Source organism: Faecalimonas umbilicata (assembly GCF_004346095.1).
In the GTDB taxonomy this organism is placed as follows: Bacteria; Bacillota; Clostridia; order Lachnospirales; family Lachnospiraceae; genus Faecalimonas; species Faecalimonas umbilicata.
Genome location: NZ_SLZV01000001.1, coordinates 57,672 through 173,014, shown reverse-complemented (window position 1 = coordinate 173,014; position 115,343 = coordinate 57,672). Strand labels below are relative to the sequence as shown.

Sequence of the window (115,343 nt, the reverse complement as noted above, 5' to 3'; positions counted from 1 at the left end):
TTTATAGAAAGAAATTTGTCAAGACGAAGGGAGATAGTAAAATGAAAAAGTTTGAGTACACAATCAAAGATGAGATGGGAATCCATGCAAGACCAGCGGGAATGCTTGCAAAAGAAGGAAAGAAGTATGAGAGTAAGATTACAATTACAAAAGAAGGAAGAACGGTGGAAGCGTCTAAGCTGATGGCGTTGATGTCTCTTGCAGTAAAATGTGGACAGACTGTAGAAGTACAGATTGAAGGAAGCGATGAAGAAGCTGCATATGAAGGCATGAAGTCATTTTTTGAAGCGAATTTGTAGAAAATGTAAGGAGAAGTAGTATGGAATGTTTGAAAGGAAAATCAGTCTATAAAGGAGTTGCATTTGGAAAAATATCCGTGCTGAAAAAAGATGACTATGTGGTAAAGCGTGTAAAGATTGAAGATACACAGGCAGAGCTTCAGAGAGTGGAAGAAGCAGTAGAGGCTTCTAAACAACAGCTTCAAAAATTATATGAAAAGGCATTAAAGGAAGTTGGAGAAGCCAGCGCTGCAATTTTTGAAGTCCATCAGATGATGCTGGAGGATGAAGATTACAAAGAATCCATTGAAAATATTATCAGTACACAGCAGGTCAATGCAGAATATGCGGTAGCTTCTACAGGAGATAATTTTTCCCAGATGTTTGCAAGCATGGATGATGATTATATGAGAGCAAGAGCTGCAGATATTAAGGACATTTCGAATCGTTTGGTAAAAAATCTGTCTGGACAGTCGGCAGATGTAATGGATCTGGATGAGCCGGTCATTGTTGTGGCAGATGATCTTTCTCCGAGTGAGACGGTTCAGATGGATAAGGAGAAAATACTGGCATTCGTGACTGTACATGGTTCCGCGAATTCCCATACGGCAATTTTAGCCCGTATGATGAATATTCCGGCTCTGATCGGAGTAGATATGGATTTAGAAGCGCTGCATACCGGAACAGAGGCGGCGGTGGATGGATTTCATGGAGAGTTCTTTGTGAATCCGTCAGAGGAAGTCAAAGAGAGGATTCAGAGAAAAATTGAGGAGGAGAAGGAAAAACAGGAGCTTCTTCAGCAGTTAAAGGGAAAAGAAAATGTCACAAAAGGCGGAAGACATATCAATCTGTATGCAAACATTGGCAGTGTAGCAGATATGGGATATGTATTGGAAAACGATGCAGGAGGTATCGGGCTGTTTCGAAGTGAATTCTTGTATATCGGAAGGAATGAGCTTCCAGATGAAGAAGAACAATTTCAGGCATATAAACAAGCAGTGCAAAATATGGCAGGCAAAAAGGTGATCATCCGAACACTGGATATCGGTGCCGATAAGCAGGCGGATTATCTGAACATTGAAAAAGAAGAAAATCCGGCGCTTGGATACCGGGCAATTCGGATCTGCCTTGCACAACCGGAAATCTTCAAGACACAGTTGCGGGCACTGTTCCGTGCGTCTGCTTATGGAAATCTGTCAATCATGTATCCGATGATCACCTCCACAGAGGAAGTAGTACAGATACAGGCAATCGTGCAGGAAGTCAAAGAAGAGTTGAAAGCAGATGGAATCCCATATAACGATGTTGAGGAAGGAGTCATGATTGAGACTCCGGCAGCAGTTATGATCAGTGATGAGCTGGCGAAGATGGTAGATTTCTTCAGCATTGGGACAAATGACCTGACACAATACACATTGGCAATTGACAGGCAGAATGAGAAACTTGACCGTTTCTACAATCCACACCATAAAGCAATCTTGAAAATGATTCAAATGGTTGTGGACAGCGCACATCAGGAAGGAAAATGGGCTGGTATCTGTGGAGAGTTAGGAGCAGATCCGGAATTGACAGAGACTTTTGTACGCATGGGTGTAGATGAGCTTTCTGTAGCTCCGTCTATGATCTTGAAATTAAGAAAGATCATTCGTGAGATGGAATAGGAGAAAGGCACAGATGGAGTATATTCGCAGGCATAAAAGGATTGTTCTGATCGGTCTTATCGTACTGGCAGTATTTACAGTTATTTTTGGTTTCCAGAGAAAAAGCGTGATGGAACAATCTGTAGAGGATGAACTGAAAGATGAGCCGAGAGAAGAAACTGTAAAAAGTGCAGAATTTTATTTGGATCAGTTGACAAAAAAAGAGATGGAAGTATATCTGTTCCTGAAAGATCAGATTGAGCAATTTCAGGGAGGGATACTGACTCTTCCGAAAGCTGTGAACGGAAAAGAATATGAGCGGATCACGGTGGCATTGGAATATGAAGGATATAATTATTTCTATGGATTCGTAGATATTCCGATGAATGAAGACAATGTGTATCTTCTCAATGATGAGAAAGATTTTTCCAAGATCACAGAGGATGAGATCACAAAGGTCGTGCTGTTTTTATCCTGTGCCAGTGGGATTGAGACACCAGGGGAGATTGCAGATGACGGAACGCTGAAAAATGCAGAGGAGATCCAGAAAGGCCTGTCGGTCAACGACGAAGAAAAGATAGTAAAGATTAAAGAAAAACAGGAAGAGACAGAGCGTGTACTGTCTGAGATCATAGATGGAATTCCTGAAAACAGCGGTCAGAAGAGTACCGTTGACTATTTCCTGAAATGGCTTGATCAAGAAATGAAAGTTCCGGATGACACTGTCACGACGGCAAGTGAGCTTTCACATATGGGAGAGATGCTGGAGCAAGTGTATCTGCAAAATCATCTTGTGGCAGTTACCGAGAAAAAAGCAAGTGTACTTGGGTATGCAAAGATTTTTTCGGAACTTTGCAGAAGAGCCGGCATGGATTCGCATGTTGTCATGGGACACTGGAATGGGAAATGGAGTCAGGATGAACAGTATGTTCTGTGCGCAGTGAAAATTGGGGATCAGACGGTTTACGTAGATGCCAGTGGAGCAAAAGGCAGTTCGCTGGCAGGACATCGATATTTGTCAGAGAAGGAAGCAAAGAATCGTCTTACCTTTGCAGACTGTTTTCAATATGACTAGGAGGAACAAGATGTTTAATTTTTTTAAGAAGAAACAAAACAATACATATATGCTCGGTGCGGTGGCAAAAGGAAAAGCAGTAGAGTTAAAGGAAGTAAACGACCCGACATTCAATTCAGGAATGCTAGGCCAGGGAGTTGCAATCGTTCCGTCTGAGGGCAAAATCTATGCACCGGCAGATGGAGAGATCGCGATGGTATTTGAGACACTTCATGCAGTCAGCATGACAGCAGATAACGGGGTGGAGATTTTAGTGCATGTCGGTCTGGATACGGTGGAGCTGAAGGGTGAAGGATTTGAGGCTCATGTTCAGGCAGGGGACAAAGTAAAAAAAGGTGATCTGATGTTAAGTGTCGATCTGGATGCGGTTCGGGCAGCCGGATATGATATTGTGACACCGATCCTCGTATGTAATACAGATGAGTACGCAGCGGTGGAAGGTCTTGCAGGGAAAGATGTTGTTCCAGGCGAAGATGTTGTGAAGATTCAGATGAAAAATTAGCAAGTTACTAAGGATTTTATTGCCGGGACTCCGGTGTAAAATAAATAATGAAAGAAAAAGAGGACTTTCATTGTGAATCAAAAGGGATTAAGAGTAAGGAGGAAAAAATTATGATGAGATATCTTCAAAGATTAGGGAAATCTCTGATGCTTCCGGTTGCATGTCTTCCGGTTGCGGCTATCCTGCAGGGAATCGGTTACTGGATCGACCCGACTGGATGGGGGGCAAACAATGTAATTGCAGCATTTTTATTAAAGGGCGGCGGATGTCTGATCGACCAGATGCCAATCTTGTTTGCAATTGGTGTAGCTGTTGGTATGTCTGACGATAACGATGGTACCGCAGGTCTTGCCGGACTCGTTTCATGGATCATGACAACGACATTACTTTCCACAGATGTTGTGGCAATGCTCACAAACACAGCAGTGGAAAAAGTAGACCCGGCATTTGGAAAAGTTCAGACACAGTTCATCGGTATTCTCTGTGGTCTGATCGCAGCTGCCTGCTACAACAAATTTAAAAATACAAAATTACCAGATGCATTTTCATTCTTCAGTGGAAAGAGATGTGTTGCGATCGTTACCGCAGGTGCATCTTTAATTTCCAGCTTAGTGCTGTTCTTTGTATGGCCGATCATTTACAATGTACTGGTAGCTGTTGGTAAATTTATCATGGATTTAGGTCCGATCGGAGCAGGTCTTTACGGTTTCTTCAACCGACTGCTGATTCCATTCGGTCTGCACCACGCACTGAACTCTGTATTCTGGTTTGACGTTGCGGGAATTAACGATATCGCAAAATTCTGGGGAAATGCAGAAGGCGGTGTAATGGGAACAACTGGTATGTACATGGCAGGATTCTTCCCTGTAATGATGTTCGGTCTTCCGGCAGCAGCTTTAGCAATGTATCACACAGCAAAAGATACAAAGAAGAAAGCGGCAGCAGGTCTTCTGATGTCAGTAGCAGTTGCTTCCTTCTTCAATGGTGTTACAGAACCTCTGGAATTCTCCTTCATGTTCCTTGCACCGGCGCTCTATGGTGTACACGCAGTATTGACAGGTATCTCTATGGCAGTTGTTGCAGCACTTCCGGTAAGAGCTGGTTTCAACTTCAGTGCAGGCTTGGTTGACTGGATCCTGAGCTTTAAAGCTCCGTTTGCACAGAATCCACTGCTTCTGATTCCAATCGGTCTTGTAGTTGGTGCGGTTTACTATGTAGTATTCCGTTTCGTGATTGTGAAATTTAACATGAAGACACCGGGACGTGAAGATGACAATATTGATGAGACAAAAGTAGAACTGGCAAACAATGACTTCACAGGAATTGCAAAAATTGTTCTCGAAGGTGTCGGCGGACCGGCAAACGTAACTTCTATTGACAACTGTATTACAAGACTTCGTCTGGAGATCAAAGATTATACATTAATCGATGAGCATAAGATCAAATCTGCCGGTGTAGCAGGAGTGATCCGTCCAAGCAAAACAGCTGTACAGGTTATTATTGGAACAAAAGTTCAGTTTGTAGCTGATGAATTTAAAAAGCTTTGTAAATAAGCATGAGATAGTTTAATCCCTTTTAAAACAGAACCGCTGTCGGGTAGCTGGAAGCAGTTACAAGGCGGCGGTTTTATGATATAGTGGAAACAGTATCATACAGATGAAATCAGGTTCAGGAGAGGAGAAAAAAATGGCAGGTATTTTAGAAGTGTGTGCAGACAGCATGGAGTCTGCTTTGGCAGCAGAAAGAGGAGGGGCAGATCGGATTGAATTGTGCGGAAATCTTGTGATTGGAGGAACAACACCGTCTCAGGCATTGTTTGAGAAGATCCGCAAAGAGACAAGCCTTAAAATCAGAGTGCTTTTAAGACCGAGATTCGGAGACTTCTGTTACAGTCAGAATGAGTATGAGATTTTGAAAGAAGAGGTAAAGTTGTTTCGGCGGCTGGGGGCAGACGGGATTGTGATCGGCTGCCTGAATCCGGATGGTTCCCTGAACATGGAGCAGATGCAGGGGTTGATCGCGGAGGCAGGAGATATGGATGTGGCTCTACATCGCGCTTTTGACGTAAGCAGGGATGCCCTGGAAGCGCTGGAGCAGGCAATCTCATTAGGATGCCGGACAATTCTGACAAGCGGACAGAAAAACTCTGCATGGGAAGGAAGAGAATTTCTAGCAAAGCTGCAGCAAGAGAGCAGAGGAAGGATAGAGATTTTGGCAGGAAGCGGGATTAAGCCGGAAATCATCGATCAGCTGCATGAGGAGACTGGAATTGCATCCTACCATATGTCTGGGAAAGTTGTTGTGGAAAGTAAAATGACTTTCCGGAGAGAAGGCGTCAATATGGGACTTCCAGGATTCAGCGAATATGAAATCTGGCAGAGCAGTGTCGAGAAAATCAAAGAGGCAAGAAAGATTGTAGATCAGTTTTAAAAGGATGTGAGGTATGCCCTTCCGTGTAGACAGAAAAAATATCTGTCTGTATGGGAGGGCTTTTGAGTTTTTTGCTAAGGGGGGAGAAAATACTTTTGCCTTTAAATTGACAAAAAGAAGTAGAAAGAGGTATACTAAAAGTAGATTTGAAACGGGTTTCATAATGAAAATTTTGTCACATTTTTAGGAGAAAATGGAGCAGTGAACAGAAAGGAGGGAAAGTGGATGGCAAGTATCAGAGAAGTAGCAAAGCGCGCGGGGGTGTCTCCCGCCACGGTTTCCCGCGTGATCAACGGAACTGCGAGAGTAGATGAGGAGAAGCGGGAACGGGTGGAAAAAGCGATTGAAGAAACCGGTTTCAGACCAAACGAACTTGCAAGGGCGCTATACCGGAAATCATCAAAGATAATCGGAGTCATCGTGCCGGATATTGAGAATCCATTTTTCAGTGAACTTGCAAAGGCGATTGAGAAGGAAGCGTATGAACAGGAATATCGTATCCTTCTCTGTAACTCGGATGATCAGAAAGAGAAGGAACTTGCAAACCTGCAAATGCTTGCACAGCTTCAGGCGGATGGTGTGATCTTAATGACAAATACCGGAGAAAAAAGCCAGAGTTATGAGGCAGTTTCCATGCCAATCGTTTTTGTGGACAGACGTTTGGATGAGATGGGACAGACCAGTGTGATCGAGGCAGATCATTATGCAGGGGGAAAACTGGCGGCGGAGTATCTGATTGCATGTGGATGCAGGCAGATCACATGTATTCGAGGCCCCCAAGAATTGTCCAGCGGCAAGAAGCGATACGAGGGATACCGGGAAGTATGTCGTCAGCATAGCATGAAGGAGCGTTTTGTGGACAGTACATACAAGTATGAGGATGGAGCCAAAGCCGCAGAAGAAGTACTCAGACGCTATCCGGACACAGACGGAATCATTGCCTGCAATGATATGACTGCAGTTTCGGTATATAAAGTACTGCAAAAAAGGGGATACCGGGTACCGGAAGACATCCAGATTATTGGATTTGATGGTGTGAAATTTGGACGTTTTTTGACACCGGAGCTGACGACAGTCGCACAGCCGATCAAAGAGATGGGCAAATGTGCGGTGCAGATGATTTTAGGTACTGTGAAGGAACTTCCAAGGGATAGAGAGATGAAGTTTCCGGTGATGCTGATCAAAGGAGAGACAACAAAGAATAAAATGTAGAACATGGAGGACAATGGGTATGAAGTTGGCAGTAGTGGGAAGTATAAACATGGATATGACAGTGACCGCTGAGCGGATTCCGTTGAAAGGGGAGACATTGCTCGGGGACAGCATTCACTATATTCCGGGCGGGAAAGGTGCGAACCAGGCGGTCGCGATGGCGAGACTTGGAGCAGAAGTAGAGATGTTCGGATGTGTGGGGGATGATAGCAATGGAGAAAAATTACTTGAAAATCTTAGAAAAGAAGGGGTAGGGACCAGACATATCAAAGTTCTAAAAGAAGTTCCGACCGGGATTGCCCTGATTACGGTTGGGGAAAATGACAATACGATCATCGTTGTGCCGGGGGCCAACGGACAGGTAGACCAGATCTATGCAGACAGTATCAAGGAAGAATTAAAGGCGTTTGATATGGTTGTGCTGCAGCAGGAAATTCCTCTGGAAACAGTCCACGATTTAATTTGCTTCTGCGCGGAAAATGGAATCAAGGTGATTTTAAATCCGGCGCCGGCAGCGAAGGTGCCTCTTGATATCATTGAGAAAGTGACGTATCTGACACCGAATGAACATGAGGCGGTACTTATTTTCGGTGAGGGAGAGACGACCGAAGAACTTCTGAAAAAATATCCAGAGAAGCTTGTGATCACGCAGGGATCTAGGGGAGTATCTGTGTGCAGAAAAAATGGAGAAGTACTGACCGTTCCGGCAAGACCGGCAATTGTGGCTGATACGACCGGGGCAGGCGATACATTAAATGGTGCTTTCTCAGTGCAGATCGCTAAAGGAGAGCCGATTGCAGAGGCGCTTCGTTATGCAAATACGGCGGCAAGTCTTTCGACTGAAAAATTTGGGGCACAGGGTGGAATGCCAACTGCAGAAGAAGTTGAGAGAGAATTAAAGCGGAACGAGGAAAAGATTGGATAAGTAAATAGCAATAGGATAAGGAAATGTAGTCTGCGGGCAAGAACTCACAGAAGATCTAAAAATTGATAAAAAAGATGGTGGGCACAGCCTTGACAAAATGGGACAAATGGAGTACGATAGGCAACATATAAGACATCAGCGATGAAAAGAATAAGTAATAACGGACATCACGTTCAGACAGAAAGCAGCCGGGTGATGAGAGGCGCATGGACCGTTTGTTATGAATACCTCTTGGAGCTTCACACCGAACAGATCAAGTAGGCTGTGACGGAGTAGATACACGTTATCGTATCTGAGTATTATGTTTTGTTCATCAGGAGAGGATGAGACACTGATACTTACTGAGACAGATGATGCGAGTCGTCTGTGAAAAAAGGTGGTACCGCAGGATTTACTCCTGCCCTTTCTGATGAAACAGAGAGGGCAGGAGTTTTTTATTGCATAGGGATTTCTTCGGAATTCTCTGTAATAAAAACGCTTTGCATGAGAATGCGTAATTCGCGGAAAGGAAATTAGCCGCTGGCGACATCGCTTGCGGAGAATGATACAGGAAAATAAGGATACTACCTGAAAGGGGGATACAAAATGGAACTTTGGGATCTATTTGATGAAAATCGCAGATTTTTATATAAACAGCATAACCGGCAGGAGCCACTTGCACCGGGGCATTATCATGTTGTTGTCGTTGTATGTGTGGTGAACAGCAAGGAAGAGATTCTGGTCACACTTCGGCATCCGGCGAAGGAAACTTACGCAAATTGCTGGGAAAATACAGGAGGAAGCGTACTTGCAGGGGAGACAAGCAGTCAGGGAGCAGTCAGGGAGCTTAAGGAAGAAACCGGAATCGGTGTATCGGAAGAAGAACTGATGCTGCTTGGAAGTGTCAGGGGAATCAGTGCATTTTATGATTTCTATGTGGTGAGAAAAGATGTAGAACTCTCGGATATTGTCCTGCAGGAAAATGAGACAGCAGATGCCCGATGGGTAACTTTGGAGCAATTTATCCAAATGGGAGAGGATGGAACACTGGCAGAACCGGTCTATAGGCGCTTCCGGCAGTTTGAAGAAGCATTTTGGAAATTGATTAAAAATGAAGGAGAGGAAAAGAAACATGAAAATTTATGATGAATTGAAAGCAAGAGGACTGATCGCACAGGTGACAGATGAGGAATTGATCAGCAATTTGATCAATGAAGGAAAGGCGACATTTTATATTGGATTTGACCCGACAGCAGACAGCCTTCATGTGGGACATTTCATGGCACTCTGTCTGATGAAACGTCTTCAGATGGCAGGGAACAAGCCAATCGCTCTGATTGGAGGAGGAACCGGATACATCGGAGACCCATCAGGAAGAACAGATATGCGTTCTATGATGACACCGGAGCAGATCCAGCATAACTGTGACTGTTTCAAAGAACAGATGAGCAAATTTATCGATTTCTCAGAAGGAAAAGCTATGATGGTCAACAACGCAGACTGGCTGTTAGATCTGAATTATATTGAATTGCTCCGTGAAGTGGGAGCTCACTTCAGCGTCAACCGTATGCTGACTGCAGAATGCTACAAACAGCGTATGGAAAAAGGACTTAGCTTCCTGGAATTCAACTACATGATCATGCAGGCATACGATTTCTACGCACTGTACCAGAAATACGGATGTAATTTACAGTTCGGAGGAGATGATCAGTGGAGCAACATGCTTGCAGGAACAGAATTGATCCGTCGAAAACTTGGAAAAGATGCAAGTGCGATGACAATCACACTGCTTTTAAACTCCGAGGGAAAGAAGATGGGAAAAACACAGTCCGGTGCAGTATGGCTTGATCCGAACAAGACTTCCCCATTTGAATTCTACCAGTACTGGAGAAATATCGCAGATGCCGATGTATTAAAATGCATCCGCATGCTTACATTCCTTCCGCTGGAAGAGATTGATGCAATGGACAAATGGGAAGGAAGCCAGTTAAATCAGGCAAAAGAGATCCTTGCATACGAGCTAACAAAACTTGTGCACGGTGAAGAAGAAGCAGTCAAAGCACAGGAAAGTTCCAGAGCACTCTTCAGTTCCGGAAATGCAGCAAATATGCCGACTGCTGAATTAGAGGAAAGTGATTTCACAGAAGGAATGATCGATATCCTGACACTTCTTGTAAAGAGCGGACTTGTTCCATCCAAATCCGAGGCAAGACGTGCAGTACAGCAGGGCGGTGTGTCTGTAAACGGAGAGAAAGTAGAAGATATTAAGACAGCATATGCTCCTGAGACATTTGATGGAGAAGACTTCGTGCTGAAGAGAGGAAAGAAAAACTTCCGTAAGATCGTGATGAAATAGAGAGAAGGTGGAAAAATGCTGCCGGATAGGAAGGAAGCAGAGAGTTTTTTGAGGGAATCTGAAGAAATTCATCCCGGGCCGTGGGCAGATCACTGCCGAACGGCCGCAGAGTGTGCGGAGAAAATCGCACGAAACTGCAGCGGACTTGATCCGGAAAAAGCATACATCATCGGATTACTCCATGATATCGGAAGAAGGATTGAAACCGGAACCCATTTTAAACATATCGTAGATGGATATGAGTGCATGATGGAGTACGGGTATGATGAGGTTGCCAGAGTCTGTATGACACATTCTTTTCAGATTAAAAATATTGAGAGTTATATCGGGAAGATTGATGTTCCGGAAGAAAAGTCAGAGATGGTAAGAACATTTCTCAACCATATAGAGCTTGACGATTATGATCTGCTGATACAACTTTGTGATGCAATCGCACTCCCGGAAGGACCGGTTTCCATGGAAAAAAGACTTCGTGATATCGAAGAAAGATATGGCAGTTATCCCGAAGACAAACGACAGAGATGCTATGAACTAAAAGCATATTTTGAAGAAAAGATGGGAAGATCGCTTTATGATGTCATTGGGGTAGATGAAATAACGCTTCCATAAGTATAAGAAAATGAAATCAGAAATGCGGGAGATCTACATGGGAAAGGAGAAGAAACATGTCATTTAGAGAAGGCAAAATCGAAGAATTACAGTTCAATCCATTTACAAAGATTGGAAAAGAATGGCTTTTGATTACGGCTGGAGATGAGGAAAAGCACAATACGATGACTGCAAGCTGGGGTGGTGTTGGTGTTCTCTGGGGAAAAAATGTTGTCACAACTTACATTCGCCCGCAGCGCTACACAAAAGAGTTCGTGGATGCACAAGATGTGTTTACAATTACATTTTTTGGGGAAAACTGCCGAGAAGCGCTTGCACTTTGTGGAAAAGTGTCTGGACGTGACGGGGATAAAATCAAAGAAGCTGGACTGACACCATACTTTGTAGATGGAACAACTGCATTTGAAGAGGCAGAAATGATTTTGGTATGTCGGAAACTTTATGCAGATGAGATTAAACCAGAGAAATTTATTGCAACAGAAAACGATGCGAGATGGTATCCGGAGAAAGATTACCATACAATGTACATTGCAGAGATCACAAAAGTGCTTGTAAAAGAAGCATAGGAAGAGAAAAAGAGCTTGAATTCCTTCAAAAATAGAAGGAGATCAGGCTCTTTTTTATGCTTCGAATTATGGAAACTCTTCGATATAAGATGCGCATTTTAAAATAATATTACAGAAACATTGGTTGAAAATATACTCGTAAAAAGTACTACATTTGAAAATACTGTACACTGTAAGGGGGAAGAGAAACCTGTCCGTTCATATTCACAGTTTCTCCGCTTAGTAGCTCTTCGGCTGTGCCGTTTAATTCGCCGGAATATGCAGTGTATTCGTTGTCCCCTGCGTTGACTGCTACAAGAATCCGTTCGCTTTCAGAACAGCGCTCAAAGATCAGCTGATGATTTTGGATCACTACATTTCGGTAAGAACCATTGCAGAGTGCATCGTGGCTTTTCCGGACGGAGATTAGTTTTGATACAAAATCAGTAAGAGTATTTGGCAGTGGTTTCTCAAAACATGGGCGCAAAGCATAATCATTGTCAGGAGATTTCACGCCTTCTGCTCCCCATTCACTTCCGTAATAAAGGCAGGGAATTCCCGGCATGGAAAACAGCAGTCCATATACGAGCGGAAGATGTGATGGATTGTTCAAGATACTTGCGATCCTTGTCACATCGTGATTATCTGCAAAAGTCATCAGGTGTTTTCCACGGTAAATACACCATTGTTCAGGACCAAACTGACGATTCAGAGAGTGTGCAATCTCAAAAAGGTTCCTATCGTTGAAGCTGGAGTAGAGACCCTTATAACATTCATAGTTTGTGCAACTGTGAAGCAGTTCATCGTTGACGATCAAGTTGTAATCGCCGAAGAGTACTTCTCCGATCAAAGCAAAATCAGGTTTTAGCTCCGCACAGAAATTGCGAAGACGGTGCATGAAATTGCGGTCAAGGCTGTATGCGACATCCAGGCGCAGACCATCGATATCAAATTCTGTGATCCATTTTTGGATACACGAAAGAAGGTAATCGACAACCGCAGGATTCTGGAGATTCAGTTTGACCAGTTCAAAATGTCCTTCCCAGCCCTCGTACCAGAATCCATCATTGTAGCAGCTGTTTCCGTCAAAACTGATATGGAACCAGTCTTTGTAAGCGGAATCCCATTTGTATTTTCTGACATCTTCAAAAGCCCAGAAATTTCTTCCAACATGATTGAAGACACCGTCCAGCACAATCTTAATGCCATGTGCATGGAGTGACTGGCAGACTTCGGAAAAATCCGAATTTGCTCCGAGCCTACAGTCCAGTTTTGTGAAATCTTTTGTGTCGTAACCGTGCGTATCTGATTCGAAGACCGGATTAAAGAGGATCGCATCGATACCGAGTGACTGAAGATAATCTGTCCAGTCAAGGACTTTTCGGATTCGTGGTGTTACGATTCCATCATTGGAAAGTGGTGCACCGCAGAAACCGATTGGATAAATCTGATAAAATGTACTATGATATGCCCACATAAAAAATTCCTTCCGTTGCTGTTGATTTTGGAATCTGCCATTTAGGAGCAGATTCCAGTGTAAACACAGTATACCACAAAATGTGGGATTTTAAAATCGGGTGAAAGAAATTGCTTGTGACATTTCAGAGGAAATGTAGGTGATTTCAGGAAGAATATAAAAAAATTTGTGGATCAGGGCTAGGAGAAATATATCTGGGAGAGAGAAGAAAAATGTTGGAAAACAGTAGAAAAATACGATAAAACAGTTGACAGAAAGACGTATTCATAATATAATCATAAAGTATGACATGAGAAGAAACAGTTTACACCAAAGCCCCGGAGTGAGCTGATTTCATAATAAACAATATTGATTTAATGAGAGAATATATTAGGAGGTCGACCAATGAAAACTTACATGGCTAATCCAGATAAGATTGAAAGAAAATGGTATGTAGTTGATGCAACAGACAAGACATTAGGACGTTTAACATCAGAAATCGCAAAAGTATTAAGAGGAAAAAATAAACCAGTTTATACACCGCACATCGACACAGGAGATTACGTAATCGTTGTAAATGCAGAGAAGATCGCAGTTACAGGTAAAAAATTAGATCAGAAAATCTACTACAATCACTCTGATTATGTAGGTGGAATGAAAGAAACTACATTAAGAGAAATGATGGATAAGAAACCAGAGAAAGTAATCGAACTTGCTGTAAAAGGAATGCTTCCAAAAGGACCTTTAGGAAGATCAATGATCAAAAAGCTTCATGTATACGCTGGACCAGAGCATGATCATCAGGCTCAGAAACCAGAAGTATTAACATTTTAAGGAAAGGTTGAAAGGAGGAAATTACAGTGGCTAAAGCAAAATTCTACGGAACAGGAAGAAGAAAAAAATCAATCGCAAGAGTATATTTAGTACCGGGAACAGGTAACATTACAATCAATAAAAGAGACATCGACGAATATTTAGGATTAGAGACATTAAAAGTTGTTGTTCGTCAGCCATTAGTAGCAACAGAGACACTTGACAAATTCGACGTATTAGTAAACGTACGCGGTGGTGGATACACAGGACAGGCTGGAGCTATCCGTCACGGTATCGCAAGAGCTTTACTTCAGGCAGATCCAGATTACAGACCAGTTCTGAAAAAAGCAGGATACTTAACACGTGACCCACGTATGAAAGAACGTAAGAAATACGGTCTCAAAGCAGCTCGTAGAGCACCACAGTTCAGCAAACGTTAATTATACGTTTCAGAACGTACAATTTCAAAAAGATTTTACAACTCCTCAGGACTTTGGTTCTGGGGAGTTTTTTTAGCAAAATAATGAACTTGATTTGCGACACCAATATTGAAGTAGAAGTTTTTATGAACTATAATGGTTGACGAAGATTAACCATAGGAGGATGTATGGATAAAGATTTTAGCTTGGAGAAGAAAAATTTTATTGAAACTTATAATCTTGCTAGACCAATTATGACGATACTAGGAGATCAAGTCCGCCAAGAGATCCTATTAGCTTTAATAGAAAGTGGGGGGATGGGAGGAATTCGAGTTGGTGAAATACAGAAAAAAAGTCATGTTTCGCGTTCCGCGGTATCGCATCATCTTAAAGTACTCTTAGATGCGGGGATTATCAATATGAGACGTGAGGGAACAAAGAATTACTATTATATTGATTTTGATGATACGACAGTAAAGCCAGTGATACTATTTTGGCAACAAGTAGAGCCAATGTTGAAAAGATGTAGCAAAGAAAGTGAAAAGAGGTTATAAAAATGAGTGTATATTCTATTTATTTTAGTCCGACAAACAGTACAAAAGAGATTGTAAATTTGGTGGCGAATGAATTTGGCAGTTATCAGGAAATTGATCTTAGCAAAAAAGAAGACATGGTCGATCAAGTATTTGATGCAGACGATGTTTGTGTGATTGGCGTTCCATCTTATGGAGGCCGGGTGCCAGGTATTGCGCTAGAGAGAATGAATAAATTTAAAGGGAATCATACAAAAGCTATATTGGTGGTATCATATGGCAATAGAGCATTTGAGGATACTCTGAAAGAATTAGCAGATAACTTAAGCAAAAGAGGTTTTTATTGTTTTGCTGCGATCGCTGCTATTGCAGAACATTCTATTATGCATCAATTTGCAACGGGACGTCCTGATGCCAATGATAAAAAAGAATTGAAAGACTTTACGAAAAAAATTATAGACAAAATGAACACGGATACAGCAAACAGTGAATTACGATTGCCGGGAAATTATCCCTATAGAGAATACAATGGTGTTCCATTAAAACCAAAGGCAGGAAGAAGCTGCACGGGATGTGGTGTTTGTGCAGAGGCATGTCCTGTAGGGGCAATCTCGATTGAAAATCCAAGAAAGACAAACAAAGATTTATGTATTTCATGTATGCGATGTGTGAAAATATGTCCAAGTCATTCTAGAAAGGTCAATTCCTTTATGGTTAAGGTTGCATCAAAGAAAATGAATGCTGCTTGTCAAGAAGAAAAAGAAAATGAACTTTTTATATAGTGCAGTATATAAATATAAAATAATAATTAGGAGAATTCCGGTTTTCTGGACTTCAGACTTGGAGAGTTTTTGTAGAAGTCTGATATCTATATCTTTGCTTCTTATGGTTAGGGAATATCCTACTGTTGGAATATAGGATCATGGAAGGAGCCTGTGTATGTGTATTCGGAGAAAGAAGAATAGACATGCAACGATTGTAGAGTAGATGAAACAGTCGCGGGGGGATTCGCTCTGTTAAATTGAGTAAGAAGTAGAAGATAATTTGGGGTAAATGAATATGGAATTAAGAATCTTACGCTATTTTTTAACGGTGGCAAAAGAACAAAGTTTTACAAAAGCAGCGGAACAACTACACATCACACAGCCAACCTTATCCAGACAGATTGCAGCGCTTGAGGAGGAACTGGGTACCGTTCTGTTTGTTCGCAAAGGGAGAAGTATTACGCTTACAGATGGAGGAATTTTGTTAAAGCGAAGAGCATTGGAAATCCTTAATCTTGAAGATCGAATGCTGGAAGAACTGAGAGGAACTGAAGAAGTGATAGAAGGAACAGTTACTTTTGGGTGCGGAGAGTTTACAGCAGTAGAAACATTGGCAAAAATATGTAAGCAATATAAAGAAAAATATCCGCTTGTCCAGATTGCGATTCATACCGCAACAGCGGACACTATATATGAGATGATGAATAAAGGGCTTGTAGATATTGCATTGTTCATGGAACCAGTGGATACAGAAGGGCTTGATTATATTAGAATAAAAGACTGCGATCATTGGGTAGTAGGAATGCGCCCTGATGATCCGCTTGCTAATAAGAAGTACATAGAAAAGAATGATATTTTGGATAAGCCGGTTATTTTACCAGAAAGGGTGGGGGTTCAGAGCGAACTTGCCAATTGGTTTGGAAAAGATTTTTCCAGTCTTGATATTTCATTTATAAGCAATCTTGGAACAAATGCCGGTGTGATGGCGGCAAATGGACTTGGGTATCCAATTTCCATTGAGGGTGCTGTAAAATATTGGAGGGAAGAGATACTTGTGCAAAGGAGACTTTATCCAGAGATTACTGCGAGCGTAGTGATTGCATGGAGAAGACATATTCCTTATTCACAAGCAGTAAATAAGATGATAGAAGAAATCAATGCTGTTTAGGCATAAATGTGAATACGATATAAGTATTGGACATGATAAGATGATAGATTATAGAATAGATGTGCAGGATCAGAAGATATCTTGCACATCTATTTTTAGAAAGGGGACAAATAACTATGGGAAAAAGATTAGTGGCATATTTTAGCGCAAGTGGAACAACGAAAAAGGTAGCAGAAATGATTGCTGATAGTGCAAAAGCAGATTTGTTTGAGATTACACCAGAGGTTCCATATACAAGTGCTGACCTTAATTGGATGGATAAAAAATCCAGAAGCAGTATAGAGATGAATGATAAAAAATTCAGACCGAAAGTATTAGATACAGAGATAGACCCGAAAGTCTATGATGAAATTATTTTAGGATTTCCAATTTGGTGGTACGTAGCACCGACGATCGTCAATACCTTTTTGGAAAAATATAATTTCTCAGATAAAAAGATTATTCTATTTGCCACTTCCGGCGGAAGTGGATTTGGAAACACAGCAAGAGAATTGAAGTTCTCGGTACCGGACAGCATGATTGCAGAAGGAAAGGTATTTAACAATGCAACTAGACAACAAATCGTTGAATGGGTAGAAACATTATAAGTTTGGAGAGATGTAACATGAAATTACTTCAAATGAATGGTGTGAGCCGGTTACTAATAAAGGTTACAGCAAATTAGCATAATGAAAAGCAGTAAAGAAAGATGGATATCTATGGAAAGATAGGATGTTTATTTGCGAAGGGAGGGCATAAAAAATGGAATATGTCAAATTAGGAAATACGGATATCAGTGTATCGAAAATTTGCTTAGGCTGCATGAGTTTTGGGAAGGCCGGAACGATGCATGATTGGACAATTGATGAAAACGAAAGTGAAAAAGTAATCCAACATGCGTTGGAGCTTGGAATTAATTTCTTTGATACAGCAAATGGATATTCGGCAGGGACAAGCGAGGAATATCTTGGTAAGGCAATCAAGAAAAATATTGCAAGGGATCAGGTAGTTATCGCTTCAAAAGTATATTTTAATGAAGGACGTTTATCGCGAAAAGCAATCATGCGGGAAATCGAAGGCACTTTGCAGAGATTGGGCACAGATTATCTGGATTTGTATATTATTCATAGATTTGATTATGATACACCGATTGAGGAAACAATGGAGGCTCTACATGATTTGGTGAAAGCTGGAAAAGTAAGAGCAATTGGTGCATCTGCAATGTATGGTTACCAGTTTTACAATATGCAGCTTATAGCAAAAGAACGTGGCTGGACACAATTTTCTGTAATGGAGAATCACTATAATTTGCTCTATCGAGAGGATGAAAGAGAACTGCTCCCTATTTGTAGACAGATGGGAGTTTCTCTTACACCATATAGTCCGTTGGCGGCTGGACATTTAAGCAGGCCAGAATGGAAAACAAATTCACTGCGTAGCAAAACAGATAGAGTAGCTATGGGGAAATATGATGGCATGGAAAAGCAGGATAGGAAGATTGTAGAGAGAGTATATGAGCTTTCCCAAAAACATAATTGCAAAATGTCTCAAATTGCACTTGCATGGCAGTGGATGAAAGGTATTTCTTCACCGATTATCGGTGCTACCAAGACAGTATATCTTGATGATGCAGTTGGAGCTTTGGATGTGAAATTAACAGATTTAGATAAGGAATATTTGGAGGAAATGTATGTTCCACATCCGATTGTGGGTGCAATTAATCATAATCCAGAACAGACAATTTCAAGAGGCACAGTAAAATAGCCAATTAAATTAAGTATAAATAGGCATTTCTATAGCGATGGGCAACGTTCTTTTTGGAGAAGTTTTTATAGAAAATTTGAATAAAGTATATAACAAAAAACAATTTAACATATGAAACGGATAGTGCTAGAATGTGACTGGTGTTGGAAAACATAAAAGAGGAGGAAAAATATGAAAAAGAAATTTTTAAGCCTGTTTTTAGTTGCTGCATTATCCGTTTCGATGTTCGCAGGATGCGGAAAAGGCGAAGAGAAAAAAGAAGAAAATGCTGCAGCGAAAAACGAAACAAAAACAGAATATGTAAGTAAAAATGGGAACACCATGGTTCTTACATTATTTCAAAACCCAAAAACATTAGACATTCAAAAAACAAATGCAGATTATTTTATTCCGCTTCAGATTTATGATCGTCTTGTCGATGTAACTGTAAATGAAGCTGGAGAAACAGAGATTATTCCAAGTCTTGCTGAAAAATGGGATATCAGTGAAGATGGTCTTACGTACACATTCCACTTAAGAAAAGGTGTAAAATTCCACAATGGGGAAGAATTAAAAGCAGATGATGTACTATTTACCATTGATAAAGCTGTAAATCCAGAAGAAGCTTGTATCAATGCAGCTCAGTATCAGGAAGTAAAAGGGTACCAAGATCGTCTGGATGGAAAAACAGATGTGATTGAAGGTGTTAAAGTAATTGATGATTACACAGTTGCAATCACACTTTCAGCGCCATCAGCATCTTTTCTTGCAAATATGACAGGCGCTCCGGCTTCTATCTATAACCGTAAAGCTGTCGAAGAAGGAAAAGATAAATTTGGATTTGACCCAGAATACACTGTTGGTACAGGGTATATGAAGTTTAAAGACTGGACACAAGATCAGGAGATCAATCTTGTAAGAAATGATGAATATTTCAATACACCGGCTAAAATCGATGGAGTCCGCTATTTAATGAACATTGATGCCTCTACCGAACGTATGATGTTTGAAAATGGTGAGTTAGATTACATGGGTGTAAAGGCAGATGACCTTGAGCATTTCAAAAATGATGAATTTTGGAAAGATTACTTAATCGGATATCAGCCACCAAGTATGGATTACATGATTTTCAATCAGAACGACACATTCATGGCGGATGTAAATGTAAGAAAAGCTGTTCAGGCAGCGATCAATCGTGATTTGATCAATCAGAACTTCTATAATGGTGAAGGAACGTTATTAAATGGTGTTCTTCCTCCGGCAATTCCGGGATACTCTGAAGATCAAACACCAATTAAATACGATGTAGAAGAAGCAAAAAAATTATTAAAAGAAGCAGGCCATGAGTCAGATGTGACACTTACAATTCTTCAGAATGGAGAAAGTACATATACACATCCTATTAATGAAATGATTCAGTCTATGCTTGGAGAAGCAGGGATTAAAGCTGAAATCAAAAACATGGATATGACATCTTACTGGGATACCATTGCAAGTGGAGAAGGGTATTCTATTTCACTGGGACCTGTAACAGCAGATGTTCCGGATCCAGGAGCATTCTTCACAACATTTACAGTGGAAAATAGCGCTTCGAATGGATATAACATCAAAGACAAAGCGTTAAGCGATAAGATCAAAGAAGCAAATGCAAAACTTGATCCAAAAGAAAGAATTGCAGCCCTTCAGGCATTAGAATCAGAAATCGTAACAGAACAGGCATTATACTTACCGATCGCAGCTGAAAAACGTACATGCATCATTAGCCCAAGATTGAAGAACTTTCAGCTTGGCTGGCAGGGATGGGTTTGCTGCTCAACACATAATGTAGAAATCGATGATTCTTACAATAAATAAATAGCAATGTATAAAAGGTATCAGATTTGATACCTTTTATACATATAAGGAGAAAAACTTATGCGTAAATATATTGCAAAACGAATCGCAGTATCTGTTCCTATTATTTTAGGGGTCATACTGATTACGTTTGTCTTGATGAATTACATTCCAGGAAATGCAGTAACCGCGATGATGCAAAATAAGATCAATAACGAAACGGTGGCTCGAGTGGAAGAAGAAATGCATTTGAATGATCCGATTTTGGTACGATTTGGTTTGTATATAAAAGATTTATTACATGGAGATTTGGGAACCTCTTTTGTAATGAATCAGCCAGTATTCAATCTGATTAAAAATGCATTCCCTAATACGATAAAGCTGGCATTATCGGCAATCGCATTTGCATGGATTTTAGGAATACCGATAGGAATTATAAGTGCTTTAAAGAAAAATACATGTCTGGATAAATTATTTATGGGAGTGTCACTCATGGGAATATCAATGCCGACATTTTCCATTGGAATTATTTTACAGTATTTAATTGCCTATAAATTAAAATGGCTGCCAATTAGTGGATTTACAACACCGGCACATTTAATTTTACCATCCATTGTGTTGGGATGGAGCATGGCAGGAGAGATTTCGCGTTTAATACGTACAAATTTGATTGATGTGATTCAGGCAGATTATATAACAACAGCGAAGGCAAAGGGAAAGTCGCGTATGGGAATTGTTATTTTTCATGCACTAAAAATGTCGATTCTTCCAGTGATCACAATTATGATGATGCAATTTACATCATTGCTGGGAGGGGCATTGATCACTGAGAATATTTTTAGTATTCCGGGAATTGGAACATTATCAATCTCTGCTTTGAGCAATCGTGATATACCGTTGTTACAAGGAACGATTATTCTCAGTACATTTTTAATTATTATTGGAAATCTCATTGCGGATATTATTTATGCGCTAGCAGATCCAAGAGTGCATTATGATTAGGAGGATAGCATGAAAAATATGATGAAAAATACCGGACGAAAAATAAAAAAATATGTCAAAGAGGATCCAGTAGGATTTATAAGTTTTCTTATGATCTTGCTGTTTATTTTTCTTGCTGTTTTTGCAGATTTCATTGCACCGTATGGAATCAATGAAACACAGTATATGAAACCGAAGGCGGCTCCTTCTATGGAACACATTTTTGGAACAGATGAATTGAGCCGTGATATTTTCAGCAGAATTTTGTATGCATCAAGAATCTCTCTATTTATTGGATTTGCACCAACAACAATCAATTTGATCATTGGAACATTTTTGGGAATGATAGCTGGAATGACTACATTAAAATGGGTAGATACATTGATTATGAGAATTGTTGATATTGTATTGTCTTATCCGTTTATGATTCTTGCGATGGCGATTGTTTACAATTTAGGAGCAAGTACAAAAAATTTATTTTTGGCACTGATCTTAGTTGGATGGGCTGGAACAGCGAGGACGGTGAGAGCGCAAACATTGTCTCTAAAAAATAGTACATATATAGAAGCAGCGCGTTCCATGGGAGTGAGCAAATGGAAAATTATGATCAAACATATTTTACCGAATATTCGCTCCTTGCTTCTTGTGCTTTACACAATGTCTATCCCGGTTGCAATTCTTTCAGAGGCAGGATTGAGTTTCCTCGGATTTGGTGCACAGCCGCCACAGACAAGTCTCGGAGTTATGGTATCTAAAGGACGTACGTATCTGTTTGATGCCCCATGGATTTCTCTGGCACCAGCAATCTATATTCTTTTGCTTTCTTTGTGTCTCAATTTTTTCGGAGATAGCCTTAGAGATATGTTGGATTCCAAACGTTCAGAAAGATAGGGGGATATGATGGAAGATATAGTATTACAAGTAAAAGATGTCACGATTGGTGATAAAAAATCAGGGTATTCGATTGTAGACAAAGTAAATATAGAAGTAAAAAAGCAACAGATTGTAGGGATTGTAGGAGAATCTGGCTGCGGGAAAAGCATGACAAGCTTGGCGATCATGCAGTTGATGCCGGTGAACATTGCAATAAAAGAAGGACAGATTCTATTTTCTGGTGAGGAACTAACGGCACTAAAAGAAAAAGAATTACGGAAAGTGCGAGGAAAAGATATTTCTATGATCTTTCAGGAGCCAGTGCGCGCTCTGCATCCACTGCATAAAGTAGGAAAACAAATTGAAGAAAGTTTGAAGATTCATACAAATTTGTCAAAAGAGGATAGAAAAAAACAAACTATTTCCCTCATGAAATCTGTCGGAATACCAGATGCAGAAATGAGGTATGATCAATATCCACATCAGCTTTCCGGAGGGTTAAATCAAAGAATTATGATTGCTATGGCGATTGCAGCAGATCCATCCCTGATTATTGCAGATGAGCCGACAACCGCGTTAGATGTTACAATTCAAGCTCAGATTTTACAATTGCTGAGATCCTTGCGTGAAAGAAGAGGAGTATCGATCATCTTGATTTCGCATGATTTAGCGGTGATTTGTGAAAACTGTGATTATGTATATGTGATGTATTGTGGCCAGATTGTAGAGGAAGCAGATGTGAGGACATTTTTCCAATCTCCGAAACATCCGTATACGCAGGCACTTATTCAGGCTTCTCCTGATCCAGAGAAAAAAATAGATCAATTGATGGCGATTAAAGGAACGGTTCCGTCTATCGAAAATATTCCGGAGGGATGTCGATTTGCGGAGCGATGTCCGCATAAAACAGAACGCTGTACCAAAGTAGAGCCAAAATTGTATGAGCAAAATGATGGGACAAAAGTCAAATGCTTTTTATTTGAAGAGGGTAGATAATTTATGGGAAATTCATTAATCATAGCACAAAATATAAGTAAAACTTTTGCGGCAAAAGGACTGTTTAGTGCAAAAAAGGAAAATCATGTATTACATCATGTTGATTTAGAAATTTACGACAATGAAACGTTAGCTCTTGTGGGAGAATCGGGATGTGGAAAAACAACATTGGGACGAATTATTCTAGGATTAGAAAAGCCGACAGATGGAAATATACTTTTTGAGGGAGAAAATATTTTTTCTAAAAAAGAAGTAAAAAAGGAAATGCGTAAAAATATGCAGATGGTCTTTCAGGATCCTTATGCATCTTTAGATCCAAAGATGAAAGTGGAAGAAATCCTGATGGAACCGCTTTTGGCAAATAAAGTGTATACAAATAAAAAGGAAGCAAGAAAAAAAGTAAAAGAACTATTGGAAATTGTGGGGCTTAACGAAACGCATATGAAGCGATATCCTTATCAATTTTCAGGGGGACAACGTCAGCGAATTGGGATTGCAAGAGCATTAGCATTGGAACCGGCATTTATTGCATGTGATGAACCAGTATCTGCACTGGATGTTTCTGTACAAGCACAGATTTTGAATTTATTAAAGGAAATCCAGAAAAATCGTAATTTGAGTTTATTGTTCATTTCACATGATTTGGGAGTTGTGCGCTATATTGCGGATCGAGTTGCGATCATGTACTTGGGAAGAATCTGTGAGATTGGTTCCGTTGAAGAAGTGTATACGAATCCAAAACATCCTTATACAGAATATTTGCTCCAATCGGTCCCTAAAATGAGAGTTCCAAATGGGGACAAAGAAGATTTGCAACAATCTTTACAAGAGGCCAATGAAATCAAAGTAGAAAAAAGAGAAGATATGTGTCCATTCTATTCACGTTGTAAATATCATACAGATATTTGTAAGCAGAAATTTCCAGAACAAAAGAAAAGAAATGAAACAATATTTTTTTGCCATCATCCCTTAGCTTAGTCAGGAAACTGTATATGAGATAAAAAAAAGACTGGTAAACAGTGGTTGATATGATTTTACCACTGCTTATCAGTCTTAGTATTTTATTCGATAGGAAGCTGTAATTGTGTAATATATTCTGATTCATCAGAAGTTGTGTGAATGTCGATCCAAAGAATTTCCAATAAGTTACCAAGCACTTTGAAGTTGTGAGTGTGTGCATATTGGATGAGTTCTTGTCCCCAGTAGGAGCTCTGTCTATAATCCCCGCGATAAGTGACGCAAAGGTAATGACCGCCGGCAAGAATATCCTCGCCTTCTTCATCGATAAGAAAAACAGATTGATAGGAAAGCACTTTTTTATTTACGAGAGAGGGCAGAGAAATCATAGTTCCAATTTGATTACTTCCGATAATGTATAAGCGATTTTGATTTAGATTGATAAGCTGTTTGATCAGAACATCCATTTCTTCTTCATTTTTATATCCTTCGGGAAGAAGGTGGCAATGGCGAGGGGGAATATTCATTAAGCAGATTTCACCTAAGGGAAGAGATAATGCGGAATGAATGTTATGCAATCTGTGCTCTACATTTTTTTGCAGCTTTTGCAGATACTGTATTTGCTTTGCAATCGCGTTTTTTTCGTCTTCTAGCATAGAAATTGAAGACAAAACGGTATGATGGTCTAAGTATTCGCGGATTTGTTCCATTGTAAATCCAATGGAGCGTAAATCTCGGATTACATTTAATCTCCATATGTCGTGAATACTATAATAGCGATATCCAGATTCAGAACGCTGAGGTTTGATAATTCCAATTTCTTCATAATAACGTATAGAATCTACACCGATTCCATATAATTTAGAAATTTCACCAATTTTAAAAAAATTTTTCATATTTTCTATTGATCTCCTTGACTCTAGTATTATACCAGAGTTTATAATAAGTGTATAGATTTCATGATAGGTTAATAGAAAGGATTTTTTAAAATGCGTTCAGTTTGGAAGGAAATGAAATTATCATCCGTATTACTTTTACTATTGGGAAGTGCGATATTGGCATTTGGACTTTACAATATCCATTCAATGTCCAATGTGACAGAGGGCGGAATTTTAGGGTTAACACTTCTTTTAGAATATTGGTTTGGGATTTCGCCATCGGTTTCAGGATTTATACTGACGGTATTATGTTACCTTTTGGGATGGAAATTATTGGGAAAACTTTTTCTTGTATATTCTTTTATTTCTTCTATTGGATTTTCTGTTTTTTATGGGATCTTCGAACAGTTTGATCCATTATTCCCTGACATTGCCACAAAACCACTTCTGGCAGCAGTTGTAGGAGCAATATTTGTAGGTGTAAGCGTAGGGTTATGTGTTCGAGTAGGTGGAGCTCCGACTGGAGATGATGCGCTTGCAATGAGTTTGGATCGAGTACTTCCGTTGGATATCCAATGGATTTATTTGATCAGTGATCTGGTGGTATTGCTTATCTCTCTTACCTACATTCCAGTAAGTAAGATCATTTATTCGCTTTTGACCGTTATTTTATCCGGACAGATTATTGGAGTTATGCAAAAGATTCCATTTAGAAAAAAGGATAAAGAGGACTCTTATTCTTTTGCTGTGGAACCAAACAGAGAGAGTTGGACAGCGGGGGATGGAGATATCAGCCAATAGACAGAAAGCATTTATTACTCCTCAGGATTTTAATCTTGAGGAGTTTCGGTATATGTTTTTAGTCGATCTTCATTTCCATCTGCGAGCGCCTGCTCGTAATACCAGCATTTGAACTGGATCATGTCGAGTACTTTTTCCAGTTTTTCAATTTTTTCTTCTACTACTTTGCGCTGATGTAGAAATAGTTCTAAGCGCTTTTCGTAAGTGGAACTTCCTTGGGCACACCATTCCATAAATAACTTGATTTCTTTGATCTTCAGCCCAGATTTTTTCAGGCATTCGATCATCCGAAGTGCTTCCAGTTCTTTTTCGCTGAACTTACGGATGCCGGAAGTACGCTCAAGTGTCGGGAACAGACCTTCCTTGTCATAATAGCGGATGGTAGAGATAGGAAGGTGAACTAGTTTTGCGACTTGGCCGATTGTATACATATGGGTTCCTCCAATTTCATTTATCAGATCTCTTTTTTGATTTGTGAAAATAAGTATTGACCTAAAGTTAAGTTCAGGTATTATGATGAACATAACATGAATAGCGAAGAAAGTCAATGTGTGCAGAGCTGCTCAAAAGCGACAGGGGTTCTTGGATAGAGCATGCTTTGCAAAAAGTGGAAAGGAAGGAAAAATTATGTTAGGAAATTTTCAATATTGTAATCCGACAAAACTTTATTTTGGGGAACAATCCCTTACTTTTTTGAAAGAAGAATTACAAAAATACGGACCAAAGGTGCAGCTGAGTTATGGAAGAGATTCGATTAAGAAAAACGGCATCTATGATCAGGTAATGGAACTGTTAAAAGAAGCAGGGAAAACAGTATTTGAGGACCCAGGAGTAATGCCGAATCCGACAGTAGAAAAATTGTATGAGGGATGTAAGATCGCGAGAGAAAACGAGGTGGATTTGATTCTTGCAGTAGGGGGAGGATCGGTGTGTGATTATGCAAAGGCTGTCTCGGTATCTGCGTATTGTGAGGAAGATCCATGGGAAAAATATTATGAGAGGATGGAAGAGGTAGATAATCGAATCATCCCGGTTGGATGTGTGCTGACGATGGTAGGAACTGGATCAGAGATGAATGGTGGTTCTGTCATTACAAATCCGGAGAGGAAACGGAAGATCGGCCATGTATTTGGGGAAAATGTTTTCCCGAAATTCTCCATTTTAAATCCCGTATTTACCTATACATTGCCAAAATATCAGATGGTAGCAGGAATCTATGATATTTTTAATCACATTACCGAACAATATTTTTCCGGGGAGGATGACAATACTTCAGACTATGTCATGGAGGGGCTGATGAAGTCCTTGATCCATTCTTCAAGAATTGCAGTCGCAGATCCAATGGATTATGAGGCGCGCAGCAATATTATGTGGACGGCAACATGGGCATTGAATACTATGGTGGAACAGGGAAAGACAACTGATTGGATGGTTCATATGATAGGGCAGTCAGTCGGCGCATATACAGACGCCACACATGGAATGACACTGGCTGCAGTCTCAATGGCATACTACCGTTATATTTGTCCATATGGTTTGCAGAAATTTGTGCGGTTCGCCGAGAATGTCTGGGGAGTACAGACAGAAGGAAAGAGTAAAGAGCAGATTGCAAAGGAAGGGCTGGCAAGCATGGAAAACTGGATGCGTGAAATTGGGCTTGTCATGAATCTGCGGGAACTTGGTGTAACAGAAGAGATGATAGAGGGAATTGCAGAAGGAACATTTGTTATGGACGGGGGATATAAGATTCTTTCACATGAAGAAATTGTCGATATTTTGAGGAAAAGTATGTAATCGATGGTGACCCCTCTGGAGGGAGGAGAGGAAAGAAATGAAACGTTCAAAAATTAATCAATGTATAAAAGGGATTGCAATACTGTAAGGTATCAGCCAATGCAGTAGTGGTAGAAATTAGAATCCCCTTGCTTTAGCTATGGGGAGTGTCAAGAACTTAAGGAGAGGTATCATGTTTATTGGGAAACATGATATCTCTCCTTTTTTTGACTGTTTCTCCACTCTCTTGGCGAGACACCATAGATTCTTTTGAATGCACGCGAAAAATGTAGCTGATTTTCATAACCGACAGCAGAGCCTATTTCTGAAATGGACAGAGAAGTTAATTTCAGCAGTTCGGTTGCTTTTAGCATCCTGTAATTCATTAAAAATTCCTGTGGCGAACGGCCAAGTGCTTTCTTAAAGATTTTCCCAAAATAACTTCGGTTAATTCCACAGACAGAGGCGATTTCTTCAATAGAAATATTATTTTGAAAATTTTGTTCTATATAGTGGATCGCCTCTTTGATATAGTAATCACTCATTTTACTTGAAGGAGCAGAATTGGATCGTTTGGAGGACTGAATTAAATGATCAAGAAAGAGATATAGGTGTCCAATCAAGTGAAAAGGCGATTCTTCTGCATTGTGCACAATATAAAGCATTTCATTCCGTAATTGTTCTTTGAGATCTTTGGAGTGAGAACGGTAGACTGGAGTGTCAGGGGACAATTTTGTCAGTTGAAGGATTTCTTTTACTTTTAATCCATCAAACTCAATCCAGACATATTCCCATGGAAGTTTTTCATCAGCATAATAGGTTGTAATCTGTCCGGGGAAAATCAGAAAACCCTGTCCACTTTTGATGGAATAGGTCTGTGTAATCCCTTTCGAATCATCTGCCATTAATGTTCCAGTTCCGGAAATGACATAGTGGAAAAGATAATGATTTCTGGCAACCGGGCCGAAGGAATGACCAGGATCGCACTGTTCATAGCCATATTGATACATACCAAGATCGATAAAGTTTTCATGTGGAAATATATGAAAAAATGTGTTGCTCATAAGGGCTCCTTTCAGTAAATATACCATAATGCGGTCTTACTTACTATAATACCATAAAAAATCGTATTGTGGTATAAAATAGGAAATAAATTGCTATTTCTGATAGCATAAAGGCATGTTATGATTAATTTAACTAAAACGGAAGAAAAATGAATGCGAAAGGAGTATGGAATATGTCAAAAAAAGGCATTGTAAGAAACATTTCCCTGATGTTGGCAGCTGTGTTGGGAACAGTAAATTTAGGGGGCTGTGGGGAGGAAGCCTCCAGTGATCGCGCAGAAGTTGAGATGGTGTGTTATAAACCGGAGGCAGTGAAGGCGTTTGAAAAAATAGAAGCGCGTTTTAATGAGACGCATGATGACATCCATCTGACGATTTCTTCTCCAAATGAAGCTATGACAATTTTAAAAACAAGATTTATCAGAGAAGATTATCCAGATATCATTGGAATTGGAGGAGACAGCAACTATTCTAATTTTCTGGATGCAGATTTATTTCTGGATATTTCAGAGTTAGAAGAATTGGAACAAGTAAAAAAGTCTTATCTCCAGATGGATAAAGAATTAGAATTTGTTCCGCAGGAAGGTGCTTATGCGCTTCCATATGCAGCCAATGCAGCGGGAGTTCTCTATAACAAGGAAATGTTTCAAAAATATGGATGGGAGATTCCTGAAACATGGGAAGAATTTATGACATTATGTAACGAGATTCAAAGCTGTGGGATTCAGCCATTGTATTTTGGATTTAAAGATACATGGACTTGTCTTGCACCGTGGAATGCATTGGCAGTTGGTCTGGCAGATTCTGACATATGCAGCCAGGTCAATAGGGAGGAGACAACTTTTAAAGAAGCATATCGTGAAACTGCTGAGAAAATAAAAGCGCTTCTTCCATATGCAGAAGAAAATCCGTATGCTTATAGCTATAACGATGCATGTACCGCGTTTGCCCGGGGAGAATCGGCGATGTATCCGATTGGAAGTTATGCAATCCCTCAGATTAAATCAGTCAATCCGGATATGAAAATTGATTCATTTGTATTTCCGGCGAATGATTCTGAGAAGGAGAATGTATTAAATTCAGGAATTGATCTTCAGTTTTGCGTTATGAAAAATACAGAACAAAAGGAAGCAGTTTATGAAGTACTTCGTTTTTTATATGAGGACGAGGTAATTCAGATTTATCTGGAAGATCAGGGAGGAATTGCCTGCAAAGAGGGGGATTTTTCTATTCCAAGCGAACTGACGGGGATGAGGGAATATATTAGAAATGACAGAATGGCAGATTTTCAAGATCATCATTATCCGAGCGAAATGAGTGTGGATGCGATGATTCAGACGTATTTGCTGGATGAAAGTGACAATTCAGCAGATAAATTTCTGAAACGGTTTGACACGGAATGGAAACGATATAACAGAGATTTGATCCGCAAAGTGCAGGAGTATGAAAAAGGGATGGAGGATGCACAATGAAAAAGAAAATGAACAATCGAGAGAGAACATTTCTGGCAATTGTAATACCGGTAGTTGTGTTGTTTTTTATGTTCAATACGTTGCCGATGCTAAAAGGAATTGTATATAGTTTTACAAATTATAAGGGGTATGGTTCTTATGAATATGTGGGATTGAGAAATTATATCGACTTGTTTACGGACGCAAGAGTAGGGAAAAGTTATCTGTTTACATTCAAGTATGCGATTGCTGGAACAATATTGGTAAATGTTCTGAGTTTGCTTATGGCACTTGGATTAAATAGCAAGATACGATTTAAGAGTGCTTTGCGTGGGATTTATTTTGTGCCGAATATTCTGGGAGGCCTTGTGATCGGATATATTTTCAGTTTTATTTTTACTTATATCCTTCCAGTGGTTGGCGATGTATTCGGGATTGGATTTCTACAGAACAGTATTCTTGCGAGTGAGAAGTATGCATGGATTGGAGTGCTGATTGTCGGTGTGTGGCAGGCGGTGGCGATGAATACCATTATTTATATTTCCGGTCTTCAGACGGTCCCATCGGATGTTTATGAGGCGAGTATGCTTGATGGAGCCGGGAAATGGAAAGAATTTTGGAAAGTAACATTTCCACTGGTGATGCCATTTGTAACGATCAATCTCATTTTAAGTACAAAAAATTTTTTGATGGTATTTGATCAGATTTTGTCTTTGACAAAGGGAGGACCAGCACAGAGTACAGAATCGATTTCTTATCTGATTTATAAAAATGGTATGGACGGCGGTCAGTTTGGGTTTCAGAGCGCAAATGCAGTATTGTTTTTTGTTGTCATCGTAGCCATTTCAATTTTCCAAATGACAGTTATGGGAAAGAAGGAGGAGCAGTTATAATGCAGAGAAAGAAAAAAACAAATTGGATCTTAACGATTGTATTAGTATTGGGAACAGCGACTGTGTTTTTTCCTCTTTACATGGCAGTAATTATCGCATTTAAGCAACCAAGCGAGATGACAAACGATGTGGCAGGCGCATTATCTTTTCCGGCAAGGTGGAGTCTGGATAACTTCCGGCAGGCGATGGAAGTGACTGATTTCTGGCATTCGCTTGGAAATAGTTTGTTGATTACACTGGCGACGATCGTGCTGGCAATTTTAATTCATTCGATTGCCGGTTATGTGATTGGGAGAGGTATGGCAAAGAAGAAAAGCTTTCGGTTTATTTATTTGTATATTGTAAGTGGAATGTTTGTGCCATTTTCGATTCTTATGATGCCCCTTGTAAAGCAGACTGCACAGATGGGACTTGGGAATCGGCTGGGAGTGATCATTTTATATCTTGTATTTTATATGCCGATGAATGTGTTGCTTTATACCGGATACTTGAAAAACATTCCAGTAGCGTTAGAAGAGGCGGCGGATATTGACGGGGCAAGCGCATGGAAGACATATTGGAAGATTATTTTCCCGATGATGATGCCTATGCATGCGACAGTTGCAATTTTGACAGCTCTTGGGACATGGAATGATGTGATGACGCCATTGGTCATTATGTCAGGTACCGGACATAATACGCTTCCGCTGGCCCAGTTAAATTTCCAGACACAGTTTGGAACGAATTATAATCTCGCATTTGCATCCTATATTCTGGCATTGATTCCAATTTTAGTATTTTATGTAATCTGCCAGAAACAGATTTTGAATGGTGTAGCAAATGGAGCAGTGAAAGGATAGAGACAGAATGAAACTGGAAAATAAAGTGATGTTGATTACTTATGCGGACAGCATGGGAAAGAACTTGAAAGAATTACATACGGTATTGAATACCTATTATAGAGATGCTGTGGGAGGCGTTCATATTTTGCCGTTTTTTCCATCTTCTGCGGATCGCGGATTTGCACCAATGCGCTATGATGTGGTAGATGAAGCATTTGGAACTTATGAAGATATTGAAGCAATCGGAAGAGAATATTATCTGATGTTTGATTTTATGGTAAACCATATTTCTTCCTCTTCGGAATATTTTCAGGATTTTCTGAAAAGAAAGAATGAATCAAAATATGCCGATTTCTTTATTCGTTACGAGGAGTTTTGGGGAAAGGGAGCGCCGACGCAGGAACAACTTGATAAGATTTACAAGAGAAAGCCAAGGGCGCCCTATATTGAAGTGGAATTTCAAGATGGAACAACAGAAAAAATCTGGTGCACTTTCTGTGAAGAGCAGATTGATCTGGATGTCAGAAAGGAAGCGGTAAAATCATTTATCAAAGGAACGCTGGAGCAGATGTGCCAAAATGGAGCATCTTTGATACGTCTGGATGCATTCGCTTATGCAATTAAGAAAGCAGATACGAACTGCTTTTTTGTAGAACCGGATATTTGGGAATTGCTACATGAAATTGAGCAAATTGTTGGACGGTACGAAGTGGAAATTCTTCCGGAAATCCATGAACATTATACGATTCCGATGAAAATTGCAGAGAAGGGATTCTGGGTTTATGATTTTGCGCTGCCAGTGCTGACACTTCACGCACTTTATAATCATACGGGGGTATATTTAAAGAAGTGGCTGGAGATGTGCCCAATGAAACAATTTACAACCTTGGATACTCATGATGGAATAGGGATTGTAGATGTGAAAGATCTTCTTCCTGACGAGGAAGTTTACATAGTACAGGAACAGATGTATCGGCAAGGGGCAAATGTAAAGAAAATTTACAGTTCGGAATCATATAATAATCTGGATGTATATCAGGTCAACACGACCTATTATTCTGCACTTGGCAATCGGGACGATGCCTATTTGCTGGCTAGAGCGATTCAGTTCTTTGCACCGGGAATCCCACAAGTATATTATGTGGGACTTCTCGCAGGGGAAAATGATCTCGAATTAATGGAAAAGACGAAAAATGGACGGGATATTAATCGACACTATTATACACTGGAAGAGATTGCAGGGGAGCAGGAGCGCCCGGTTGTAAGGAAATTGAAAAAGCTCATGGCGATTCGCAATATGGAACCGGCATTTCATCTGGATGGAAAAATCCAGGTGGAAACGGAGGGGGAGAGACTCATGATCACAAGGAAATACAAGGAAAATAGTATTCGATTGTCAGCAGATTTGAGGTCTTATGGATTTGAGATTACCCGATATGAAAAGGGTTATGAAAACGGAAAGGAAACGATAGTATGGCAATAACAGTAAAGGATCAGATTTTTTCTCTGGAAACTGCAAATACACTTTATCAGATGAAGGCAGATTTGTTTGGGGTAGTGAAACATTTGTGGTATGGGGAAAAAACGGGAGTGAGCATGGAGTATCTCTTGGATTATCCGGATGTGGGATTTTCCGGAAATATTTATGAAGCAGAAAATGACAGAACGTATTCGTTGAATACAATGCCGTTAGAGTATGCAGGGAGTGGAGTGGGAGATTTCCGGGTACCAGCGGTGACGGTGCGGCATGCAGATGGCAGTCAGGCACTGGATTTACGGTTTCAGAAATATTTTATCAGGAAAGGAAAATACAGTATTCCGGGACTGCCGGCAGTTTATGCAGAGGAGAACGAGGCGGAAACACTGGAAATTCTTATGAAAGATACGGCATCTGAAACAGAGGTACATCTTTTCTATGGAGTACTGGAAGAGGCAGATGTGATCACGCGGAGTGTAATGATTATAAACCGGGGAAGTATGCCAATCGTGCTTGAGCGTGCACATAGTCTTTGCATGGATATTCCGGACGGAAATTGGGACTGGATTCATTTTCACGGAAGACATACGATGGAACGACAGGCAGAACGTACCCCACTATTTTACGGAATTCAGGAAAGCAGCAGTACAAGAGGAACATCAAGTCATCAGCAGAATCCATCGGTTCTGCTCTGCGAGAGAGACTGTACAGAAAAAGATGGGGAGTGTATGGGAGCGGTACTGATGTACAGTGGTGGTTTCCAGACACAGATAGAGAAAGATCAGCTTGGGCAGACACGACTTGTAATGGGAATTCACCCGGATACTTTTTCATGGCAACTGGAACCGGAACAGAATTTTTGGACGCCAGAAGTAATCTTATCTTATTCGGCAAATGGAATGGCGGAATTGTCACAGAGGTTTCATCATGTCATACGCCACAATGTATGTAGAGGAGCATATCAGCTGACAAAACGTCCAGTTCTAATCAACAACTGGGAAGCGACTTATTTTGATTTTAATGAAGAAGACATAGAACAGATTGCCCGTCAGGCAGCAAAACTAGGTATTGATATGATGGTGTTAGATGATGGCTGGTTTGGAAAACGGGATTCTGATACATCAGGGCTCGGAGACTGGGAAGTAAATGAAAAGAAGTTGAAAGGGGGGCTGGGAGCACTTGTCAGAAAAATCAATGATATGGGCATGAAATTTGGAATATGGTTTGAACCAGAAATGATTTCCGAAGACAGTGAGTTGTTCCGGGCGCACCCGGAATGGGCAATCAGTATCCCAGGGAGAAAGCCTATGAGAAGCAGATATCAGTTAGTACTTGATATGGCAAATCCGGAAGTAGTAGAATATTTATATCAGTCTATCAGTAAGATTCTGAGAGACAATCATATCGAATATGTTAAATGGGATATGAATCGCAGTATTTCTGACTGGTATACATCGATACTTCCAGCAGAACGTCAGAAAGAAATGCCGCATAGATATGTGTTAGGTGTTTATGAACTTTTAGAACGTCTGACAGATGAATTTCCAGAAGTATTATTTGAGGGCTGTAGCGGAGGTGGAGGCAGATTTGATGCCGGAATGCTGTACTATTGCCCGCAGATTTGGTGCAGTGATAATACAGATGCCCATGAAAGAACCTTTATCCAGTATGGAACAAGCTTTTTTTATCCGATATCTGCGGTTGGTTCTCATGTATCCGCCGTACCGAATCATCAGACTGGTAGAATTACGTCGCTTGAGACAAGAGGAACAGTAGCAATGGCGGGAAGCTTTGGCTATGAACTTGATCTGAATCAGCTGGATCAGAATGAGAAAGAGAAAGTTGCGGAGCAGGTGAAGGCGTATAAGGAGTATCAGGAACTGATTTATGGCGGAAAGTATTATAGACTGAGTAATCCGAAAAAAGATGATTTGGCAGCATGGGAGTTTATTTCGGAGGACTGCAGTAAGATTCTTGTACAAGGTGTGGCATTCAGAGCTGCATCAAATGTACTGCGCCATCGCATTAAGCTATTAGGAGTGGATGGGGCAGCAATTTATAGGTTTGTGAAAGGCAGACAAAAAGAAGAGAAGCTTAGCGGTAAGGCACTTATGACAGGCGGGATTCTTATACCGGCAATCAAAGGCGATGATGTGGCATTTGAATTTTATCTGGAGAAAATAGAAGAATGCTAAGAGGTGCGTGAAGGGGGAAAGAATATGTATGATGTAGCAGCGCTTGGAGAACTTTTGATCGATTTTACAGAAAGTGGAAAAAGTGAGCAGGGGAATCAGCTTCTGGAAGTAAATCCGGGCGGCGCCCCGTGCAATGTATTGGCAATGTTAAATAATCTTGGGAAGAAGGTTGCTTTTATAGGGAAAGTTGGGCAGGATATGTTCGGAACTCTGCTGAAACATACATTGGATGAAGTAGGAATCTGTTCTAAAAATCTTCGGATGGACCCGGAAGTGCGGACTACACTGGCATTTGTGCATACGTTGCCGGATGGGGACCGGGAGTTTTCTTTTTATCGGAACCCCGGAGCAGATATGATGCTGAGGGAAGAAGAGGTGGATCTAGAACTGATCCGAAATACAAAAATCTTTCACTTTGGAACACTCTCTATGACACATGAAGGTGTGAGAAATGCAACGAAAAAAGCAATCTGTTGCGCCAAAGAGGCCGGGGCGATGATTTCTTTTGACCCGAATTTGAGGGAACCACTCTGGGAATCTTTGGACTTGGCAAAAGAGCAGATGGAGTATGGGTTTAGACAATGTGATATCCTGAAAATATCTGATAATGAGATTCAATTCGTCACAGGACAGGAAGACTACGATAAGGGAATCCGTATGCTACAAGAAAAATATCACATTCCTTTAATTCTTCTTACGATGGGGAAAGAAGGAAGCCGTGCATACTATAAGGAAATGTGCGTAGAAAAGGCGGGATTTTGTGTAGAAGCCATTGAGACAACAGGAGCAGGTGATACGTTCTGTGGCTGTGCGTTAGGATACCTGTTGGAACACAATCTAGAGCAGTTGTCAAAAGAAGATTTAGAGGAACTGCTGACATTTGCAAACGCAGGGGCGGCGCTGATTACTTTAAAAAAAGGAGCGATCCGCTCGATGCCGAAGAAAGAAGAAATCAGAAAATTTCTGGAAGATCAAAAAATTGACTTTTAGTTATTGGTGTGTTACTATTTTCTAGAAAAGTAAATAGCCGGGGAGCTTGTAGACAGGCTGAGAGGAAGGTGTGAACTTCGACCCTGATACCTGATTTGGATAATGCCAACGTAGGAAAGAATTGATTTTAAGAAGTTTGACGGAGTACCAATTGAGGTACTCTGTTTTTTTATTCTATTTTATTGCATAGGAAATTTCTGATAAATGCTATGGAGTAAAAACCAGAGTCCTATGAAAAAATGCTCCGCCCAGGCATAATCCTTGAAATCCTTTTGGAATTCTGTCATAAAAAAATTCCGGCACAGAGCAAATGAAAAATATTCTGCCGCAGGCAGAAGAAAGAAGAGGTACATCATATGTCAGAAAAATACTACACACAGATGGAAGCAGCAAGAAAGGGAATCATCACAGAGGAGATGCGGGCAGTTGCGCGGAAGGAATACCGCACAGAGGAGGAAATCCGGGATCTGGTGGCGAAAGGACAGGTGGCGATCTGCGCCAACAAAAGGCATAAATGCCTGGATCCAAATGGAGTAGGATCTATGCTTCGTACGAAGATCAATGTAAATCTGGGAGTGTCAAAAGATTGCAAAGATTATGAGGTTGAGATGGAAAAAGTCATGGCGGCGGTAAATATGGGAGCAGAGGCAATTATGGACCTTTCTTCGCATGGGAATACGCAGCCATTTCGAAGAAAACTGACACAAGAATGTCCGGCGATGATCGGAACTGTTCCGGTTTATGATAGTGTGATTCATTATAAGAGAGATCTTGCCACACTGACAGCAAAAGATTTTATTGATGTAGTAAGACTCCACGCAGAGGATGGAGTGGATTTTGTCACACTGCACTGTGGAATTACAAGAAAGACAATTGAACAGATCAAGAAGCATAAAAGAAAAATGAATATTGTATCCAGAGGTGGATCGCTTGTGTTTGCGTGGATGAGTATGACCGGAAATGAAAATCCATTTTACGAATACTTTGATGAGATCCTTGAAATCTGCCGGGAATATGATGTCACAATTTCTCTTGGGGATGCATGCCGTCCGGGCTGCCTGGCCGATGCGAGTGACGTGTGTCAGATTGAAGAGTTGGTGCGCTTGGGAGAGTTGACAAAACGTGCATGGGCAAAAGATGTGCAGGTGATGGTAGAAGGCCCGGGGCATATGCCATTGGATCAGATTGAAGCAAATATGAAATTGCAGCAGACAATCTGCATGGGTGCTCCGTTTTATGTACTGGGACCGATCGTGACTGATATTGCACCGGGATATGACCATATTACAGCGGCGATCGGAGGTGCAGTAGCAGCTTCAGCAGGTGCAGCATTTCTCTGCTATGTGACACCGGCAGAACATCTGGCGCTTCCGAATGTAGAAGATGTTAAACAGGGGATCATCGCTTCCAGAATTGCAGCGCATGCCGCAGATATTGCAAAGCATGTTCCGCACGCAAGAGATATCGATGATCGTATGGCGGATGCCAGAAGAACTTTTGATTGGGAGGAGCAGTGGAAGTGCTCTATGGATCCGGAAACGGCAAAACAGATTCGGGAAGACCGCAAACCGGAAATTGAGGAGAGTTGCTCCATGTGTGGAAAATTCTGTGCGGTCAGAAGTATGAATAAGGCATTGAATGGAGAGTATATCGATATTCTGTAATAAAAATTCAGAACAGTGAAAAATGATGGAATACTTAAATACAAGTGCATAAACTGTATGAAAAAATGGCTGGAAAATATAAAAATATTGTATTTTTCGTACAAACACCGTATAATAAACCTACTAGCACAGATTGCAGGAAAGTGTGATAAGGAGGAAGAAAACGATGTATAGAATCTCTAATTTTACGAATAATGATGATATTAAAGTGTTAAACTCTCTTGGTCCGTTTACTGTCATAGAATATCAGCGTGATTTAAGTGTGATGCCGCACAATGCTGCGTTGGCCTATTTCTGTAATGAGATGAATGTGAGAAAGCGTCAGGTTATCTGTGATGTTAATCAGGCAAATATCACACTTCAGGCAGGAGCAATGCAGTGGACCGTAGGTAATGTCAATGCGACAACGGGAGTAAAAGGTGTGGGCGATTTCTTCGGGAAAGCAGTCAGAGGAAAAGCAACCGGGGAATCGGCGATCAAGCCGGAATATACCGGAAACGGAATTCTTGTGTTGGAACCGACTTATAAGCACATCCTACTGGTAGATTTAAAAGATTGGAATGGTTCCATCGTGCTGGATGACGGATTGTTCCTGGCATGTGATGCCAGATTGAAGCACAAAGCAGTGATGCGCTCCAATCTTTCTTCTGCTGTTGCAGGAAATGAAGGGCTGTTCAATCTTGGAGCGGTAGGAGAGGGTGTGCTTTGTTTGGAAGCACCTTGTCCGAAAGAGGAGCTTGTGGAGATCACTCTTCAGGATGATGTATTGAAAGTAGATGGCAATATGGCGATCGCATGGAGCGGCAGCTTAAGTTTTACTGTAGAACGGTCAGGAAAGACACTGATAGGTTCGGCAGCTTCGGGGGAAGGACTTGTCAATGTGTACCGTGGAACCGGAAAGGTTCTCCTGGCTCCAGTGTTGGATGGAGCAGTATAGAGTAGCCAGCTTTGCATAGTATTAGAAAATCTATATTAGGAAAAAGAAAAATGAAATTTGTGTAAAATATACAAGAAATATGTAGCATTTTTGTATAATATAATGGTATAATCAGTTGCGCAAAAGCTTTATGCAGAGAGGAGAATGTTATTTATATGGTAGATTTAAAAGCAAGACCGTATTATCTGTCAGAGGAAGACTGTCAATGGGTAAAAGATACAATTGCAAATATGAGCCCGGAAGAAAAAGTAGGACAGTTATTCTTTCAGCTGACAGCTTCACACGATGAAGAATATTTAAAAGAATTAATGGAAAAATATCACCTTGGTGGATGCCGTTACAATCCGGCTCCGGGAAAGGCGATTCAGGAACAGAATCGGATCCTTCAGAAATATGCAAAGGTTCCGGTATTTATCGCATGCAACACAGAAGCCGGAGGAGACGGCGCATGTGCAGATGGAACACATATTGGAGCTGGTGTGAAGATCGCAGCTACAGATAAGGAAGAGTATGCATTTGCATTAGGAAAGATGGCAAATGAACAGGCAGCGGCAATCGGATGTAACATGGCATTTGCACCGGTGGCAGATATTCTTTACAACTGGGAGAATACAGAGATTGTGACACGTGCATTCGGTGGAGATGCAGAACGTGTAGCAACTATGAGCAAAGCATATTTAAATGGAGCACATACGATTCCGGGATTTGCATGCGCAGCGAAACATTTTCCGGGAAATGGACAAGACTTCAGAGATGCACACATTGCAAACAATGTAAACTATTTTGATGTGGAAAAATGGGATGAGACTTACGGACATGTTTACCGTACATTGATTGAGAATGATCTGGATGCGATCATGGGAGGACACATCATGCTTCCTTCTTATGCAAAAGCCATTAATCCTGAGTTAAAGGACGAAGATATGATGCCGGCGACATTAAGTCCGGAGATCATGACAGGTCTTTTGAGAGACAGACTTGGATTCAACGGTATGGTCGTGACAGATGCTTCCCATATGGTAGCGATGACAGACCGGATGAAGCGTTCAGAGATGCTTCCGGCAAGTATCAATGCAGGTTGTGATATGTTCTTATTCTTCAATGATCCAGAGGAAGATTTTGCTACAATGCTTGGTGCATACAAGACAGGAATCATCAGTGAAGAGAGAATGACAGAAGCATTGACACGTATTTTAGGACTCAAAGCACATCTGGGTCTGAATAAGAAGAGCAAAGAAGAACTGGTTCCACAGCCAGAGACTGTAGAGGAAGTGCTTCAGAGAGAAGAATACAAGGCAATGCAGAAATCAATCAGCGAAGACTGTATCACGCTTGTAAAATATAAAGACAAAGACGTGCTCCCTATGACACCAGATCGTTATAAGAGAATTATGATCGTGCATATCAAAGGCGCAGAGAACAGTATGTCAGCGCTGATGAAAATGCTTGGAGGCGGAAAAGGAAATCCGGCAGAAGCGTTAAAAGAAAAGTTATGTGCAAAAGGATTTGATGCATTTATCTATGAAAGTCCGCTTGATGTCATGAAGAAACAGATTGAAGCCGGGGAAAAGCCAGACTTAAATATTTACTTTGCAGGAAAGAATGCCATTGCAGATTTCGTATCCGATATGGATCTTGTAATCACGCTCTGTGATGTGCCGAACGGAAGACCAAGCTTTGGTATGTCAAAGGGAGGCGGAGAGATTCCGTGGTATGTATTTGAAGTTCCGGTTGCTGTTGTCGGATGTGGACAGCCGACAATGCTTGCAGATATCCCGCAGGCACGGACCTATATCAACACTTACGATTCCAAAGATACAACACTGGATGCGTTGGTTGAGAATCTTATGAATGGAGAAGAAGCATTCAAAGGAACAGATCCGATTGACAGTTTCTGCGGATTATTTGATGCAAGACTATAAGAAGGAAGAAAAAAGATTCACACAAGATGTGGATCTTTTTTCTGTATGTGTGAGAAAAGCGTGGTAAAAATCCGAAAGATAAAATCGGGAAGAGATTTCAATAAGAACTAGAAAAATGATGAAAAGGCAGAGGAAAAGCGGTATAATAAACTGGAAGCTTAAAATAGCAGATTGTGAGAATGATGGAGGAAAAAATGGAATATAAAATATACCGCATAGCGGACCGTACACAGATCGATCAATGCGAACTGTTCGCAATCGATCAATATTTGTGGAACAGTTTACAGACGCCGAAAGCATATGGCAGAGCCGGATATATCGATGGACAGGGAATTTATGTGGAGATGACCTGTGAAGAGTGTGATCCGAAGCGACTTTGCAACAAAGATAAAGAACTCGTCTATAAGGATAGCGCACTGGAAGCTTTTTTTGCATTCCCGGAGGGAGAGATGAGCATAGAGAAACAGTGTATTTATATAAATTTTGAGATGAATGCCAACGGAGCACTGTATGCGGAGAAAGGATATACAAGAGAGAATCGGACATTAATTTCAGATGTGTATTATCAAGAGGCAGATTGTCGGGCAAAAATAGAATCAGATCGGTGGTGTGTATCTGTTTTGATCCCGGAAGCACTGCTTGGGGAAATTACTTCTCTTGAGAAGCTAAAAGCGGGACAAAGATTTTACTGCAATTTTTATAAAATATCAGAGGACGACAAGATCCAGCATTTTGGATGTTACAGTCCGATTGAGAGCGAAGAACCAAATTTTCATCTTCCAATCTGTTTTGCAAAGGCGGTGATTGCAGATGTATAATGAACTGACAAAAAATGATATCAAGAAAATGCGCGAAGAGATTGAATACCGGAAGATTGTGCTTCGAAAAGAGCTGCTGGAAGATGTCAAAGAAGCGAGGGCACATGGGGACTTGAGTGAAAATTTTGAATATCATGCCGCTAAGAAAGAGAAAAACAAAAATGAGAGCAGAATTCGGTATTTGGAACGGATGATCAAGACTGCAAAGATTGTATCCGACGAGTCAAAAGAAGATGAAGTGGGATTAAACAACACCGTGCACCTTTATTTTGAAGAAGATGATGAGGTGGAAGTATTCAAACTGGTGACAACCGTGCGGGGAAATTCCTTAAAAGGGCTTATTAGCACAGAATCCCCGATTGGAAAAGCGATTCTTGGGAAAAAAGTAGGGGATAGAGTTTTCATCCGGGTATCTGGAGATGCCGGATATTATGTGGTGGTCAAAGAAATAGAAAATACAGTTGATGACGGCAGTGATCAGCTTCGCAGTTATTAAAAATAAAACAGCAGAATGAGAACTGCCATGTATGAAAAGAGTTATGTTCATTTTTTTTTAAGAATTTTTCGCTTTCTTTTAGAAAACAATCATACTTTGGACACATTTTCCTTTTATACTAAGAGTTAGATAGTTGATTAAGTAATCACTATCTCCCCCCTCTTAAAGTAGAGCGTTGAAGATAAGACGCATACTTTACTCTCATTCCTTTAGATAACTATAAAACAACGAAACCCGTTAGCCCTTGTGGTTAGCGGGTTTTCGCTGTTCACAGGTACTTGCTATTTACAGTTAGGGACCTTTCGGGCACCCTTGACGTACTTTATTTAGTCACCTAAAATATTTTTTCTCTTTATCAAATATTATCCTTGTTATCAGCTAATCCCTTTGGTAGAATAAGACAAGGCACTACATGAGAATGGCAGGCGGTTAGTCCTTCGACAGAGGGACTGAACCCTCTGATTACATAGAAATCTTGCTTGCAGGAAATCTGGGAAAGGAGGGCTTAACTTATGAGTGATTTTGAACTCCTATCCATCGTACTAATGATACTGAGTATTGTTGTAACGATTCTGATAGCATATATAAATCAATCAAAAAAGTAACCGCCCCTCGCCCAAGGAATGCGGTTACTTTTTTAAGTAATTAAATAATTGGGGCTAACCAACTATCAGTAGTGCCTTATTTATATCTATAATATACCATCCATTAAGCACATTGTAAACATGTAACTTTGTAAATATGTAAACATTCCAAACCGTTCTCGGTCAAATTTGGGTCAAATCCTCATAAAAATATATTACAGCCGGGATTTTACTAAAGGAGCATGGACGACAAGATAAAATAGAAATTTTTTAATTCTTTTGCGCACTGATTTTGATAAAAAGATAGGGACTGTAAAAAACTACCCTAATAGAAAAAATCGCTCAGACCTTATGGCCTGGGCGATTTTTTGTATAATGAATTATGCTACTAAATCAAAATACTAATGATAATTATACAGCTTGAAAATTATTAATTCTCTGAAACCATTTTTTTTGCAAAAACTTTTTCGCTGATCCAGTTGTATCCGCTTTCAAAAATATTGTGGAAGAGCAGTCCGTACACAGAACCGAATGCGTTTGTGAGCACACGGAGGATGATTGCTCCTGCAACTCCGAAGGAACTCATGGCGATTGACAGCGCTCCGAAAGAGTTAAATACTGCCTGCCATCCATAGGTTGCAGATAGTCCGACTCCGATTCCACCGATCATACCGATATAGCCATAACAGCTTTCAGGAAGCAGATAGTAGAGGCAGAGGAAACAGAGCCCTCCGAGAATATTTCCGGGTGCACGGTATTTGACACGCTCGATCAGATCCTTTTTAAATGGAAGCAGAACGGACATCGTTGCGATCCCGACCCACATCACTCTCGGAAGATGGATCAGAGACGCGAACAGCATTGCGGTAGAAACACCAAGTGTCAGGCGGATCTGCCACCGTGTACGCATAGAGTGAATGTCAAATTCCTGGAAAATATGTCGGATCGTACGTTTGTAATGGACTTTCCGGTGGTTTCTCCAGAGGATAAAGCAGGTTGCAAAAGCTCCGACAGAAAGTCCGGCAAGACGCAAAAGGTAAGAATTTCCGGTAGTATCATATCCCTGAAGGAGCAGGTAGCCGAGAACGAATGTAGAATGATTGGACATAATTACATTGTGACAGCCAAGAGACATCAGGGCGCCGATGCAGACTACATTGATCAAAAATGCCGGGAATGGTCCGACCATGTTCGAGATTCTTGGTCCAAATGCAAGGATTCCGTAAATGATAGCAAGTAGTAGAACTCCGTGAGAGTTCTTGATGCCAAGGTCTGCGTTGCGGAAGACCATCACGGCGAGCAGAACAACGACGCCTACGATACTGTTTTCTTCTCCGAATACTTTTGTATAGATTGTGACAAATACAACACAGAATGCTACTGTCAGTAAAATCTTAAACAGGTAGATACAAATGTGTTTCCACTTTTCTTTTGGATCTTTGATATTTCGGATCAGTGCTTTTGAACCGGCTTGATTTAGTTGTAGTTCTTGATAAAAAGTCAATAGAAATCCCTCCTAGTGTTCGATGTCTTGCAGGACATCGTTTGTTTCGTGAATCAGTTCCATCAGTTTCAAAAATTGTGCCTCTCCTAGTCTGCGCCGCATTGTGTAAATCGGTGAGAGATAATAGTTGTAAGTCTCCTCCAATGCTTTTTGCCCTCTTTCTGTGATCGAGAGGTGATAACTTCTCCTATCTGTCAGGCTTGGCTCTTTTGTAAGTAGTTCTTTTTTTACCAAATGTTCGATCAGACGGCTGACTGCAGATTTGCCAAGTCCCATACAACTGCATAGTTCATGAGGTGTCAGTGGCACATCAGACAGTGAGATGCGGGACAGAAGATCAAGTTCCTGGGAAGTTGAGATACTCCCTTTTTCGGTGCGCCGTACATTTCTACTGCAAAACTGACGCAGGTTCTGCATGTAGTTCATCATTTCAATCCAGTCGTAATCCATCACGGTTCTCCATTTCTATAAGTCTGTACAAAATATGTCAGTATCGATTACAAACAATCAAAAATAGTTTACAAAGTGAACTACTTATAGTGTAGGGCGAAAAACTTTAATTGTCAATAGATAAAAAAACGTGCTATAATCAGAAAGATACAAGTTGAGAAGGATTTTCAAAATAGGTTCATGCCAGATTTTTGGTCTGGTATCAGAAGAATGGGAGGAGAATCGAAATGAACTTATTCATAGACGTGTTGATGGATGCAGCGATAGACAGTGTAAGGATACTTCCGTTTTTATTTGCGGCATTTTGCCTGCTGGAGGCGATGGAAAGGCATGCGGGGAATTTTAGCCAGCGGGTACTGACTGGTATCAGAGGCGCAGGGCCTCTTCTGGGAGCGGTACTTGGATGTGTCCCGCAGTGTGGATTTTCCGTGCTTGCAGCAAATTTGTTTTCCGGGGGAATGATTTCTGCAGGAACATTGCTTGCCGTTTTTCTGTCGACTTCGGATGAGGCAATTCTGATGATCATGGGTCAGCCGGAAAGTGCGGGTGTCGTAGGAAAATTATTATTGGTAAAAGTCGTGATCGCAGTGCTTGCGGGATATCTGATAGATTTTTGCTTTCCGAAACTTTTTTCTGAGAAAAAGGAAATTCACGATCTGTGTGAGAAAGAATCTTGTGGTTGTGGACATTCTCATGGGGTAATCCTGCCGGCATGGAATCATACTTTGAAACTGTTTATCTATATTTTCCTCTTCTCTGCCTGCCTGAATCTGGTTCTGGAAGTGGCGGGAATCGGAAAGGTGGAAAGCCTTTTCTGGAGTGGTTCGGTGTTTCAGCCAATTTTGACGGCTTTGATCGGGTTTGTTCCGAATTGTGCTGCATCCGTCCTTCTGACTGAGTTGTATATCAAAGGCGTGATCAGCTTTGCGGCGGCAGTGGCAGGACTTTGTACGAGCGCAGGAGTCGGACTGGTTGTACTGTGGAGAGTAAATCGGAATCGGAAGGAAAATCTGAAGATGATGGGAGTGCTTTATGGAGTCGCTGTTGTGGCAGGAATTATTTTATACTGGGTATAGGGAAGTGTTTGTTAATTAAAAAACTATTCGGAAATTAAAAGGAAATTTTAAAATATAGATTGTATTGTTAGAAAATAAGTGCTAAAATAAGAACAGCTAATGTACAGAAAGGTGTGCAGTTTCAAATACAAAGTACACAAAAACTGGCATGAAATTTTGAAGAGAAGATGGAGGAAACTGGTATGTTACAAGGAAAAGTTGCAGTCATTACAGGGGGAACAAGAGGAATCGGATATGCGACTGTAAAGAAATTTTTAGAAAATGGAGCAAAGGTTGCAATGCTTGGATCTAGAGAGGAGACGGTTCAGAAGGCACTTGCTTCGCTGAAGGAGGAAAATCCAGAGTATCCGGTTGTAGGATATTGGCCGAATCTGACTAAACACGAAGAAGTGAAAGAAGTGTTTGAGAAAGTGAAAGAAGAGTTTGGATCTCTGGATGTTCTTGTGAATAATGCAGGAATTTCTGCAAGAGATCCGCTGTATGACTATGATCCGGCGGCATTTGAGAAGATTATGGATCTAAATGTCAATGCAGTGTTTAACTGCTCTCAGGTAGCTGCATGCATCATGAAAGAGCAGGGAGGCGGTGTGATCTTGAACACAAGTTCCATGGTAAGTATTTATGGACAGCCAGCAGGATGTGGATATCCGACATCGAAATTTGCAGTAAACGGAATGACAAAATCTCTGGCAAGAGAACTTGGAAAGGACAATATCCGTGTCAATGCAGTGGCACCGGGTGTGATCCGCACAGATATGGTAGCAGCACTTCCAGAGTCTGTAATTCAGCCTTTGATCAATACGATTCCACTTCGCCGTGTCGGAGAACCGGAAGATATCGCAAATGCATTTGTATTTCTTGCAAGTGACATGGCAAGTTATATCACAGGTGTTGTTCTGTCAGTAGATGGTGCGACAATGAGCTAAAAAGAATAGACTGCCGGAAGCATCTCACGAAGAAGCACGGCAGTCTTATTTTTTTGTTCTATAAAAATTTTCCGAGAATTTGTGTAAATAAAAAGCAGAACCTATAACCGGGCGTTATTAAGACTTATTAGTAAAATATACTGGTCAACAGTCCGACATGTGGTCTATAATAAAATGGAAAAAACGGTCAACAATGAACAGAGATAAAGGAGAATCATTCATGGAAATGTTATCAATTGAAAAAGAATTGCAGGGAAACGCATATCCGGGAAGAGGAATCATCATCGGAAAGACACCGGATGGGAAAAAGGCAGTCACTGCATATTTTATTATGGGAAGAAGCGAGAACAGCAGAAACCGTGTATTTGTAGAAGAAGGACAGGGGATTCGCACACAGGCATTTGACCCTTCAAAATTAACAGATCCAAGTTTAATTATCTATGCGCCAGTGCGGGTACTTGGCAATAAGACGATCGTGACAAACGGAGATCAGACAGACACGATTTATGAGGGAATGGACAAGCAGCTCACTTTTGAGCAGTCACTTCGCAGCAGAGAATTTGAACCGGATGCTCCAAACTATACACCTCGTATTTCAGGGATCATGCATATTGAAAATGGAACATACAACTATGCGATGTCTATTTTAAAGAGCAATAACGGAAACCCGGACGCATGCAACCGCTATACATTTGCATATCAGAATCCGGTAGCCGGAGAGGGACATTTTATCCATACTTACAAATGTGATGGCAATCCACTTCCAAGTTTTGAAGGAGAACCAAAACTGATCTCAATCCCAGACGATATGGAACAGTTTACAGAGATGCTCTGGAATAGCTTGAATGAAGAAAATAAAGTATCGCTGTTTGTACGCTATATCGATATTGAGACAGGAAACTATGAGACAAAGATTGTAAATAAAAATAAATAAGATGAGGAGAATCAGATCATGAGAGAGTTAGAATTAAAGTATGGATGTAATCCAAATCAGAAGCCTTCCAGAATTTATATGGAAGAGGGAGAACTTCCGATTAAGGTGTTATGTGGGAAACCGGGATATATTAACTTTCTGGATGCATTTAATGGCTGGCAGCTTGTAAGAGAATTAAAGAGAGCGACAGGACTTCCGGCAGCAACTTCTTTCAAACATGTTTCTCCGGCAGGTGCAGCAGTCGGACTTCCAATGGACGACACACTGGCAAAGATTTACTGGGTAGACGATATGGGAGAGTTATCTCCGTTAGCATGTGCTTATGCAAGAGCAAGAGGTGCAGACAGAATGTCTTCGTTCGGTGATTTTATCTCTCTGTCAGATGTCTGTGATGTTGCAACTGCAAAGCTGATCAAGAGAGAAGTGTCTGATGGTGTGATCGCACCGGGATATGAGCCAGAGGCACTGGAACTTTTAAAACAGAAGAAAAAAGGAAATTATGCGATCATCGAAATTGATCCGAATTATGAGCCAGATCCGATTGAGCACAAAGAAGTATTCGGAATCACATTTGAGCAGGGGAGAAATGAATTGGTGATCAATGATGAATTACTTTCCAATATTGTGACAGAAAATAAAGAACTTCCAGAGCAGGCAAAGATCGATCTCGCAATTGCTCTGATCACACTGAAATATACACAGTCAAACTCTGTATGCTATGCAAAAGGTGGGCAGGCTATCGGAATAGGCGCAGGACAGCAGTCCAGAATCCACTGTACCCGTCTGGCAGGTCAGAAGGCAGATAATTGGTGGTTACGTCAGTCTCCGCAGGTACTCGGGCTTCAGTTCGTGGACAGCATCGGAAGAGCAGACCGAGACAATTCCATCGATCTCTACATTGGAGATGAGTATGAGGATGTGCTTGCAGAGGGAACATGGCAGAATATCTTCAAAGTAAAACCACCGGTATTTACCCGCGAAGAAAAGCGTGCATGGTTAGACCAACTGACAGATGTTGCCCTTGGTTCAGATGCATTCTTCCCATTCGGGGATAATATTGAGCGTGCGCATAAGAGTGGTGTTAAATACATTGCACAGCCAGGTGGATCTGTGAGAGATGACAATGTGATCGCTACTTGCAATAAATACAATATGACGATGGCATTTACTGGAATCCGTCTGTTCCACCACTAAGAAATAATCCAAAAGTAAAACTTCTATAAAATCTAAATAAAAAACTAGAATTCTAGTTGCAGAACCTCCTGAAAAGAGATATAATCAAAGCCAGATTATTTCAATTACAGGAGGTTTTATTTATCATGGACGCAGGCGACCCTGACGGGAACAGTATTTTATTTCAACTATTATTTCTTGCATTTCTTACTTTGGTGAATGCTTTCTTTGCGGGAGCAGAGATGGCAGTGGTGTCAGTCAATAAGAATCGGATCAAGGTTCTGGCAGATGAGGGAAGTAAGAGAGCAGCTCTGCTTCAGACATTGTTTGAAGACTCTACAAAGTTTCTATCAACGATACAGGTGGCAATCACACTGGCGGGATTTTTCTCAAGTGCTTCTGCAGCAACTGGTATTTCACAGGTGCTAGGCGGATGGATCGCACAGTTCGGGATTCCGTACAGCAATACGATCGCTGTTGTAGTCGTTACGATTATCTTATCTTATTTTACCCTCGTGTTTGGTGAATTGGTGCCGAAGAGAATTGCGCTTCAGAAAGCGGAGGCATTCAGTTTATTTGTTGTGCAGCCGATTTATATTATTTCAAAGATTTTATCACCGTTTATTAAGTTGTTATCACTGTCTACGAATGGATTTTTACATCTGATCGGAATGAAGACTGAGAATCTCGAGGAAGCAGTTTCAGAAGAAGAGATTAAAAAGATGTTAGAGACCGGAAGCGAGAATGGTGTGTTTAACGAGATTGAAAAGGAAATGATCAATTCGATTTTTTCTTTTGATGATAAGACAGCGAAAGATGTGATGGTGCCTCGAAGAGAAGTATTTGCAATTGACATCGAGGAGCCGTTAGAGAAGATTCTGGATGAGATCCTCGAGACAAGGCATTCAAGAATTCCTGTCTATGAAGAACAGATCGATAATATTATCGGGATTCTTCAAGTAAAAGATGTGATGATTGAAGCGAGAAAGAAGTCCTTTGAGGAAGTGGACATCCGAGCTCTTTTGAAAGAAGCGTTCTTTGTGCCGGATGGAAAGAGCACCGATGAGCTTTTTCGTGAGATGCAGAAGACGAAGAATCGTATGGCAGTATTGATCGATGAGTACGGTGGTGTATCGGGAATTCTTACGGTGGAGGACCTTGTGGAGGAAGTAATGGGAGAAATCACCGATGAGCATGAGGAAGAAGTTGTAGAACTTCAGAAAATCGGGGAGAAGGAATATTTACTGGATGGTTCGATTCTGATCGAAGAGCTGAATGAAAAATTAAACCTGAAGCTGGAGACAGAAAATTATGATACACTTTCCGGGTATTTGATTGAAGAGCTGGGATACATTCCAAAAGATTCCGGACAATGCGAACTGGACGCAGATGGAGTGCATTTTAAAATTTTGGAAGTGAAAGAAAAGAGAATCCGAAAAGTATGGATGAAGATACCGGAACAGGCAGAGAGATAAAAGAGTAAAATAATTCACCAAACTCTTGACAAAGAGCAAAAAATACCTGAACAGGCAGATCTAAATAGATAGATTGCTGTTCAGGTATTTTGTTATAGTTGTCTTACTGTGCAGCAGTTCCGCTGTCGTCTGTGGTAGTCTCTGGTTCTGTTGTACCGGAGTTGTCTGTGTCGTTTGAAGCAGATCCGTCTGTACTGTCAGTAGTATTTGTATTGTCAGTTCCGTCTGAGAGATCAGAGTTTGTAGTTGCTCCATCTTTATCAGATTCTGGATTTGCTGTCTGATCTGTTGTTCCGTTATCAGATTTGTTTTCATCCTCTTTTTTGTCTTTCTCATCGGTTCCGTCTGTGTGGTTCAAGATTTTTTCCTTGAGATCATTGATAAAGGAAAAATCATATCCGACATAAGTACCGTAAATAAAAGCGCCTCCACCTGCAAGTACCAGAATTAAAAGGAAGATTAAAAACGGTTTTAAGCACCCGCCTTTTTTCTTTTTAGAAACAACACGCTTCTCTGTGGATTTTACTTTATCCGGTTGAATGTAGTCGTAATCGTCATCATCAAAATCAAAGTCATCCTCACGGTAACGCTTCTTTGCAGGCTTTTCAGTCTGGCGGGAGCGGGAAGCATCAGATTTTTTCTTCGGAGAAGATGCTTTCTCAGATTTTGGTGCGGACTTTTTCTTCGGACGGTCGGAAGAAGTTGATGAGGACGCACGGGAAATAGCACTCTGGGAAGGGATCTCCTGAGTTCTTGCTGAGACATGTACTGGAGCCGTAGTATCTTTTGTGGCAGCAGATCTGGAAGCTTCCTCTCTTTGTGCTGCTTCCCTTTTTGCATCTGCAAGTTGTTCGGCTTCTTTTCGCTCCTTGGCAGCTTTTTTTAATTTATCAATATTGACCTTTGTCTTGCAGTGGTAGCAAAAGGCATATAAGTTATAGACAGGATTGCCGGCGGAATCTTTTCCGACCTCAATCTCTTTTAGTTTCATTTCTTCATGACATTTGTTACATTTCATTATAAAACACCCCTTAATTCTTTTGTGTATATTTTCATATACGATATTGAAAGTTTATACCTCTTCTATCATACATGAAAATCAGTGATTTGTATAGACTTGTTCTTGTGAATTTTCCGTGATAACCGGAAAATATTTTAGGAGTCGTCAGAAAAATATTTTTGCGGGAATTGAAAAAAATGGTTGTATATTTGTGAGAAAGTCTATATAATGTAAAAGAATAAAAAGCAGATTGTACAAAAAAAGCGGATAATAGAACAAACTTGCAATAAAGGAGAGGAAACATGGGAAAATATTTTGGAACAGACGGATTTCGTGGTGAGGCAAATAAGGTTCTGACAGTAGAACATGCATTTAAAGTTGGAAGATTTCTTGGATGGTATTATGGAAAGGATCATAAGGCGAAGGTTGTGATCGGGAAGGATACAAGACGTAGCAGTTATATGTTTGAGTATGCGCTCGTTGCAGGGCTGACAGCATCCGGGGCGGATGTCTATCTTCTTCATGTGACAACGACACCAAGTGTCTCTTATGTGGCGAGAACGGAAGATTTTGATTGTGGAATTATGATTTCGGCAAGTCACAATCCATTTTATGACAATGGAATTAAAGTGATCAACGGTATGGGACACAAGTTGGAGGCAGAAGTTGAAGCACAGATTGAGGCATACATCGATGGGGAACTGGAGGAACTCCCGCTTGCGGAAAAAGAAAAGATCGGAAGAACTGTGGATCATGCAGCAGGAAGAAACCGCTATATCGGACATTTGATTTCACTTGCGACGCGATCTTTCAAAGATAAGAGAGTCGGTCTGGACTGTTCCAACGGAAGTGCTTCGGCTATCGCAAAGAGTGTGTACGATGCGCTGGGAGCAAAGACTTATGTGATCAACAATGAGCCAGACGGAACAAACATCAATACGAACTGCGGGTCTACCCATATTGAAGTGCTTCAGCAGTTTGTGAAAGAGAAGAAACTTGATATTGCATTTGCATATGATGGAGATGCAGACCGCTGTATCGCTGTCGATGAAAATGGAAATGTTGTAGACGGAGATCTGATCCTCTATGTCTGTGGAAAATATTTAAAAGAGCAGGGAAGATTAAATGGCGATACAATCGTGACGACGATCATGTCTAATCTCGGACTTTACAAAGCATGTGACAAAGCCGGAATCCGCTATGAGAAAACAGCGGTAGGAGATAAGTATGTCTATGAAAACATGCTTCAGAATAACTATTCGCTTGGAGGAGAACAGTCCGGGCATATTATTTTCAGTAAATATGCAACGACCGGGGACGGAATTCTTACCTCTTTGCTTTTGATGGAAGTTGTCATGGAGAAAAAACAGTCTCTCGGGAAACTTGTGGAGGAAGTGAAGATCTATCCGCAGCTTCTGAAAAATGTCAGAGTGGCAGATAAAAAGGAAGCGAGAGAGAATCCGGCTGTTGTAAAAGCGGTGGAAGAAGTGGCAGAAACACTTGGAGATGACGGACGGATACTTGTAAGAGAGAGTGGGACAGAGCCGGTTATCCGTGTGATGGTTGAAGCCGCGACCGATGAACTCTGCAAAGAGTGTGTCGATAAGGTTATCGATGTCATGGCAGAAGAAGGGCTGGTGCTTTCTTAAAATAGAATAAAATAAAGGCTTACCAAAGCTGCTGAAAGATCAGTGTTAGATGTTTCAGCAGCTTTTGTGTAAGCCTTTTCGTTTGCAAATTTCTTATTGAGATACACCTGTTTGTCTAAATGCCATAGGTTCCTGACAGAAAGTTATTTCTGGAAGAACTGATAAGGAACCCAAGGGCATTTTTCAGCAACTTCCTGGTTATACTGTTCCAGATCTTTCATCTGGCTGACAATATGTGGAAGGTCCAGAAGTTCTACAGTTTTTTCGATGATTTCTACTCCTTCTTGTGCAAGTGCTTCACGGGATGCTTCGTCCGGAATTGCAGTTGTGCTCATGTGGTCTTCTTTTTCTCCGAAGTAGTAACCGATCGAAGCACTCTGGTAAGCGAGTCCGAAGATGTCGTCAAACTTTTTGCAGGACTGTGGCTTGCTGTGTGCATACTTTGTTGTGAGCGGAACGTCTTCCAGACGGTTCATGATCTTGTATGCTCCGGTTGTGATTGCATGGAAGCTGTCCATGGATTTGAAAAGATCAGATGCATTTTTCAACATCTGCATCGTCAGATCCATGTAGAGGATCGGAACGCCTGTCTCGTCAAAGAAATCGCGGACCATCGGACTGCATGTCATATGTGCAGGACCATGGAAGCTGATATAGATCTGGCGTTTGAAGCCGAGACGTAACAGGTTCTTTGCGATTGCTGTCAGGTAGTCAATCCCTTCGCGGATGCTCACCTGAACTGTTCCACGACCGCTAGCAGTTGCTCCGGCATAGAAATATGGAAGTCCGGTCAGGACAAGACCGTCACATGCTTCTGCCATTTTGAGAGCATAAGCTTCGCTGATGGTTGTCTCGGAGTCAAGTGGAAATCCACCGTGCATTTCTACAGTTCCGACCGGAACGATAATGATATCATTCCGTGATAAATATTCTTCTACTTCATCATTTAACATCTTTGGTAATATTCTTGTACGCATATCTGTTTCCTCCATTTCTAATGCAGCCCGAAGAGGGATTCTGCATTTTGATAAGCGATTTTTCTGTAAACCTCTTCTTTTAATTTACCACACTGGTACATTTCCTCCAACCATTTTCCGAGAGGAAATTCCATATCGACGTTGACCATGTCTGTCGCGAACATCAGGCGGTCACAGTATTTCTCAAGGAAAGAAAGACCGAAGGTCTCGTCGCGCATAATTGCGCAGCCACCGCTGTTGGCGGACAAGTCTCCGTACAAGTTTGGGTAGGTATCGAAAAGGTAAGAAAGTCTTCCGCCAGGGGCTACTTCTCCTTTGCCCCACTCCATACGGGAGGAGAGATCTCCGGAGGCATCGCCACTGATCTCATGCCAGAATGGCTGGCTGTGGCCGATGAATTTCAGATTTGGATATTTTTTCAGACTTTCTTCTAAAAGGGGAAGTCCGGCATCATCGACAATGCCATATTCATATCCGACTTCCGGACTCATGTGAAATAGAACCGGAAGGGAAAGTGTTTCTGCAGCAGCAAAAATTTCCTGGATCATAGGATCATCAATGCTGCGGTTGATCATTAGTTCTCCAATACCGACAGCGCCCTGATTTTTATAAGTTTCAAGCCGCTCAAAAATATTTTCCGGTACATCATCGAGATTGCACATCCAGAAATAAATTCCCGGAAATGCCTCTGCAATTTGTCTGCACTCGTCATTGCTTCCAAAAGGAACCGCAGAGTTCCCTTCTCCAGAGGACATTAAGATTCCTTTTTCAATGGAAAGCTCCCGAAGATGCGGGAGCATATGTTCTGCGCTTGACACAAACATGTGCTCAGTCTTCGGGTGCTGTTCAAAGGTGAGGTGCAGATGGATATCTGTCTTTTTCATAAAAGATTACCCTCTTTCTTTTTGGCTTCTTCTTTCAGCAAGTTCAGCATACATCTGATTTGTCTGTTTATGGTTCAGGTTGAAGATCAGTCCGATACCGATCAGTTCCAGAACACAAGTTGCAACCGGGATCAATGTTACCAGATTGTAGATACCGTCGATGGTTGCTGCAGACTGTGTTACGTTTGTACCTGCAACGTAGCCGATTGCACTAAGGGCGAAAGAAATACCGGAAGAAGCAATTGTAGAACCGATCTTACGGCTGAATGTGTAGATGGAGTACATAGATCCATCGCTTCTTTCGTGAAGTTTCCATTCACTGTAATCGAGACAGTCTGTGACAAGTGCCCAGATTAAGATTGTAAAGATTGTCTGTCCGATCATTGCAAGGATGCTTAATACAGTGAATACGTAAACATTTTCGATTTTAATCATAAATGTGATCACACTAAATATCGTACTGCTGATGATACCTGCCATTAATGTTGCTTTCTTTCCAAATTTTGCAACAAGCTTTGGAACAAGCGGGAAGCATACAATGATGATCGGTAGGCTGGAAAGACTTAATAATGTCATTACGGAAGTATTGTGATAGTATTCCTTGAACAGGTAGCTGCGGACTTGTCCGGAACCTGTGATAAAGAGCATACTTCCGACAGTTGCCACCATGACACCGATCAGAGGACGATTCTTTACAACTGCTTTTAAGACATTTTTGTAGTTGAATTTTTCCTTCTGGCTGTTTTCAGACTGTCTGACACGCTCTATAGTCAGTTTTGTCAGTAAGACGTAGCATACGATACAGAGCACGCCGAAGAGAACAGCAAGCATTGTAAAACGTTCCGGGATAATATTACTGTTCTTGTCAAAGCAGATAACCGGAACAAAGGAAAGAGCTACCATACCTACTAAAGTTCCACCGATACTTCTTGCACGGGAAAGCTTGCTTCGATCGATAGGGTCTGTGCTGACAACACTTGCCATCGCACCGAATGGCATGGAAGTTCCTGTATAGCTCATTCCATAGAGGACATATGCAAATGCAACATATGCATGGAGTGCAACACCTTCCAGTGGAACATTCATGAAACAGAGGATACCGGAAAGTGCAAGAGGTACCATAAAGATTTTAATCCACGGTTTGAATTTGTCACCGGATTTTCCAATCATCCAGCGATCCGGGAAAGATCCCATAATCGGATCGTTGATCGCATCCCAAAGTCTTGCAAAGAGGAATAAAGATCCCATCCATGCAGGGCTGATTCCGAGTACATACGTACAGAATGTCAGGAAGTAAGCATCGATAAATAAGTTGACGAAGCTTCCTGCCATATCACCGAATACATAGCCCAGTTCATCTTTTTTCCCAAAAGGGCGAATTTTTTTGTCTGTCATAACTTTTTCTCCTTGTTGTGTAGTTTATTTCGGTGCTTACTATCATACTTCTTTAAATTTGCAATTTGAATTGCATAATTAGCATAAAACATTGCAAAAATAATACATTTTCTGCTATGATAGAAAAAGAAAGAAAACGATTTGTGAAATATTTATAAAATGATAGGAGGAATTTTGTGAAACTTAGCCAACTCAAAAAAGTGACCTACGAAGAGATCAAAAATAAGCAGTATGAGAAATTAAGGGAAACTATGGGAGAAGATATTGAGCTGTATTTTAAAGAAAGCGGACAGTTTATCGGCTATCAGGAGATGGAGATGGACAGCAAATATCTTGATGTGCATGAGGATATCAGTTACTTAAAAGACAGTGTGTCGCTGCATAGCCATATTTTCTATGAGATTCTCTTTTGCCGGAGCGGAAATATTCAATATTTGATCGGAGATATGCGCTATCAGCTGCAGCCAAATGATATTATCTTCGTTCCGCCAGGGGTCAGTCACAGACCAATCTTCGGAGAACAACTCACGGAGCCGTATCTGCGAACTGCGCTGTGGGTCAGTGCAGATTACTGGAAAAAATGCAGTGAAGAGTTAAATGCAGCAGAATGGGAAGAGAAGAAAGAGCGTCAGGAAAAGTCCTATATTATTCGTACAAACGGGGCAGTACTCTACCAGTTTCAGAAAATTTTCGAGGAACTTCTGCGGGAGGAGAAGGAAGAAAAGCCAGGGGCAGAATTATTCAGCCGCGGATTGTTCCTTCAGCTGATCTGTCTGCTGTATCGCAGCTGGAAGGGACAGGCTATGACAGAACTGAAGTCAGAAAAAGCGGCTCTTCTCGATGAGATTATCAGCTATATTGAAAAACATTTTGCAGAAGAGATTAGCCTGAAGACGATTGCGGCACATTTTCTGATCAGCGAATCGGCAATCGGTCAGCTGTTTAAAAAGCAGATGGATGTCAGTTTTTATAAGATTGTGACACAGCGAAGGCTGATCGAGGCAAAAAAACTGATTGTGGATGGAGTCCTTCTAAAAAGTATCCCGGAATTGTGTGGATTTTCCGATTACTCGGTCTTTTATAAAGCATTTGTGAAGGAGTATGGAATTTCGCCGAAAGAGTTCCGAACAATGGTGAGAGGAGAACAGTATGATTAATCGTGAGGATATGCTAGAGCTTACCAGACGTATGACACTTTCCCGCACATCTTTTACCCGGATTGCCGGATGTTATGTCGATGCAGAGGGAGAATATGATGGGAGCTTTAATACAAACTTTCTGAAGCTCTCCCCGCAGGAGAGAAAAAAGCATTTAGAAATTGCAAAAGTAATTCCGTTTTCAGAGACAAATGTACAGCTGAAAAAATTTCAATTTGATCGGGAAGCAAGAAGGGCCGGCAGCATGTGGCAGCTTTTGATGGGACTGCGCCAGTGTGGTCTGAAAAATGATGCGCTGATGGAAACGTTTTATGATGTGGTCATGGAAAATTATTATATGGATTCGGGATATGCAGTCTACATGTTTCATGACCGCTATGACATTCCAGCAAAGGCGGCAGACAAGGAGCGGTTAGGGGAATCCGAGGAAATGTTTGAATATTTGATTTGTGCAGTCTGTCCACTTCTGGGCAGCTATGAGCCAGGGAAACCGGAATGCGGATTTCTCTTTCCGGCATTTACAGATAGAGCCGGGGATTTAAACCATGTGAATATTTACAGCGCAGATCCACGAAGTGAGTGTATAGATGTGATGAAGAAGATTTTGGGAATCTGATTTAGATGCAGCAATATTTGCGGTGCTACTTCCCGATCAATGAATAATGAGAAAATAAAAACAGACAACCATTCAAAAAGAACGGTTGTCTTTGTTATGTTCCCTTGTTCATCAGAAAGGGGAAAGTTGAGCTTATACACGAATCCATCCCATTGCTTCTGATACCGCAAATGCGAGGACAAGTACGAGAAATACAGGTGCGATCCATTTCAGCATTATGGTATAAAATTTCTTCATCTTAAATGGAGCATTTAATTCTACTTCATCGGAAATGACTTTGGCTCCGACGAAGTGTCCGACACAGATACAGGTCAGGATTGCCACGATCGGCATCAGTACACTGTTGCTGATAAAATCAAAAAAGTCTAAAAGTCCCAGACCAAGGATCTTGATGAAACTCAGAGGACCAAAGCCAAGAGAGACGATCGATCCGAGGATTAAAACATATACAGTAATAATCAGTGTTGATTTTTTGCGGCTCCACCCGAATTTATCCCGGAGAATGGAAACATTTGTCTCCATAAGGGAGATAGAGGATGTGAGGGCTGCGAACAATACTAATAAGAAAAATACAGCACCGATTACTCCGCCCAATGTCATGTCATTGAATACTTTTGGGAGGGTGATAAACATCAAAGAGGGTCCTTTGCCAAGTGCAGCTTCATCTCCGCCGGAAAAAACAAACACTGACGGTACGATGAGAAGACCTGCAAGGAAAGCGATTGCTGTATCAAAAAGTTCAATCTGCCGCACGGAAGCTTCCAGGTGGCTGTCTTTTTTCATGTAGGAACCATATGTAATCATGATACCCATGGCAAGAGACATGGAATAAAATAATTGTCCCATAGCAGCCAGCACCGTTGTGGCAGAAAATTTAGAAAAATCAGGAAGCAGGTAGTACTTTACTCCTTCAGCAGCGCCTGGTCTTGTAATACAGAAGATGCAGACACCTACAATTAAAACAATCAGCAGCGGCATCATAAAGCGACTTGCTTTCTCTACACCTTTTTCTACTCCGAAGATTACAATTGCGGAAGTCAGAAGGATAAAAATAGCAAACCAGACAACTGGAGATACGGATTCACTGATAAAACCGGTGAAAAATTCATCCCCTGCAGCTGCACTTACTTTCCCGGTCAGGAAGGTGAATAAGTATTTGATTACCCATCCGCCGATGACGCAGTAGTAAGGGGTGATAATAAACGGAACGATACAGGCAAGTACGCCTACGAATCCAAAACGTTTATCTAGTTTTTGGAAAGCACCAATAGCACTGACACCGGTTTTGCGGCCGATTGCAATTTCTGTGATCATAAGAGTGAAACCAAATGTGACAGCCAGTATTAAATAGACTAGCAGAAAGATCCCTCCACCATATTTTGCTGCCAGATAAGGAAACCTCCAAAGATTCCCAAGACCTACTGCAGAGCCGGCAGCAGCAAGTACAAAGCCCATTTTGCCTGAAAATGATCCTCGTTTTTTGTCCATAATAATTTCCTCCCATCATAAGTTTATTGTTTTCTGCTTTAGAGTGATACAACATTAATGCTAAAAACAGAATATTTAGGAATCATTATGCCACGAGATGTGAGAAAAAACAAGGATTTTCTTTATAAAAATGAAAAAAATATAAAAAATAAATAAATTGCTTGAAAACAATGAGGTGATTTCGAAACTATTTTAGAAAAAAATCCCGGCGATTATGCAACGCATAGTGCCGGGAGAATGAAAATCTGTGATAATATAATATACTTCAAAAATCAGAAAATATTGAGAAGCTCTTTGGTTACAGATTTTATGGGAGTAATCCTATTAAATTGTATTATGAAATCCTTTTCCGATGATCTCACTTGTGTTGGAAATCAGGATAAATGCGGTTGGTTCCACCTCTTTGATATAGTTTCGGAGGCGGATCGCCTGATGACGGTTCAATACGGTGAAAACAAGACTCTTTGGTTCACCGGAGAAAGCTCCTTTTGCCTCACAGGTTGTCGCACTTCGATGAAGCTCATGCATGATAAAATCACAGATTGGTTCTGGATTATCGCAGACGACATTGAAATATTTACATAGGTTGAAACTTTCAATGACATTGTCGATCATCAGTGAGCGGACAGCAAGACCAAGGAAAGAATAGAGTCCGGTCTCGATGTCGAAGACAAAACATCCTGCGATTGTGATTACAAGATCGGTGAGCAGAAGCGCCCTTCCGATATTGAAATCTGAGTATTTCTTTAAAATCGCTGCAATGATATCCGTACCTCCGCTGGAAGCTCCGATATTGAACAAAATGGCGGAGCCAAATGCCGGCAGTGCGATCGCAAAGGTCAACTCGAGCATCGGCTGATCTGTCAGTGGATGGCTCATTGGGTAGATCCGCTCTAAAAGGGAAAGAGTGACGGAGAGAAGTGTGCTGCAGTAAGCAGTCTTCAGTCCAAATTTTTTTCCGAGCACAATGAACCCGAGCAGGAGAAGAAGCATGTTCGTCAGAAAAGTAAAGTCACTGGCTGACATGACCCCTGTCTTGGCAACTAAAACGGCAAGACCGGTGATTCCTCCGAAGGTAAAATTATTGGCAAATTTGAAAAAATAGATACCAACCGCCATGATCAGGATACTTCCGGTTAATAGTGAAAAAGATTTCCATTTTGATTTTGTATTCATTTGTGCAGACCTCAGCATTTTATAAAAATTTAATAATCTATGTAGATTGTACCGCGGAGGAAATGAAAAGTCAACGGATAGAACGGAATTGTTCCGGCAATAATAAAATCGGAGAGGAGATAGTAATTATGATGTATAAATGTTTGCCGATTACGGACATTTACGCCAGAGAAATTATAGATTCCAGAGGAAATCCGACGGTGGAAGTGGAGGTACTTGCCGGAGAAGCATATATAGGCAGAGCCGCAGTTCCTTCCGGTGCATCGACAGGGAAATATGAGGCAGTTGAATTGCGTGATGGGGAAAAGCGTTACAATGGTCTGGGCGTACAGCAGGCAGTGGCAAATGTCAATGAGAAGATCGCTGAAAATTTGATCGGGATAAATGTGTTTGAGCAGGCGAAGATCGATCAGCTTCTCATGGAGCTGGATCGGACAGAAAATAAAAGTGGGCTTGGGGCAAATGCAATGCTAGGTGTGTCACTGGCAGCGGCAAAGGCGGCGGCAGAAGCGCTTCAGATTCCGCTGTATTCCTATCTGGGAGGAACAAATGCAAAAAAGATGCCGGTTCCGATGATGAATATTTTAAACGGAGGGGCACATGCGGATAATACGTTAGATATTCAGGAATTTATGATCATGCCGGTAGGGGCCTGTTGCTTTCGGGAAGGGCTCCGCATGTGTGTGGAGATTTATCATGAGTTGAAAAAATTATTGAAGGAAGAACAACTGGCGACCGGAGTCGGAGATGAAGGAGGATTTGCCCCGGATCTTCCAAATGCAAAAGAGGCATTGAAGCTGATTGCAAAGGCAGTGGAGCGAGCCGGATATCGTCTGAAAAAAGATATTGTCATTGCCCTTGATGCGGCGGCGAGTGAGCTGTATGATAAAAAGATGAAAAAATATTATTTCCCAGGCGAGGGGAAAATGAACTGTCAGAAAATCGCCAGATCGTCGGAAGAGATGATTGATTATTACGAAGAACTGGCGACGGATTATCCGATTGTGTCCATCGAAGATCCGTTAGATGAAGAAGACTGGGAAGGCTGGGAATTGCTCACAACAAGACTTGGACAAGATATGCAGCTTGTGGGAGATGATCTGTTTGTCACAAATGTAAAAAGGTTAAAGAAGGGGATTGATAAGAACGTGGCCAATGCGATTCTCGTGAAAGTTAATCAAATTGGTACGCTCACAGAAGCGATGGACGCGGTAAAACTTGCGCAAAATGCCGGGTATCATGCCATCGTTTCCCATCGTTCGGGAGAGACGGAAGACTGTACGATCGCAGATCTTGCAGTCGCATTGAATGTCGGGCAGATTAAGACAGGAGCACCGTGCAGATCCGAGCGTGTGGCAAAATACAATCAGCTGCTCCGGATCGAAGAATCGCTGGGGGATGTGGCGGAGTACCAAAATCCTTTTCCATTTCTTGCAGAGCCGGAAGAATAGAAAGAAATCGTTTGCTAGTTTCTCGGAAAAACTTCTTTGAAAGTTATCTGAGTTGAACTTGCAACCGATTCTCTCTTGTGGTATAATGAATATTGTTTATCCACGGGAGGTGTAAAAATGGAAATTTTGAAAATTGTATTAACTATTTTATTTGTAATAGACGGTATCGCATTGACAATCATTGTACTTCTTCAGGAAGGAAAGTCCGCAGGGCTTGGTTCGATCGCAGGTGGAGCGGAAACATACTGGGGACAGAACAAGGGACGTTCTATGGAAGGTGCACTTGTCAAATCTACGAAGTTCTTAGCATGTTTATTTATGATACTGGCAGCAGCTTTGAATCTCGGTGTATTTAACTAGATCGTACTTGCTATTGCTTTCGTCTGTACGATTTAGCAGGATGTGAGGAAGAGCGGATATGACTATCGGTGAAGTGTTACTGAGAAGCAATAGAAAGATTTGCTGCAGAAATTGTCAAAGAAATCAGAAAAAGACAGTTTGGAAAAATGTGTAAATGTAGAACATACCTGTTGTCAGATAGGTATGTTCTTTTTCGTTACATAGGGAATTCCTATGTAACAAAAAACACGCTTCGCCTGGGACTGCAAAGCTTATGGAAAGGGAACAGGTCGCTAACGATACTGTTCGCGTGCGGAGAGTCTGACTTGCGAGATTCTTTGCTCGTTTTTGGGCAAGTTCAGAAATAATTGTAGGGAAATGAGATACGAAAAAAGGAGTGAAACGATTGGAACAGACATTTGAAAAAAGAAAAAAGATTATATACGATTTTATTTGTGATGATTTTTATGTACCGATGAAGTTGAAAGAACTGGCAATTCTTCTTCAGGTGCCGAAGGATCAGAGAAATGAATTAAAGAAAGTGATGGATGCGCTTGTGGCAGACGGAAAGGTTTCTGTTACACAGAAAGGAAAGTATGTGAAAGGAACTGCAAAGCAGCTTGTCGGAACTTATCAGGCGCATGCGCGAGGATTTGGCTTTGTTACGGTCGAAGGACAAGCCGATGATATTTTTATCTCAGAGGACGATGCAAATGGGGCATTTCATATGGACCAGGTGGAAGTTGTCATAACAAAAGCACCCGAAGGAAAGCGAAGAGAAGGGAAAATCGTGCGGATTCTTTCCCATGGAACGGTGAAGCTGGTCGGATACTTTCAGAAAAATAAAAACTTTGGTTTTGTGATCCCGGACAATGACCGGTTTGTCAAAGATATTTTTGTGCCGCTGGAGCGCTCAAAAGGGGCAGTGACCGGGCATAAAGTTGTTGTTGAATTGACTTCTTATGGAAAAGACGGCAAGAAGCCGGAAGGAAAGGTTGTTGAGATCATCGGGCATGTGAATGATCCGGGTACGGACATTATGTCGATCGTGAAAGGGTATGATCTTCCGGTAGAATTTCCGGAGAAGGTGTTAAATCAGGCAGAGCGGGTGGCAAAAGACGTCACAAGTGCAGATATGGCAGGGCGTATGGATATCCGTTCCTGGAGAATGGTAACGATCGATGGAGAAGACGCGAAAGATCTGGACGATGCGATCTCCATTACAAAAGAAGGAGAAAATTATCAGCTCGGTGTGCATATTGCGGATGTGACAAACTATGTGCAGGAGCGAAGTGCACTTGATAGGGAGGCATATGAGCGCGGAACGAGTGTGTATCTTGTTGACCGGGTGATCCCGATGCTACCACATGCACTTTCCAATGGAATCTGCTCTCTGAATGCAGGGGAAGACAGACTGGCGCTTAGCTGTATTATGACTGTCAATCCAAAAGGAGAGGTGATCGATCACAAAATCGCAGAGACCGTCGTCCATATTGATCAGCGCATGAGCTACACAAGTGTCAAAAAAATACTGGAGGACAGAGATCCGGAAGAAATAGAAGTGTATAAAGAATTTGTGCCAATGTTTGAACTGATGGCAGAGCTTGCGAAGATTTTAAGAGAGAAAAGACACCGCAGAGGTTCGATCGATTTTGATTTTCCAGAAAGTAAGATCATGCTGAATGAGGATGGTATTCCGACAGAGATCAAACCATATGATCGGAATACTGCGACAAAAATCATTGAAGATTTTATGCTGCTTGCAAACGAAACGGTGGCAGAGGATTATTTCTGGCAGGAGATCCCGTTTGTCTACCGGACACATGATGTGCCGGATGAGGAAAAAATTCAAAAATTATGCACATTTATCAATAATTTTGGACATTCCATGCATGTGGCAAACAAAGAAGTAAGACCGAAGGAAATTCAAAAGCTGCTCGCCAAAGTAGATGGCACGTCGGAAGGGGATTTTATCAGCAGACTGGCATTGCGTTCGATGAAACAGGCAAAATATACACCGGAAAATACAGGGCATTTTGGACTTGCAGCGCAGTATTACTGTCATTTCACATCACCGATACGAAGATACCCGGATCTTCAGATCCATCGGATCATCAAAGAGACACTGCGTGGAAGGATGAATGAAAACCGTATGGAACATTATGAATCTATTTTACCGGAAGTAACAAAGCATGCAAGCCAGATGGAGCGCAGGGCAGAAGAGGCAGAGCGTGAGACAATCCGCTTAAAGAAGGCAGAATATATGGAGCAACACATTGGTGAAGTGTTTGCAGGAGTCATTTCAAGTATTACAAAATGGGGCATGTATGTAGAACTGGAAAATACGGTGGAAGGGTTGATACATGTTACCAATATGCATGACGACCACTACGATTATTATGAAGATCGCTTTGAGATGATTGGGGAGCATACACGAAGATCATATAAACTCGGACAGAAAGTCTATGTCAGGGTACTTGACACAGACCGTCTGCAGCGTACAATAGATTTTGAACTGGTAAATAAGGGGGATGAGGAAGATGGCGAAAACATCGACGAAACTGATTGCCAACAATAAAAAGGCATACCACGATTATTTTATCTTAGACACTTACGAGGCAGGAATTGCGCTGCATGGTACGGAGGTGAAATCCCTCCGTATGGGAAAATGCAGCGTCAAAGAATCGTTTATCCGGGTGGAAAATGGAGAAGTTTTTATCTATGGAATGCATATCAGTCCATATGAGAAAGGAAATATTTTCAACAAAGACCCACTTCGCCCGAGAAAGCTGCTGTTACATAAGGCAGAGATCAATAAAATGCTCGGAAAGACAAAGGAAAAAGGGATGGCGATCGTGCCACTCAAAGTATATTTCAAAGGAAGTTTAGTGAAAGTAGAGATTGGTCTTGCGCGAGGAAAGAAACTCTATGACAAGCGAAATGACATCGCAAAGAAAGATCAGCAAAGAGAGGCACAGAGAGATTTCAAGATTAGAAATCTTGGGTAGACAGCTGCGGTTACAAGGCTGTGGCTGCAAAGTGAAGAAAGTCGGTTTGTAAAGCAGCAGTAAAAAAGGCAGTATGAAAATAGAAAATCTGAAAAAGAACAGGAGAAAAACATGGTACCTACAACAAAAGAGGCATTGAGAAAACTGGTGACAGATACGACGATAGAGATTTATGAAGATCTGACACCGCAGCTGATCCAGATGATCGATCAGACAAAGCACGATGAAAAACTGACTGAGGCGCAGAAGCAGGATGAAATCTCCCTGCATTTACTCGGGTATGTAAAATCTTGTACAAATGAGATCATCGTCGATGTTCTTGCCGAGATTCTGGGACTGGAATAAGAAGTGAGATAGAATTCCTCTGTAATAAAATTGTAAAATCGTTGTGAAATCAGATGAAATAATAGAATAAATTTTATTTGAAAATAAGAAGTGAAATTTAGATAGGCATACCGGGATCACACTGCATATTCTGAGTTGTTTTTGAAACAACCAGAATGTAACAGTGGTACTGATATGCCTTTTTCTTTAGTTTTGTTCTTTTGATATAAATGAAAAAGATTATTCAATCTTTGATAAAAAATCCGGAAGGGATGCAGACTCAGCTGCGAACTGGATCCATTGCATGAAACGATCAGGATCATCCATCGATTCTATTTTCTGGAGCAGATCATTGGGAAGCATATCAAATTTTTGCAGAAGGGAAAGAAGAAGAGAAGTGAGACGTTTGAGATTTTCACTGCGCTCTTCCGTACGACCTTTTTCAATACCTTTGCGCATGCCTTCTTCATGCTCTTCCTGCAGTAATTCTTCCAGTAACATAAATCGTTCCTCCATTTCTCTGTTTTCTTTAATTTGGCTGATGGATCGTTGGAGCTTCCTGACATATTCGTTATGGAAATCCTTGCGGCTTTCTGATAAATCGGCTTTGACAAATTTGAGAAAAGAAACGAGTGCTTCCGGAACTTCCGATTCATTTTTGCCTGCTGTGCTTAAAAAGATAGTGTAAAGACCGTCGTTGAATGCGAGAGAACCTTCTTCTCTGCAGGCAGTGTAAAAGGAATATAAGTATTTTCCGAAGCCGAATGGGTCAAAATCACAGATAAAGATTACATAAGTATCAGGAAGTTCACGGTAATCAGAACCGCTCAGCAACAGATCCATATCAATCTGGCTGTGATAATAACGGCTGCGCTTGCCGAGAGTGGATTTTCGAAGTACCTGCATTTCAATATTGTACCGGGTATTTGTATCATCCTTTGCATAGACATCAAGACGAACGCCTTTGTACTCTGGATGATAGATCATACTTTTTTCGGTACTTACGATGATTCTGTCCAGCTTTTTGTGAAGAAGTAATTCCAGTAAGCCTTTGCAGTTTTCCGGATCAGTCATTACAGCGCCAAACATAAAATTGTCTTTGATTGTAAGATCTTGTAAAGTTTTTTTCATGGTAAGTTCCTCCTTGAAACAGAGGAATTCTATGAAAAAATTATAGCATGATAGAGTGGAGTGAGCAAGAAGAAGTTCGATTTAGAATGATAAGAAAAACGTTTTAATAATATCGGATATACTGTAAATATATCTAAAAAAAGAGGCAAGAAAAGTATCGCACTGCTAAAAGAGATTCTCGCAATTCCGAGTGGAATGGAGCGGACAAAATATTAGAGGAAATAGATTTGTCGTCCGGCTCCCTTTTGCTGATCGGGGAACCTACCGGATGCAAACTGGGAGTGGCGCAGAAAGGGTGCATATGGGGTATATAATTGTCTGAAAAAGCATAAAATAGCTGTGCCGGAAGAAATTTCGCTAGTTGGCTATGATGATATTTTCTTTTCAGAGATTTTGGATGTCCCGCTGACAACGGTCAGTCAGCCGGTCTATGACATGGGAGTGGAGGCAGTACAGCAGCTGATCAGTGAGATAGGCAGTGGAGTGAATTCTCAGAAGTGTATTACATTTCAGCCAAGACTTGTCGTAAGGGAGAGTACAGTAGAGCGCTCAGAATAAAATATCCTTGACATTTGTGTTATATATGGAATATAATAATGACACGAATCGTTTGCAGTCATACCAGACAGAGAAGTCATAATTAGGGCTTGTACTGGTTTCGACGGGGGTTCTGAAGTTGAGGAAGCCATTCGCGGGGCGGGACCGCGTATCAATCCGTATTTAAATATAAACGCAGACGAAAATTTAGCGTACGCTGCCTAGTTGCAGCAGTCGGCCTTAAGTCACTCACTGCTTAAGTCACCGGCTTCAAAGAGGTGAGGCACTTCGTTTCCAAAGCTTTGAGGGAATGGAAGAATTTATGAAGCTACTAAAGTGAAGAGCCTGTCATTAGGCGATTCATGGAGGGAATGTCAAAATAATGACTGTAATGGGAGATGCCGCAATGGACGGGCTTTCGGACAGGGGTTCAACTCCCCTCAGGTCCATGTAAAACCTCAGTGTACACTGGGGTTTTTGTTTTTATATAGCATTTTGTGTTGCAAAAGGTTTGAAGCTTGTTGGGATGAATAATAAGGAAGATAAAAATAATGATTTATTTAAAAATAATCTTTTTGACCTTGGTATATGTTGGGCAGAGATATCCATGTACGACAGCAGGGTTACTGGTATGGTGCATAGGCTGTATCGGGATTGCTGTCTCAAGATCTTTCCCTTTGGGGATGAGTCTTATTGTCGGAGTAATCGGGATGATAGTATTTTTCAAATGGATGTTTGCAGCGCTGGATGATTTTGGCAGTGAAAGAAAAAAGATTCAGAGAAAGTTAAAAAAGAGAGAAGCGTTTGAGCGATATCTGAAGTATTTAGAGGAAAGCCTCAGGTAGCATTCGGGAGGAAGTGGAAAAATATGAAGATTATTGTATGTGTGGGGGATAACAATGCCATGTTGTTCCATAATCGTCGTATCAGCAGAGACAGGGCTGTAATAGAGGACATTCTTCGGATGGTGTCCCAAGAAGTGAAGAAAGATGGACGAGCAAGAATTTGGATGAACGAATATTCCTCCGAATTGTTTCGAACGTATTCAGGGGATATTTCAGTGTCAGAAAGATTTTTGGAAGAAGCTGGCGAAGAGGAGTATTGTTTTGTGGAAAATGTGCCGATCCAGGAATATAAGGATGAAATACAAACTGTGGTGTTATATCGATGGAATCGGAAATATCCGGCAGACATAAGATTTGCTATGGACCTTTCTAGGTGGAAGATGGTGGAATGCGTGGAATTTTCGGGGCATTCTCATGAGAAAATTACGAAGGAAGTTTATGTCAGATAAGGAAAAGCATAATAGGAGGAATCAGGATGAAGCAATGGAAGAAAAATGGGAAATATCGGCTTCTCGGTGTCGTGACTGCATGTGTGATGGTTTTTATGTCAGCATGTGCAGGCAAGGCAGAACAGGAGAAAACTTCAGCAAATGCGCAGCAGGAGACGGTTCCGGTGTCTGGGACACAGCAGTCAGATATTTCTATGGAGACCATTCCAGAATATGATGGGGAACCGTATGTGGTGATTGATGACAATGAGCCAAATTTTACGGAAGAAGAATTGCAGCCAGAAGCATATGAGACTTATGGAACATTGGATGCACTTGGGCGTTGCAGTACTGCAGAGGCAAGTATCGGCGAGGAACTGATGCCGACGGAGAAGCGTGGAGCGATCGGGAAGGTGAAACCGACTGGATGGCATACTGTAAAGTATGATATGGTGGAGGGAAAATATCTGTATAACCGTTGTCATTTAATCGGTTATCAGCTGACTGCCGAAAATGCCAATGAGGAAAATTTGATCACAGGGACGAGATATATGAACACGGAAGGGATGCTTCCATTTGAAAATATGGTTGCAGACTACATCAAAGAAACTGGCAATCATGTGATGTACCGTGTCACACCGGTGTTTGAAGGGGAAAATCTTGTGGCATCGGGAGTGCAGATGGAAGCAGAATCGGTGGAAGATCAGGGAGCAGATCTTTCCTTTAATGTATATGTGTATAATGTACAGCCGGGAGTGGAGATTGATTATAAAACCGGAGAAAGCCGGGAGGCAAAAGAACTTCTGCCAGCTTCCCAAAACTCTGACAAAGCAGGAAACACTGCTTCAGGAACTGCTTCTGACAAGGACAGTTCAGATCCGGTGAGTGAGCAGACTTATATATTAAATACGAGCAGTAAGAAGTTTCACAGAGAATCCTGCTCCGGTGTCAAGTCGATGAAAGAGAAGAATAAAAAAATTTATACCGGAAAGCGGGCGGAAGTGATCGAGCAGGGATATGCTCCATGTGGCAACTGCCATCCGTAATCGGAAGCTAATATCGAAAAACTTTAGAAAAATTTCATAATATACTTGCGTTCTCATTAAAAAAGTAATAAAATCAAACTACTTGGAGTGATTAATAATGAGAATGAACTATTTAGTATCTGTCTTTTATTTTTATAGATAAGTATCTTTCAACCCTGAACATTCGAGTTGTTTCTTTTGGGTGCATGAAGAACTTATTTTATAAGAATAGGCAGATACTTTTTTACTTTAAACAGAGAAAGTGGGAGGAGTGGGCAGATGGAATTATCCGTTAATCTGACAGAACAGAAAAGTCGTATTATTATAGAAAGAGATGCCATGCTTCATCTGGCAGATTATATAGATGTAAACTGTAAGGTGATGATCATTACCGATGATGGAGTGCCGGAACGATATCAGAAGCAAGTACTTGCACAGTGTCCGCAGGGGTATCTACATGTATGCAGACACGGTGAGGGGGCAAAAAGCTTTCCGGTCTATCAGCAGATCTGCGAAAAACTGCTGCAGCTGAATTTTTCCAGAAAGGATCGGATCCTTGCGCTGGGAGGCGGAGTGATTGGAGATCTCAGTGGATTTGTGGCAGCGACCTTTAAGCGTGGGATGAAGTTTGCATCCATTCCGACAACGACTTTGTCGCAGATTGATTCCAGTATCGGAGGGAAGGTGGCAGTCAATCTCGGGGAAGTGAAAAATGTGATCGGAACCTTTTATCATCCGGAGGTAGTGTTGATTGACTTGAATACACTTCGGACATTGCCGAAACGTCATTATTACAATGGACTTGTGGAGGCGGTCAAGGCAGGAATGATTGCAGATCCGGAGATTTTCCGACTGTTTGAGGAGGAAGAGATCGATCAGGCTCTTGAGGAGATCATCACCCGCTCGCTGATCGTGAAGAAGCATGTGGTAGAAGAGGATGAGAAGGAGCAGAATCTCCGAAAGATATTGAATTTCGGGCATACGATCGGGCATGCGATCGAGAGTATTTACCATCTGCATGATTATTATCATGGGGAATGTGTAGCAATGGGGATGATGAAGATTCTCGAGGATGAGCAGTTGAAAGAGCGTTTGAAAAGCATTTTAAAGAAGATGGAGATTCCGCTGGATGTTCCGTATGAAATCCAGGAGGTCATTGATTTTATTAAGAAAGATAAAAAGGCAAGCGGAGACCAGATTACAATCGTTCAGGTCCGTGAAATTGGAAAGGCGGAGCTGATCGATATGAAGATCGAGGATATGAGGAAATTTTGCTGATAAAAATATACAGGAGGTGACCAGATGAGAGTAGGGCTTGTCGGGGGAAAACTTGGACATAGTTTTTCGAAACCAATCCACGAGAAACTTGCAGATTATACATACGATCTGATTCCATTAACCGAGGAAGAATTTCATGAATTTTTTAAAAAGAAAGAGTTTGATGCGGTGAATGTGACAATTCCTTATAAGGAAACAGTGATGCAGTATTGTGATGTGATCGATGAGAAAGCAAGTGCGATCCATGCGGTCAATACGATTGTCAATCGGGATGGAAAATTATATGCAACGAACACTGATTTTGCGGGATTGAAGCAGATGATTCAACATAATGGAGTAGAGATTTGTGGAAAAGTTTGTTGTATTCTTGGCACCGGGGGGACAAGTAAGACCGCGGAGGCAGTCCTTCATGATATGGGGGCAGAGAAGGTTTATATTGTAGGGAGAAATCAGACGGATCCGATAATCTCTTATGAGGATTTGGAGAAGTATCAGGAAATACAGGTGTTTATCAATGCGACCAGCGTTGGGATGTATCCGAAAAATGACGAATGCCTGATCAATCTGAAGAAATTTCCGAATGCAGAGGCGGTAGTTGATGTCATTTACAATCCGATGAAGACAAAGCTCTGTCAGCAGGCAGAGGAGCAGGGGCTGCGGGCAGTCAATGGACTGGAAATGCTTGTGGCGCAGGCAAAATACGCAGTGGAGTTTTTTCTGGATACAAAGATTGCAGACAGGGAGATAGACCGCATAGTTGCTGAGATGAAGAAGGATATGATGAATCTTGTTTTGATCGGGATGCCGGGATGTGGAAAGTCTACGATTGGCAAGAAGACTGCAAAAGAAATCGGGAAGACATTTGTAGATTTAGATAAGGAAATTGAAAAGGAAGCGAAGATGACGATTCCTGAGATTTTTGAGAGATATGGTGAGCGTCGGTTTCGGAAAATTGAACAGGAAGTCTGTGCCAGAATTGCAAAAGAGCATGGACAAGTGATCTCCTGCGGAGGAGGAATTATCAAAAACGCTGAAAATATGGAAAAACTCCGGCAAAATGGGATTGTATTCCATATCCGACGGAATGTGAATGCGCTGGCAGTCGGCGGAAACAGACCACTTAGCACAAGCAGAGAAAAATTAAGACAGATGGAGCAGGAGCGGATGCCGCTTTATCAGAAATATAGTGATATTGAAATTAATAATGATACAGTATTTAAGCTGGCTGTACAGAAAGTGAAGGAGGGATTTGATGAAGTTTTTGATCATTAACGGACCGAACATCAATATGCTCGGGATTCGAGAGCCGGGGATTTATGGAAAAGAGAATTATGAAGCGCTTTTGGAACTGTGTAGGAAAACCGGAGAAGATTATGGGATAGAGATTGAGTGTTTTCAGAGCAATCATGAAGGAGCGATCGTCGACAAAATCCAGCAGGCGTATGGAGTGATGGACGGAATCGTCATCAATCCGGCAGCATACACACATACGAGTATTGCTATTTTGGATGCTCTCAAAGCGGTACAAATTCCATGTGTGGAAGTACATATTTCCAAAGTAGAAGAAAGAGAAGCATTCCGGCAGATTTCTTATGCGGGACAGGCGTGTTTCCATACGATTACCGGACAGGGAATCGCAGGTTACCGGATGGCGATTGAGGCATTGAAAGAAAAACTGGGGCATTGATCTGCAGGTGACAGATGCCATACACATAGAGAGAAAGAAAATAGGTTAGAGGACGAGGAAAGAAGAAAATGATTATTACATGTAAAAAAGGAGCTCCTCAGAATGAGGTAGAGAAGATTGTAAAAGGATTTGAAGAGAAAGGACTGGAAGTCAACACGATTCTTGGAACGAATTACAACGTGTTTGGAATCGTTGGAGATACGACAGTTGTAGATGAGAAGATGGTGCGTGCCAATCCGTGGATCGAGGATGTGACAAGGATTGCAGCGCCATATAAGAAGGTTAACAGGTTATTTCACCCGGAGGACAGCATCATCGATGTGGCGGGAATTAAAGTTGGAGGCAAGGAAAAGGTTGTTGTCATTGGCGGACCTTGCTCCGTGGAAGGAAAGGAACAGATCTGCGAGATTGCCGAAGAGGTAAAGCAAGCCGGAGGATGCATGTTAAGAGGTGGTGCATATAAGCCGAGAACGTCACCATATGCATTTCAGGGACTTGGAACTGAGGGTATTTTAGATATGGTAGAGGCAAGAAAACGAACAGGATTACCGATCGTGTCTGAAATCATGAGTGCAGATAAAATTGATGAATTTGTAGAGTATGTAGATCTGATCCAGGTAGGAGCTAGAAATATGCAAAATTTTGATCTGCTCAAAGCACTTGGGAAGATCAACAAACCGATCTTATTAAAGAGAGGACTTTCCAATACGATTGAGGAATGGCTGATGTCTGCAGAATATATTATGTCCGGCGGAAATGAGAATGTCATTCTTTGTGAGCGGGGGATCCGTACCTTTGAGCGTTATACGAGAAACACGCTGGATCTCAGTGTTGTTCCGATCATAAAGAAGAAGAGCCACCTGCCGATCATTATTGATCCTTCTCATGCAACAGGTGATTGGGATCTTGTAGAATCTATGAGCCTTGCGGCGATTGCAGCAGGCGCAGATGGTCTGATCGTGGAGGTACACAATAATCCGGAGAAGGCATGGAGTGACGGAGCACAATCGCTGAAGCCAGAAAAATTCAAGACGATGATTGAGAAAGGAAGAGTCATCGCACAGGTGATCGGAAGAGATATTTAATATTAGGAAAATGCAAAAAGAAGCAGACATCTGAAAAGCTGTGCAGAAAATAGGAACAAGTCAGAGTGACAAAGGGTAGAGAGAAGGAGAAAAAATTATGATCATTACAGTGAAAAAAGGGATTCCCGAGGAAGAAGTGAAAAAACTGGTCCACACATTTGAGGAGAGAGGATTTCAGGTAAATGATTCTCAGGGAACAGATTATCATATTTTAGGGCTGATCGGAGATACCACGAGTCTGGATGAAAAAATTATTCAGGCCAATCCACTTGTCTCTGAGGTGACAAGAATTGCAGCGCCGTATAAGAAAGCAAATCGGATGTTTCATCCGGAAGACACAGTTGTAGATGTGGCAGGAGTGAAGATCGGTGGTCAGGAGAAGATTGTTGTCATCGGAGGGCCATGTTCCGTGGAGAGCAGGGAACAGATCTGTGAGATTGCAAAAGAAGTAAAGGCGGCAGGAGCAGATATGTTAAGAGGCGGAGCGTACAAACCGCGTACTTCCCCATATGCATTCCAGGGACTGGAGACCGAAGGAATTAAGGATATGGTGGAAGCAAGAAGACAGACAGGACTTCCGATCGTCAGTGAACTGATGGATGCAGAGCATATTGAAGAGTTTGTGGAGCATGTGGATCTGATCCAGATTGGGGCAAGAAATATGCAGAACTTTTCTCTTCTGAAAGCAGTCGGAAAGATTCAGAAGCCAATCCTATTAAAGAGAGGGCTTTCCAATACAATCGAAGAGTGGATCATGTCAGCAGAATATATTATGGCAGGCGGAAATGAAAACGTTATTCTCTGTGAGCGAGGAATCCGTACATTTGAAAAATATACGAGAAATACATTAGATCTCAGTGTAGTTCCGATCATCAAGGAGAAGACGCATCTGCCGATCATCATCGACCCTTCTCATGCAACTGGAAACTGGAAATGGATTGAGTCTATGAGTCTTGCGGCGATTGCAGCAGGGGCAGATGGACTGATCGTAGAAGTGCATAACAACCCGGAAGCGGCATGGAGTGATGGGGCACAGTCATTAAAACCAGAGAAATTTAAACAGGTCATCGAAAAAGGAAGGATGATCGCGCAGGTAGTAGGAAGAGAGATGTAAACATGCAGGTACAAAAGCCGGATTATCAAAATAGTATTTTGAATTTAGTCAATTCGATTTTGCACAATTATGGCGCACCGCATCGATATACTACCCTTCCGGAGGCGGATGAAATTTTGAAAAAGGATTACAGACATGTGGTGCTTCTTGTGCTGGATGGAATGGGTGTCAGTGTCCTTGAGAGGTTTTTGCCGGAGGAAAGTTTCCTTCGCAGGCATTTTCAAAAAGAAATCTCCAGTGTATTTCCGCCTACAACGGTTGCCGCCACAACAACACTGGAGAGTGGACTTGCACCGGCAGAACACGGATGGCTTGGGTGGAGCATGTATTTTCCGGAAATCCAGGACAAGGTCAATGTATTCCTCAATACGACCGGAAGTGGCGGAGTGATCGAAGGAGAATTGCTGGCTTATAGGATGATGCCGTATGAAAAGCTGGGAAGCCAGATTATGCATGCCTGTGAGGCAAAGGCATATGAAGTATCTCCGTTTGGAGATTACCATATAGATACCTTTGAGGAATTGCTCAGCGGTGTGAAGACGTTATGCACAAGAGATGAGAAAAATTATCTGTATGTATACTGGCCGGAGCCGGATCATGTAATGCATGAAGGTGGCTGTACTTGCAGAGAGGCGGGAGAATGGCTGAAAAAGATTGACCGTGAATTGGAAAAATTAAGTGAAGAGCTTTCTGATACGCTTTTGCTTGTGACAGCAGATCATGGACATATCGACGGAAGAAATGTATCGATGGAAAATTACCCGGAATTGAGGGAGTGTCTGAAATGTCTTCCGGCAGTGGAACCGCGGGCGCTTTCCTTTCATCTGAAGGAAGGAATGGAAGAGCAGTTTCTTGAGAGTTTCAAGAAACATTTTGGGAAAGAGTTCCTGTTATTTTCCAGAGAAGAGATCACGGAGAGCCAGCTATTTGGAGAAGGAGCATATCATCCGAGATTTCAGGAGGCGATCGGTGATTACTTTGCTGTCGCAGTCGGAGCACTCAATCTATTTGATACGAATGAGGAGAAAGAGAACACCATCGGTGTACATGCAGGAATGACAAAAGAAGAGATGACAGTTCCGCTGATCGTAGTGGAAAAGCCGAAAAAGTAAAACGATTAAAAAGGATATGATACTATCGTATAGGACGATGAAATATAAAAGTCCCATATTAGGTAGCATATCCTTTTTTTATCTCATGAGCAAGTCTCAATCATTTCTTTGGTGAGCAGAGTAGCATAAAAAAGATTCTATTATGAAAAAATATCACAGCTTTATAAAATCTTTAAAATTCTCCGTTATGATTTTTGTAAATCAAGGAAGGAGAAGAAAATGGAATGAAAGAATTTGTGATAGAAACGCGGAAGCTGACGAAGTGTTATGGAGAACAGACTGTTGTAAAGGAAGTAGATCTTCATGTAAGAAAGGGTGAGATTTACGGGCTGCTCGGAAGGAACGGGGCAGGGAAGACAACATTGATGAAGATGCTTCTCGGGCTTACACCGGAGACCTCAGGTGAGGTGGAAGTGTTTGGGAGAAAGCTGCGAGGGCAGGAAAAGCAGATTTATCCGCAGATTGGTGCGATGATCGAGGCGCCGGGATTTTACCCGAATCTGACCGGGACAGAAAATCTTGAGATTTTTGCAAGACTGAGAGGGATGAAGAGGGAGCAGACGGTCAAGCGGGCGCTTGCGGTGGTGGGGCTTCCTTACCGTGATAAAAAGCTTTTTGGAAACTATTCGCTTGGCATGAAGCAGCGGCTTGGCATTGCCAATGCAATCTTACATGATCCGAAGCTACTCATTTTGGATGAGCCGATGAATGGGCTGGATCCGATTGGGATTGCGGAAATGAGAGGATTTCTCGTAAAGCTTAGCAGAGAGCAGGGAAAGACGATATTGATTTCCAGCCACATTCTTTCGGAAATCGAACTGGTGGCGGACCGCGTTGGAATTATGGATCATGGAGCGCTGCTGGCACAGAAAAACATGAAAGAACTCAAAAAAGGTGAGGAGACACTGGAGACATATTTTAGAAATGTGACGGGAGGTGTTGGCATTGCTTAGACTGATCGAGACGGAATTTTACAAGCTGAGACGGAAAAAGAGCGTTTGGATGATGGTTCTTGCTGCATTTCTTATGCCGGCGTTGTCGGTCTGCTATTTCGGATATCTGGGGCAGGCAGAGGTGGAGCCGGCACAATTTTATAAATGGTCTGCATTTGGATATACGACATGGATCATTCTTCCGGTGATCCTTGGGATTTTTGCAACGATGATCGTGTATGAAGAGAAACGACTGCAGATCGTGAGGCAGATCTGGCTTGTGCCGGTGAAGGAAGAAAGTTACTTTTTCAGTAAATTTTGTATGATATTAGTTTTGTCAGTCGGATTTATGATGCTGACAGCAGTGGCATCTGTTCTTTGCAGTGTGCTTCCGGGATTTGTACCGTTTCGTCTAGAAGATATGATGTATTTATTTGAGAAATGTATGGAAATTGGCATTCTGCTTGCATTTGCAATGCTGCCGATTTTGGCGCTGGCGATAGTGGGAAGCGGCTATGTGATGCCTGCCTGTATGACAGTTGTATATGCGCTGGCAGGCTTTTTCCTGATGCCGGTCAATATGTATGTTCATCCGATCACAAGTATGGGAGCGATCCTTATCCGAAAGAAAGACATTCCGGGGCTGCTTGTGACGCAGGAGAGTTGTGTGGGAAAGGCGGTTCTTTGTATTTTCGTGTGGGACATTATTTCCTTTGGGCTTGTAAAATATCAGTTGTCCAAAAGAAAATAGGGGGATAGGAATATGAACTGGAGAAATTTGTTTTGGGTGGAGTGCAGGAAGCTTCGCCGTTCAAAAGTGATTTGGATCGCGGTAGCAGCAGTCTTTCTGACGGCAGGGATTCTATTTGTGGGCGGACTGGAAGTGTATCATGGATCGGAGGTGCATTATGGGCTGAAGGTGATGCGAGATGGGATGCGGTACCTTGAAAATGCGGGCTGGTATATGGATGAGGTGCAACCGTGGACGTTCTTTTTTGTGATTCCGGGTATGACAGCTCTGTTTGGGAGCTATTTAAGTGTGCGGGAACAAGAAGAGGACACGATGAAATCCCTGCGCCTGATACCGCTGCAGGAAATTGACCTGATGCGGGTGAAAATGATTCTGACACTGCTTTTTAGCATCGGGCTTTCCATGTTGTGTTTTGGAATCACCTTTTTGACAGAGGCCGTGCTACATATAGAAGATCTGTCGGCCTCATTCGTGTTTATGCTGTGGAAAGAATATGTTCTTGGCGGGATCGGCATATTCTTTGCAGTATTTCCGATCATTGCATTTGCAGCAGGAAGACAGAAAAACTGCTGGTCCGTATTCCTTTTTACGGAAATCTATTCGGTATTTGGATTATTTGCAGGGATGGCGGATCGCGTGAAAGATTTTTATCCGATCACGGCAGTGTTTAATGTGTCCGGATATCAGATTGCATCGATGGAGAGGAGAATGATCAGTGTGGTTGTTTTGCTGTTATGTGGATGTCTGGGCATCTTTTGGATACGGAAAAAATGTGATATGATAAGAGGAGAGAAAAGAAATGGAACGAAATAAAGAAAAACGGTTAGGAAAAAGCAGAGCAGATAAGAAGATTACCGGAGTATGTGGAGGAATTGCGGCCTATCTGGGAATGTCTCCCAAAAGTGTGAGGATTCTTTGTTTTGGGTTGTGTCTGTTGTTTCCAAATGGAATCCTTGCATATTTACTGCTTGCGGCAGTGCTTCCTTTTTCAAACAGTCAAGATGCAGGGAGATAAAAAGGGGGAAAAGAAATGGGGAAAATACTGGCAGTAGATGATGAAGAAGAGATGCTGGAACTGGTGAAGATGGCGCTGGAACGTGATGGACATCAGGTGGATACAGAAGAAGATGTAAAGCGGGTATCGGCAGAGCGCTGTAGGATATATGACTTGCTTCTGTTGGATGTGATGATGCCAGGCGAAGATGGGTTTTCACTCTGTGGCAGGATCCGGGCAGAAGTGGATTGTCCAATCTTATTTCTGACGGCAAAGACAGAAGATGCGGCGCTTGTACAGGGATTTGGGCTCGGAGCAGATGATTATATCAAAAAGCCATTCAGCATCGCAGAACTGCGGGCGCGGGTCAATGCACATTTGCGGAGAGAAGGACGGCAACCCGTGCGGGCGATGGCACGCGGCGGGGTACGTTTTGACATGCAGGCAAAAGAGGCTATGGTTGAGGAGCAGATTCTTCCGCTTACCAAAGGGGAGTATGAGATCTGTGAGCATCTGGCGCTTCATGCCGGGCAGGTGTTTTCCAAAGAACAGTTGTATGAGGCGGTCTTTGGTTTCGATGCGGAGGGGGATCCGGGGACGATTGCAGAGCATATTAAAAATATCCGCGCAAAATTAAAGAAATATGGGAAAAGTCCGATTGAGACAGTCTGGGGGATGGGATATAAATGGAAAAAAGAAAACATACGTTAAGTCTTTCCTTTGTGTTACTCCGATTTGTGGCGGGAATGTTTGTTACGATGCTGTTGTGTTTTATGATCTGGTCACTTGTGATGTCTCTTCTTGAGCAGAAAGGGATTATCTGTTCTGGATCTGAGATCAATCATCAGGTAGAAGAGATCCTTGGGACAAGTAATGGGAGATTCACAGAACCGGATGAGTGCTTTCCGGGCGAATATGCGTTGTATGATGCCAAAGGAACTATATTAAAGACGAATGTGGAGAGAGAAATTGCAGAAGACCAGAAAAAGTTTTCATACGTTTCCGGATATGCGGCACACCTTTCCAGGCGCACTTATGCAGATGGGAGCACTGCACTGATCCGCTGGCATTTCCGGAAGGAATTTACCGATCCGTCGCTTCGACAGACGCTCCCTCCGGCGGAAACACTCGGGTTGATTTTGCTTGGGATGGGGCTTTTGCTGTCACTGCTTCTGCATACGATATGGCTTGGAAAATTTCTTGGGAAAAAATTGAAACTGTTTCAGGAGATCAGCAAAAAGGTGGCGGCGCAGGAACTTGATTTTACAGTTCCGCATGCGGGAATCCGCGAGTACGATGAAGCACTGGATGCGATGGAAGAGATGCGGGAAGCTCTGTCTCAGGCACTGACCTCTCAGTGGGCGGCGCAGCAGCAGCGCGAGGCAGAGATTGCCGCGCTGGCTCATGACCTGAAGACACCGCTGACGCTTGCAGGTGGAAATGCAGAGCTGTTGCTTGAGGAAGAATTGCCGCAGAATCACGAGAGACTGATCAGAAAAATTTTGGAGGCAACTGTTCGGGCGAAGGAGTATGTCGCAAGTCTTCTGGAGACTTCGTCGGGAAAAGAAGAAGCGTTTACGAAAATGCAGTTGGGGGAATGGTTTGAAAAACTGCGGGAAAATGCTCTGGCTGCTGCGGAAGCAAAGGGAGTAAAACTGATAACGGATAACAGACTGGAAGGATCCTGGAGAATTCAGCCGGAGCGTTTGCAGCGTGGGATATTTAATATTGTGCTGAATGCAGTGGAATATACGCCGAAGGGAAAAACAGTTTATCTGGAAGGGAAAATGACAGACAACGGATGGCAGGTCTGCGTGAAAGATGAAGGGATAGGATTTGATGAGGAGGCAGTGCGCCATGCGGCTGAGCGGCTGTGGAGGGGAGAAAAGTCCCGCAGGACAGACGGGCACCATGGTCTGGGGTTGTGGTCAGCTGCACAGGCGATCCGCGCACACAAAGGAGAATTGGTATTAGGCAACTGGGAAGAAGGGGGGGAAGTTCTTGTGCGATTTTAGAGGATTGATGAATCAAATCCCACTTTCAGAGGGGGATTGACTATTTTATAGGGTTCGCGCTTACTTCCGATGGAAAAAGGAGCTTCTTGACAGATGTGGGACATTGCCTGTAATCTGTAAATAAAAATAAAAAAACAGAAAGGAGTGCAGGAATGATCAAAACATATCGCTGGGCAGTGATTGGCTATGGTGCCATTGCAAATGAGATGGCGCAGACATTGGCAGAGCATGGCAGGATGTTCTATGGAGTGGCAGGGAGAAATCAAGAGCGGACAGCGGCATTTGCGGAGAAATATCAAATCCAAAAGATATATGGGAAGATTGAGGAGGTGTTTGCGGATGATCAGGTAGATATTGTCTATATTGCAACACCGCATAATACGCACATCCAATATTTGCGGGAGGCACTGAAAGCCGGGAAGCATGTGCTCTGTGAGAAAGCAGTCACATTGAATACAGAGGAACTGAAAGAAGCAAGACAACTTGCAGAGAAACAGGACGTAGTTTTAGCGGAGGCAATGACTATTTATCATATGCCACTTTATAAAAAGCTGCGGGAAGTAATTGCAGATGGGAAGCTCGGAAAACTGCAACTGATCCAGGTATCGTTTGGAAGCTATAAAGAGTATGATATGAGCAACCGCTTTTTTAATCCGGCGCTGGCAGGAGGAGCTTTGCTGGACATTGGTGTCTATGCCCTTGCATTTGCCAGGATATTTTTGTCTCAGGCGCCAGATCAGATTTTATCCAAGGTGAGGACTGCACCGAGTGGTGTTGACGAGCAGGTCGGAATTCTGATGGCAAATCCGGTAAACGAGATGGTTACAGTCACACTGACACTCCATGCAAAACAACCAAAAAGAGGGGTTGTGATCTTTGAGAAAGGGTATGTGGAAATCTATGATTATCCAAGGGCAGATCAGGCAGTGATCATTTATACCGAAGATGGCAGGAAGGAGATAGTCGCTTGCGGCAGAAAGGAAGAGGCACTGCTTTATGAGGTGGAAGATATGGAACAGGCGGTGTTAGGCGGAAAGAATGAGATGAATCTGTCTGATACTTCTGACGTGATGGACATTATGACAGAAATCAGGAGACATTGGAGAATTGTGTATTCGGAGGAAACAACAGAAACAGAATGTGAAATATAAAAAGAGCAGGAGGAAAACAGAGAGATGGACTACAGAAGATTTGGAAATACGATCATTGCACGGATGGATAAAGGAGAGGAAATTCTTGAGCAGGTAAAGGAAATTGCACTGAGAGAAAAAATAAGTCTTGCAAGTGTGCAGGCACTCGGCGCGGTTGACCAGTTTACGGTCGGCGTATTTAAGACAGAGGAAAAAGAATATCTGGCGAATGAATTTCAGGGAAGTTTTGAGATTGTGTCTCTGACTGGAACGATCAATACAATGCATGACGAGTTTTACTGCCACCTTCATATGAGTGCAGGAAATGAAAAGGGAGAAGTGTTTGGAGGACATTTAAATCGGGCAGTGATCAGCGCGACTTGTGAGATGGTGATCCATGTGATCGATGGGAAAGTCGATCGATATCATGATGAAGAGATCGGGCTGAATTTATTTCGGTTTTAAATAATTAGAACCAAAGACAGGTTTACGATTGTGATAAGAGTAGAAAGTGAATAGAGCAGCGCAGGCTGTCTGACTGAAAGATAAGAAAATATCGCATAGATATGCTTATCCAGTCAGAATTGCCTGCGCTGTTCTTTTATAGAAATTTCATATTTCCTTTATTGACAAATCCTAAATGAAATTTTACTATAAAATTATATTTACTGTGCAAATGCATAGGAAAATACACGGAAATGAATTGAAGGAGCTTGCAATGGAAAAGACGGCAACAGACCGCAGAACGGAGCGGACGAAGGCGAAAATATTAGAGGCACTTTTGGAACTATCGAAAGAGAAGAGTATCAATGAGATTTCCATCCGGGAGCTGACAGAGCGCGCCAAGATCCACAGAAACACATTCTATATTCATTATACAGATGTTTATGGGATTCTGGATGATCTGGAAAATCACATGTGTACTGTGGCAGCTGAGGCCACAGAGCAGTTTACTCCACAGCAGCTGCGGGAGAATGCAAGCGATGTGCTTGAGATTATTTTTTCATATTTGAAGGAGCGAAGAGAATATTGCATGCTGATGTTGGAGAACCGCACGCGTATTTCAGTCGGGCAGAAAGTGCTGGAATCAGTTTTTGAGAAATATCTGACTGCGTTTGAAGATTCCTGTGATCGTCAGGCATTTGCATTTCAGGTACAGTTTCGCTATTGTACGTCCGGGGTGATCGGAATTGTGATGTACTGGATTGAGCGGGGCTGTATGGAAAGCCCAAAGGAGATGGCGGAGCTTACCGGAAAGCTGATGACAAAAGGGCTGGAAGGCGCTATTTTGGAGGTGACTGTATGAAGAGACAGGAACCATTGATAGAAACGGAACCTCCTGTAGAAGTTGCCGATGGAAAAGAGCTGATGGAGAAGAAGCTTCGGGAGGAACTTCCACTTGCTGGTGTAAAGATAAGTGAAATTGTTGTGGAAGAGGAGAATTACGAAAGAATCGGGGCACGAAGGACCGTGTTTGAGAATTGCCGCTTTTTGGCGTGTGACATGGAACGCTGTGAGTTTTCTGATGTGATCTTTCGTAGATGTGACTTTTCAAATACAAACTTTCGACGCGGCTATTTTAAGAGGTGTCTGTTTGAAAACTGCAAAGGAGTTGGAGTGAAGATGACGGAATGTCTGATTTCCCATGTGAGATTTTCCGGATGTATGTTTTCCTATGCGAATCTGGATGGATCCAAGCTGGAATATCTGGAAGCGGCAGAGAGCAGTTTTCGTGCAGCAGGCATATCAGACTGCTTTTGCAGGGAGGTCCGGTGGGAGCATGTGGAATTAAGTGAAGTGAATTTCTTTAAGACTTCTCTGCGGAAGATGAATTTTACAACTTGTGAGATAGGAGGAATCCTGATTTCGGATGACAATTCTGAACTAGATGGGGCGGAAGTGAACTTGTTTCAGGCAGTGGAACTGTCAAAGCGGCTTGGGATTATCATAAAAGAAGAAGGGGCATAACATGAAGGATTTTGTAAAACTGGAAAATGTAAGAAAAATATATCAAATGGGAGAAGTCGAGATCCGAGCAGTGGATGGCATTGACTTTGAGATTGGAAAAGGCGAGTTTGTCGTGATCGTCGGCCCGAGTGGTGCGGGAAAGACAACGGTATTAAATATTCTTGGCGGTATGGATACGGCAACGAGCGGCAAAGTGCTTGTTGATGGAAATGATGTGGCACAGTACACAAACCGACAGTTGATCGGTTACCGCAGAGAGGATATTGGATTTGTCTTTCAGTTTTATAACCTTGTTCCGAATCTGACTGCGTTGGAAAATGTAGAATTGGCGCTTCAGATCTGTAAGGAACCGCTGGATGCAAAGACGGTACTTGAGGAAGTCGGGTTGGGAGAAAGATTAAATAATTTCCCGGCACAACTTTCCGGAGGGGAACAACAGCGGGTGTCGATCGCCCGGGCGCTGGCAAAAAATCCAAAGCTGCTTTTGTGTGATGAACCGACGGGAGCGCTTGATTACAATACCGGGAAGGCAATCTTGAAGTTGCTTCAGGATACTTGTAGAAATAAGGGGATGACCGTGATCGTTATCACACATAACTCTGCACTTGCGCCGATGGCAGATCGTGTGATCCATATTAAAAACGGCCGTGTGGAGAGTATGGAGATGAATGCACATCCGGTACCGGTAGAAACGATTGAATGGTAGGGAGACAGATGAAGAAACGAGCATTGAGAAAAGATTTTTATATGGAAATACGAAAGAGTCTGGGGCGCTTTTTGTCCATTTTCTTTATCGTGGCAATGGGTGTCGCGTTCTTTTCAGGAATCCGGGCATCTGAGCCGGATCTGCGCTATTCCGGGGATGCTTATTTTGATCGGAATCATTTGATGGATCTGAAGGTGATGGGAACGCTTGGGCTGACAGAGAATGATGTGCAAGCAATCCGGTCACTGGAAGGAGTGGCACAGGCAGAACCCGGCTACTCCGCAGATGTAATGGTTGAGCGTGATGGAAATCAGAAAGTACTTCATGTATCGTCGATTTTAGATTCGATGAACCAGTATACGGTGGAAGAAGGAAGAATGCCGAAAAAGGACGGAGAGTGTCTGATCGATCAAGATTTTATCCAGGGATCTGATTTAAAGGTCGGGGATGAGATCACGCTGATCAGTGGAACGAAGGATCCGGTTACAGATACGTTTACGAAGGAAACATTTCGGATTGTAGGTGCAGGAAGCAGTCCGGAGTATATTTCTTTTCACCGTGGAAGCAGTATGATCGGAAATGGAGAGGTCAGCGGTTTTCTTGCCGTGCCGAAGGAATCTTTTGTGACAGAAGCATACACAGAGTGTTACGTTTCAGTGGAGGGAGCAGAAGAGGAGACCGCATTTACAGAGGAATACGATCAGAAGGTGGAGAAGGTTGCAGAGCGGATTGAATCCATTGGAGAACGGCAGGGAGCGCTCCGCGCAGAGGAAATCCGTGAAGATGCCAAAGAAGAACTTTCCGATGCAAAAGCGGAATTGGAAGAAGGAAAGAAGAAAGCAGAGAAAGAACTTTCTGACGGAAAAGCAAAGATTACAGATGCTGAGGCGCAGTTACAAAATGCAAAAGAACAGCTGGAGAGTGGAAAACAAGCACTGGAAGCAGGAAGAAATGAACTTCTCGTGAGCCAGACGACAGTCGATGAAGCTTATGCACAGATTGCAGATGGACAGGCACAGCTTGCACAGGGGAAAGCAGAGTTTGCGGCGAAAGAAGAAGAATTCAGAAGTCAGTACGAGACAGGTATGGAACAGATCGCGGCCGGAGAGAAGCAGATTGCAACCGGACGCACAGAACTGGAAGCAAAGAAATCCGAGTACGAGGCAGGGAAAGCCGGATTAGATCAGATGAAGATCACGCTGGCAGAACTGCAGGCAGCGCTGGAAAATGGGATGATCCCAGAGGAACAGATTCCACAGACAGAGGCGCAGATTGGAGCGCTTCAGAAGACAATCGCACAATTGGAGCCGCAGTTAGCGCAGGCAGCAGACCAGATCGCGCAGGCAGAACAGGTGATTGTACAGAAGGAGCAGGAACTTTCGGCGGCTAGAACACAGTTGGAGGAAGGAAAGACTGCGATCGAAGCAGCAAGAGGACAGCTTACAGAAGCTGAAAATAATCTGTATGCCGGAGAAGCGCAGGCGGCAGAAGGACAGCGGCAGATTGATGCCGGATGGGAAGCAATCCATGCCGGGGAGGCTGAGCTTGCGGCAGGAGAAAATGAAATCGCAGTCAATGAAAAGAAACTTGCTGAGGCAAAAGAAGCATATGAAAATGGAAAAAAAGAAGCCGAAGCCGAGATTAAGGATGGAGAAAATAAGATCAAAGATGCAGAGCAGAAGATTGCGGATATTGAAGATGCCAAGTGGTATGTCAATGACAGAAGCACACTTTCTGACTATGTAGGATATGGAGATAACGCAGACCGTATGCGGGCGATCGGAGAAGTATTTCCGATACTATTCTTCATTGTGGCGGCATTGATCAGTCTGACAACGATGACGCGGATGGTTGAGGAACAGCGTACACAGATTGGAACGCTGAAAGCGCTTGGCTATGGGAAATTCAGTATTGCAGGGAAATATCTGAATTATGCGTTGATGGCAACGATCGGAGGAAGTATTTTCGGAGTATTGTTCGGAGAGAAAGTATTTCCGTATATTATTGTAACTGCATATAAGATCATTTATATACATATGCCGGATATTGTGATCCCCTACCATTGGGGATATGCGGCGATGGCAACAGGTGCGGCAGTGGTCTGCACAAGTGCGGCGACACTTCTTGCATGTTATAAAGAACTGGCATCCCAACCGGCAGTGTTGATGCGCCCACCGGCTCCGAAGCAGGGAAAACGAGTTTTCTTAGAGCGTATCACATTTATTTGGAGCAGATTAAGTTTCATATGGAAATCCACGATCCGGAATCTGATCCGATATAAAAAGCGATTCTTTATGACGGTCTTTGGAATCGGTGGATGTATGGCGCTGATGATCGTCGGATTCGGACTGCGGGATTCTATCTTTGATGTAGGAAGGATCCAATATCAGGAACTGAATTTATATGATGGGATGATTATCTTAAATACAGATGCAGATGAAAAGGATAAGGAATCACTGGAGCAGTATCTGCAAGGGGAGAAGGAGATCAGTCAGGCTTCAGAAGGATATTTAAAGAAAACAAATGTAGAGAAGGGAAAGATAAAGAAAGACGTATATCTGTATGTGCCGGAAGATTTAGAGAAAAATCAGGAATTTTTAGTCTACCGTGACAGAAAGACACAGGAAACATTTGAGCTTGGGGAGCGGGACGTCATTTTGACAGAAAAGATGGCAAAGACACTCGAGGTAAAGAAGGGCGATACGATTACAGTGAAAGGGGAAAATGGTGACAAAAAAGAACTGACGATCACAAATGTATGTGAAAATTATATGGAGCATTATCTTTATGTATCTCCTGAAATTTACAAAGAAATGTTTGGTGCACTTCCAAAAGCAAATAATATTTACTTTAAGATGAAAGAATTTGATGAGAAAAAGTTAAAGGAAATCGGAGAAAAAGTGCTCGAGGAGCGTGCGGCGCTCAATGTTTCCTATACTTATAATGTAGAGGAGCAAATGGATGAGATGCTGGAAAGTCTGGATATTGTCATCGTTGTGCTGATTATTTCTGCGGGGCTGTTAGCGTTTGTCGTGCTTTACAATCTGAATAACATCAACATTAATGAGCGGAAGCGGGAGCTTGCGACGATCAAAGTACTTGGATTTTATGATAATGAGGTTTCTGCCTATGTATACCGTGAAAATATTCTTCTGACACTGATTGGAACAGTTGTCGGAGTGATATTGGGCAGTATCCTTCACCGGTTCGTGATTACGACTGTTGAGATTGATACTGTGATGTTTGCAAGAACGATCAAAGGGATTAGTTTTCTGTACAGCGCACTGCTTACATGTGGATTCTCTGTTTTTGTAAATTGTGTGATGTATTTCAAACTGAAGAAGATCAATATGGTGGAATCATTAAAGAGTGTTGAATAGAAAGAAACAGAAGACGACGAGAATGTTATTGAAAAATTCAGACTACATTTAGAAAAAAGTGTCGGGGATGTCTCCGGGTATGGTATAATAAGTATCGTACCTGGGGATATTTTTGTTTTTCACAAAAGTGACACAAGTATTTGTTATGATGAGAAAAAACGAAGGAGCGAATGTTTGATGGATAAATTAAAAATATTGGTGGTGGATGATGAGAGCAGAATGAGAAAGCTTGTCAAAGATTTCCTGACAAGAAGTGGATACACGGTTGTCGAGGCAGCAGATGGTATGGAGGCGATGGATATTTTCTATGAGCAGAATGATATTGCACTGATCATTCTCGATGTGATGATGCCAAAGATGGATGGCTGGCAGGTGTGCCGGGAGGTGCGTATGCACTCGAAAGTACCGATCATCATGTTGACGGCCAGAGGAGAGGAGCGGGATGAGTTGCAAGGATTCGAACTTGGGGTAGACGAATATATTTCCAAGCCGTTTAGTCCAAAGATTCTTGTTGCGAGAGTTGAGGCTATTTTAAGAAGAACGAATGTATTTGCGGCAGATGAAGTTGTGGATGCAGGTGGCATTTCTGTGGATAAGGCAGCACACGAGGTGAAGATTGACGGAGTTCCGATAGATTTAAGTTACAAAGAGTTCGAACTGTTGGCATATTTTATTGAAAATCAGGGAATCGCACTTTCGAGAGAAAAGATTTTGAATAATGTATGGAATTACGATTATTTTGGGGATGCGAGAACGATCGATACACATGTCAAGAAGTTGAGAAATAAGCTGGGGGACAAAGGTGAGTACATTAAGACCATCTGGGGGATGGGGTACAAATTTGAGGTAGAGTAATGAGAGATTCGATCAAACGTCAGATTACTATTTTAAGTGTCGGGATAGTTGCATTTACTATGATCATCGCACTTTTGATCAATGGAAGATTCATGGAAGGTTATTACATTGCAAACAAGGAAGAGGACTTAAAAAATATGTACCAGATGTTAAATGAGTCTGTCGGAAGCAGTGTGATTTACACGGAGTCTTTGGAAGCTATGAAACGTCTTGCAGAGCGGGCAAATATATCTTTTATCGTGCGCGACCGATCAGGCAATCCGGTCATCGGTATGATGAAAGAGGGAGAGGATGAGCTGAACAGTCAGTTAAACGGCTATCTTCTTGATAAGCAGGACGGAAAGATCTTAGAGCAGACATCCTATTATGAAATACGGAAGGCGAAGGATATCAGAAGCAGAACAGAATATATTGAAATGTGGGGAAGTTTTGACAGTGGATACCATTTTCTGATTCGGACACCGCTTGACAGTATTCGGGAGGGAGCAAAACTTTCTACGAGATTTCTTGCGTATGTGGGCTGCATTATGATCGGAGTGAGCTGTATTCTCGTCTGGTATTTTTCCAGAAAGATCACAGATCCCATCATGGAGCTTGCTATGCTCTCACAGAAGATGGCAAATCTTGATTTCAATGCCAAATATACAAGCGGCGGTGACAATGAGATTGGGGTATTGGGAGACAGCTTTAACCGAATGTCGGAAAAACTGGAGCAGACAATCTCTCAGTTAAAGACCGCAAACTTTGAATTGCAAAAAGATATTGAACAGAAGGAAAAACAGGAAGAGCGCCGGAAAGAATTTATCGGAAATGTATCCCATGAGTTGAAGACACCAATTGCACTGATCCAGGGTTATGCAGAAGGACTGAAAGAAGGGATCCATGATGATCCGGAGAGCATGGAATTTTACTGTGACGTCATCATCGATGAGGCTAATAAGATGAACCAGATGGTAAAAAATCTGCTGACATTAAATCAGTTGGAATCCGGAGATGACGGATTGTCCATGACAAGATTTGATCTGGCAGGCTTAATCCGCGGAGTGCTGCAAAGCTGTGAGATTTTGATCCAGCAGGCTGAGGCGAAGGTGAGCCTGAAAATGCAAGAGACAATCTATGTATGGGCAGATGAATTTAAGACAGAGCAGGTGCTGCGAAATTATATCAGCAATGCAATCCACCATGTGGAGGGAGAGCGGATTATCGAGATCAAAGTAGAAGAAACAGGAGAGAAAGCACATATTTCTGTCTTCAATACCGGAAAATCGATTCCACAGGAAGATGTGGAACGGATCTGGGATAAGTTTTACAAAGTAGATAAAGCGCATTCGCGGGAGTACGGTGGAAATGGAATCGGACTTTCTATCGTGAAGGCGATTATGGAGTCCTTTCATCAAAAATTTGGGGTAGAAAATTATGACAATGGGGTAGCATTCTGGTTCGAGCTGGATATGAAATAACAGATACCGGCAGGAAAAAGGAAACAAAAGAAAAGTTAGGAAAAGCAGGAGGAAAAGAAGATGGCGGCAATTAGCGGAGCTTGGTTAGAAGCATTAAAAGGAGAGTTTAAGAAGCCATATTATAAGAAATTATTTGAGACAGTCAATCAGGAGTATCGGACGAGACAGATCTTTCCGCCTGCGGATGATGTGTTCAATGCATTTCATCTGACACCATTAAATGAAGTGAAAGTAGTCATTTTAGGGCAGGATCCATACCACAACGTAGGACAGGCACATGGACTTTGCTTCTCGGTGAAACCGGAAGTAGACATTCCACCGTCACTGGTGAATATTTATCAGGAACTGCATGATGATCTTGGATGTGAGATTCCAAATCATGGCTACCTTGTCAAATGGGCCAAACAGGGCGTATTGATGCTCAATACAGTTCTGACGGTGCGCGCTCATCAGGCAAATTCGCACCGGGGAATCGGCTGGGAAGAATTCACAGATGCAGCGATCCGGGTACTGAATGAGCAGGATCGGCCAATTGTATTTATCTTGTGGGGAAGACCGGCACAGACTAAGAAAGCAATGTTAAATAATCCGAAACACCTGATCTTGGAAGCGCCACATCCAAGTCCGCTCTCTGCCTACCGTGGTTTTTTCGGAAGCAGACCGTTTAGCCAGACAAATGCATTTTTAAAGGCAAACGGAGTGGAACCGGTTGACTGGCAGATTGATAAGATAGAGTGAACGATTGAAAAATAAAAGAAAAGAGAGGAAAGTGACTATGGAAAAGTATGATCTTCTGATTATCGGCGCCGGACCAGGGGGATATGTAGCGGCGCTTGAGGCAGCAAAACGGGGAATGAAGGTGCTTGTTGTAGATAAGAAAGAGGCAGGGGGAACTTGCGTAAACAGAGGGTGCATTCCGACAAAAGCATTGTTGCATGCCTCCACGATTTATAAAGATATGAAAGACTGTGAGAAATTCGGACTTTATGCCAAGGAAATCGGATTTGATTTGCAAAAATTATATCAATATAAAGAGGAATCTGTCGTAGAAATGCGGAAAGCAATCGAGGAAGAATTTTTAAGACTTGGTGTTACTTTTGTACAGGGAACTGCACAGGTTCAGGCAGATAAACGAGTGGTCGTAAAAATGGCACACATGCAGAAGCGTACCGTTGGCAGTGGACTGTCAGATGATGGAAAGAACCCGGCCGATATACCAGATACCGTTATCTATGAGGCAGATAAAATTCTAATTGCTTCCGGAGCAGCGCCGAGGAAACTTGGGCTTCCTGGGGAGGAGTTGTCGGAAGTAATGACGAGTGAAGAACTGCTTCAGGCGAAGGACAGATGTTATGACAGGCTGGTTGTTGTAGGAGGCGGTGTCATTGGACTGGAGATTGCCACTGTATTTCAGGCGCTCGGTTCAGAAGTGACAGTGATAGAATTGGGAGAGCGGCTGCTTCCGTCGATGGACATTGAGTTTGCTGAGGCTTTGGAGAAGATTCTTGTCGGGCGTGGAATCCATGTGTATAAGAAAAGTTTGATAGAGCGGTTCGAAAAAGAAGAGCATGGTGTAAGCTGTCATTTGATGTCCGAGGGGAAAAAGCAGATTCTTCCTGCGGATGCAGTACTGGTATCTGTGGGAAGGGAACCTTATACGGAAGAATTGTTTGCAGCAGACTTGAAGATTCGCATGGATCACGGCAAAGTGCTTGTCAATGAATTCTTCATGACAAATATCCCGGGCATCTACGCGATTGGAGATGTGATCGGAGGAGTTCAGCTTGCGCATGTCGCTTCCGCTCAGGCGAAATATGTTGTGGAGCGCATGAACAATTTAGAACCGTCAGTCATCTTATCCATCGTGCCAAGTTGTCTGTTTGTCTCCATGTCGATCATCCCAAACTGTCTGTATCTGAATCCGGAGATTGCAACGGTCGGACTGACTGAAGAAGAGGCAGAGAGGAAAGGCATCCCAGTGCGCTGTGGGCGTTACCGGATGGACGCAAATGGACAGACGATTTTATCAAAAGAGGAAGTGGGATTTATCAAAGTACTGTTTGCCGCAGACAGTGACGTACTGCTGGGCGCACAGATCATGTGTCAGCGGGCAACAGATATGATCGGGGAACTGGCGACAGCGATCGCCAACGGTCTGACATCCCGACAGCTAATGTATGCGATGCGTGCACATCCGACTTTTAATGAGGCAGTCTCAAAGGCGGTGGAAGACAGCAGGGAATAGAAAAAATCTGAAATAAAAGTTATTCAAAATCTTAAGAATATAAAGATAGAAATACAACCTCTAGAGTGAATTAGAAAGTACACGTTGCGAGGTTGTATTTTTTTGCTGTTTTTCCATTACATAGTTGGTCAGTAGGATTCCCTGTCGTTCGACTTGTTGCTCTCTTTTTACAACATATCCACGGTCCTCGAAAAATGGTCTTGCAGTGGTGGAGGCATGTGTGGTAACTGTCGCGCTTTCCACAGATGCTTCCAGTTTCTCGCAGAGTGCAGTGGCAATACCGATTCCCTGATAATCTTTGTGGACATAGAGACGGTCTAGGTAGCCGGAGGAATCAATATCGCCGAATCCAGCAATTGTTTCCCCATCGACAGCGACAAAGGATGTATGCGCGAGAAAAGACTTATTCCATGCAGCAAGATCTATGGAACCGGTCGCCCATACATCCATCTGCTGGCGGGAGGAGCCTTGTTGATTGTTGTTAAATATGCTACACTGACTGTAGCAGTTCTTAAAGAGAAAACCGTTCGATGTGCTGCTCATCAAGGCACTCTTTTGTACATTGACAAGATATGAGGTTGCAATACGAAATTCGTGTACTGCGTAAAATCTTAATCGTAAAGACATTATTACTGTATGGCATGGGAAGTTTAGTACCTGATACAGTTACAGATGAGCATATCTTATCCGTAAAGGGTGTTGTCAACCACCCTATGATGTAACGCCACTTTAGATAGCAATATCTTTTGGGGTTAAAAGTCGGAGACGTATGTCGTTCGTACGACTGGGCAGTTACAAGCCCATGACCTTTAGGTCGTGGGTAGTTGACAGAAAAGAATGCTGATTTCTTCACAGTCTTCGGGGTGTAAGGTCTGAGTGTTATATGGCTGAAATGGTTTGCTTGTAGTTGTGACATAGGCGTAGAACCTCTTGTATCTAATAGAATATTTTTTTGTATTGTAGCATGATGCAGTAGAGAATGAAATCATGCTACAGCAATCTCCTATTTTTTGAAGCATGTACTTTTTTAGCGGCCATGCATCTTTTTCCAGAAAAAGACGCCGGAGATTACTGAAGGAAGACCGACCCAAAGTGCTACCGCACATAATGTGACAGTCTCAAAATCCGGGACAGTCAGTGTGCAGCCCAGATAGAGAAGCACAATCGGGATGGACAGATCATGAAGTACACGATGAGATACATTCCAGGTATCTTCGTCGTGTACGGTCCATGGAAGTCGCAATCCGGTATGTCTGTTGAAGGGAAGTCTTGTCGATATCATGCCGGTAAAAAGGATAATGGCAGATACGAGCAGCATTGCAAAAAATTTCCCATCGGTATTGGAAAAAGGAAGGATGCCCATCTCGGACAAGACAAAGGTTACAATACAGACAGTAAGGACGCCAATATTAAAAAGGGTTGTAATTCGAACGGCACCGAGTTTTTTTACGGAGGTTGTCGTGCGGGTGAGCAGAGCAGTATTCCGGTACAGAATGATAACTGTTGTCAGAAGGCAGGCAAAGGTCAGTAAAACGGAAACAATAGTATTGTTGATGATCAGTGCAAAGAGCATAGAAAGCATCGAAAAAAAGAGAATCAGATTCCGTTTTTGCTCGGCGCGGGAAGAAAGACTCCGTTCCTGCACTTGTTTGGCAAGCTCTTCATTGAGGCGAGCAAGTTCTATAGCAAGAGTTTCTGCAGAGAGGGATTCTGAATGTGGTTGTTCGTCGGTCCCAAGCAGTTCTGCAACAGAAATTCCCAACACCTCTGCGAGACGGATCAGAAGTTCCGCATCCGGTACGGAGAGATTATTTTCCCACTTTGACACAGTCTGCCGGACAACATTCAGAGGGATTGCCAGTTCCTCCTGACTCATTTTCTTCTCTTTTCGATATTTTTTAATTTGATCTCCTAACATATCGAAGTCTCCTTTCACATGTAGATTGATGTTCCACTGCCAGTATAAAAATCAGGGGAAGAAAAGGCAAGCAACGCAAGTTAACATGGAGGTTTTATCGTGGAAACTTCCGTGTTCAGGCGATAGTAAGTGTCATTTATCTGCATAATTTCCCCAGGGCTGATCGTCAACTTGCTTCCGTCCAAGAAGAAAATATGGTAGTAAGTGACAGCACCGGAAGAGAGCGCTTCCTTGCGCGAAATCTCCTCGTGAAAACGGAGTTGATGCATCCAGTCAGTGAAGGCAGAAATTTCTTCTTTGGAAAGGTCCTGAGAGACAGAAGAATCTTTTCCACCGGTGATGGAAATCCGTTCAATTTGTTTGATGTCGGAAGTCTGGATTTTAGACAAATATTGTTCAGGAATTTTTGAAAAAGTAGTTGTATCTTCTTGTAGGGAGGAATTCTCAAACTGGCAGGCGGTTAGCGTAAGAAATAAAAATGCCAGAAGGAATGGAAGGAAAAAGAAGCGGGGAAAATTTTTAAAAACTCCAGCGGATATTTTTTGCATGGAAGATCACTCCTTTCGTATTATGAGGGAGAAGTATCATTGTCTGTTACGTTTTTTTGGTATTTCCAGAACTTTTCACCACAGTGCGGACAGCTGGAAGGAATCAGCAGATTACTACCGGGAAGGCGTACGCATCGAATCAGCTTTTTTACACACAGATCATAGAGGGCAGGATTCTGTACAGATCTCTGACTGACTAAAAATGTCCGCGGTGTGGTCAGAAACGGAAGTTCACCACCGCAATCCGGACATTTCCAAAAGCGATGATGCAGAGCATCTGAGGAATATAGCAAAGCAGCGCTGAAAATCAGAGAAAGCAGCAGAGCGATGGAAATGATAAACAGCAGAATCTTTGCCCAGTCGTGGTGTACTTGCCCGCCTTCTAGAAGAAGGAGGAATATGCCTGCTGCTGTAAGCACAAAGAAAGACCGTTCCAAAAACTTTCCCGTTGCTACAAGGCGGACACTTCGTGTATTTTGTTTGTTCAACTGTTCCTTCTGGAGCAAGACTGTCTGATTTTCGAGATAATCAGAATCATGTTGTTGTCTGGATGACAATGAGTACACCTCCTTAGTGCTGGATGATAAATAATCAGATGAAGAGTGAAAGGAAAATCGGTATAAAAAGCAGAATAGAACTTTAATTATAAATAGTCACAAGATTGCGGCTATTTTTAGAACCTTCAATTCGGAAAGCTTACAAAGCTGTCTCCATCACAACAATATCATAAAGCTCTTCTTCTGTGACAACTCCGGTCGGATCCAGTCCGTTCTTTTTCCAAAACTGTTCTGCCTGTTTATTTCCCTTTACATAACCGAGGCGCACAGAAGAAAAGGACTGTTTCAAATAAGAAAATACTTCGGAAATAATCTGTGAGCCAATTCCACAGCCTTGATTTTTGGCATTTACCATAAAAAATCCGATAAAAGCAGTTTCTTCATTCGGGTACTGTAAGATCAGATCCATAACAGCAATAAGAGTATCTCCATCGAAAAATCCAATATAATACTTGTCATCCACTGTCTTTTGAGGTGGAAGCGCCGTCATGTCTTCTTGAAGGGAAGAAAGACTGGCATTAGGAGGACAGTGTCGGTAATATTGAGGATTTTGCTCGCAGAGAGTTAGCAGCCGGGGAAGGTCTTGTTCCGTCAATTTTCTTACCGCGTAAGAATGAGAAAGATTTTGAGGATTCATAGAGTGCTCCTTTCCTTTTCTAAGAAATCAATCAGTAGGTGTGTGAAAAGATTTTGTCACCGGTTCTGTAATGGAAGAGGGACAAAATACCTTGTGTACTGTATCATTCATATTTCGCATAATGACTTGCCTGAATTCCACTCTACTGCGTTGTCGTCAATCGACGATGCCACCGCATCGCCTCATTCCTCCGCCTTGCAGACTGAAAATTCATTCTGTGTCATTATGCTGAAAGTGAATGAGACAGTACACTTGCATTAGATATAGAAATATCATATCATACACACCGTATAAATCAAATGACAATATCGTCTATTCCTATAAAAATCATGTTTGTTTACAAAGACGATCAGATATACATTTTCACAATGTGTCATCCATAACTTCCCGGTCAGACAGTAGAAAAAGGATGACGAGAAACTGTGCAAATGCTATAATGTCTTCATATAGATAAGATATTTCAATCATAAAGAAAACGGAACTTCCTGATAAACAGATAAGGAGATCAAGTGATATGATAATGTTTGGATTGCTTTGCATGGCAGCTTCATTATTCCCCTTATGCTTGAAGTATAGAGTTGTCTTGAATGGAGAACGATGCAAGGGAAAGATCACAGGCATTGTGGAGCAAAAATGTGGTTACACAGTGGGAGGTGCTGCTGTTAAGAAACACGCCTATCGAATAAAAATCGGTCAAAAGCAGTACTATACAGCGCATGGATGCCTGATTTTACCTTTGGGAAGGAAAAAGATTGGAAAAGAGATTTGGGTATTCAAGAATGAAAAATATGGCCGGGAAGTGTTCCAATGCAGCGATATTCGACTGGAACTTCTTTCCGGGCTTTTCTTATTAGTGGCCGTGTTTTCGTTTTCAATGGAGATGATTCAATGACATTTTTTGAACAGATGGTTCCCGCACTTTCGGTACTGCTGGAAAAAAATGAAAACTTACACATAGACAGAGGTGGATTTCAAAGCTCAGTTTTGGTACAATAAATCTAAATGTAGTAAATGAGCAATTGTTTATTGGAGGAGAGAAGCATATGAAGTTAAGTAATTCGTATTTTTATACACTGCGGGAAAATGTAAAAGAAGAAGATAGTACAAGTGGAAATTTATTAGTGCGGGCAGGAATGATCAAAAAGAGCAGCAGCGGAATTTATATGATCATGCCGATGGGAAAACGTGTTCTGAAAAAGATTGAGGAAATCGTGCGGGAAGAAATGGATGCTGCAGGAGCGCAGGAACTGTTGATGCCGGCTATGATCCCAGAAGAAATTTATGAGAAAAGTGGACGTAGAGAGGCGTTTGGTTCCAACATGTTTGCGCTGAAAGACCGTTATCAGAAGAACTATGTTCTCGGTCCGACTCATGAAGAATTATTTACGATGGCAGCTATGATGAAGGGAAGTTCCTATAAGGATTTTCCTTATAATCTGTATCAGATTCAGACGAAATTCCGAGATGAAACAAGACCTCGTTATGGTTTGATCCGTGTGCGTGAGTTTATTATGAAGGATGCCTATTCATTTGATATTGATGAAGCAGGTCTCCATGAATCTTATATGAAAATGTTCCATGCCTATCAGAATATCATGGAGCGCTGTAAGTTAAATTACAAGATTGTAAAAGCAGATACAGGAGCGATGGGTGGCTCTTTATCCGAGGAATTTCAGGCAATTACAGATATCGGTGAAGATGTGATCGTCACCTGCGACGGCTGTGATTTCTCAAGCAATTTAGAAATTACAGAGGTGATTGATGCGAGCGAGCCGTCAGATGCAGAGGAACAGGTGATGGAGGTTGTGGAAACACCGAATGCACGCACGATGGAAGAAGTCGCTGCATTTTTCCATAAGTCTGTAAATGAATTTGTGAAGACACTGATCTATACGGTAGATGGAAAAACAATGGCATTTCTCTTAAAGGGAAATCGGGAATTGAATGAAACAAAAGTGTTGAAGCTTCTAAAGGCAAATGAAATGGAACTTGCGCCGTTTGAGGAAGTGGAACGTGTTACACATGCAAAAGTTGGATTTGCGGGACCGGTTGGTTTAGAGTGTCCGATCGTTATGGACCGTGAGGTCACAAACATGAAGAACTTTATCGTTGGAGCAAATAAAACAGATCACCATATTGTTAATGTAAATCTGAAGGATTTTGAGGTGGAGATTGTTGCGGATATCGCACAGGTGCATGAGGGAGATGTCTGTCCGGTTTGCGGAAAGCCATTAAAATTCTGTAAGGGAATCGAAGTTGGAAATACGTTCAAGCTGGGAACAAAATATGCAAAGACACTCGGATTGGAATATCAAGATGTGGATAATAAACTTCATCCGGTGGAAATGGGCTGTTATGGTTTTGGTTTGGAACGCTGTATGGCGGCAATTGTAGAGCAGCACAATGACGAGGCTGGAATTATCTGGCCGGCAAGTGTAGCGCCGTTTGAGGTTGCAGTGGTCGTTGTATCCAGCAAAGATGAAGAGCAGATGCGTATTGGAAGTGAATTGTATGAGGCATTGAAAAAAGAAGGCATTGATGTACTTCTGGATGATCGAAAAGAACGTCCGGGTGTAAAATTCAAAGATATGGAACTGATCGGGATCCCATATCGCATTACTGTCGGAAGAGGTATTCAAGAGGGGAAGGTAGAATTCCGTGCCAGAACAGCAGCAGAGAATCGTGAGATTGCCTTGGATGAAGTGATAAAACTGGTAAAAGAAGAATTACAGAAATAAATTTGAAGAAATCAGATGAGGGACAAGCAGTTAGTTTTCGGATTAGCTGCTTTTCTTATGGTTTTTGACCGACAGTTTCTGTCAGTCATGTGTAAAACGAAAAGATAAAATAAAAAATAGGAGATAAGCCTTGACAAAATGATTGAAAAATGTTTATATGAACATATGAACAGTTATTCATATGTTTAGGAGGTGCTTACGCATGAAAATAGAGGAAAGAACAAAAAAAGACAGAGAGACAGAGCTGACAGAATCTGTTGACAAAGAGATTCATGAACACTGTGGCTGTGGGGAACATCATCATGAGCATACACATTCCCACCATGAGCATGGGAAAGCTTGTGGCTGCGGAGGAGATCATCATGATCACGAGCATACGCATTCCCACCATGAGCATGGAAAAGCTTGTGGCTGCGGAGGAGATCATCATAATTACGAGCATACACATTCCCACCATGAGCATGGGAAAACTTGTGGCTGTGAAGGACATCACCACGCACATTCCCACCAGAACAAGGAGAATGAGGATAACAAAGAAAAGTCTATTTCATCACATAGAAAGGGTAGAATACAGACGTATCTGCTTGATAATCTTGGATGAGCGAACTGTGCTTCCAAGATGGAAGCAAGGATACAGGCGCTGCCTGAGGTGAAAGAGGCGACAATCACATTTACGACAAATCAGCTTCAAGTGGTCACGGAAGGTGACAAGGACCTGCTGGAGGAATTTCAGAAGATCTGTGCTGCGATTGAGTCTGAAGTGATTGTAAAAAGGAAGGTATCGGTAAATAAGAAAGAAGAAAAGAAAAAGAGGGAGCAGGAACAGCAGGAAAAGAAAAGAGAACAGAAACGGGAACGCATAGAAATTGTAGCAGGAGCGGGATTGTTTCTTGCGGGAATTTTGTTGAAGGACAAATACGAATTATTTTCTACCATCTTATTTGTGAGTTCTTATTTGACGCTTGGATGGGAGATTCTGCTTACTGCGGGAAAAAATATTTGTAAGGGAAGAATGCTCGATGAAAATTTCCTGATGAGTATTGCAACACTTGGTGCATTTGCAATCCAGGAATATGCAGAAGCAGTCGGTGTCATGCTGTTTTACCGGATTGGAGAGATGTTTGAGCATATTGCTGTGGAAAAGAGCCGTGGACAGATCATGAGCGCGGTTGATTTAAGACCGGAAGTAGTCAGCCGGGAACAGAATGGGGTGACAGAAGTCATTCCGGCAGAGCAGGCACAAGTCGGAGATCTTTTGATCGTGCGGCCGGGAGATCGTATTCCGCTGGATGGTACAGTAATAGATGGTGAGAGCAGGATCGATACTTCACCGGTAACCGGGGAACCAGTTCCGGTCAAAGTTGAGAAAGGAGATTCTTTAGTATCTGGATGTGTCAACACATCAGGTTTGTTGAAGATGCGTGTAGAAAAGGTATTGGAGGATTCCATGGTGACAAGAATTCTGGATTCTGTAGAACATGCAGCTGCTAGCAAGCCGAAAATTGATAAGTTTATCACAAGATTTGCAAGAGTCTATACGCCGTTTGTTGTGGCGCTTGCTCTTGCGACGGCGATTCTTCCATCACTTGTCACTGGAAACTGGAGCTACTGGGTGTATACGGCGCTGACTTTCTTAGTTATTAGTTGTCCATGTGCGCTTGTACTGAGTGTGCCACTTGCCTTTTTCTCTGGAATCGGAGCAGGATCTAAGAGAGGAATCTTATTCAAAGGTGGTGTTGCAATTGAGGCGCTGCAAGGAGTAAAGACCGTTGTCATGGATAAGACGGGAACAATCACAGAAGGAAATTTTGTTGTGCAGAAATGTGTGGCAAATGAAATGGAAGAGGAAGAATTACTCCGTCTTGCCGCAGTCTGTGAGAAGAATTCCACTCATCCGATTGGAACAAGCATTCTTTTGGCAGCAGAAGAGAGAAAGGTGTCTGTTCCTGATCCGGAACGGATCACAGAAATTTCTGGAAAAGGAATTGAGGCAGTTTTGGATGGCAGACAGATTCTCTGTGGAAATCAGAAGCTGATGGAACAGTATCAGGTAGATTTGACAAATGGTCCAAAGGGGTCATATGGAACGGAAGTACTTGTTGCAGTTGATGGAGAATTTGCGGGATTTCTTGTGATCTCTGATACGATTAAAAAAGATGCTGTCTCGGCGGTACAGGAACTGAAACGGCAGAAAATACGCACTGCAATGCTGACCGGAGATGCAAAAGAAAGCGCGGAAGCAGTAGCAGAGCAGACAGGCATTGATGAAGTGCATGCAAGACTTCTGCCAGAAGAAAAGTTAGGTGAGCTGACAAAAATCCGAGAGCAGAATGGTTCGGTAATGTTTGTCGGGGACGGAATCAATGACGCACCAGTACTTGCAGGAGCGGATGTCGGAGCAGCGATGGGAAGCGGAGCCGATGCAGCTATTGAAGCTGCTGATGTGGTGTTTATGACTTCTTCGATGGAGGCAATTCCGGCATCGCTGGAGATTGCGCGAAGTACAAACCGTATTGCGAAGCAGAACGTTCTGTTTGCATTGGCAATTAAGGTCGTTGTTATGGTGCTTGGGCTGGCAGGATTTGCGGATATGTGGCTGGCTGTGTTTGCGGATACAGGAGTTGCAATGCTCTGTGTACTAAACTCCATCCGTATTTTATATAAGAAAAAATAGAAATATATCAGGAGGAAGTGATGCGAAGTGGAAATCCATGGAAGCAGCACTTCCTTTTCTGTGAAATGTAAGAAAAGTATTGACAAACAAAATCAAAGTGAACGATAATGAAACAGAAATGAAGGAGATAGATATCATTATGAAGAAAATAGAGGAAGCGGAAGTGGAGCAGTGCGAGCTAAAACATGTGCACGAGAAGACGGTGGAAAAAGTGAAAAAGGATATGCCTGTGGAAGATGAACTGCAGGATCTTGCAGATTTTTTTAAAGTCTTTGGAGATCTGACAAGAGTAAAAATGCTTTATGTGCTATTTCAGTCAGAGATGTGTGTCTGTGATCTTGCTCAGGTACTTCAGATGACACCGTCTGCAATTTCGCATCAGCTGCGTGTTTTGAAGCAGATGAAGCTTGTGACAAACAGAAGAGAAGGAAAAACCGTGTTCTATTCGCTGGCGGACAGCCATATCAAAACCATTATGAATCAGGGAATGGAACATATTCGTGAGTAAGAGGAGAGCGAAAGTGGGAGGAATCAGAGCAGTCAGAAGAAATATGTTACTGACAGGAATCGGGGCAGCAGCGTTTTTGGGAGAACTGGTGTTTTTAAAGAAAATGGATCTTACGCTGCAGCAGGAAGTTATTTTGTTTGCGGCGACTTATATGATAATCGCAGCTGGTGTGGTGGAAAAGACTGTGCGGAGTTTTTGTAAGAAGCGGATTTTTAATGAATATCTGCTGATTCTTATTGCGACAGCATGCTCTTTTCTTATTTTTCAGTATGTAGAAGGCATTTCTGTTTTATTATTGTTTCAGATTGGTTCGATTCTTGAAGAAGTCATGCTGTACCGATCAAAGAAATCTATTGCAAATATGATGGACATTGCCCCGGAGTTTGCAAATCGAAAGAGTCATGAGCAGGAAGTGCAAGTGGAGCCATCGGAACTGGAATGTGGCGATATCATTTTGATCCGTCCGGGAGAGAGGATTCCGGTGGACAGCAGAGTGTTATCAGGGGAAAGTATGGTTGATGCCAAGGCACTGACTGGAGAGTCTCTTCCGCAGACTGTGACGGCAGGGGCGATGCTATATAGTGGCAGCATTAATCTGACCGGGGCGTTGGAAGCGGAAGTGGTAAAGAAATATGAAGATTCTACGGCTGCGAAGATTATGGCGATGGTGCGGAAAGCCAATGATACGAAGACAGACAGCGAGCGGACGATCACAAAGTTTGCGTCGATTTATACGCCGATCATCATGTTGGCGGCAGCTCTTTTGGCGATTGTTCCACCAAATACATTTGCAGAAGGTGACTGGTACACATGGATCTACCGCGCGCTCACATTTCTGATTGTTGCGTGCCCGTGGGGGATTGTTATTTCAATTCCGCTGACCTTTTACGGAGGAATCGGAGCGGCAGCAAGACAAGGTGTAATGATCAAAAGCAGTCATCAGCTAGAACTTCTGACAAAGGCAGATACGTTTGTGTTTGACAAGACCGGAACACTGACCGAGGGAGTGTTTGAAGTAAAGGAAATTCATCCGGAGGGAATGACGGAAGAAGAACTTTTGGAGCTGACAGCATATATCGAGTACTTTTCGAATCATCCGATTTCTATGTCACTGCAGAAAATGTATAAAAAGGAAGTAGAGAAACAGCGGATCGAGGTAGTTCAGGAAATTCCGGGACAGGGGATCTATGCTCTGATTGATGGGAAGGCGGCATATGCAGGAAATCGAGAACTTTTAAGGGAACTGCGGATTGCTGTTCCAAAAGTGCGTGCAGCAGGTACGATCGTGTATGTTGCACTCGATGGAGTTTATGCTGGATATATTGTGATCGGTGATACGTTGAAAAAAGAAGTGCGGGAGACGATGGATATTCTGAAAAGGCGGTATCATAAGGAATTGGTCATGCTGACAGGGGATAATGAGATTGTAGGAGGAGCTGTTGGCAAGTTGCTGAACATGGATCACATTTATACGAATCTGCTTCCGGCGGAAAAGGTTGAGAAGGTAGAGGAGTTTATTGATTCTCAGCAGGAAGATGAGAAGTTAGTGTATGTCGGTGATGGTATCAATGATGCTCCGGTATTAAAGCGGGCGGATATCGGAATTGCGATGGGAACACTTGGAGCTGCTGCGGCGGTGGAAGCGGCAGATATCGTTTTGATGGAAGATGATCCGTCGATGATTCTTGTAATCCTCAGGATTGCAAGGGAGACAATCGGAGCAATCCGACAGAATGCCGTGCTGTCAATCGGCATGAAATTGATTTTACTGACCTTGGCGGCAACGGGGTTGATCTCTATGTGGACGGCGATCACCGCAGATGTGATCATTATGCTGGTTACATTATTTAATGCGCTGTGTTTGCTGAAATATCCGGGATAGGGAAAATGTCTGCAAGTTGTCAGGAAAAGAAAGAATATGGGGAATCCACAGCATGACGAAATGTATGTGGAAAAATAATGAATCAGGGAGGAATTGTGTTGAAAAGTAAAAAATGGGCGCTGTGTGTGCTGGTATTTATGCTTCTAGTTTTTGCCGGATGTACCAGAGCGACGGAGGAAGGTATGGAACTGTTTGAGCAGAAAAAATATGATGAGGCACTGGAACTTTTTCAAAAGGAAGCAGAGTCAGGGGAGGAGCAGGCAGAGGCATACTTAGGAATGGGACTTGTCTACTGGGAACAGCAGAAATATGAAGAGGCGAGAAATGCATTTCAGAAAGCATTGGATGCAGGGACAGAAAAGACGGGGACACTCTATAATCTGCTGGCTTCCTGTGAGATGCAGCTTGGCGATTATCAGAGTGCACTGAATCATTATAATCTTGGGTTACAGTCAGAGGGAAACAGTGCAGAACTGACACAGGAAATGGAATTTAATCAGATTGCCGCCTATGAAAAGTTGTATGAGTGGGAGAGTGCAAAGGCAAAGATAGAAGAATATATTGCAAAATACCCTGACGATGAAGCGGCAAAGAAAGAAGCAGAATTTTTGCGGACAAGATAAAAATAAGAGGCAGTGGAGATTACTCCCTGCCTTCTATTTTTCCATAAAGTTCTTTTGGGACAAATGCGTGGACAAAGATGCCATCTTCCCGATATTCTTCCTCCAAAAGTTCTCCGTATTTACGGATCAGCTGGATCTTTCCGGCATCGGCGTAAGAATAGGTTCTTGAAATTTCAATCTTTCGTTCGCGCAGAATCTGTTCAATGACAGATTGCAGGGCATCCAGTCCTTGACCGGTCCGCGCAGAGATATTTGCGATGTGATCTGCCTTGAAATCACGGATGATTGGAACTTCTGTCAGTCGATCCTGCTTGTTGAAAGCGGTGATGACCACTTTATCTTTGACATCCAGATTTTGTAGTGTCTCGTAGACGGTATACATCTGTTCATCCATCTGTGGGTTGGAAACATCGACTACATGTAAGATCATATCTGCATATTTCGCTTCTTCTAACGTACTTTTGAATGCTTCGATCAGATGATGAGGAAGTTTTCGGATAAATCCGACGGTATCTGTCAGAAGCACTTCCTGACCGCTTGGAAGTTTCAGTCCTCTGGTCGTTGGATCTAAAGTGGCAAACAGCTTATCCTCCTCAAGAACACTGGCTCCGGTCAGACGATTTAGCAGTGTGGATTTACCTGCATTTGTATAGCCGACGATAGCGATGACCGGGATATGATTGCGGCTTCGCTGCTCACGGGTCACTTCCCGGTGCCGTTTGACATCTTTTAACTCACGGTTTAGCTGGGCAATGCGTCCTTTGATCAGACGGCGGTCCATTTCAAGTTTTTTCTCTCCGGGACCTCTTGTACCGATTCCGCCGCCGAGTCTGGAAAGTGATTTCCCAAGACCGACCAGGCGGGATTGGCGGTATTTCAGCTGTGCAAGTTCCACCTGAATTTTACCTTCATTTGTAGAGGCGCGTTCTGCAAAGATGTCAAGGATGATCAAAGTGCGATCCATGACTTTCGTATCCAGTGCATCCTGGAGATTTCCAAGTTGTGCAGGAGAGAGCTCATCATCACAAATGATTCCAGTGGCATCTGTCTCCCAGAGGAGATTTTTAATTTCATCCAGTTTTCCCTTGCCGACGTAAGTGCCAGGGTGGATCTGCTCCCGGTTCTGGATGATCCGTCCAACTGTCTCGGCCCCGGCAGTCTGTGCCAGTTCTTCCAATTCATCCAGTGATTTTTCTGTATCTTCATTGTCATCTGCCTGCACACCGACGAGGATGACACGTTCTTTTGTTTCCTTTAAATCGTATAATTGCATAAAAGTCCTTTCTGCCCGAAGGAGGGCAAATTGATATAGATATATGTATCATAACATAGATTGAGGTTCTTTGTAATGTTTTTCCGCAAGATGCTCAAAAGTAGGTGACGGTATTTCGAATCAATAGTATAATGCATGTATAAATTTTGAAAAAGGGAAAGCGGGGATAAAGATGAAGAAATATCAGATTACCGAATGGTGCCATCATTTTATCGGAGGGCATGTGCTGGAAGGGGATATTTGTATCGATGCGACTGCTGGCAATGGGCATGATACCCTTCTTCTGGCAGAGCTTGTGGGAGCATCGGGAAGCGTCATTGCTTTTGACATCCAGGAGCAGGCGGTACAGGAGACAAAAAGAAAGATAGATGCATGTGGATATGCAGAACGGACAGAAGTTGTGCTGGACAGCCATGTGCATATGGGAGCTTACGCAAAGGAAAATACAGTCAGCTGCATCACGTTTAATTTCGGCTATCTGCCGGGAGGGGATCATACACTTGCGACAAAGGCAGATACGAGTGTGCAGGCGATCGAGGAAGGATTGCGATTATTGAAGAAAGATGGGTTGATGAGTCTTTGCATTTATAGTGGAGGGGACAGTGGATTTGAAGAGAAAGAGCGGATTTTAGCTTACCTGAAAGAACTTGATCCGAAGAAATATCTTGTGATCGTCAGTGAATACTATAACCGCCCGAATCATCCTCCGGTTCCGGCATTTGTGATTAAATTATAGAGACGTTATTTTTTAGCAAGGAGCGTCTCATTGCCGGAACGAGAAGAAAAAGTCAGAGAGTATCGCGAATCTGTCTGGGAGATTCTCCAAAGTGAGATTTGTATGCGCGCGAGAACGTGGAATAGTTTTTAAATCCGCAGTCGTAACACGCTTGAGTGATTGGCTCTCCGGAGGCAATCAGTTCTTTGGCGAGAAGTAATCGTTTGTAATTGATATAGTTTCCGATCGTATATCCGGTCTCGGTTTTGAACAGACGCATCATATAGTATTTGCTGACATAAAATCTGGCAGCGAGATCATCAATATTTAAGTCTGTGGTCAGATTCCGGTTAATATACTGGAGAAGCTCCACAACTTTTGTATTACAATGGTCTGTGTCGATAAATTCCAACTGTTCATTCAAGGTTGCACGATTCAGATGAATCATAAATTCCAGAAAGAGAATTTTCTGATAGAGCGTATTGGCGTATCCGACATCGGAAAATGAATGTTTCAGATTGTCAACGGCGCGCACCAGCGTGTTTTTTGCGTGGGAGTGTGTCCGAAGTACGTTCGTATGTTCTTTTTTTGCCTTTTGAAAGCACTCGCTGAGGTCATAATCTGCCGTCTGGTGAGTATTGATAAATTCCGGGGAGATGTAGACGACGATTCGTTCATATGGTTCCGAATCTTGTACGTTTAGCTTATGGATATCATTGTGGCTGACAAGGACGATGTCATAAGGCTGTAGTTGGTAAGATTTCCCCTCAATCGTGTACTGGACATTTCCTTTCAGAAAAATTGTGATCTTATCAAAGTCATGATAGTGATATTCAAATTCCTTGGAAGCGGTGTCCGTCAGGTAAAACAGGCGGAAATCGCTGTATAAGTATCCTTTTTTCTCGTAAGTTTCCATAAAGGCAGTCTCCTTGTGTTCGATTTTCAGCTAGGAAACAGTGTGTTGCATCGCACGGGTCAGAGGATTCCTAAAATTATTTTTTCTGTTTAGGGAGAGAAAGAATATCAACAAATCATTTCCCATATAGTAATAGCAGATCATAAAAAATCAATTGTACTACGGTTGTGCTTCATAGCTGTTACGATGATTATACAGCACTATCTGCAATATAGAAAGCACTATTTCTATATTATTACGGAATAATGCTTGTTATGATGAAGAAAAAGGAGGCGCGGTTACAGTGATGAATATTGTGTTGGAAAAATATCATGGATTGGGAAATGATTACTTTGTATTTGATCCGAATAAAAATGAGTTAAAGCTGACAAAAGAGAATGTCCGAATGATCTGTGACAGAAATTTTGGGATGGGTTCGGATGGAATTCTCGAAGGACCTATTTTTCAGGAAGATAAAATTTATGTGAAAGTATGGAATCCGGATGGAAGTGAAGCGGAGAAAAGTGGGAATGGAGATCGTATTTTTGCAAAATATTTGAAGGATGCCGGATACATTCAGAAGAAGCATGTAACTTTCTACACACTGGGCGGAGCGATTCAGGTAACATATCTGAATGAGGATGGAAGCAGGCTGCGCGCTTCGGCAGGAAAGCTTTCTTTCTGGAGTGATGAGATTCCGGTAACGGGAGAGCGCAGAGAAGTCATCAATGAAGACATGGTATTTGGAAGAACTTTATATCCGGTTACTTGTGTGTCGATTGGAAATCCGCATTGTGTGATCCCGATGCGAGAGATTTCTAAACCACTTGTCTGTAAGATTGGTGATTATGCGGAGATTGCCAGATATTTCCCAAATAAGATCAACACACAGCTATTAAAAGTGATTGACCAGGAGAATATTCAGATTGAGATCTTTGAAAGAGGAGTCGGTTATACATTGGCATCAGGAAGTTGTGCGTGTGCAGCAGCGGGCGTTGCATATAAGCTTGGCATGACAAATCCAGGTGTGACGGTTCATATGCCGGGCGGAAAGCTTCAAGTAGAGATTCAGGATGACTGGGAAGTATTTGCAACAGGGGAAGTGTTTTATATAGGAAAGATTTCACTGAGCAGCGAGTTTGGCGAGCGATTAAGAGCTGCGGCAAGCACAGAGGAACGGTAGAGGCTTAGATGAAATTGATAGAAAGTTTTATGGGGCAGAATGTATTTTCATTCTGCCCCATAAAACTTTAGAAAATGAGTAAGAGTATTTTTAGTCATATTTTGTAAGAATCCGGTTGATACCTGCGAGAGAAAATTACAGTCAAAGTCAGTTTTTTGAATTATTAGAAATCTTTTCTTGCAAAAATTTGGAAACTCTCTGAAATTATTGAAGGAATATCTGGATGTGGCATCAGAAAAATCCTATGTTTTTTGAAATGTAGAAAAATGATACAATATAAGAATGAATAAATATTTATAAGGAGAAAAGCTAGAAAAATACTTGTGAGATCAATGCGATTTTCGTAAAAAATCTACTATATGAAGAATATGAAAATCATATATACGAGAATATAGGCAGTAGATGCATAGACAAAAGAAAAGGAAAAAGGGGTAGATGAAATACAAAATATATAAAAATACTAAAAAGATAGAAAATTCTGATGAATTACGATGAGAAAAGTATTTTGCGTAAACATGCAAAAAAATGAAAAAATTTATTGACAATGCAGCAATGAAAAATTATAATAACTTTAATGCTATAAATTATAAAAGGAGGAGAAAGTTATGAAAAAACGAGGCAAATGGCTTGCACTTGCACTGGTAGCTGCACTCGCAGTAACAACTGTTGGATGTGGAAGTGGCAAGAAAGAATCCAAAGGCGAAAAAGGGGCTTCAGAAGAGATTAAAGATCTTGTGACTTATGAAGTGCCACAGCGTGAGATGGAGAACGTATTTGTTTTGAATACGGAGATGGCAGCTGACTTAAACGTACTTTGTAACACAAACGAAGGTTTCCTTGAGACAAATCCAAAAGGACAGTTAGTGGCAGGTATCGCAAAAGAATGGGGTACAGAAGATAATGGTCTTACATGGACATTTAAGATGAGAGACGATGTGAAATGGGTAGACCAGCAGGGAAATGAAAAGGCTGACATGGTTGCAGATGACTTTGTAACAGCTCTTGAGTGGATCCTGAATGCACACAAGAACGATGCTGGTAACAACACATCTATGCCAATCTCAATGATCAAAGGTGCAAAGGAATACCGTGAATATACAAAATCACTCTCAGCAGATGAGGCATTAAAGCTTGACAAATCGAAATTCCTTGAGATGGTAGGAATCGAAACGCCAGATGATTATACAGTAGTTTACCACTGTATAGCAGAGACACCATATTTTGATACAGTAGCAGTATGTGCATGTCTGTACCCGATTTCTCAGGGCTTCATCGATGAAGTTGGTGTAGAAAATGTAAAATCTGTAGGAATCGATAAATTATGGTACAACGGACCATACATCTTAACAGAGTTCATCCAGGGTAACACAAAGACTCTGACAAAGAACGAAAGCTACTGGGACAAAGATTGTAAACTTTTCGATACAGTTACAATTAAACTGGTCGAAGACGTAACAGTTGGATACTCTCTCTATGATACAGGAGAAATCGATACAATCGACCTTGCAGAAGCAAACTTAAGAGCAATCTACGAAGATGAGAACAACCAGTATCACGATTATCTGACAGAGAAACTTCCTAATAAATTCTCTTACCAGATGAAATTCAACTATGCAAAGAAGAACGAAGACGGATCTGATGATACAAACTGGAATACAGCGATTGCAAACGAAGCATTCCGTCAGTCTATCTACTACGGACTTGACCTGACAAAAACTTATGAGAGAGCAAACATGATCAATCCACTTAGCTGCGAGAATACAGCTTACACAATGAAAGGTCTTGTATACTTCTCAGATGGTACAGATTACGTTGACAGAGTAGAAGAATTAATCGAACTTCCAGAGTCTAACGGCAAGAAGATGAGAAGACTTGACAAAGAAAAAGCAGAAGAGCTTAAGAAACAGGCAATAGAAGAACTCTCTGCAAAAGGTGTTAAATTCCCGGTTGAGATGGACTACTATATCCCGGCTGGTTCTCAGTTAGCACTTGACTCTGCAACAGTTCTTCAGGAAAACTTTGCAGAATGTCTTGGGGATGATTATATAAAATTAAACATCGGAACATATGTATCCAGCTTAACTCAGGAAGTTATCGATCCAAGTCTTCAGTCTGTTGTTATGAATGGATGGGGAGCTGACTACGGTGATGTGCAGAACTTCCTCGGACAGGAGACATACGGAGAAGAGACAGCTTACTATTCAATGAACTACACAAACATCAACGATGCTACAGATCCTGAACTGATCGCTACATGGAAAGAATTTACAGACCTTGTAAACAAAGCGAATGCAATTACAGGAGATCTTGATGAAAGATATGAAGCATATGCACAGGCAGAAGCTTACATGTTAAAACATGCGATGACAATCCCATACAACCTTGAGATTTCATGGCAGTTATCAAAGATCAATGATTACTCAGTATCTCATGCAATCTATGGTATGCAGAATGCAAAATATAAAAACTGGGAGACATCCGTAGACGCCTATACTACGGAAGATTACGAGAAATTCGCAGAGGAATTTAATAAATAATGTTTAAGTATACAATCAAGCGACTGTTACAATCTGTTGTGACAGTCCTGATTGTTGTAACGATCGTTTTTCTGTTGATGAGAATGCTTCCGACAGACTATTTCTTTACAGAAGATCAGTTAATGAAGTTTACACCAGAGCAGAAAGAAGAGCAGTTACAGGCAGCAGGACTGTTAGATCCGATGCCGAAACAACTCGTTCGTTATTATGGGCAGCTTCTGAAATTCGATTTTGGCGAATCCAGAAGAATTCAGAACGGTGTTGATGTCGTATCGGTAATTGGCGATAAATTTACAATTTCTATGAAACTTGGATGTACTGCACTTGTGATTTCCCTTTTTGTAGGTATCCTTATCGGTATTATCCAGACATTAAACAAAGACCGGATCTTAGATCATGTAGGAACAGCATACACAATTTTTGTAAATGCGGTTCCAAGCCTTGTGTCATACTCACTTGTGTTGGCATTTGGTTCGAAAGTGCTCGGGCTTCCGTCGCTTTATTCGACACGGAATCCGTCAGAGACAAGTATACTTCCGATCGTATGTCTGTCACTGGCATCTATCGCAAGTTATGCACTCTGGACGAGACGTTATATGGTAGATGAACTGAATAAGGATTACATTAAGCTGGCTCGTGTGAAGGGTACTTCTTCTGCGGGAATTATGATTAAACATGTCTTTAAGAACGCATTTGTACCGCTGGCTCAATATGTTCCGGCGTCATTTCTCTACACGATAGGTGGATCTCTTTTGGTAGAAAGATTCTTCTCTGTACCGGGAATGGGACCACTTCTTACGGATGCGATTGTCCGCTATGACGTAAATGTCGTGCAGACACTTGTAGTCCTTTACGCAGTGCTTGGTACACTGGGTGTATTCCTCGGAGATATTCTTATGATGTTACTTGATCCGAGAATTAAACTTACAGGAAAAGGAGGAACGCGATAATGGGCGAAAATGAGAAAAAAGATGATTTATTTCGGTTCGTGGAATATTCTGCAGAAAAAGCGGAACGTACCGGATATTCAGACTATTCTTATTGGAAATCCGTGTTCCAGAATTTTCTGAAGAAAAAATCAGCAGTTGTGATGGCCATTGTTTTTTTTGCACTTGTAATTTTCTCTTTCATCGCACTGCATATTGGAAAATATGATTATGCTGCATTAAAAACAAATTCGGCTATGGCATTTCAGTCACCGAATGGTGAATATTGGTTCGGAACAGATAACCTCGGACGTGATTACTGGTGTCAGGTATGGTATGCAGCACAGACATCCATTAAGTTGGCGCTGATCGTTGCGCTTGGAGAGTGTGTGCTCGGAGTTATCATTGGCTGTATTTGGGGATATATAAGAAGCCTCGATCGTATTTTGACAGAAGTTTATAATATTATTAATAACGTACCGGTTATCATTTATATGACATTGATTGCGCTTCTTGTTGGGCAGTCCTTTACAATTATGTGTATTTCACTGATTGGATTCGGATGGCTGACCATGGCGAGAAATGTGCGTAACCTTGTTATGATGTATCGTGACAGAGAATACAATCTTGCTTCACGATGCTTAGGTACTCCGATCTGGAGAGTGCTCGTAAAGAACATTCTTCCATATTTGATCAGTATCATTATTCTGAGACTTGCACTGTCGATCCCGTCGACAATTGCACTTGAGTCTACGTTATCTTATTTAGGACTTGGACTTGGAATCGATACACCGTCACTGGGTATTCTGCTTAGAAATGCCCGTAACTATTTCCTCGAACACCCGTATCTGCTGATTTTCCCGGCGGTAATTGTATCTCTTATTACAGTTACATTTTACCTTGTGGGAAATGCGTTCTCTGATGCGGCTGACCCGAGAAATCACGTATAGAACGGAGGACTGCTATGACAAAAGAACCAATCTTGTCTGCGAAAGATGTAGAAATCCAGTTTAGCTTACGTGGCAGAAAACTGACGGCGATTCGCAGATGTTCCTTAGACCTTTATGAAGGAGAAACACTTGCAATTGTAGGAGAGTCAGGATCAGGAAAGTCAGTGTTTACAAAGTCTTTCTTAGGAATGCTTGACTCCAATGGAAGTATTACACACGGATCGATCATGTATGATGGAAAAGATCTGGCGAAATATAAAAAAGAGAAGGACTGGAGAACGATCCGTGGAAAGAAAATTTCTATGGTAATGCAGGATCCGATGACTTCTCTGAATCCATTGAAAAAAGTAGGAAAACAGATTCAGGAAAGTATCGAATTGAATCAGGGAATCAAAGGTGCTGAGGCAAAGAAAATGGCACTGGAGATGCTTGAAAAAGTAGGAATCCCATTTCCGGAGAAGCGATACAATCAGTATCCACATGAATTTTCCGGTGGTATGAGACAGCGTGTTGTCATTGCGATCGCAGCTGCCTGTCATCCGGATATTCTGATCTGTGACGAACCTACGACTGCGCTGGATGTAACAATCCAGGCACAGATTCTGAATCTGATCAGAGATCTTCAGAAAGAACTGAAGATGACAGTTATTTATATTACACACGATCTTGGTGTTGTGGCAAATGTAGCGGATCGTGTTGCGGTAATGTATGCGGGACAGATCGTTGAGTATGGTACAGTCAATGAGATTTTCTATGATGCATGGCATCCGTACACATGGGCATTGTTATCTTCCCTTCCACAGCTAGGAGTGAAAGGGGAACCGTTGCCGACGATTGAAGGTACACCACCGAACTTATTCAATAAGATTCAAGGGGATGCATTTGCACCTCGTAACAAGAAGGCACTTGCAATCGACTTTGAGGAGGAGCCGCCATTCTTTGAGATCACACCAACGCATAAGGCGAAAACGTGGTACTTAGATCCGCGTGCACCGAAGATTGAACAGCCGGAGGCAATTAAACGTCTTCGTGCGAGTATGGAAGGAAGAGGGTAAGAATTATGCAAGAAAAAGAAAAACTGATTGAGTTGAAAGATCTGCAGATTACCTTCGGAACCGGAAAGAAGAAGTTCGTTGCAGTTGACCATGTGAACTTTGATATTTATAAAGGAGAGACCTTCGCGCTCGTAGGAGAGTCAGGATCAGGAAAGACAACGATCGGACGTGCGATCACGAGAATCAACCCGGTATCTGCCGGAGAGATTTTGTTTAAAGGGCGTCGCATCAGTGGTAAGATTTCCAAAGAACTCGACCTTGAAGTGATCAAAAAATGTCAGATGATCTTCCAGGATCCTCAGGCATCCTTAAATGAACGTGCGAAAGTTGATTATATTATCTCAGAAGGTCTGATTAATCATCACCTTTACAAAGATGAGAAAGACAGATACAATAAAGTGCAGAATGCACTTCGGGAAGTTGGTCTTTTACCGGAATTTGCATCTCGATTCCCACATGAATTCTCAGGTGGACAAAGACAGCGTATCGGTATTGCGCGTGCGTTGATCATGGAACCGGAGTTTGTTGTGGCGGATGAACCGATTTCTGCGCTGGATGTTTCTATCCGTGCACAGGTATTGAACCTTCTGAATGAGTTGAAGAAGACAAAAGGACTGACGTACCTGTTTATCGCACATGACCTGTCTGTTGTAAGATTTATTTCAGACCGTATTGCGGTAATTCATAAGGGACGTATTGTGGAGCTTGCAGAAGCAGAAGAGTTGTTCCTGCACCCGCTTCATCCATATACAAAAGCGCTGCTTTCTGCAGTTCCGATTCCGGATCCGGAGCGTGAGAAGAATAAAGAGCTTATTGTTTATGATCCGTCGATTCATGATTACAGTGTGGATCAGCCGGTTTGGGAAGAAATTCTGCCGGGACATTTTGTCTATGGAAATCAGAAAGAACTGGAAGGATATCGCAGAGAGATCGAAAAATAAGAAAAATATCACGGCTGAGGCAAAAGCGAAGCTGTTGTCTAAAAGCTGGATAAAAATGATAAAAGTATGTCTTGTTGAGGGGAGAACTTGTTGGGAAAACCTTGACAAGACTTATTTTTTGTGAAAAAGTATAATCTGGACAGAGAAAATGAAGTAATACTTAGGTAAAGGAAGAAAAACTATGATTAAAAAAATCCGTATGATATTTCAAAAATATATGATCCGTCCAATGTTATATCAGTGTGTGGCAAAATTTGCTGTAGCGATGGTTCT

General features: G+C 42.0%; 108 protein-coding genes, 1 other RNA gene, 3 pseudogenes, 1 riboswitch and 1 other annotated feature (1 of these 114 only partly in view). Of the genes and pseudogenes, 92 read left to right on the top strand and 20 right to left on the bottom strand.

All coding sequences use genetic code 11. The features are described 5' to 3' along the window. The first annotated feature begins 41 nt into the window (after positions 1-41). The 12 genes from EDD74_RS00855 to EDD74_RS00800 all read left to right on the top strand — a co-directional run bounded on the left by EDD74_RS00855 (position 42) and on the right by EDD74_RS00800 (position 11,572). Positions 42-299 carry an HPr family phosphocarrier protein gene (locus EDD74_RS00855; protein ID WP_008977517.1) on the top strand — a complete coding sequence of 86 codons (258 nt, stop codon included), beginning with the start codon at positions 42-44 and terminating at the stop codon, positions 297-299. A 20-nt stretch (positions 300-319) separates the two neighbouring features. Continuing rightward, entirely contained in the window at positions 320-1,939 is a 1,620-nt protein-coding gene (gene ptsP / locus EDD74_RS00850; protein ID WP_116441134.1) for a phosphoenolpyruvate--protein phosphotransferase, read from the top strand. A gap of 13 nt (positions 1,940-1,952) precedes the next feature. After that, positions 1,953-2,993 carry a hypothetical protein gene (locus EDD74_RS00845; RefSeq protein ID WP_116441135.1) on the top strand — a complete coding sequence of 347 codons (1,041 nt, stop codon included), beginning with the start codon at positions 1,953-1,955 and terminating at the stop codon, positions 2,991-2,993. 10 nt (positions 2,994-3,003) lie between these two features. Beyond that, on the top strand, positions 3,004-3,495 hold the full coding sequence (locus EDD74_RS00840; RefSeq protein ID WP_116441136.1) for a PTS sugar transporter subunit IIA: 492 nt from the start codon (positions 3,004-3,006) through the stop codon (positions 3,493-3,495). Positions 3,496-3,605: 110 nt separating this feature from the next. Beyond that, positions 3,606-5,048, top strand: coding sequence for an N-acetylglucosamine-specific PTS transporter subunit IIBC (gene nagE, locus EDD74_RS00835; RefSeq protein WP_116441137.1), 1,443 nt, complete (start codon positions 3,606-3,608; stop codon positions 5,046-5,048). Positions 5,049-5,181: 133 nt separating this feature from the next. Beyond that, complete coding sequence (locus EDD74_RS00830; protein ID WP_009263691.1) at positions 5,182-5,925, top strand: copper homeostasis protein CutC; 744 nt, start codon at positions 5,182-5,184, stop codon at positions 5,923-5,925. A gap of 225 nt (positions 5,926-6,150) precedes the next feature. Next, positions 6,151-7,137 (top strand): LacI family DNA-binding transcriptional regulator, encoded by a 987-nt coding sequence (locus EDD74_RS00825; protein WP_009263690.1) that lies wholly within the window; start codon positions 6,151-6,153, stop codon positions 7,135-7,137. A gap of 19 nt (positions 7,138-7,156) precedes the next feature. Continuing rightward, positions 7,157-8,062: a ribokinase gene (gene rbsK / locus EDD74_RS00820; RefSeq protein ID WP_116441138.1), complete on the top strand. Its 906-nt coding sequence runs from the start codon at positions 7,157-7,159 to the stop codon at positions 8,060-8,062. 132 nt (positions 8,063-8,194) lie between these two features. After that, positions 8,195-8,470 (top strand) — a binding site (T-box leader). A 177-nt stretch (positions 8,471-8,647) separates the two neighbouring features. Next, positions 8,648-9,187, top strand: a complete 540-nt coding sequence (locus tag EDD74_RS00815; RefSeq protein ID WP_116441139.1) for an NUDIX hydrolase — start codon at positions 8,648-8,650, stop codon at positions 9,185-9,187. Continuing rightward, a complete protein-coding gene (gene tyrS / locus EDD74_RS00810; RefSeq protein ID WP_008977508.1) occupies positions 9,174-10,397 on the top strand; it encodes a tyrosine--tRNA ligase in 1,224 nt (407 codons plus the stop codon). Before EDD74_RS00815 ends, tyrS begins: the two co-directional genes overlap by 14 nt. Before the next feature lie 15 nt (positions 10,398-10,412). Beyond that, entirely contained in the window at positions 10,413-11,006 is a 594-nt protein-coding gene (locus tag EDD74_RS00805; protein WP_116441140.1) for an HD domain-containing protein, read from the top strand. 56 nt (positions 11,007-11,062) lie between these two features. Next, a complete protein-coding gene (locus EDD74_RS00800) occupies positions 11,063-11,572 on the top strand; it encodes a flavin reductase (protein WP_116441141.1) in 510 nt (169 codons plus the stop codon). Between the two features lie 148 nt (positions 11,573-11,720). Here the strand turns inward: EDD74_RS00800 and EDD74_RS00795 are convergent, their stop codons facing one another. Beyond that, positions 11,721-13,028, bottom strand: a complete 1,308-nt coding sequence (locus EDD74_RS00795) for an alpha-amylase family glycosyl hydrolase (protein WP_116441142.1) — start codon at positions 13,026-13,028, stop codon at positions 11,721-11,723. A 384-nt stretch (positions 13,029-13,412) separates the two neighbouring features. Here EDD74_RS00795 and rplM point away from each other — a divergent pair, with 384 nt between their 5' ends. The 12 genes from rplM (at position 13,413) to EDD74_RS00735 (ending at position 24,087) form a co-directional block, all read left to right on the top strand. Further along, complete coding sequence (gene rplM / locus EDD74_RS00790) at positions 13,413-13,841, top strand: 50S ribosomal protein L13 (RefSeq protein WP_008977505.1); 429 nt, start codon at positions 13,413-13,415, stop codon at positions 13,839-13,841. A 26-nt stretch (positions 13,842-13,867) separates the two neighbouring features. Continuing rightward, positions 13,868-14,260: a 30S ribosomal protein S9 gene (rpsI, locus tag EDD74_RS00785; RefSeq protein ID WP_008977504.1), complete on the top strand. Its 393-nt coding sequence runs from the start codon at positions 13,868-13,870 to the stop codon at positions 14,258-14,260. Positions 14,261-14,427: 167 nt separating this feature from the next. Beyond that, entirely contained in the window at positions 14,428-14,793 is a 366-nt protein-coding gene (locus EDD74_RS00780) for an ArsR/SmtB family transcription factor (RefSeq protein WP_008977501.1), read from the top strand. Between the two features lie 2 nt (positions 14,794-14,795). Next, positions 14,796-15,554, top strand: coding sequence for a 4Fe-4S binding protein (locus tag EDD74_RS00775; RefSeq protein ID WP_116441143.1), 759 nt, complete (start codon positions 14,796-14,798; stop codon positions 15,552-15,554). Between the two features lie 277 nt (positions 15,555-15,831). Continuing rightward, entirely contained in the window at positions 15,832-16,704 is an 873-nt protein-coding gene (locus tag EDD74_RS00770) for a LysR family transcriptional regulator (protein ID WP_116441144.1), read from the top strand. A gap of 116 nt (positions 16,705-16,820) precedes the next feature. Further along, positions 16,821-17,291 carry a flavodoxin gene (locus tag EDD74_RS00765; protein ID WP_116441145.1) on the top strand — a complete coding sequence of 157 codons (471 nt, stop codon included), beginning with the start codon at positions 16,821-16,823 and terminating at the stop codon, positions 17,289-17,291. Positions 17,292-17,445: 154 nt separating this feature from the next. Continuing rightward, positions 17,446-18,447 carry an aldo/keto reductase gene (locus tag EDD74_RS00760; RefSeq protein WP_116441146.1) on the top strand — a complete coding sequence of 334 codons (1,002 nt, stop codon included), beginning with the start codon at positions 17,446-17,448 and terminating at the stop codon, positions 18,445-18,447. Between the two features lie 171 nt (positions 18,448-18,618). Beyond that, a complete protein-coding gene (locus tag EDD74_RS00755) occupies positions 18,619-20,280 on the top strand; it encodes an ABC transporter substrate-binding protein (RefSeq protein ID WP_016439859.1) in 1,662 nt (553 codons plus the stop codon). Positions 20,281-20,340: 60 nt separating this feature from the next. Beyond that, positions 20,341-21,261 carry an ABC transporter permease gene (locus EDD74_RS00750; protein ID WP_008977498.1) on the top strand — a complete coding sequence of 307 codons (921 nt, stop codon included), beginning with the start codon at positions 20,341-20,343 and terminating at the stop codon, positions 21,259-21,261. A gap of 9 nt (positions 21,262-21,270) precedes the next feature. Then, positions 21,271-22,131 (top strand): ABC transporter permease, encoded by an 861-nt coding sequence (locus tag EDD74_RS00745; protein ID WP_008977497.1) that lies wholly within the window; start codon positions 21,271-21,273, stop codon positions 22,129-22,131. Between the two features lie 9 nt (positions 22,132-22,140). Next, positions 22,141-23,109 (top strand): ABC transporter ATP-binding protein, encoded by a 969-nt coding sequence (locus EDD74_RS00740; RefSeq protein WP_016441520.1) that lies wholly within the window; start codon positions 22,141-22,143, stop codon positions 23,107-23,109. Between the two features lie 3 nt (positions 23,110-23,112). After that, positions 23,113-24,087 carry an ABC transporter ATP-binding protein gene (locus tag EDD74_RS00735; RefSeq protein ID WP_116441147.1) on the top strand — a complete coding sequence of 325 codons (975 nt, stop codon included), beginning with the start codon at positions 23,113-23,115 and terminating at the stop codon, positions 24,085-24,087. 83 nt (positions 24,088-24,170) lie between these two features. Here EDD74_RS00735 and EDD74_RS00730 read toward each other — a convergent pair whose 3' ends face one another. Beyond that, the gene (locus tag EDD74_RS00730) at positions 24,171-24,962 is read right to left on the bottom strand and encodes a MerR family transcriptional regulator (RefSeq protein WP_116441148.1); all 792 of its coding nucleotides are present in this window, start codon (positions 24,960-24,962) and stop codon (positions 24,171-24,173) included. A gap of 93 nt (positions 24,963-25,055) precedes the next feature. Here EDD74_RS00730 and EDD74_RS00725 point away from each other — a divergent pair, with 93 nt between their 5' ends. Beyond that, the gene (locus tag EDD74_RS00725) at positions 25,056-25,745 is read left to right on the top strand and encodes a YitT family protein (protein ID WP_039861764.1); all 690 of its coding nucleotides are present in this window, start codon (positions 25,056-25,058) and stop codon (positions 25,743-25,745) included. 29 nt (positions 25,746-25,774) lie between these two features. Here EDD74_RS00725 and EDD74_RS00720 read toward each other — a convergent pair whose 3' ends face one another. Beyond that, entirely contained in the window at positions 25,775-26,176 is a 402-nt protein-coding gene (locus tag EDD74_RS00720; RefSeq protein WP_008977491.1) for a MerR family transcriptional regulator, read from the bottom strand. Positions 26,177-26,372: 196 nt separating this feature from the next. On the opposite strand from EDD74_RS00720, the gene EDD74_RS00715 reads away from it, so the two are divergent. Beyond that, on the top strand, positions 26,373-27,539 hold the full coding sequence (locus EDD74_RS00715; RefSeq protein WP_116441149.1) for an iron-containing alcohol dehydrogenase: 1,167 nt from the start codon (positions 26,373-26,375) through the stop codon (positions 27,537-27,539). 176 nt (positions 27,540-27,715) lie between these two features. On the opposite strand, the gene EDD74_RS00710 is transcribed toward EDD74_RS00715, so the two are convergent. Beyond that, the gene (locus EDD74_RS00710) at positions 27,716-28,582 is read right to left on the bottom strand and encodes an AraC family transcriptional regulator (RefSeq protein WP_116441150.1); all 867 of its coding nucleotides are present in this window, start codon (positions 28,580-28,582) and stop codon (positions 27,716-27,718) included. Between the two features lie 173 nt (positions 28,583-28,755). Here EDD74_RS00710 and EDD74_RS00705 point away from each other — a divergent pair, with 173 nt between their 5' ends. The 11 genes from EDD74_RS00705 to EDD74_RS00655 all read left to right on the top strand — a co-directional run bounded on the left by EDD74_RS00705 (position 28,756) and on the right by EDD74_RS00655 (position 42,246). Then, entirely contained in the window at positions 28,756-30,054 is a 1,299-nt protein-coding gene (locus EDD74_RS00705) for an ABC transporter substrate-binding protein (protein WP_016441513.1), read from the top strand. Next, the gene (locus EDD74_RS00700) at positions 30,051-30,926 is read left to right on the top strand and encodes a carbohydrate ABC transporter permease (protein ID WP_008977487.1); all 876 of its coding nucleotides are present in this window, start codon (positions 30,051-30,053) and stop codon (positions 30,924-30,926) included. The genes EDD74_RS00705 and EDD74_RS00700 overlap by 4 nt, the downstream gene beginning before the upstream one ends. Continuing rightward, a complete protein-coding gene (locus tag EDD74_RS00695) occupies positions 30,926-31,765 on the top strand; it encodes a carbohydrate ABC transporter permease (RefSeq protein ID WP_009263664.1) in 840 nt (279 codons plus the stop codon). Before EDD74_RS00700 ends, EDD74_RS00695 begins: the two co-directional genes overlap by 1 nt. Before the next feature lie 7 nt (positions 31,766-31,772). Next, entirely contained in the window at positions 31,773-33,230 is a 1,458-nt protein-coding gene (gtfA, locus tag EDD74_RS00690; protein ID WP_116441151.1) for a sucrose phosphorylase, read from the top strand. Beyond that, positions 33,221-35,419 (top strand): alpha-galactosidase, encoded by a 2,199-nt coding sequence (locus EDD74_RS00685; protein ID WP_116441152.1) that lies wholly within the window; start codon positions 33,221-33,223, stop codon positions 35,417-35,419. The genes gtfA and EDD74_RS00685 overlap by 10 nt, the downstream gene beginning before the upstream one ends. A gap of 24 nt (positions 35,420-35,443) precedes the next feature. After that, positions 35,444-36,409 carry a PfkB family carbohydrate kinase gene (locus tag EDD74_RS00680; protein WP_116441153.1) on the top strand — a complete coding sequence of 322 codons (966 nt, stop codon included), beginning with the start codon at positions 35,444-35,446 and terminating at the stop codon, positions 36,407-36,409. A gap of 28 nt (positions 36,410-36,437) precedes the next feature. Next, a riboswitch (TPP riboswitch) is annotated at positions 36,438-36,543 on the top strand. Between the two features lie 222 nt (positions 36,544-36,765). Then, complete coding sequence (gene thiC / locus EDD74_RS00675) at positions 36,766-38,073, top strand: phosphomethylpyrimidine synthase ThiC (protein ID WP_016439849.1); 1,308 nt, start codon at positions 36,766-36,768, stop codon at positions 38,071-38,073. A 166-nt stretch (positions 38,074-38,239) separates the two neighbouring features. Further along, on the top strand, positions 38,240-39,010 hold the full coding sequence (locus tag EDD74_RS00670; RefSeq protein WP_116441154.1) for an AIM24 family protein: 771 nt from the start codon (positions 38,240-38,242) through the stop codon (positions 39,008-39,010). Positions 39,011-39,165: 155 nt separating this feature from the next. Further along, the gene (locus EDD74_RS00665) at positions 39,166-40,932 is read left to right on the top strand and encodes a glycoside hydrolase family 3 protein (protein WP_116441155.1); all 1,767 of its coding nucleotides are present in this window, start codon (positions 39,166-39,168) and stop codon (positions 40,930-40,932) included. 194 nt (positions 40,933-41,126) lie between these two features. Continuing rightward, positions 41,127-41,750, top strand: a complete 624-nt coding sequence (locus EDD74_RS00660; protein ID WP_116441400.1) for a carbohydrate-binding family 9-like protein — start codon at positions 41,127-41,129, stop codon at positions 41,748-41,750. Further along, positions 41,743-42,246 carry a GreA/GreB family elongation factor gene (locus EDD74_RS00655; RefSeq protein ID WP_016441506.1) on the top strand — a complete coding sequence of 168 codons (504 nt, stop codon included), beginning with the start codon at positions 41,743-41,745 and terminating at the stop codon, positions 42,244-42,246. Before EDD74_RS00660 ends, EDD74_RS00655 begins: the two co-directional genes overlap by 8 nt. 1,014 nt (positions 42,247-43,260) lie before the next feature. Here EDD74_RS00655 and EDD74_RS00650 read toward each other — a convergent pair. Together EDD74_RS00650 and EDD74_RS00645 are read right to left on the bottom strand one after the other, a co-directional pair. Beyond that, positions 43,261-44,334 carry an FUSC family protein gene (locus EDD74_RS00650; protein WP_116441156.1) on the bottom strand — a complete coding sequence of 358 codons (1,074 nt, stop codon included), beginning with the start codon at positions 44,332-44,334 and terminating at the stop codon, positions 43,261-43,263. A 12-nt stretch (positions 44,335-44,346) separates the two neighbouring features. Beyond that, positions 44,347-44,784 (bottom strand): MarR family winged helix-turn-helix transcriptional regulator, encoded by a 438-nt coding sequence (locus tag EDD74_RS00645; RefSeq protein ID WP_008977469.1) that lies wholly within the window; start codon positions 44,782-44,784, stop codon positions 44,347-44,349. Positions 44,785-45,011: 227 nt separating this feature from the next. On the opposite strand from EDD74_RS00645, the gene EDD74_RS00640 reads away from it, so the two are divergent. From EDD74_RS00640 to EDD74_RS00620, 5 genes are all read left to right on the top strand, one after another. Next, positions 45,012-45,860 carry a putative manganese transporter gene (locus tag EDD74_RS00640; RefSeq protein WP_116441157.1) on the top strand — a complete coding sequence of 283 codons (849 nt, stop codon included), beginning with the start codon at positions 45,012-45,014 and terminating at the stop codon, positions 45,858-45,860. A gap of 182 nt (positions 45,861-46,042) precedes the next feature. Continuing rightward, positions 46,043-46,786 (top strand): SDR family NAD(P)-dependent oxidoreductase, encoded by a 744-nt coding sequence (locus tag EDD74_RS00635; RefSeq protein WP_008977467.1) that lies wholly within the window; start codon positions 46,043-46,045, stop codon positions 46,784-46,786. A gap of 220 nt (positions 46,787-47,006) precedes the next feature. Beyond that, complete coding sequence (locus tag EDD74_RS00630; protein ID WP_008977466.1) at positions 47,007-47,720, top strand: IMP cyclohydrolase; 714 nt, start codon at positions 47,007-47,009, stop codon at positions 47,718-47,720. 18 nt (positions 47,721-47,738) lie between these two features. After that, a complete protein-coding gene (locus tag EDD74_RS00625) occupies positions 47,739-48,914 on the top strand; it encodes a phosphoribosylaminoimidazolecarboxamide formyltransferase (RefSeq protein WP_008977465.1) in 1,176 nt (391 codons plus the stop codon). Positions 48,915-49,039: 125 nt separating this feature from the next. Further along, positions 49,040-50,368, top strand: a complete 1,329-nt coding sequence (locus EDD74_RS00620) for a hemolysin family protein (protein WP_008977464.1) — start codon at positions 49,040-49,042, stop codon at positions 50,366-50,368. Between the two features lie 103 nt (positions 50,369-50,471). On the opposite strand, the gene EDD74_RS00615 is transcribed toward EDD74_RS00620, so the two are convergent. Continuing rightward, positions 50,472-51,386 (bottom strand): hypothetical protein, encoded by a 915-nt coding sequence (locus EDD74_RS00615; RefSeq protein WP_116441158.1) that lies wholly within the window; start codon positions 51,384-51,386, stop codon positions 50,472-50,474. Between the two features lie 284 nt (positions 51,387-51,670). Here EDD74_RS00615 and glmM point away from each other — a divergent pair, with 284 nt between their 5' ends. Beyond that, entirely contained in the window at positions 51,671-53,017 is a 1,347-nt protein-coding gene (glmM, locus tag EDD74_RS00610) for a phosphoglucosamine mutase (RefSeq protein WP_016441489.1), read from the top strand. Positions 53,018-53,160: 143 nt separating this feature from the next. On the opposite strand, the gene EDD74_RS00605 is transcribed toward glmM, so the two are convergent. The 3 genes from EDD74_RS00605 to EDD74_RS00595 are packed head-to-tail and all read right to left on the bottom strand — an operon-like array spanning position 53,161 to position 56,273. Then, positions 53,161-53,994 (bottom strand): creatininase family protein, encoded by an 834-nt coding sequence (locus EDD74_RS00605; RefSeq protein ID WP_009263647.1) that lies wholly within the window; start codon positions 53,992-53,994, stop codon positions 53,161-53,163. A 17-nt stretch (positions 53,995-54,011) separates the two neighbouring features. Beyond that, positions 54,012-54,878 carry an amidohydrolase family protein gene (locus tag EDD74_RS00600; RefSeq protein WP_009263646.1) on the bottom strand — a complete coding sequence of 289 codons (867 nt, stop codon included), beginning with the start codon at positions 54,876-54,878 and terminating at the stop codon, positions 54,012-54,014. A 6-nt stretch (positions 54,879-54,884) separates the two neighbouring features. Then, a complete protein-coding gene (locus EDD74_RS00595; RefSeq protein WP_016439841.1) occupies positions 54,885-56,273 on the bottom strand; it encodes an MFS transporter in 1,389 nt (462 codons plus the stop codon). 176 nt (positions 56,274-56,449) lie between these two features. On the opposite strand from EDD74_RS00595, the gene EDD74_RS00590 reads away from it, so the two are divergent. Beyond that, positions 56,450-57,430 carry an AraC family transcriptional regulator gene (locus EDD74_RS00590; protein ID WP_016439840.1) on the top strand — a complete coding sequence of 327 codons (981 nt, stop codon included), beginning with the start codon at positions 56,450-56,452 and terminating at the stop codon, positions 57,428-57,430. Then, on the top strand, positions 57,423-58,046 hold the full coding sequence (locus EDD74_RS00585) for a DUF4317 family protein (RefSeq protein WP_116441159.1): 624 nt from the start codon (positions 57,423-57,425) through the stop codon (positions 58,044-58,046). The genes EDD74_RS00590 and EDD74_RS00585 overlap by 8 nt, the downstream gene beginning before the upstream one ends. A 132-nt stretch (positions 58,047-58,178) precedes the next feature. On the opposite strand, the gene EDD74_RS00580 is transcribed toward EDD74_RS00585, so the two are convergent. Both EDD74_RS00580 and EDD74_RS00575 read right to left on the bottom strand, forming a co-directional pair. After that, positions 58,179-59,534, bottom strand: coding sequence for a sodium-dependent transporter (locus EDD74_RS00580; protein ID WP_009263642.1), 1,356 nt, complete (start codon positions 59,532-59,534; stop codon positions 58,179-58,181). 324 nt (positions 59,535-59,858) lie between these two features. After that, positions 59,859-60,710, bottom strand: a complete 852-nt coding sequence (locus EDD74_RS00575; RefSeq protein WP_008977454.1) for a YitT family protein — start codon at positions 60,708-60,710, stop codon at positions 59,859-59,861. 131 nt (positions 60,711-60,841) lie between these two features. Here EDD74_RS00575 and eno point away from each other — a divergent pair, with 131 nt between their 5' ends. The 5 genes from eno (at position 60,842) to EDD74_RS00550 (ending at position 65,853) form a co-directional block, all read left to right on the top strand. Next, positions 60,842-62,161, top strand: coding sequence for a phosphopyruvate hydratase (gene eno, locus EDD74_RS00570; protein ID WP_039930857.1), 1,320 nt, complete (start codon positions 60,842-60,844; stop codon positions 62,159-62,161). 117 nt (positions 62,162-62,278) lie between these two features. Continuing rightward, entirely contained in the window at positions 62,279-62,521 is a 243-nt protein-coding gene (gene secG / locus EDD74_RS00565) for a preprotein translocase subunit SecG (protein ID WP_008977452.1), read from the top strand. A 385-nt stretch (positions 62,522-62,906) separates the two neighbouring features. Next, the gene (gene rnr / locus EDD74_RS00560) at positions 62,907-65,078 is read left to right on the top strand and encodes a ribonuclease R (protein WP_116441160.1); all 2,172 of its coding nucleotides are present in this window, start codon (positions 62,907-62,909) and stop codon (positions 65,076-65,078) included. Further along, positions 65,041-65,508, top strand: coding sequence for an SsrA-binding protein SmpB (gene smpB, locus EDD74_RS00555; RefSeq protein ID WP_008977450.1), 468 nt, complete (start codon positions 65,041-65,043; stop codon positions 65,506-65,508). The genes rnr and smpB overlap by 38 nt, the downstream gene beginning before the upstream one ends. A gap of 111 nt (positions 65,509-65,619) precedes the next feature. Next, entirely contained in the window at positions 65,620-65,853 is a 234-nt protein-coding gene (locus EDD74_RS00550) for a hypothetical protein (RefSeq protein WP_008977449.1), read from the top strand. A 219-nt stretch (positions 65,854-66,072) separates the two neighbouring features. Here the strand turns inward: EDD74_RS00550 and EDD74_RS00545 are convergent, their stop codons facing one another. Beyond that, positions 66,073-66,963, bottom strand: a complete 891-nt coding sequence (locus tag EDD74_RS00545; RefSeq protein ID WP_008977448.1) for an Rpn family recombination-promoting nuclease/putative transposase — start codon at positions 66,961-66,963, stop codon at positions 66,073-66,075. 297 nt (positions 66,964-67,260) lie between these two features. Between EDD74_RS00545 and EDD74_RS00535 the strand changes: the two are divergent. From EDD74_RS00535 to lpdA, 27 genes and pseudogenes are all read left to right on the top strand, one after another. Then, positions 67,261-67,521: pseudogene (locus EDD74_RS00535) on the top strand (substrate-binding domain-containing protein); the annotation flags it as partial. A gap of 85 nt (positions 67,522-67,606) precedes the next feature. Continuing rightward, positions 67,607-67,952: a transfer-messenger RNA gene (gene ssrA, locus EDD74_RS00530) on the top strand. Positions 67,953-68,051: 99 nt separating this feature from the next. Next, positions 68,052-68,345, top strand: a complete 294-nt coding sequence (locus EDD74_RS00525) for a hypothetical protein (protein ID WP_116441161.1) — start codon at positions 68,052-68,054, stop codon at positions 68,343-68,345. A 23-nt stretch (positions 68,346-68,368) separates the two neighbouring features. Continuing rightward, on the top strand, positions 68,369-68,794 hold the full coding sequence (locus tag EDD74_RS00520; RefSeq protein ID WP_116441162.1) for a hypothetical protein: 426 nt from the start codon (positions 68,369-68,371) through the stop codon (positions 68,792-68,794). 26 nt (positions 68,795-68,820) lie between these two features. Continuing rightward, positions 68,821-69,819, top strand: coding sequence for a DNA/RNA non-specific endonuclease (locus tag EDD74_RS00515; RefSeq protein WP_116441163.1), 999 nt, complete (start codon positions 68,821-68,823; stop codon positions 69,817-69,819). Between the two features lie 258 nt (positions 69,820-70,077). Next, positions 70,078-71,076, top strand: a complete 999-nt coding sequence (aroB, locus tag EDD74_RS00510) for a 3-dehydroquinate synthase (RefSeq protein ID WP_009263633.1) — start codon at positions 70,078-70,080, stop codon at positions 71,074-71,076. A 24-nt stretch (positions 71,077-71,100) separates the two neighbouring features. Continuing rightward, on the top strand, positions 71,101-72,348 hold the full coding sequence (locus EDD74_RS00505) for a shikimate kinase (protein ID WP_116441164.1): 1,248 nt from the start codon (positions 71,101-71,103) through the stop codon (positions 72,346-72,348). After that, positions 72,329-72,763, top strand: a complete 435-nt coding sequence (gene aroQ / locus EDD74_RS00500; RefSeq protein ID WP_008977433.1) for a type II 3-dehydroquinate dehydratase — start codon at positions 72,329-72,331, stop codon at positions 72,761-72,763. The genes EDD74_RS00505 and aroQ overlap by 20 nt, the downstream gene beginning before the upstream one ends. A gap of 68 nt (positions 72,764-72,831) precedes the next feature. Then, positions 72,832-73,848 (top strand): 3-deoxy-7-phosphoheptulonate synthase, encoded by a 1,017-nt coding sequence (gene aroF, locus EDD74_RS00495; protein ID WP_008977432.1) that lies wholly within the window; start codon positions 72,832-72,834, stop codon positions 73,846-73,848. Positions 73,849-73,945: 97 nt separating this feature from the next. Beyond that, positions 73,946-74,962 carry a 3-deoxy-7-phosphoheptulonate synthase gene (gene aroF / locus EDD74_RS00490; RefSeq protein WP_008977431.1) on the top strand — a complete coding sequence of 339 codons (1,017 nt, stop codon included), beginning with the start codon at positions 73,946-73,948 and terminating at the stop codon, positions 74,960-74,962. Positions 74,963-74,964: 2 nt separating this feature from the next. Next, complete coding sequence (locus tag EDD74_RS00485; protein ID WP_008977430.1) at positions 74,965-76,074, top strand: alkaline phosphatase family protein; 1,110 nt, start codon at positions 74,965-74,967, stop codon at positions 76,072-76,074. 224 nt (positions 76,075-76,298) lie between these two features. After that, positions 76,299-76,964, top strand: a pseudogene (locus EDD74_RS00480) (ABC transporter ATP-binding protein); the annotation flags it as partial. 55 nt (positions 76,965-77,019) lie between these two features. Further along, a complete protein-coding gene (locus EDD74_RS00475; protein ID WP_116441166.1) occupies positions 77,020-77,757 on the top strand; it encodes an ABC transporter permease in 738 nt (245 codons plus the stop codon). Between the two features lie 12 nt (positions 77,758-77,769). After that, positions 77,770-78,570, top strand: a complete 801-nt coding sequence (locus EDD74_RS00470) for an ABC transporter permease (RefSeq protein WP_116441167.1) — start codon at positions 77,770-77,772, stop codon at positions 78,568-78,570. After that, a complete protein-coding gene (locus EDD74_RS00465; protein WP_116441168.1) occupies positions 78,557-78,772 on the top strand; it encodes a PspC domain-containing protein in 216 nt (71 codons plus the stop codon). Before EDD74_RS00470 ends, EDD74_RS00465 begins: the two co-directional genes overlap by 14 nt. Positions 78,773-78,787: 15 nt before the next feature. Then, the gene (locus EDD74_RS00460) at positions 78,788-79,462 is read left to right on the top strand and encodes a response regulator transcription factor (RefSeq protein WP_008977425.1); all 675 of its coding nucleotides are present in this window, start codon (positions 78,788-78,790) and stop codon (positions 79,460-79,462) included. Next, positions 79,438-80,766, top strand: coding sequence for a sensor histidine kinase (locus EDD74_RS00455; protein WP_116441169.1), 1,329 nt, complete (start codon positions 79,438-79,440; stop codon positions 80,764-80,766). The genes EDD74_RS00460 and EDD74_RS00455 overlap by 25 nt, the downstream gene beginning before the upstream one ends. Positions 80,767-80,915: 149 nt before the next feature. After that, a pseudogene (locus EDD74_RS00450) lies at positions 80,916-81,917 on the top strand (Gfo/Idh/MocA family protein); the annotation flags it as partial. 24 nt (positions 81,918-81,941) lie between these two features. Further along, a complete protein-coding gene (locus EDD74_RS00445) occupies positions 81,942-82,361 on the top strand; it encodes a PPC domain-containing DNA-binding protein (RefSeq protein WP_008977422.1) in 420 nt (139 codons plus the stop codon). Positions 82,362-82,614: 253 nt separating this feature from the next. Then, the gene (locus EDD74_RS00440) at positions 82,615-83,202 is read left to right on the top strand and encodes a TetR/AcrR family transcriptional regulator (RefSeq protein WP_116441171.1); all 588 of its coding nucleotides are present in this window, start codon (positions 82,615-82,617) and stop codon (positions 83,200-83,202) included. Next, positions 83,199-83,864, top strand: coding sequence for a pentapeptide repeat-containing protein (locus EDD74_RS00435; RefSeq protein ID WP_008977420.1), 666 nt, complete (start codon positions 83,199-83,201; stop codon positions 83,862-83,864). The genes EDD74_RS00440 and EDD74_RS00435 overlap by 4 nt, the downstream gene beginning before the upstream one ends. Position 83,865: 1 nt before the next feature. Further along, on the top strand, positions 83,866-84,570 hold the full coding sequence (locus EDD74_RS00430; RefSeq protein ID WP_008977419.1) for an ABC transporter ATP-binding protein: 705 nt from the start codon (positions 83,866-83,868) through the stop codon (positions 84,568-84,570). 8 nt (positions 84,571-84,578) lie between these two features. Then, on the top strand, positions 84,579-87,950 hold the full coding sequence (locus EDD74_RS00425) for an FtsX-like permease family protein (RefSeq protein ID WP_116441401.1): 3,372 nt from the start codon (positions 84,579-84,581) through the stop codon (positions 87,948-87,950). 177 nt (positions 87,951-88,127) lie between these two features. Then, positions 88,128-88,805 (top strand): response regulator transcription factor, encoded by a 678-nt coding sequence (locus tag EDD74_RS00420; protein WP_008977417.1) that lies wholly within the window; start codon positions 88,128-88,130, stop codon positions 88,803-88,805. Further along, positions 88,805-90,265 carry a sensor histidine kinase gene (locus EDD74_RS00415; RefSeq protein WP_008977416.1) on the top strand — a complete coding sequence of 487 codons (1,461 nt, stop codon included), beginning with the start codon at positions 88,805-88,807 and terminating at the stop codon, positions 90,263-90,265. The genes EDD74_RS00420 and EDD74_RS00415 overlap by 1 nt, the downstream gene beginning before the upstream one ends. Positions 90,266-90,325: 60 nt before the next feature. Further along, complete coding sequence (locus EDD74_RS00410) at positions 90,326-91,003, top strand: uracil-DNA glycosylase (protein WP_008977415.1); 678 nt, start codon at positions 90,326-90,328, stop codon at positions 91,001-91,003. Between the two features lie 37 nt (positions 91,004-91,040). Then, the gene (gene lpdA / locus EDD74_RS00405; RefSeq protein WP_116441172.1) at positions 91,041-92,510 is read left to right on the top strand and encodes a dihydrolipoyl dehydrogenase; all 1,470 of its coding nucleotides are present in this window, start codon (positions 91,041-91,043) and stop codon (positions 92,508-92,510) included. Positions 92,511-92,570: 60 nt separating this feature from the next. Here lpdA and EDD74_RS00400 read toward each other — a convergent pair whose 3' ends face one another. The 5 genes from EDD74_RS00400 to EDD74_RS00380 form a co-directional block, all read right to left on the bottom strand. Continuing rightward, on the bottom strand, positions 92,571-93,053 hold the full coding sequence (locus EDD74_RS00400; protein WP_116441173.1) for a GNAT family N-acetyltransferase: 483 nt from the start codon (positions 93,051-93,053) through the stop codon (positions 92,571-92,573). A 484-nt stretch (positions 93,054-93,537) separates the two neighbouring features. Next, a complete protein-coding gene (locus EDD74_RS00395) occupies positions 93,538-94,428 on the bottom strand; it encodes an XRE family transcriptional regulator (protein ID WP_116441174.1) in 891 nt (296 codons plus the stop codon). A gap of 80 nt (positions 94,429-94,508) precedes the next feature. Next, the gene (locus tag EDD74_RS00390) at positions 94,509-94,976 is read right to left on the bottom strand and encodes a hypothetical protein (RefSeq protein WP_116441175.1); all 468 of its coding nucleotides are present in this window, start codon (positions 94,974-94,976) and stop codon (positions 94,509-94,511) included. A gap of 20 nt (positions 94,977-94,996) precedes the next feature. Further along, positions 94,997-95,542 (bottom strand): hypothetical protein, encoded by a 546-nt coding sequence (locus EDD74_RS00385; protein WP_243116166.1) that lies wholly within the window; start codon positions 95,540-95,542, stop codon positions 94,997-94,999. A gap of 130 nt (positions 95,543-95,672) precedes the next feature. Further along, positions 95,673-96,170 carry a GNAT family N-acetyltransferase gene (locus EDD74_RS00380; protein ID WP_116441177.1) on the bottom strand — a complete coding sequence of 166 codons (498 nt, stop codon included), beginning with the start codon at positions 96,168-96,170 and terminating at the stop codon, positions 95,673-95,675. A 514-nt stretch (positions 96,171-96,684) separates the two neighbouring features. Between EDD74_RS00380 and EDD74_RS00370 the strand changes: the two genes are divergently transcribed. From EDD74_RS00370 to EDD74_RS00340, 7 genes are all read left to right on the top strand, one after another. Beyond that, positions 96,685-97,062, top strand: a complete 378-nt coding sequence (locus EDD74_RS00370) for a hypothetical protein (protein ID WP_116441178.1) — start codon at positions 96,685-96,687, stop codon at positions 97,060-97,062. Between the two features lie 151 nt (positions 97,063-97,213). Then, the gene (locus EDD74_RS00365) at positions 97,214-98,908 is read left to right on the top strand and encodes a proline--tRNA ligase (protein WP_116441179.1); all 1,695 of its coding nucleotides are present in this window, start codon (positions 97,214-97,216) and stop codon (positions 98,906-98,908) included. 202 nt (positions 98,909-99,110) lie between these two features. Further along, positions 99,111-99,509 carry a hypothetical protein gene (locus tag EDD74_RS15670; RefSeq protein WP_116441180.1) on the top strand — a complete coding sequence of 133 codons (399 nt, stop codon included), beginning with the start codon at positions 99,111-99,113 and terminating at the stop codon, positions 99,507-99,509. 18 nt (positions 99,510-99,527) lie between these two features. Then, positions 99,528-101,582: a heavy metal translocating P-type ATPase gene (locus EDD74_RS00355; RefSeq protein WP_116441181.1), complete on the top strand. Its 2,055-nt coding sequence runs from the start codon at positions 99,528-99,530 to the stop codon at positions 101,580-101,582. Between the two features lie 139 nt (positions 101,583-101,721). Further along, positions 101,722-102,090 (top strand): ArsR/SmtB family transcription factor, encoded by a 369-nt coding sequence (locus EDD74_RS00350; RefSeq protein ID WP_116441402.1) that lies wholly within the window; start codon positions 101,722-101,724, stop codon positions 102,088-102,090. Positions 102,091-102,103: 13 nt separating this feature from the next. Continuing rightward, a complete protein-coding gene (locus tag EDD74_RS00345; RefSeq protein WP_116441182.1) occupies positions 102,104-103,972 on the top strand; it encodes a heavy metal translocating P-type ATPase in 1,869 nt (622 codons plus the stop codon). 95 nt (positions 103,973-104,067) lie between these two features. Next, complete coding sequence (locus EDD74_RS00340) at positions 104,068-104,595, top strand: tetratricopeptide repeat protein (RefSeq protein WP_242990078.1); 528 nt, start codon at positions 104,068-104,070, stop codon at positions 104,593-104,595. 19 nt (positions 104,596-104,614) lie between these two features. On the opposite strand, the gene hflX is transcribed toward EDD74_RS00340, so the two are convergent. Next, positions 104,615-105,868: a GTPase HflX gene (gene hflX / locus EDD74_RS00335; protein ID WP_009263608.1), complete on the bottom strand. Its 1,254-nt coding sequence runs from the start codon at positions 105,866-105,868 to the stop codon at positions 104,615-104,617. Between the two features lie 172 nt (positions 105,869-106,040). On the opposite strand from hflX, the gene mnmM reads away from it, so the two are divergent. Further along, positions 106,041-106,604, top strand: a complete 564-nt coding sequence (gene mnmM / locus EDD74_RS00330) for a tRNA 5-(aminomethyl)-2-thiouridylate-methyltransferase MnmM (RefSeq protein ID WP_016439796.1) — start codon at positions 106,041-106,043, stop codon at positions 106,602-106,604. 52 nt (positions 106,605-106,656) lie between these two features. Here mnmM and EDD74_RS00325 read toward each other — a convergent pair whose 3' ends face one another. Then, positions 106,657-107,499: an AraC family transcriptional regulator gene (locus EDD74_RS00325; protein WP_116441183.1), complete on the bottom strand. Its 843-nt coding sequence runs from the start codon at positions 107,497-107,499 to the stop codon at positions 106,657-106,659. 286 nt (positions 107,500-107,785) lie between these two features. Here EDD74_RS00325 and dapF point away from each other — a divergent pair, with 286 nt between their 5' ends. From dapF to EDD74_RS00290, 7 genes are all read left to right on the top strand, one after another. After that, positions 107,786-108,661, top strand: a complete 876-nt coding sequence (gene dapF, locus EDD74_RS00320; RefSeq protein ID WP_039930852.1) for a diaminopimelate epimerase — start codon at positions 107,786-107,788, stop codon at positions 108,659-108,661. 605 nt (positions 108,662-109,266) lie between these two features. After that, positions 109,267-111,198, top strand: a complete 1,932-nt coding sequence (locus tag EDD74_RS00315; RefSeq protein ID WP_116441184.1) for a peptide ABC transporter substrate-binding protein — start codon at positions 109,267-109,269, stop codon at positions 111,196-111,198. After that, a complete protein-coding gene (locus tag EDD74_RS00310) occupies positions 111,198-112,148 on the top strand; it encodes an ABC transporter permease (RefSeq protein ID WP_009263603.1) in 951 nt (316 codons plus the stop codon). Before EDD74_RS00315 ends, EDD74_RS00310 begins: the two co-directional genes overlap by 1 nt. Beyond that, positions 112,148-113,074 (top strand): oligopeptide ABC transporter permease OppC, encoded by a 927-nt coding sequence (gene oppC / locus EDD74_RS00305; protein ID WP_116441185.1) that lies wholly within the window; start codon positions 112,148-112,150, stop codon positions 113,072-113,074. The genes EDD74_RS00310 and oppC overlap by 1 nt, the downstream gene beginning before the upstream one ends. A gap of 14 nt (positions 113,075-113,088) precedes the next feature. Continuing rightward, a complete protein-coding gene (locus tag EDD74_RS00300; protein WP_009263601.1) occupies positions 113,089-114,129 on the top strand; it encodes an ABC transporter ATP-binding protein in 1,041 nt (346 codons plus the stop codon). A gap of 5 nt (positions 114,130-114,134) precedes the next feature. Then, positions 114,135-115,070, top strand: a complete 936-nt coding sequence (locus tag EDD74_RS00295; protein ID WP_009263600.1) for an ATP-binding cassette domain-containing protein — start codon at positions 114,135-114,137, stop codon at positions 115,068-115,070. A 181-nt stretch (positions 115,071-115,251) separates the two neighbouring features. Further along, on the top strand, positions 115,252-115,343 hold the 5' portion of the coding sequence (locus EDD74_RS00290; protein WP_009263599.1) for a hypothetical protein. The gene runs 325 nt beyond the window's last position; only the first 92 of its 417 coding nucleotides appear in the window; it begins with the start codon at positions 115,252-115,254; its stop codon lies beyond the right edge, outside the window.

What these genes read in the sequence shown, in the direction of transcription:
- EDD74_RS00800 (WP_116441141.1), top strand. Translation starts at nt 11,063, where the DNA reads ATGTCATTTAGAGAAGGCAAAATCGAAGAATTACAGTTCAATCCATTT.
- gtfA (WP_116441151.1), top strand. Translation starts at nt 31,773, where the DNA reads ATGAAACTGGAAAATAAAGTGATGTTGATTACTTATGCGGACAGCATG.
- thiC (WP_016439849.1), top strand. Translation starts at nt 36,766, where the DNA reads ATGTCAGAAAAATACTACACACAGATGGAAGCAGCAAGAAAGGGAATC.
- EDD74_RS00550 (WP_008977449.1), top strand. Translation starts at nt 65,620, where the DNA reads ATGGTACCTACAACAAAAGAGGCATTGAGAAAACTGGTGACAGATACG.
- EDD74_RS00640 (WP_116441157.1), top strand. Translation starts at nt 45,012, where the DNA reads ATGAACTTATTCATAGACGTGTTGATGGATGCAGCGATAGACAGTGTA.
- EDD74_RS00825 (WP_009263690.1), top strand. Translation starts at nt 6,151, where the DNA reads ATGGCAAGTATCAGAGAAGTAGCAAAGCGCGCGGGGGTGTCTCCCGCC.
- EDD74_RS00745 (WP_008977497.1), top strand. Translation starts at nt 21,271, where the DNA reads ATGAAAAATATGATGAAAAATACCGGACGAAAAATAAAAAAATATGTC.
- EDD74_RS00750 (WP_008977498.1), top strand. Translation starts at nt 20,341, where the DNA reads ATGCGTAAATATATTGCAAAACGAATCGCAGTATCTGTTCCTATTATT.
- aroQ (WP_008977433.1), top strand. Translation starts at nt 72,329, where the DNA reads ATGAAGTTTTTGATCATTAACGGACCGAACATCAATATGCTCGGGATT.
- EDD74_RS00525 (WP_116441161.1), top strand. Translation starts at nt 68,052, where the DNA reads ATGATTTATTTAAAAATAATCTTTTTGACCTTGGTATATGTTGGGCAG.
- EDD74_RS00430 (WP_008977419.1), top strand. Translation starts at nt 83,866, where the DNA reads ATGAAGGATTTTGTAAAACTGGAAAATGTAAGAAAAATATATCAAATG.
- EDD74_RS00310 (WP_009263603.1), top strand. Translation starts at nt 111,198, where the DNA reads ATGTTTAAGTATACAATCAAGCGACTGTTACAATCTGTTGTGACAGTC.
- mnmM (WP_016439796.1), top strand. Translation starts at nt 106,041, where the DNA reads ATGAAGAAATATCAGATTACCGAATGGTGCCATCATTTTATCGGAGGG.
- aroF (WP_008977431.1), top strand. Translation starts at nt 73,946, where the DNA reads ATGATCATTACAGTGAAAAAAGGGATTCCCGAGGAAGAAGTGAAAAAA.
- EDD74_RS00325 (WP_116441183.1), bottom strand. Translation starts at nt 107,499, where the DNA reads ATGGAAACTTACGAGAAAAAAGGATACTTATACAGCGATTTCCGCCTG.
- EDD74_RS00625 (WP_008977465.1), top strand. Translation starts at nt 47,739, where the DNA reads ATGAGAGAGTTAGAATTAAAGTATGGATGTAATCCAAATCAGAAGCCT.
- EDD74_RS00515 (WP_116441163.1), top strand. Translation starts at nt 68,821, where the DNA reads ATGAAGCAATGGAAGAAAAATGGGAAATATCGGCTTCTCGGTGTCGTG.
- EDD74_RS00420 (WP_008977417.1), top strand. Translation starts at nt 88,128, where the DNA reads ATGGATAAATTAAAAATATTGGTGGTGGATGATGAGAGCAGAATGAGA.
- EDD74_RS00400 (WP_116441173.1), bottom strand. Translation starts at nt 93,053, where the DNA reads ATGAGCAGCACATCGAACGGTTTTCTCTTTAAGAACTGCTACAGTCAG.
- EDD74_RS00660 (WP_116441400.1), top strand. Translation starts at nt 41,127, where the DNA reads ATGGAATATAAAATATACCGCATAGCGGACCGTACACAGATCGATCAA.
- EDD74_RS00645 (WP_008977469.1), bottom strand. Translation starts at nt 44,784, where the DNA reads ATGGATTACGACTGGATTGAAATGATGAACTACATGCAGAACCTGCGT.
- EDD74_RS00465 (WP_116441168.1), top strand. Translation starts at nt 78,557, where the DNA reads ATGGAACGAAATAAAGAAAAACGGTTAGGAAAAAGCAGAGCAGATAAG.
- EDD74_RS00655 (WP_016441506.1), top strand. Translation starts at nt 41,743, where the DNA reads ATGTATAATGAACTGACAAAAAATGATATCAAGAAAATGCGCGAAGAG.
- EDD74_RS00370 (WP_116441178.1), top strand. Translation starts at nt 96,685, where the DNA reads ATGATAATGTTTGGATTGCTTTGCATGGCAGCTTCATTATTCCCCTTA.
- ptsP (WP_116441134.1), top strand. Translation starts at nt 320, where the DNA reads ATGGAATGTTTGAAAGGAAAATCAGTCTATAAAGGAGTTGCATTTGGA.
- EDD74_RS00470 (WP_116441167.1), top strand. Translation starts at nt 77,770, where the DNA reads ATGAACTGGAGAAATTTGTTTTGGGTGGAGTGCAGGAAGCTTCGCCGT.
- EDD74_RS00765 (WP_116441145.1), top strand. Translation starts at nt 16,821, where the DNA reads ATGGGAAAAAGATTAGTGGCATATTTTAGCGCAAGTGGAACAACGAAA.
- EDD74_RS00295 (WP_009263600.1), top strand. Translation starts at nt 114,135, where the DNA reads ATGCAAGAAAAAGAAAAACTGATTGAGTTGAAAGATCTGCAGATTACC.
- rbsK (WP_116441138.1), top strand. Translation starts at nt 7,157, where the DNA reads ATGAAGTTGGCAGTAGTGGGAAGTATAAACATGGATATGACAGTGACC.
- EDD74_RS00670 (WP_116441154.1), top strand. Translation starts at nt 38,240, where the DNA reads ATGTATAGAATCTCTAATTTTACGAATAATGATGATATTAAAGTGTTA.
- EDD74_RS00415 (WP_008977416.1), top strand. Translation starts at nt 88,805, where the DNA reads ATGAGAGATTCGATCAAACGTCAGATTACTATTTTAAGTGTCGGGATA.
- smpB (WP_008977450.1), top strand. Translation starts at nt 65,041, where the DNA reads ATGGCGAAAACATCGACGAAACTGATTGCCAACAATAAAAAGGCATAC.
- EDD74_RS00830 (WP_009263691.1), top strand. Translation starts at nt 5,182, where the DNA reads ATGGCAGGTATTTTAGAAGTGTGTGCAGACAGCATGGAGTCTGCTTTG.
- EDD74_RS00520 (WP_116441162.1), top strand. Translation starts at nt 68,369, where the DNA reads ATGAAGATTATTGTATGTGTGGGGGATAACAATGCCATGTTGTTCCAT.
- EDD74_RS00700 (WP_008977487.1), top strand. Translation starts at nt 30,051, where the DNA reads ATGAAAAAGAAAATGAACAATCGAGAGAGAACATTTCTGGCAATTGTA.
- EDD74_RS00715 (WP_116441149.1), top strand. Translation starts at nt 26,373, where the DNA reads ATGTTAGGAAATTTTCAATATTGTAATCCGACAAAACTTTATTTTGGG.
- secG (WP_008977452.1), top strand. Translation starts at nt 62,279, where the DNA reads ATGGAAATTTTGAAAATTGTATTAACTATTTTATTTGTAATAGACGGT.
- oppC (WP_116441185.1), top strand. Translation starts at nt 112,148, where the DNA reads ATGGGCGAAAATGAGAAAAAAGATGATTTATTTCGGTTCGTGGAATAT.
- EDD74_RS15670 (WP_116441180.1), top strand. Translation starts at nt 99,111, where the DNA reads ATGAAAATAGAGGAAAGAACAAAAAAAGACAGAGAGACAGAGCTGACA.
- EDD74_RS00315 (WP_116441184.1), top strand. Translation starts at nt 109,267, where the DNA reads ATGAAAAAACGAGGCAAATGGCTTGCACTTGCACTGGTAGCTGCACTC.
- EDD74_RS00845 (WP_116441135.1), top strand. Translation starts at nt 1,953, where the DNA reads ATGGAGTATATTCGCAGGCATAAAAGGATTGTTCTGATCGGTCTTATC.
- EDD74_RS00445 (WP_008977422.1), top strand. Translation starts at nt 81,942, where the DNA reads ATGGACTACAGAAGATTTGGAAATACGATCATTGCACGGATGGATAAA.
- EDD74_RS00630 (WP_008977466.1), top strand. Translation starts at nt 47,007, where the DNA reads ATGGAAATGTTATCAATTGAAAAAGAATTGCAGGGAAACGCATATCCG.
- glmM (WP_016441489.1), top strand. Translation starts at nt 51,671, where the DNA reads ATGGGAAAATATTTTGGAACAGACGGATTTCGTGGTGAGGCAAATAAG.
- nagE (WP_116441137.1), top strand. Translation starts at nt 3,606, where the DNA reads ATGATGAGATATCTTCAAAGATTAGGGAAATCTCTGATGCTTCCGGTT.
- EDD74_RS00440 (WP_116441171.1), top strand. Translation starts at nt 82,615, where the DNA reads ATGGAAAAGACGGCAACAGACCGCAGAACGGAGCGGACGAAGGCGAAA.
- EDD74_RS00485 (WP_008977430.1), top strand. Translation starts at nt 74,965, where the DNA reads ATGCAGGTACAAAAGCCGGATTATCAAAATAGTATTTTGAATTTAGTC.
- EDD74_RS00390 (WP_116441175.1), bottom strand. Translation starts at nt 94,976, where the DNA reads ATGCAAAAAATATCCGCTGGAGTTTTTAAAAATTTTCCCCGCTTCTTT.
- EDD74_RS00460 (WP_008977425.1), top strand. Translation starts at nt 78,788, where the DNA reads ATGGGGAAAATACTGGCAGTAGATGATGAAGAAGAGATGCTGGAACTG.
- EDD74_RS00300 (WP_009263601.1), top strand. Translation starts at nt 113,089, where the DNA reads ATGACAAAAGAACCAATCTTGTCTGCGAAAGATGTAGAAATCCAGTTT.
- EDD74_RS00350 (WP_116441402.1), top strand. Translation starts at nt 101,722, where the DNA reads ATGAAGAAAATAGAGGAAGCGGAAGTGGAGCAGTGCGAGCTAAAACAT.
- EDD74_RS00735 (WP_116441147.1), top strand. Translation starts at nt 23,113, where the DNA reads ATGGGAAATTCATTAATCATAGCACAAAATATAAGTAAAACTTTTGCG.
- rplM (WP_008977505.1), top strand. Translation starts at nt 13,413, where the DNA reads ATGAAAACTTACATGGCTAATCCAGATAAGATTGAAAGAAAATGGTAT.
- EDD74_RS00635 (WP_008977467.1), top strand. Translation starts at nt 46,043, where the DNA reads ATGTTACAAGGAAAAGTTGCAGTCATTACAGGGGGAACAAGAGGAATC.
- EDD74_RS00580 (WP_009263642.1), bottom strand. Translation starts at nt 59,534, where the DNA reads ATGGACAAAAAACGAGGATCATTTTCAGGCAAAATGGGCTTTGTACTT.
- EDD74_RS00685 (WP_116441152.1), top strand. Translation starts at nt 33,221, where the DNA reads ATGGCAATAACAGTAAAGGATCAGATTTTTTCTCTGGAAACTGCAAAT.
- EDD74_RS00395 (WP_116441174.1), bottom strand. Translation starts at nt 94,428, where the DNA reads ATGTTAGGAGATCAAATTAAAAAATATCGAAAAGAGAAGAAAATGAGT.
- EDD74_RS00605 (WP_009263647.1), bottom strand. Translation starts at nt 53,994, where the DNA reads ATGCGTACAAGAATATTACCAAAGATGTTAAATGATGAAGTAGAAGAA.
- aroB (WP_009263633.1), top strand. Translation starts at nt 70,078, where the DNA reads ATGGAATTATCCGTTAATCTGACAGAACAGAAAAGTCGTATTATTATA.
- EDD74_RS00380 (WP_116441177.1), bottom strand. Translation starts at nt 96,170, where the DNA reads ATGAATCCTCAAAATCTTTCTCATTCTTACGCGGTAAGAAAATTGACG.
- EDD74_RS00805 (WP_116441140.1), top strand. Translation starts at nt 10,413, where the DNA reads ATGCTGCCGGATAGGAAGGAAGCAGAGAGTTTTTTGAGGGAATCTGAA.
- EDD74_RS00575 (WP_008977454.1), bottom strand. Translation starts at nt 60,710, where the DNA reads ATGAATACAAAATCAAAATGGAAATCTTTTTCACTATTAACCGGAAGT.
- EDD74_RS00725 (WP_039861764.1), top strand. Translation starts at nt 25,056, where the DNA reads ATGCGTTCAGTTTGGAAGGAAATGAAATTATCATCCGTATTACTTTTA.
- tyrS (WP_008977508.1), top strand. Translation starts at nt 9,174, where the DNA reads ATGAAAATTTATGATGAATTGAAAGCAAGAGGACTGATCGCACAGGTG.
- EDD74_RS00355 (WP_116441181.1), top strand. Translation starts at nt 99,528, where the DNA reads ATGGAAGCAAGGATACAGGCGCTGCCTGAGGTGAAAGAGGCGACAATC.
- EDD74_RS00840 (WP_116441136.1), top strand. Translation starts at nt 3,004, where the DNA reads ATGTTTAATTTTTTTAAGAAGAAACAAAACAATACATATATGCTCGGT.
- dapF (WP_039930852.1), top strand. Translation starts at nt 107,786, where the DNA reads ATGAATATTGTGTTGGAAAAATATCATGGATTGGGAAATGATTACTTT.
- EDD74_RS00615 (WP_116441158.1), bottom strand. Translation starts at nt 51,386, where the DNA reads ATGAAATGTAACAAATGTCATGAAGAAATGAAACTAAAAGAGATTGAG.
- EDD74_RS00680 (WP_116441153.1), top strand. Translation starts at nt 35,444, where the DNA reads ATGTATGATGTAGCAGCGCTTGGAGAACTTTTGATCGATTTTACAGAA.
- EDD74_RS00780 (WP_008977501.1), top strand. Translation starts at nt 14,428, where the DNA reads ATGGATAAAGATTTTAGCTTGGAGAAGAAAAATTTTATTGAAACTTAT.
- EDD74_RS00435 (WP_008977420.1), top strand. Translation starts at nt 83,199, where the DNA reads ATGAAGAGACAGGAACCATTGATAGAAACGGAACCTCCTGTAGAAGTT.
- EDD74_RS00365 (WP_116441179.1), top strand. Translation starts at nt 97,214, where the DNA reads ATGAAGTTAAGTAATTCGTATTTTTATACACTGCGGGAAAATGTAAAA.
- EDD74_RS00695 (WP_009263664.1), top strand. Translation starts at nt 30,926, where the DNA reads ATGCAGAGAAAGAAAAAAACAAATTGGATCTTAACGATTGTATTAGTA.
- EDD74_RS00740 (WP_016441520.1), top strand. Translation starts at nt 22,141, where the DNA reads ATGGAAGATATAGTATTACAAGTAAAAGATGTCACGATTGGTGATAAA.
- lpdA (WP_116441172.1), top strand. Translation starts at nt 91,041, where the DNA reads ATGGAAAAGTATGATCTTCTGATTATCGGCGCCGGACCAGGGGGATAT.
- EDD74_RS00505 (WP_116441164.1), top strand. Translation starts at nt 71,101, where the DNA reads ATGAGAGTAGGGCTTGTCGGGGGAAAACTTGGACATAGTTTTTCGAAA.
- EDD74_RS00455 (WP_116441169.1), top strand. Translation starts at nt 79,438, where the DNA reads ATGGAAAAAAGAAAACATACGTTAAGTCTTTCCTTTGTGTTACTCCGA.
- EDD74_RS00775 (WP_116441143.1), top strand. Translation starts at nt 14,796, where the DNA reads ATGAGTGTATATTCTATTTATTTTAGTCCGACAAACAGTACAAAAGAG.
- EDD74_RS00410 (WP_008977415.1), top strand. Translation starts at nt 90,326, where the DNA reads ATGGCGGCAATTAGCGGAGCTTGGTTAGAAGCATTAAAAGGAGAGTTT.
- EDD74_RS00545 (WP_008977448.1), bottom strand. Translation starts at nt 66,963, where the DNA reads ATGAAAAAAACTTTACAAGATCTTACAATCAAAGACAATTTTATGTTT.
- EDD74_RS00755 (WP_016439859.1), top strand. Translation starts at nt 18,619, where the DNA reads ATGAAAAAGAAATTTTTAAGCCTGTTTTTAGTTGCTGCATTATCCGTT.
- EDD74_RS00720 (WP_008977491.1), bottom strand. Translation starts at nt 26,176, where the DNA reads ATGTATACAATCGGCCAAGTCGCAAAACTAGTTCACCTTCCTATCTCT.
- EDD74_RS00425 (WP_116441401.1), top strand. Translation starts at nt 84,579, where the DNA reads ATGAAGAAACGAGCATTGAGAAAAGATTTTTATATGGAAATACGAAAG.
- EDD74_RS00770 (WP_116441144.1), top strand. Translation starts at nt 15,832, where the DNA reads ATGGAATTAAGAATCTTACGCTATTTTTTAACGGTGGCAAAAGAACAA.
- EDD74_RS00665 (WP_116441155.1), top strand. Translation starts at nt 39,166, where the DNA reads ATGGTAGATTTAAAAGCAAGACCGTATTATCTGTCAGAGGAAGACTGT.
- EDD74_RS00855 (WP_008977517.1), top strand. Translation starts at nt 42, where the DNA reads ATGAAAAAGTTTGAGTACACAATCAAAGATGAGATGGGAATCCATGCA.
- EDD74_RS00600 (WP_009263646.1), bottom strand. Translation starts at nt 54,878, where the DNA reads ATGAAAAAGACAGATATCCATCTGCACCTCACCTTTGAACAGCACCCG.
- hflX (WP_009263608.1), bottom strand. Translation starts at nt 105,868, where the DNA reads ATGCAATTATACGATTTAAAGGAAACAAAAGAACGTGTCATCCTCGTC.
- EDD74_RS00585 (WP_116441159.1), top strand. Translation starts at nt 57,423, where the DNA reads ATGATTAATCGTGAGGATATGCTAGAGCTTACCAGACGTATGACACTT.
- eno (WP_039930857.1), top strand. Translation starts at nt 60,842, where the DNA reads ATGTATAAATGTTTGCCGATTACGGACATTTACGCCAGAGAAATTATA.
- aroF (WP_008977432.1), top strand. Translation starts at nt 72,832, where the DNA reads ATGATTATTACATGTAAAAAAGGAGCTCCTCAGAATGAGGTAGAGAAG.
- EDD74_RS00620 (WP_008977464.1), top strand. Translation starts at nt 49,040, where the DNA reads ATGGACGCAGGCGACCCTGACGGGAACAGTATTTTATTTCAACTATTA.
- EDD74_RS00710 (WP_116441150.1), bottom strand. Translation starts at nt 28,582, where the DNA reads ATGAGCAACACATTTTTTCATATATTTCCACATGAAAACTTTATCGAT.
- EDD74_RS00595 (WP_016439841.1), bottom strand. Translation starts at nt 56,273, where the DNA reads ATGACAGACAAAAAAATTCGCCCTTTTGGGAAAAAAGATGAACTGGGC.
- EDD74_RS00730 (WP_116441148.1), bottom strand. Translation starts at nt 24,962, where the DNA reads ATGAAAAATTTTTTTAAAATTGGTGAAATTTCTAAATTATATGGAATC.
- EDD74_RS00795 (WP_116441142.1), bottom strand. Translation starts at nt 13,028, where the DNA reads ATGTGGGCATATCATAGTACATTTTATCAGATTTATCCAATCGGTTTC.
- EDD74_RS00815 (WP_116441139.1), top strand. Translation starts at nt 8,648, where the DNA reads ATGGAACTTTGGGATCTATTTGATGAAAATCGCAGATTTTTATATAAA.
- EDD74_RS00760 (WP_116441146.1), top strand. Translation starts at nt 17,446, where the DNA reads ATGGAATATGTCAAATTAGGAAATACGGATATCAGTGTATCGAAAATT.
- EDD74_RS00705 (WP_016441513.1), top strand. Translation starts at nt 28,756, where the DNA reads ATGTCAAAAAAAGGCATTGTAAGAAACATTTCCCTGATGTTGGCAGCT.